General features: G+C 57.6%; 64 protein-coding genes (1 of these 64 running past the window's edge). 30 read left to right on the plus strand and 34 right to left on the minus strand.

The window, feature by feature from the left end; all coding sequences use genetic code 11:
• A partial coding sequence (locus C4S72_RS10715) for an MBG domain-containing protein (RefSeq protein WP_104003122.1) occupies window positions 1–6,948 on the plus strand: 6,948 nt, incomplete at its 5' end.
• Between the two features lie 442 nt (window positions 6,949–7,390).
• The gene (locus C4S72_RS10720) at window positions 7,391–10,579 is read left to right on the plus strand and encodes a BTAD domain-containing putative transcriptional regulator (RefSeq protein ID WP_104003123.1); all 3,189 of its coding nucleotides are present in this window, start codon (window positions 7,391–7,393) and stop codon (window positions 10,577–10,579) included.
• Between the two features lie 104 nt (window positions 10,580–10,683).
• Here the strand turns inward: C4S72_RS10720 and katG are convergent, their stop codons facing one another.
• Window positions 10,684–12,858 carry a catalase/peroxidase HPI gene (gene katG, locus C4S72_RS10725; RefSeq protein ID WP_104003124.1) on the minus strand — a complete coding sequence of 725 codons (2,175 nt, stop codon included), beginning with the start codon at window positions 12,856–12,858 and terminating at the stop codon, window positions 10,684–10,686.
• Window positions 12,859–13,496: 638 nt separating this feature from the next.
• On the opposite strand from katG, the gene C4S72_RS10730 reads away from it, so the two are divergent.
• The 6 genes from C4S72_RS10730 to C4S72_RS10755 all read left to right on the plus strand — a co-directional run bounded on the left by C4S72_RS10730 (window position 13,497) and on the right by C4S72_RS10755 (window position 17,696).
• Window positions 13,497–14,153 (plus strand): response regulator transcription factor, encoded by a 657-nt coding sequence (locus C4S72_RS10730; RefSeq protein ID WP_104003125.1) that lies wholly within the window; start codon window positions 13,497–13,499, stop codon window positions 14,151–14,153.
• Window positions 14,146–14,547 (plus strand): CsgE family curli-type amyloid fiber assembly protein, encoded by a 402-nt coding sequence (locus C4S72_RS10735; protein WP_104003126.1) that lies wholly within the window; start codon window positions 14,146–14,148, stop codon window positions 14,545–14,547. Before C4S72_RS10730 ends, C4S72_RS10735 begins: the two co-directional genes overlap by 8 nt.
• A 12-nt stretch (window positions 14,548–14,559) precedes the next feature.
• On the plus strand, window positions 14,560–14,955 hold the full coding sequence (locus tag C4S72_RS10740; protein WP_104003127.1) for a curli assembly protein CsgF: 396 nt from the start codon (window positions 14,560–14,562) through the stop codon (window positions 14,953–14,955).
• Window positions 14,956–14,980: 25 nt separating this feature from the next.
• Window positions 14,981–15,856 carry a CsgG/HfaB family protein gene (locus tag C4S72_RS10745; RefSeq protein WP_235009122.1) on the plus strand — a complete coding sequence of 292 codons (876 nt, stop codon included), beginning with the start codon at window positions 14,981–14,983 and terminating at the stop codon, window positions 15,854–15,856.
• Between the two features lie 213 nt (window positions 15,857–16,069).
• Window positions 16,070–16,675 (plus strand): hypothetical protein, encoded by a 606-nt coding sequence (locus tag C4S72_RS10750; RefSeq protein ID WP_104003128.1) that lies wholly within the window; start codon window positions 16,070–16,072, stop codon window positions 16,673–16,675.
• 40 nt (window positions 16,676–16,715) lie between these two features.
• Window positions 16,716–17,696, plus strand: coding sequence for a hypothetical protein (locus C4S72_RS10755; protein WP_104003129.1), 981 nt, complete (start codon window positions 16,716–16,718; stop codon window positions 17,694–17,696).
• A gap of 87 nt (window positions 17,697–17,783) precedes the next feature.
• Here the strand turns inward: C4S72_RS10755 and C4S72_RS10760 are convergent, their stop codons facing one another.
• Together C4S72_RS10760 and C4S72_RS10765 are read right to left on the minus strand one after the other, a co-directional pair.
• Window positions 17,784–18,104: a DUF4377 domain-containing protein gene (locus C4S72_RS10760; protein ID WP_104003130.1), complete on the minus strand. Its 321-nt coding sequence runs from the start codon at window positions 18,102–18,104 to the stop codon at window positions 17,784–17,786.
• 209 nt (window positions 18,105–18,313) lie between these two features.
• A complete protein-coding gene (locus C4S72_RS10765) occupies window positions 18,314–20,371 on the minus strand; it encodes a TonB-dependent receptor domain-containing protein (protein WP_235009123.1) in 2,058 nt (685 codons plus the stop codon).
• Window positions 20,372–20,660: 289 nt separating this feature from the next.
• On the opposite strand from C4S72_RS10765, the gene fadB reads away from it, so the two are divergent.
• Together fadB and fadA are read left to right on the plus strand one after the other, a co-directional pair.
• Window positions 20,661–22,820 carry a fatty acid oxidation complex subunit alpha FadB gene (gene fadB / locus C4S72_RS10770; protein ID WP_104003131.1) on the plus strand — a complete coding sequence of 720 codons (2,160 nt, stop codon included), beginning with the start codon at window positions 20,661–20,663 and terminating at the stop codon, window positions 22,818–22,820.
• Window positions 22,817–23,995 (plus strand): acetyl-CoA C-acyltransferase FadA, encoded by a 1,179-nt coding sequence (gene fadA, locus C4S72_RS10775; RefSeq protein WP_104003132.1) that lies wholly within the window; start codon window positions 22,817–22,819, stop codon window positions 23,993–23,995. Before fadB ends, fadA begins: the two co-directional genes overlap by 4 nt.
• 38 nt (window positions 23,996–24,033) lie before the next feature.
• Here the strand turns inward: fadA and C4S72_RS10780 are convergent, their stop codons facing one another.
• A complete protein-coding gene (locus C4S72_RS10780) occupies window positions 24,034–24,324 on the minus strand; it encodes a DUF1330 domain-containing protein (protein ID WP_104003133.1) in 291 nt (96 codons plus the stop codon).
• 131 nt (window positions 24,325–24,455) lie between these two features.
• Window positions 24,456–25,781: a cation:proton antiporter gene (locus C4S72_RS10785; protein WP_104003134.1), complete on the minus strand. Its 1,326-nt coding sequence runs from the start codon at window positions 25,779–25,781 to the stop codon at window positions 24,456–24,458.
• A 441-nt stretch (window positions 25,782–26,222) separates the two neighbouring features.
• Between C4S72_RS10785 and C4S72_RS10790 the strand changes: the two genes are divergently transcribed.
• Together C4S72_RS10790 and C4S72_RS10795 are read left to right on the plus strand one after the other, a co-directional pair.
• On the plus strand, window positions 26,223–26,681 hold the full coding sequence (locus C4S72_RS10790) for a MarR family winged helix-turn-helix transcriptional regulator (protein WP_104003135.1): 459 nt from the start codon (window positions 26,223–26,225) through the stop codon (window positions 26,679–26,681).
• A gap of 6 nt (window positions 26,682–26,687) precedes the next feature.
• The gene (locus C4S72_RS10795) at window positions 26,688–27,452 is read left to right on the plus strand and encodes a siderophore-interacting protein (protein WP_104003136.1); all 765 of its coding nucleotides are present in this window, start codon (window positions 26,688–26,690) and stop codon (window positions 27,450–27,452) included.
• Between the two features lie 77 nt (window positions 27,453–27,529).
• Here the strand turns inward: C4S72_RS10795 and C4S72_RS10800 are convergent, their stop codons facing one another.
• On the minus strand, window positions 27,530–29,296 hold the full coding sequence (locus tag C4S72_RS10800) for an acyl-CoA dehydrogenase (RefSeq protein WP_104003137.1): 1,767 nt from the start codon (window positions 29,294–29,296) through the stop codon (window positions 27,530–27,532).
• Between the two features lie 94 nt (window positions 29,297–29,390).
• Entirely contained in the window at window positions 29,391–30,290 is a 900-nt protein-coding gene (locus C4S72_RS10805; RefSeq protein WP_104003138.1) for a LysR family transcriptional regulator, read from the minus strand.
• Window positions 30,291–30,425: 135 nt separating this feature from the next.
• On the opposite strand from C4S72_RS10805, the gene C4S72_RS10810 reads away from it, so the two are divergent.
• Genes C4S72_RS10810 through C4S72_RS10830 form a run of 5 tightly spaced genes read left to right on the plus strand, consistent with a single transcriptional unit; the run spans window position 30,426 to window position 36,328 of the window.
• On the plus strand, window positions 30,426–32,408 hold the full coding sequence (locus tag C4S72_RS10810) for a ligand-gated channel protein (protein ID WP_407657702.1): 1,983 nt from the start codon (window positions 30,426–30,428) through the stop codon (window positions 32,406–32,408).
• 42 nt (window positions 32,409–32,450) lie between these two features.
• Window positions 32,451–33,404 (plus strand): ABC transporter substrate-binding protein, encoded by a 954-nt coding sequence (locus C4S72_RS10815; protein ID WP_104003139.1) that lies wholly within the window; start codon window positions 32,451–32,453, stop codon window positions 33,402–33,404.
• Complete coding sequence (locus C4S72_RS10820; RefSeq protein ID WP_104003140.1) at window positions 33,401–34,411, plus strand: FecCD family ABC transporter permease; 1,011 nt, start codon at window positions 33,401–33,403, stop codon at window positions 34,409–34,411. The genes C4S72_RS10815 and C4S72_RS10820 overlap by 4 nt, the downstream gene beginning before the upstream one ends.
• Window positions 34,412–34,421: 10 nt before the next feature.
• Window positions 34,422–35,501, plus strand: a complete 1,080-nt coding sequence (locus C4S72_RS10825) for a FecCD family ABC transporter permease (RefSeq protein ID WP_104003141.1) — start codon at window positions 34,422–34,424, stop codon at window positions 35,499–35,501.
• The gene (locus C4S72_RS10830; RefSeq protein ID WP_104003142.1) at window positions 35,498–36,328 is read left to right on the plus strand and encodes an ABC transporter ATP-binding protein; all 831 of its coding nucleotides are present in this window, start codon (window positions 35,498–35,500) and stop codon (window positions 36,326–36,328) included. The genes C4S72_RS10825 and C4S72_RS10830 overlap by 4 nt, the downstream gene beginning before the upstream one ends.
• A gap of 10 nt (window positions 36,329–36,338) precedes the next feature.
• Here C4S72_RS10830 and C4S72_RS10835 read toward each other — a convergent pair whose 3' ends face one another.
• The 6 genes from C4S72_RS10835 to C4S72_RS10860 form a co-directional block, all read right to left on the minus strand.
• Entirely contained in the window at window positions 36,339–36,617 is a 279-nt protein-coding gene (locus tag C4S72_RS10835) for a type II toxin-antitoxin system RelE/ParE family toxin (RefSeq protein WP_104003143.1), read from the minus strand.
• On the minus strand, window positions 36,614–36,838 hold the full coding sequence (locus C4S72_RS10840) for a ParD-like family protein (protein WP_104003144.1): 225 nt from the start codon (window positions 36,836–36,838) through the stop codon (window positions 36,614–36,616). Before C4S72_RS10840 ends, C4S72_RS10835 begins: the two co-directional genes overlap by 4 nt.
• A 300-nt stretch (window positions 36,839–37,138) precedes the next feature.
• Window positions 37,139–38,002 carry an ABC transporter substrate-binding protein gene (locus C4S72_RS10845; RefSeq protein ID WP_104003145.1) on the minus strand — a complete coding sequence of 288 codons (864 nt, stop codon included), beginning with the start codon at window positions 38,000–38,002 and terminating at the stop codon, window positions 37,139–37,141.
• A gap of 426 nt (window positions 38,003–38,428) precedes the next feature.
• On the minus strand, window positions 38,429–41,596 hold the full coding sequence (locus C4S72_RS10850; RefSeq protein ID WP_104003146.1) for an efflux RND transporter permease subunit: 3,168 nt from the start codon (window positions 41,594–41,596) through the stop codon (window positions 38,429–38,431).
• Entirely contained in the window at window positions 41,593–42,816 is a 1,224-nt protein-coding gene (locus C4S72_RS10855; RefSeq protein ID WP_104003147.1) for an efflux RND transporter periplasmic adaptor subunit, read from the minus strand. The genes C4S72_RS10850 and C4S72_RS10855 overlap by 4 nt, the downstream gene beginning before the upstream one ends.
• On the minus strand, window positions 42,813–44,312 hold the full coding sequence (locus C4S72_RS10860) for an efflux transporter outer membrane subunit (protein WP_160115498.1): 1,500 nt from the start codon (window positions 44,310–44,312) through the stop codon (window positions 42,813–42,815). The genes C4S72_RS10855 and C4S72_RS10860 overlap by 4 nt, the downstream gene beginning before the upstream one ends.
• A 231-nt stretch (window positions 44,313–44,543) precedes the next feature.
• Here C4S72_RS10860 and C4S72_RS10865 point away from each other — a divergent pair, with 231 nt between their 5' ends.
• The 7 genes from C4S72_RS10865 to C4S72_RS10895 are packed head-to-tail and all read left to right on the plus strand — an operon-like array spanning window position 44,544 to window position 50,864.
• On the plus strand, window positions 44,544–45,227 hold the full coding sequence (locus C4S72_RS10865) for a thermostable hemolysin (RefSeq protein ID WP_160115499.1): 684 nt from the start codon (window positions 44,544–44,546) through the stop codon (window positions 45,225–45,227).
• On the plus strand, window positions 45,205–46,635 hold the full coding sequence (locus tag C4S72_RS10870; protein WP_104003150.1) for an AMP-binding protein: 1,431 nt from the start codon (window positions 45,205–45,207) through the stop codon (window positions 46,633–46,635). Before C4S72_RS10865 ends, C4S72_RS10870 begins: the two co-directional genes overlap by 23 nt.
• 2 nt (window positions 46,636–46,637) lie before the next feature.
• The gene (locus C4S72_RS10875; protein ID WP_104003151.1) at window positions 46,638–47,288 is read left to right on the plus strand and encodes a TenA family transcriptional regulator; all 651 of its coding nucleotides are present in this window, start codon (window positions 46,638–46,640) and stop codon (window positions 47,286–47,288) included.
• Window positions 47,289–47,298: 10 nt separating this feature from the next.
• Window positions 47,299–48,195 carry an SDR family oxidoreductase gene (locus C4S72_RS10880; RefSeq protein ID WP_160115500.1) on the plus strand — a complete coding sequence of 299 codons (897 nt, stop codon included), beginning with the start codon at window positions 47,299–47,301 and terminating at the stop codon, window positions 48,193–48,195.
• A gap of 2 nt (window positions 48,196–48,197) precedes the next feature.
• Window positions 48,198–48,851 carry a tetratricopeptide repeat protein gene (locus C4S72_RS10885; protein WP_146071899.1) on the plus strand — a complete coding sequence of 218 codons (654 nt, stop codon included), beginning with the start codon at window positions 48,198–48,200 and terminating at the stop codon, window positions 48,849–48,851.
• A gap of 9 nt (window positions 48,852–48,860) precedes the next feature.
• Window positions 48,861–49,523, plus strand: coding sequence for a response regulator (locus tag C4S72_RS10890; RefSeq protein WP_104003153.1), 663 nt, complete (start codon window positions 48,861–48,863; stop codon window positions 49,521–49,523).
• The gene (locus tag C4S72_RS10895; RefSeq protein ID WP_104003154.1) at window positions 49,524–50,864 is read left to right on the plus strand and encodes an ATP-binding protein; all 1,341 of its coding nucleotides are present in this window, start codon (window positions 49,524–49,526) and stop codon (window positions 50,862–50,864) included.
• A 24-nt stretch (window positions 50,865–50,888) separates the two neighbouring features.
• On the opposite strand, the gene C4S72_RS10900 is transcribed toward C4S72_RS10895, so the two are convergent.
• The 7 genes from C4S72_RS10900 to C4S72_RS10930 form a co-directional block, all read right to left on the minus strand.
• Window positions 50,889–51,743 (minus strand): efflux RND transporter periplasmic adaptor subunit, encoded by an 855-nt coding sequence (locus C4S72_RS10900; RefSeq protein WP_104003155.1) that lies wholly within the window; start codon window positions 51,741–51,743, stop codon window positions 50,889–50,891.
• Between the two features lie 114 nt (window positions 51,744–51,857).
• Window positions 51,858–82,331: an LEPR-XLL domain-containing protein gene (locus C4S72_RS10905; RefSeq protein WP_160115501.1), complete on the minus strand. Its 30,474-nt coding sequence runs from the start codon at window positions 82,329–82,331 to the stop codon at window positions 51,858–51,860.
• A gap of 546 nt (window positions 82,332–82,877) precedes the next feature.
• A complete protein-coding gene (locus C4S72_RS10910; protein ID WP_200826750.1) occupies window positions 82,878–84,866 on the minus strand; it encodes a preprotein translocase subunit SecA in 1,989 nt (662 codons plus the stop codon).
• Between the two features lie 12 nt (window positions 84,867–84,878).
• The gene (locus C4S72_RS10915; RefSeq protein WP_104003157.1) at window positions 84,879–85,667 is read right to left on the minus strand and encodes a SapC family protein; all 789 of its coding nucleotides are present in this window, start codon (window positions 85,665–85,667) and stop codon (window positions 84,879–84,881) included.
• A 56-nt stretch (window positions 85,668–85,723) separates the two neighbouring features.
• Window positions 85,724–87,874 (minus strand): efflux RND transporter periplasmic adaptor subunit, encoded by a 2,151-nt coding sequence (locus tag C4S72_RS10920; RefSeq protein ID WP_104003158.1) that lies wholly within the window; start codon window positions 87,872–87,874, stop codon window positions 85,724–85,726.
• A gap of 19 nt (window positions 87,875–87,893) precedes the next feature.
• Window positions 87,894–89,756 (minus strand): HlyD family efflux transporter periplasmic adaptor subunit, encoded by a 1,863-nt coding sequence (locus C4S72_RS10925; protein ID WP_104003159.1) that lies wholly within the window; start codon window positions 89,754–89,756, stop codon window positions 87,894–87,896.
• A 287-nt stretch (window positions 89,757–90,043) separates the two neighbouring features.
• Complete coding sequence (locus tag C4S72_RS10930; RefSeq protein ID WP_104003160.1) at window positions 90,044–90,958, minus strand: LysR family transcriptional regulator; 915 nt, start codon at window positions 90,956–90,958, stop codon at window positions 90,044–90,046.
• A gap of 136 nt (window positions 90,959–91,094) precedes the next feature.
• Between C4S72_RS10930 and C4S72_RS10935 the strand changes: the two genes are divergently transcribed.
• Entirely contained in the window at window positions 91,095–91,796 is a 702-nt protein-coding gene (locus tag C4S72_RS10935; RefSeq protein ID WP_104003161.1) for a CoA transferase subunit A, read from the plus strand.
• Between the two features lie 44 nt (window positions 91,797–91,840).
• Window positions 91,841–92,497 (plus strand): CoA transferase subunit B, encoded by a 657-nt coding sequence (locus C4S72_RS10940; protein ID WP_104003162.1) that lies wholly within the window; start codon window positions 91,841–91,843, stop codon window positions 92,495–92,497.
• Window positions 92,498–92,961: 464 nt separating this feature from the next.
• Here the strand turns inward: C4S72_RS10940 and C4S72_RS10945 are convergent, their stop codons facing one another.
• Together C4S72_RS10945 and C4S72_RS10950 are read right to left on the minus strand one after the other, a co-directional pair.
• Window positions 92,962–93,216, minus strand: coding sequence for a CG2 omega domain protein (locus tag C4S72_RS10945; protein WP_104003163.1), 255 nt, complete (start codon window positions 93,214–93,216; stop codon window positions 92,962–92,964).
• A 103-nt stretch (window positions 93,217–93,319) separates the two neighbouring features.
• Window positions 93,320–93,928, minus strand: a complete 609-nt coding sequence (locus tag C4S72_RS10950; protein WP_104003164.1) for a TetR/AcrR family transcriptional regulator — start codon at window positions 93,926–93,928, stop codon at window positions 93,320–93,322.
• 92 nt (window positions 93,929–94,020) lie between these two features.
• Between C4S72_RS10950 and C4S72_RS10955 the strand changes: the two genes are divergently transcribed.
• From C4S72_RS10955 to C4S72_RS10970, 4 genes are all read left to right on the plus strand, one after another.
• Complete coding sequence (locus tag C4S72_RS10955; RefSeq protein ID WP_104003165.1) at window positions 94,021–95,058, plus strand: aromatic ring-hydroxylating dioxygenase subunit alpha; 1,038 nt, start codon at window positions 94,021–94,023, stop codon at window positions 95,056–95,058.
• Window positions 95,059–95,343: 285 nt separating this feature from the next.
• Window positions 95,344–96,468: a WD40/YVTN/BNR-like repeat-containing protein gene (locus tag C4S72_RS10960; protein ID WP_104003166.1), complete on the plus strand. Its 1,125-nt coding sequence runs from the start codon at window positions 95,344–95,346 to the stop codon at window positions 96,466–96,468.
• Window positions 96,469–96,501: 33 nt separating this feature from the next.
• The gene (locus tag C4S72_RS10965; protein ID WP_235009124.1) at window positions 96,502–98,895 is read left to right on the plus strand and encodes an efflux RND transporter permease subunit; all 2,394 of its coding nucleotides are present in this window, start codon (window positions 96,502–96,504) and stop codon (window positions 98,893–98,895) included.
• A 138-nt stretch (window positions 98,896–99,033) separates the two neighbouring features.
• Entirely contained in the window at window positions 99,034–99,993 is a 960-nt protein-coding gene (locus C4S72_RS10970; protein ID WP_104003168.1) for a LysR family transcriptional regulator, read from the plus strand.
• A 162-nt stretch (window positions 99,994–100,155) separates the two neighbouring features.
• On the opposite strand, the gene C4S72_RS10975 is transcribed toward C4S72_RS10970, so the two are convergent.
• The 12 genes from C4S72_RS10975 to C4S72_RS11030 form a co-directional block, all read right to left on the minus strand.
• The gene (locus tag C4S72_RS10975) at window positions 100,156–101,007 is read right to left on the minus strand and encodes an AraC family transcriptional regulator (protein ID WP_104003169.1); all 852 of its coding nucleotides are present in this window, start codon (window positions 101,005–101,007) and stop codon (window positions 100,156–100,158) included.
• A gap of 175 nt (window positions 101,008–101,182) precedes the next feature.
• Window positions 101,183–102,157 (minus strand): XdhC family protein, encoded by a 975-nt coding sequence (locus C4S72_RS10980; protein WP_104003170.1) that lies wholly within the window; start codon window positions 102,155–102,157, stop codon window positions 101,183–101,185.
• A 99-nt stretch (window positions 102,158–102,256) separates the two neighbouring features.
• Window positions 102,257–103,471 (minus strand): benzoate/H(+) symporter BenE family transporter, encoded by a 1,215-nt coding sequence (locus tag C4S72_RS10985; protein WP_104003839.1) that lies wholly within the window; start codon window positions 103,469–103,471, stop codon window positions 102,257–102,259.
• A 114-nt stretch (window positions 103,472–103,585) separates the two neighbouring features.
• Window positions 103,586–104,389 carry an enoyl-CoA hydratase/isomerase family protein gene (locus tag C4S72_RS10990; protein WP_104003171.1) on the minus strand — a complete coding sequence of 268 codons (804 nt, stop codon included), beginning with the start codon at window positions 104,387–104,389 and terminating at the stop codon, window positions 103,586–103,588.
• Between the two features lie 32 nt (window positions 104,390–104,421).
• Window positions 104,422–105,963, minus strand: coding sequence for an AMP-binding protein (locus C4S72_RS10995; protein WP_104003172.1), 1,542 nt, complete (start codon window positions 105,961–105,963; stop codon window positions 104,422–104,424).
• A gap of 2 nt (window positions 105,964–105,965) precedes the next feature.
• A complete protein-coding gene (locus C4S72_RS11000; RefSeq protein ID WP_104003173.1) occupies window positions 105,966–106,469 on the minus strand; it encodes a (2Fe-2S)-binding protein in 504 nt (167 codons plus the stop codon).
• Complete coding sequence (locus C4S72_RS11005) at window positions 106,469–107,278, minus strand: FAD binding domain-containing protein (RefSeq protein WP_104003174.1); 810 nt, start codon at window positions 107,276–107,278, stop codon at window positions 106,469–106,471. Before C4S72_RS11005 ends, C4S72_RS11000 begins: the two co-directional genes overlap by 1 nt.
• A complete protein-coding gene (locus tag C4S72_RS11010; RefSeq protein ID WP_104003175.1) occupies window positions 107,275–110,271 on the minus strand; it encodes a xanthine dehydrogenase family protein molybdopterin-binding subunit in 2,997 nt (998 codons plus the stop codon). The genes C4S72_RS11005 and C4S72_RS11010 overlap by 4 nt, the downstream gene beginning before the upstream one ends.
• A 119-nt stretch (window positions 110,272–110,390) precedes the next feature.
• The gene (locus C4S72_RS11015; RefSeq protein ID WP_104003176.1) at window positions 110,391–110,987 is read right to left on the minus strand and encodes a UbiX family flavin prenyltransferase; all 597 of its coding nucleotides are present in this window, start codon (window positions 110,985–110,987) and stop codon (window positions 110,391–110,393) included.
• Window positions 110,975–112,951 (minus strand): TRAP transporter permease, encoded by a 1,977-nt coding sequence (locus C4S72_RS11020; protein WP_104003177.1) that lies wholly within the window; start codon window positions 112,949–112,951, stop codon window positions 110,975–110,977. Before C4S72_RS11020 ends, C4S72_RS11015 begins: the two co-directional genes overlap by 13 nt.
• Window positions 112,948–113,988, minus strand: coding sequence for a TAXI family TRAP transporter solute-binding subunit (locus C4S72_RS11025; RefSeq protein ID WP_146071900.1), 1,041 nt, complete (start codon window positions 113,986–113,988; stop codon window positions 112,948–112,950). The genes C4S72_RS11020 and C4S72_RS11025 overlap by 4 nt, the downstream gene beginning before the upstream one ends.
• Before the next feature lie 179 nt (window positions 113,989–114,167).
• On the minus strand, window positions 114,168–115,343 hold the 3' portion of the coding sequence (locus C4S72_RS11030) for an aldehyde dehydrogenase family protein (RefSeq protein WP_104003179.1). It continues 297 nt past the right edge of the window; 1,176 of the gene's 1,473 nt are visible here — the last part of the coding sequence; the start codon falls outside the window, past its right edge; the stop codon is at window positions 114,168–114,170.

Consider the following 115,343-nt stretch of genomic DNA (forward strand, 5'->3'; position numbering starts at 1 on the left):
ATCGAACAGGGCGGCGCGATTCGTGCCGACGGCGGCAAGGTTTTATTGACCGCCCGCGCCGCCGGCAAGCTCGCCACCAGCGTGATCAACCACACCGGTATTACCCAGGCGCAGACGCTGGCCACCGGCGAGAAAGGCGAGATCGTGCTGCTGGGCGATATGCAGCAGGGCCAGGTGCAGGTCGCCGGTACGCTGGATGCGTCGGCGCCTGTCGTTGATGGCAAAGGCGGCGATGGCGGCTTTATCGAAACCAGTGCCGCCAAGGTCGATTTAAAGGAAGGAGTTCGCGTCACGACCCTGGCGGAACGCGGCAAGACCGGTGAATGGCTGATCGACCCGACCGATATCAATATCACCACGGGCGCCTCCGCTGACGCGGTTCTAACGAACCTTGCATTCAGCAACTTGAGGCTCGATACCACCAGCGAAGGGGCAGACGCCGGTAACATCCGTATCGATGCGGACCTGAGCTGGGACGCCGCCAACACGCTGACACTGTTAGCCGACAACGATATAGCGATCAACGGTGACATTACCGCTACCAATGGCGGCCTGACCCTGAATGCGGGCGGTGAGATCAGCGCAGGCGGCGCGGTAAACGTGGGCACCTTCGACCTGCAAAGCGGCGACTGGACCCAGCTGGGCGGCACCCTGCCAGCGTTCTCGGCGGATGACTTCCGCCTTAGTACTGGCAACGCTTCTTTCCTGAGGGCCACTGCCGGCGACGGCAGCGAGGGCAACGCCTACCGGATTTTTGATATCTACGGCCTGCAGGGCATGGCCTCGCGCAGCCTATTAAGCAGCGACTTTACGTTGACCAGCACCCTGGATGCCAGCGGCACCGCCAACTGGAACGGCGGCGCGGGTTTTGTGCCCATCGGTGACTCGAGCAATCGCTACACCGGCGATTTTGATGGCGGTGGGCATATCATTTACGGGCTTACGATCAATCGCGCCGGTACGGACAGGGTTGGGTTATTCGGGGCGATAAATGGCAGCCATATTCGACATATCGGCCTTCAGAATGCGTCTATCCTGGGACGGTACGATGTTGGTGGCCTAGTCGGTCATGGGGTTAACGCCGGCCAGATCAGCCACAGTTATGTGCAGGGAAGTATTACCGGAAGTTATCGAAGCGGCGGCCTTGCAGGAAACTTCAGTGGGACCATTGAGCAGAGTTACAGCACCGGTACCGTGGATATTGGCTCTGCCAGCTATGCCGGCGGTTTGGTGGGCGAGATGGTCGGCCAAATCACGGATAGCTACTCCACCGCAACAGTTGAAGGTCTCGTCGATAACACAGGCGGGCTAGTCGGCCGAATGAGCGGCAACATCAGCGGCAGCTACGCCGCAGGCAATGTACGCGGCGGGGATAATGTGGGCGGCCTCGTCGGCGACATGCTCGCTGGTAGCAACATTAGCAACAGCTTTGCCACTGGCAATGTAAACGGTAACGGTAACGGCTGGAATATCGGCGGGCTCGCTGGAGATAGCCGCGCCACTATTAGCCATAGCTATGCTACCGGCAATGTGCAAGGGGGGAGCTACACTGGCGGGCTGGTTGGCGATAACTATGGCTCAATCACTCAAAGCTATGCGTCCGGCGATGTAAGCGGCGGTGAGGGTGTTGGCGGGTTGGTTGGCTTTAACTTCGGCGCCTCTATCAACCAAAGCTACGCCACCGGCCGCGTCTCAGGTGGGTGGTATCACCTTGGCGGTTTGGTTGGCCTCAACTCCGGTGGCTCTATCAGCCAAAGCTACGCCACGGGCGATGTCAGTGGCACTATCAGAGAGATCGGCGGCTTGGTTGGCCTCAACTCCGGTGGCTCTATCAGCCAAAGCTACGCCACCGGCCGGATCAGTAGCAGTACCGGGGTGACTGGCGCATTGGTCGGGGGCAACACCGGTGGTACGCTGACCGACAACTACTGGAACACCGAAACCAGCGGCCAGGCCGGTGCGGTAGGCGACGGCAGCGATGACGGCACCACCGGCCTGACCACCGCGCAGATGTTTGACGCGGCCAACTTCTTAGGCTTCGACTTTGCCGATATCTGGGCCAACGCAGACGATCAGACCACCCCCTACCTGCGCGCGCTGGCCGGCAACCGGGTGTTCAACAAAAACGACCTTCCCACGGGCACCATCGATGCCAGCAACCGACCCGCACTCTACACCGTGATTCTGGATATCGACCAGTTACAGGCAATGCAAAACGATCTCTCGGCCAACTATCTGCTCGGCAATGATATCGATGCCTCTGCCACGGCTGGCTGGAACAGCGGCGCGGGCTTTGATCCGCTGGGCGCGTCGGATAACCGCTTTAGTGGTCTGTTCGACGGTTTGGGATACTCCATCGACCGCCTGACCATTCAGCGCCCTGAGCAGTCCGGTGTGGGTTTATTCAGTTATACCGATGAAGACAGCGAGATCCGCAACCTCGGTTTAACCAATGTGGATATTCGCGGCCAAAACTTTGTTGGCAGCCTGGTCGGTAACGGTTACGGCAGTCTTTATGGCGTGTTCGCAACGGGCAGCCTGGCGGGCGATTTCACCGTCGGTGGCCTTGCCGGATTGAGCCAGAACAGCATCACCGAGAGCTACGCCGATGTGGATATCAACGCCATCTCCATCGCTGGCGGCCTGGCGGGATCTCAGGTTGGCGATATCGAAAACAGCTACGCCACCGGTGATATCCAGGTGCAGGTAGACCCTTCGATAGGCTCGGCCGGCGGACTAGCCGGCATGTTTGATGGGTTCATTAACGACAGCTACAGCACAGTTATTATCAACGACAGCTTTGCGCGTCTTCTGGGCTCCTGGCTGGCAGGCGGAACCGCCAATGCCTACTACGCCAATACCGACGAAAACGGCAACGCGCTGATTGATGGTGGTCCTCTCAGCGGCGGCTGGAGCAAAAGCTGGGCGGAGCTGACCCAGCTCGACACCTTCTACGCCTGGGAACCGAATATCGACGCCCAGGGCGGCTCAGGTTCAGTCTGGCGCATCTACGATGGCTACACAACGCCTCTACTGCGCCGTTTTTTAAAGGCTCTCGAGGTCAGCGCCGAGGATACGACCCTCACCTATAACGGCACCGAACAAAGCGGCAACTGGAGCGCCAGTGCCCCTTACGATGCCGAGCATATTTACGGGCAACCGATTGGCGGTAAAAACGCCGGCAGCTACACCCTCGATATGCGTGGCCTTTACTCCGGCCAGCAGGGCTACGACCTGATTATCACCAGTGAGCCAGGCACCCTGACAATCAACAAGGCCCAGGCCACCGTCACCGCCAATAGCGGCAGCACCACCTATAACGGTGCCAACCAGCAGGTGAATGGCTTTACGGTTGACGGTCTGGTCGGCGGCGAAGACCAGAGTGTACTGAACGATGTATCAACTTCCGGCGGCAGCGGCAAGAACGCCGGCACCTATGTGCATACGGTTGATGGCACCGACGGCAACTACGAGCTGACCTTTGTCGATGGTGCCCTCACCATCGATAAGGCCCAGGCTACGGTCACTGCCAACAGCCGCAGCACCACTTACAACGGGGCCAACCAAAACATCAGCGGCTTCAGCGTTGATGGCCTGGTCGGCGGCGAAGACCAGAGTGTACTGAACGATGTATCAACTTCCGGCGGCAGCGGCAAGAACGCCGGCACCTATGTGCATACGGTTGATGGCACCGACGGCAACTACGAGCTGACCTTTGTCGATGGTGCCCTCACCATCGATAAGGCCCAGGCTACGGTCACTGCCAACAGCCGCAGCACCACTTACAACGGGGCCAACCAAAACATCAGCGGCTTCAGCGTTGATGGCCTGGTCGGTGGCGAAGCTCAGAGCGTGCTGACCGATGTCAGCACCTCCGGCGGTAGCGGCAAGAACGCCGGTACCTACGCCCATACGGTTGATGGTACCGACGGTAACTATGAACTCACCTTTGTCGACGGCGCCCTGACCATCGATAAGGCCCAGGCTACCGTCACCGCCAATAGCGGCACTACCACCTATAACGGCGCTAACCAGCAGGTGAATGGCTTTAGCGTTGATGGCCTGGTCGGCGGCGAAGATCAAAGCGTGCTGACCGATGTATCCACCACTGGCGGCAGCGGCAAGAACGCCGGTACCTATGTGCACCGCGCAGCCGGTACCGACGGCAACTATGAGCTCACCTTTGTCGACGGCGCCCTGACCATCGACAAAGCCCAGGCTACGGTGACGGCCAATAGCGGCACCACCACCTATAACGGTGCCAACCAGCAGGTGAACGGCTTCAGCGTTGATGGTCTGGTCGGCGGCGAAGATCAGAGCGTGCTGACCGATGTATCCACCTCTGGCGGCAGCGGCAAGAACGCCGGTACCTATGTGCACCGCGCAGCCGGCACCGACGGTAACTATGAACTGACCTTTGTCGATGGCGCCCTGACCATTGATAAGGCCCAGGCTACCGTCACCGCCAATAGCGGCACTACCACCTATAACGGCGCTAACCAGCAGGTGAATGGCTTTAGCGTTGATGGCCTGGTCGACGGCGAAGATCAAAGCGTGCTGAGCGAAGTTTCCACCACTGGCGGCAGCGGCAAGAACGCCGGTACCTACGCCCATACGGTTGATGGCACTGATGGTAACTACGAACTGACCTTTGTGGATGGTGCCCTCACCATCGATAAGGCCCAGGCTACGGTGACGGCCAACAGCGGCAGCACCACCTATAACGGTGCTAACCAGCAGGTGAATGGCTTCAGCGTCGATGGCCTGGTCGGCGGCGAAGACCAGAACGTTCTTTCTGACGTAACTACCTCCGGCGGTAGCGGCAAGAACGCCGGTACCTATGTGCACCGCGCAGCCGGTACCGACGGCAACTATGAGCTCACCTTTGTCGACGGCGCCCTGACCATCGACAAAGCCCAGGCTACGGTCACTGCCAATAGCGGTAACACTACCTATAACGGCACCAACCAGCAGGTGAACGGCTTTAGGGTTGATGGCCTCGTGGGCGGCGAAGATCAGAGTGTTCTTTCTGACGTGACCACCTCCGGCGGCAGCGGTAAAAACGCCGGTAACTATGTGCATACGGTTGATGGCACCGACAGTAACTACGAGCTGACCTTCGTCGACGGCGCCCTGACCATCGATAAAGCCCAGGCCACCGTCACTGCCAACAGCGGCAGCACCATCTATAACGGCGCCAACCAGCAGGTGAACGGCTTTACGGTTGACGGTCTGGTCGGTGGCGAAGATCAGAGCGTGCTGACAGACGTTTCCGCCTCTGGCGGCAGCGGCAAGAACGCCGGCACCTATGTGCACCGTGCTGAAGGCACCGACGGTAACTACGAGCTGACCTTTGTCGACGGCGCCCTGACCATCGATAAAGCCCAGGCCACCGTCACCGCCAACAGCGGCACTACTACCTATAACGGCCCTAACCAGCAGGTGAATGGCTTTAGCGTTGATGGCCTCGTGGGCGGCGAAGACCAGAGTGTTCTTTCTGACGTGACCACCTCCGGCGGCAGCGGCAAGAACGCCGGTACCTATGTACACCGCGCAGCCGGCACCGACGGCAACTATGAGCTGACCTTTGTCGATGGCTCCCTGACCATCGATAAGGCCCAGGCCACCGTCACCGCCAATAGCGGCAGCACCACCTATAACGGTGCCAACCAGCAGGTGAATGGCTTTACGGTTGACGGTCTGGTCGGCGGCGAAGACCAGAGTGTACTGACCGATGTATCAACTTCCGGCGGCAGCGGCAAGAACGCCGGCACCTATGTGCATACGGTTGATGGCACCGACGGCAACTACGAGCTGACCCTTGTCGATGGCGCCCTGACCATCGATAAGGCCCAGGCCACCGTCACTGCCAATAGCGGCAGCACCACTTACAACGGGGCCAACCAAAACATCAGCGGCTTCAGCGTTGATGGCCTGGTCGGTGGAGAAGACCAGAGTGTACTGACCGATGTATCAACTTCCGGCGGCAGCGGTAAAAACGCCGGCACCTATGTACACCGTGCTGAAGGTACCGACGGTAACTACGAGCTGACTTTTGTGGACGGCGCCCTGACCATCGATAAGGCCCAGGCCACCGTCACCGCCAACAGCGGCAGCACCACCTATAACGGTGCTAACCAGCAGGTGAACGGCTTTACGGTTGACGGTCTGGTAGGCGGTGAAGATCAGAGCGTGCTCACCGATGTCAGCACCTCCGGCGGCAGCGGTAAAAATGCCGGCACCTATGTACACCGCGCAGCCGGCACCGACGGTAACTACGAGCTGACCTTTGTCGATGGCTCCCTGACCATCGATAAGGCCCAGGCGACGGTCACCGCCAACAGCGGTACCACTACCTATAACGGTGCTAACCAGCAGGTGAACGGCTTTACGGTTGACGGTCTGGTCGGCGGCGAAGACCAGAGCGTACTCACCGATGTATTTACTACTGGCGGTAGCGGCAAAAACGCCGGCACCTACGCCCATACAGTTGATGGCACCGACGGTAACTACGAGCTGACCTTTGTCGATGGCGCCCTGACCATCGATAAGGCGCCGCTGATTATCACGGCCAACAATCTGACCTGGGTACTAGATGGTTCCGCCTGGAGAGGCGGAAACGGAGTCATCTATCGCGGCTTTGTTAAAGAAGAAGACGCATCGGTGCTCACCGGTCTGCTGCAGTGGGGTGGCTCCTCTCAAGGGGCCACTGAAGCCGGAATCTTCAGTCTGGTGCCATACGGACTCGATGCGGCTAACTACACTCTGACCTTTAACGAGGGCATGTTAGAAATCATCACCCCGATGGATACCGTCGGTACGCCTTACCACCGCAGTATCCAGCAGGCCCAGCGCATACCCAACACCAAAAATACAGCTGCCCAGGATCAACGCGAGACTCCGTATACCGAAGTCAGAATCGTAGATAACGGGATAAGATTACCCTGAATCTCACAACTTTCTGAAGACAGCCTCTCCAGTCCGCCCTGACCGAACCACTTCGGCCCGGGCGGTCTCATTTTGCGAGCTGCAATAAGCCACAGCACCGATAAGCACAAAGCACTGACTCCCCCATGACGTCCAAATACGTGGCTCTATCTGTAAGGGGCCATCATCGCCGCCCACATTGCCAAGCCCCTCTCTTCCATAGCATCCCATTGATTTTATACCTGATAATTCAATCCTCTGCGCCGGGACAGTAGAACCCGTTTTCGATTTAAACTTGCCCGAGGCGACAGGAAAGGTATATTGGTCGTCATATAACCAAAAGCGCAGACGAAAGCCGCAATTATATTCAAACAAGCTAATAGAAACGCAAGACTACGCGCTCCTATACGGCCGAGAGAAGACCGGCCTCTATATTCAAGTGTGGAAAAGCAGACAATAATTCATGGACGGATCTTCGGTCATCAGCAGCAAGCTGACAGCTCCCATTTTGTCGAACATCTTGCGTCGCGATCATTTGATTGAGTCTCTGGACTCCGCACAGGCGCCGTTGACCTGGATTTCAGCACCTGGTGGTGCAGGCAAAACAACACTGATCGCAGACTTCGTTCAGCATAAAAACACCACCAATATCTGGTTAAAGATCGATCATTCTGATTGCTCTCCAGGAGCATTTTTCCACCATTTATCGCTTGCTGCTAAAAGAGCATTCTCCGATGATGATCTGAGCTTGCCAAAATTTACACTTGAGTACTCCTTAGGACCAGATACATTCTCGGACAATTTTTTTAATACTCTCGCCACTCATGCTGCTGATGGCGAGACACTTCTGGTTCTTGATGACTACCACGAGCTTTCGTCCGAGTCCCCTGTACACAGGCTTGTAAGCCGGTTTGCTGAACGCCTGCCTGAGCACTTCAAGATTATAGTGGCCAGTCGCGAGACACCGACGCCGGAGTTTGTGACTGTTAAGGCAAGAGGCAACATGTATCGCCTCGACTGGCAAGATATAAAATTTTCCCGCAGCGAAACCAGGCAGTTTTTAAAAAAAGAATCTACAGATAATGTAAATAATTCATTAATAGATATCATATTGGATGAAACCGCTGGATGGGCGGCGGGAATCCGATTGATTTCATCCAACCTACTCTTGGGCGCTAACAAATCAACCCCGGAGACGAGCAAAAACTTATTTAAACACCTAAACCAGGATAGCTTTGAGTTTTTTGCAAAAGAAGTATTCTATAATTTATCATCCGATACCAAGACACTATTATTAAAAACTTCTTTTATGCCATTTTTCACCGATATTATGGCGAAAAATATAACGGGCCTCAATAATAGTGCCAAGCTGATTGATACGCTGAGGAGATCCAATCTTTTCATCGAGTCTCATCCAGGTGCGAATGAAACCTACAGTTTCCATCCTCTCTTCAAGAAATATCTGAATAACGTCTTTGCTGCGACCTACTCGCCACAGGAGCTCGCAGAGACCCTAAGCCAGTCAGCACAACTGCTCGTCGACCAGGGTGCTTATGAAGCGGCGATTGAGCTTAACATAGACACCCGCCGCTTCTCCGACGCCAAACAGCTGATTAAAGTAAATGCGCGTCATTTTATCGACCAAGGATTGATACAACAGCTCACCCGCTGGCTCGATAGCATTCCAGATGAGTTCATCAATGGAGATCCGGATACCCTTCTGTTGATGGGTAAGATCCAGCTTATCGCTTCACCGGTTCACGCCTGCACAATGATCCGTCGGGCCATCAGTGCTTACACTGAAGCTGAGCAGATCGAACAGGCGATTCTAGCCTACGGGGATTACTTTGAAGCCTTGGCGATCTCCGGCACCGGCTACGATTTACTTGAAACCAGCCTTGAAGAGTTGGAGGAGCTGCTACTGCGCTGTAGCGGCGATATAACGAACCTTTGCGAGAGCCTGGCCTGCGTCGTGCTGTTTGCAACCTCATTCAGGACCCTGAACCACCCACTGCAAGCGCGCTGGAAAGCCTCTGCCAAGGCGGCACTGGAGCACTGCGACGACCCGGTTGCCCTGCTAAGGCGCTGCAACAACATGATGATCTATTATCGTTTTGCCGGGGAGGATCGCAGCACCTATCACCTGCTGAATATTTTGCAGCCCATACGCCAGCAGCTGGAATCTATTCCTGTACTAAAACTGCAGACGCAGCTGATCGACGCTTTTCAGTACGGCTATGTTCTGGGAAGCGGGAAAAAAGCGATTGAGGTGTGCAGAAACAGTCTAGAAGAAGGTAGTAAATCCGGTATTCGGTTATACGAATTCTGGTTCCGTTATATTCTGATTTTATCTCTGCTTCGCGATGATGAGTTTGCATTGGCTGACGATGAAATACAGCTTCTGCTGGACCAGTATACCCAGATGCCCGATGTACGCCGTGCCGATATTCTTTTCCTGTCCGGTGTTTCCGCTTTATACAAAGCAGACCTTTTCAAAGCCAAGCATGATTTGGGCAAAGCCAATGAGTTGTATCGTACTTCCGGAGCGACCTACCCTGTGCACTGGTCGAACATAGTACTGGCGTTTTCCTGTTATGAGCTGGGGGAACTCGATAAGGCCCGGTCCATTCTTAAGGAACTATCGGATAGCAAGTGGCTTGGCTCCAACTATTTGAAATACCAAGCGTTATGTGTAGAAGCTTGGCTGGATTATAGCAACGAAAACGATAGCAGCAGTGACAAGCTGACCGATGCGTTTGAGCTCGCCCACCGGCAGAACTTTATCTTTATACCGACCATCGGCAAGAAACTGTTTACTTGTTTATGTGAGAAAGCCCTACTCAACGGTATTGAAGCAGACTATGTCAGAAAGATCATAAAGGAACACAACCTGCTGCCTGTATCGCCGTCACTCTATGCACACCTCTGGCCGTACAGCATCCGAATTCATACGCTCGATAGCTTCCAGGTAGTAGCAGCCGCAGGCGATCTCGAAGAGAGCATCACACTGCAACAAAAGCCGCTCGAGCTATTGAAATTCATTATTTCTTACGGCGGCAAAAACATTAGTCTCGACTTTATCGCAGATAACCTTTGGCGAGACGCCGATGGCGATGCGGCTTACAAATCGTTAAAAACCACGCTTTACCGCCTAAGAAAAAGCCTGGGCGATGATCAGTATATTATTACCCGCAACAACACCCTGTCACTGTCGGAGGACTGCTGGGTCGATGCACTTGCTTTCTGGGAGTCCCCGGCCGATATCGACTCGTGCAATGTTCAAAGCGCTCAGGTATTAGCAGACACCTTCAAGCAGCCGTTCCTATGTGAATATCATGGCGAAGCCTGGATCGACAGCGCCCGTGAAAGAATCAACAGGAACTTCAATCGCCTGCTGGAAAAGATCTCAGGCTATCTGCTGAGTCGGGATAATCCCGAGGCGGCTATCCCTTACTTCGAAAAAGCCCTGGAGCTTGATCCCACCGAGGAGGACTACTACATCGGCCTGATGCAGTGCCACCATCAGATGCAGCGCAGCGACCGGGTAGAGTCGGTGTTTTCAAGATACTGCAGCAATGTTGAAGCGCTGCTCAATCGAGCACCATCCGCACGGATGGTGAAGGTTCGCGACGACTATCTGCAGAGGCCCTGAGGCTGACACCTGTAAGTGACCGACTCGCGGGGCACCTTGAGCAGCAAAAGAAAGAGCCATCGTCCTGCGACGATGGCTCTTTTAATTACCAGACCTACTGGCCCTCAGGCGAGATCGAACCGGTCTGCGTTCATCACCTTGGTCCAGGCTTTAACGAAGTCGTTGACGAACTTCTCCTGGTTGTCGTCCTGGGCGTACACCTCGGCGTAGGAGCGCAGGATCGAGTTGGAACCGAACACCAGGTCGATACGGGTCGCGGTCCATTTCAAGGTATCCGTCTTGCGGTCACGAATCTCATAGAGGTTCTTGCCCGCCGGCTTCCAGGTGTAGGCCATATCGGTCAGGTTGACGAAAAAGTCATTGGTCAACTGGCCTTCGCGATCGGTGAACACCCCATGGCTGGTACCGCCATAGTTAGTCCCGAGAACACGCATACCGCCGATCAATACCGTCATTTCCGGTGCGGTCAGCCCCATCAACTGGGCGCGATCCAGCAGCATCTCTTCCGGCTTAACGACGTAGTCCTTCTTCTGCCAGTTACGGAAGCCATCGCTCAGCGGCTCCAGCGGTGCAAAGGAGTCGGCATCGGTCTGGGCTTCGCTGGCATCGCCGCGCCCTTTCTTGAACGGGACGCGAATATGATAACCCGCCGCTTCAGCCGCCTTCTCGATCGCCACGCTACCGGCCAGCACGATGATATCGGCGATACTGGCACCGGTTTTCGCTGAAATATCGGCGTAGATCGCCAGCACCTTATCCAGCTTTTCTGGTTCATTACCCTCCCAGCTGCGCTGCGGCTCCAGGCGGATATGTGCGCCGTTGGCACCACCGCGCATATCGGAACCACGGAAGGTACGGGCGCTGTCCCAGGCCACGCTGACCATTTCACTGATCGATAGCCCGGAGTGCTCGATGTGTTCGCGCACTACCTCTTCGGTGTAGGCAGTGCTGCCTGCCGGCACCGGGTCCTGCCAGATCAGATCTTCGGCCGGTACTTCCGGACCGATATATCGCGATTTCGGCCCCATATCGCGATGGGTCAGCTTGAACCAGGCACGGGCGAATGCGTCCTGGAAACGTGCAGGATCCTTGCGATAGCCTTCGAGGATCTCCCGGTAGGTCGGATCCATCTTCATCGCCATATCGGCGTCGGTCATGATCGGGTTGTAGCGGATAGAGGGGTCTTCCACATCGACCGGTTTATCTTCCTCTTTGATATCCACCGGCTCCCACTGGTTGGCGCCGGCCGGGCTTTTCTTCAGTTCCCACTCGTGATCGAGCAGCATATCGAAGTAGCCCATATCGAACTGGGTCGGGTTGCTGGTCCAGGCACCCTCGATACCCGACGTGACCGTGTAGCGACCTTTGCCGGTCTTGTTGGGGTTCTTCCAGCCGAGGCCCTGCTCTTCCACGTCGGCCGCTTCCGGCTCAGGGCCGAGCGCATCGGCATCGCCATTGCCGTGACATTTACCGACGGTGTGACCGCCTACGGTAAGCGCTACGGTTTCTTCGTCATCCATCGCCATACGGGCAAAGGTCTCGCGGACCTGCTCGGCGGTTTTCAACGGATCGGGATGACCGTTCACCCCTTCAGGGTTTACGTAAATGAGGCCCATCTGTACCGCTGCCAGCGGGTTTTCCATGGTATCGGGCTTACTTACATCGCCGTAACGCTCATCGGAAGGCGCCAGCCACTCTTTCTCTGCCCCCCAATAGGTGTCTTTTTCCGGGTGCCAGATATCCTTGCGGCCAAAGGAGAAACCGAAGGTCTTCAGCCCCATGGATTCATACGCGGCGTTACCGGCCAGGATAATCAGGTCTGCCCAGCTGATCTTGTTGCCGTACTTCTTCTTGATCGGCCAGAGCAGACGCCGCGCCTTGTCCAGGCTGACGTTATCGGGCCAGGAGTTCAGCGGTGCAAAGCGCTGATTGCCTGTGCCACCGCCTCCGCGACCATCAGCGATACGGTAACTGCCCGCGGCGTGCCAGGCCATGCGGATCATCAAACCGCCATAGTGCCCCCAGTCGGCTGGCCACCACTCCTGACTATCGGTCATCAGGTCGTGCATATCTTTTTTCAGCGCATCGAAGTCGAGCTTGCGAACCTCTTCGCTGTAGTCGAAGTCCTGCCCCATCGGGTCAGTCTTGCTATCGTGCTGATGCAGAATGTCCAGGTTCAGCGACTCCGGCCACCAGTCCACGTTGGAGTGCCCGGTGGCAGTGTTGCCCCCGTGCATGACGGGACACTTGCCGGCTGAGCTGCTGCTGTTCTGACTCATAGTGAAACTCTCTCTGCTAGATTGTGAATCTGCACGGCCCCCATCCAACTCCGTTCGATGGCTGCGCAGACGGGAAGGTTGCTGTCAGGGGTCTGGTCTTTTCCTGCCCCTTTCAATGCCCTCCCTTTTCCCTACGGGGTTCAACGTCCTTCCAGATCAGAATCGCTCCGGATGCATTCAAGTTAGCAGACCACTGGCGATATGAAATTTTTATCTCTCTATAGAACGGATAGAGAATTTTTATTACTGACTGGTATACGCATTTAAGCGAATATTTTACTTATTCCGGAATATTCCCGTGCTCAAACCAAACCTATTTAGTTCCCTTGGCTTTCATAAAATATCGTAATGCAAAATTCACTATTAGATAGACTAATATTTTAAACATTCACGTACGTTTTTATATAATTAAATATGCAGCCAAAAAGAAACGGATCGATTAGTTATTAGATATGAAATGGTAAAAATGTATCGAAAGGATTACAGTTATATGAATAATATATTTTTAACCTATATGCTTAAATTTCATACAAAACGTCTAATCCTTTTTCCAAATAACCCTATAATGTGTACGTGCAGGGAATGGATCATGGTCATTTAAAATGATCATCGCATGATAATCGTAAAGGAGTACGATTGTGCTAACGGCATTAAATAAAAAGCATATACCCAAGCCAATAATTATAATTTCCAAACCTAATATACAATCAAAAATCCTATCAAATCTTATCGAAAAAGGGCTAGGTGTCGATTGTGAAATCGTCGATACCTGTGCAATAAAAAAAGACCGTAGTGATTTTGGCTTCATGCTATTAGATTGCAACTATATATCGCCATCTCAGGCAAAGAGCCTTCTTCGTTCATTCGATGCGTCTCTAAAAAATATATCCATAGCGCTGATAAACACCCAACATGACGAGGACTACGAAAATCTCGTATTTTGGCCACAGGTAAATGGACTATTTTATGAAGACTGTAACCAGGAGATGTTACTGAGAGGTTTAAACGAACTTATTCAATCAGGACAATGGCTCCCAAGGGAGTTATCAAAAAAGATTATCGATGAACATCGACGCTCGGCAAAAGTAATAAATGATTTAGACATATTAACTTCAAGAGAAAAAGATGTACTGATAAAAATATCAGAAGGATTATCCAATCCGGATATTGCTGATAAATTAAACATCAATCAGCATACCGTAAAAACCCATATCTATAATATCTTCAAAAAAATAGGAGTCCAAAACAGAACTCAAGCTGCAAACTGGGCAATCCGGTATATGAAAAATGAATAAGCTACGTTATCTAGCCTCTATTCTGGCTCTCACCTGTTCGATGAGCGTTCATAGCCAGGGCATAGAGGATGAGATTTTCGGCTTCACTATCGATAACACCATTACCCGGGTAGGTCATGACTTTGCCCGCTTCCTGGGTGATTACCGTAACACTCAACTGCCCCCCAGCGATTACAACCTGACGATGCGCGAAAGGCCCTCCGCCCGTTGGGGTAACCTCATCTGGGTCGAAAAGGATCATTCCACGGTCTATCTCCGTTTTATATCGCCCAGTAACAGTGAACTGCAACAGATCGCCGAAGACGCCGCCGTACAGATTCATAAAAATGTGCAGAAGCTGAAGATTCAGGAGCTGTATATCGACCGGTTTGATCTGGATGATGATGAAATATAAAGGGAGTTAAGGATGAACCCACTCAATAGACTACTTGTTGCCCTGGCTCTTGCCACCAGCACCGCGACGGCCTCTGAACTGGTTTACAAGCCGGTAAACCCCAATTTCGGCGGCGATCCACTGAACGGCAACTACCTGCTGAACAATGCTCAGAGCCAGGATGACCATGAGGATCCTTCCGCCCAGGGATCCAGCTTGAACCAAACCTCAGCGCTAGATCGCTTTACCAGCTCGCTGGAGTCCCGGCTGCTCAGCAACCTGCTGAACGACCTTGAGGATGGTACCAGCAGCCACCTGGAAACCTCTGACTTCATTGTCGATATCCTCTCGGAGGATGGCACCATCACCGTGCTGATTACCGATAAGACGACCTATCAGGTATCGGAAATTGAAGTGAGTGGACTTTAAGCACAAATGGAAAGGGAATTCCAAAATGTACGCTGTGCGCTTAATAAATAATTTAAAAATAACACTGTCAGCGTTGATGATCGTATCAACCACAGCCTGCTCAAACTACGGTACGGTCGGTGAATCTATTCCCCCAGAAGGCGAAGAGGTTCAGCTAACCCCACGAACCAGTACATACAGAGATCTGACAAGTTTACCCAGCCCCAATGGCAAGATTGTCGCCTCAGTTTATAACTTCAGGGATCAGACAGGACAGTATAAATCGTCTCCCGCCAGTTCGTTTTCGACCGCCGTCACCCAAGGTGCAACAGCTATGCTTGTCGGCGCGATGAGAGATTCTGGCTGGTTTATACCGCTGGAGCGAGAGGGACTGCAAAACATATTAACCGAGCGAAAAATATTCAGGGCCACAAATAGTAAACCTAACACACCCGTTAATAATGACTTTGAGCTCCCGTCATTACTTGCGTCAAATATTTTGATAGAAGGCGGTATTATCGCCTTTGACTCGAATATCAGAACGGGTGGTATCGGTGCACGCTATTTCGGTATCGGTGCAGCCGAGCAGTACCGGGTGGACCTGGTGACCGTCAACCTGCGAGCGATCGATGTACGCACCGGCCGTATTCTTCACAGCGTGATGACCACCAAGTCGATCATGTCTCAGGAGATCACATCCGGGGTATTCCGCTATATCGAGTTCAGGCGACTACTGGAGATGGAAGGCGGCACCACAACCAACGAGCCCTCCCAACTCTGTGTACTTTCAGCTATTGAAAGCGCATTGATCCATTTGATCGCAGACGGAGTCAAAGAGCACTCCTGGGCACTGAGCGATCCGCGCGAAATCGAAAATGAGGTGTTGGCGCGCTATATGAACGCGGAGTCGCTGATCCGCTAATCCTGCGCTCCAGCCTGTTTATCACTCAGATGAGGCCGGCGTCGTTATATGACGCCGGCCTCATGCTTTTTACCTAGCAACGAGAAGAAATCTAATGCTATTGCATTAGAAATATTTCCTGAAAAATGGGCCTATCTACCGATACCGCGAAGAACATCCCACATCTATATTTTCCACAGTCTAAACATCCAAAGACCACAGGGAAGGTGGAAAATGATGGAAGGCGAAACCACAAAAAGGACTTTGTCTCTAGCCAAGGGGCGTAACTCAAAGTTAACGCCGAAATTAACGTCGAAGTTAATTAACCCCGCCATCGTTACGCTGGGCTTTTCCACTCTACTCACCTTTTCACAAGCAGCCTCTGCTTACGATCTGGACCCAGAGCCAGAGCTTTCACCCTACAGCCAAATTGATCTTTCTGGTGACAACCTGGCCATCGCGCTGCAAACGGGTGATTCCAACCAGTTCGATATTTATCAACAAGGAGCATCCAACGAGGGTTGGATAAACCAGGAGGGTACTGGCAATCAAATATCACTTGAACAAAAGGGAAGCCTCAACAAGTCCAACCTCAAGCAGGATGGGCAGAAAAACGATATTAGAGCACTCCAGTATGGCTATTCAAACGCTATATCCATCGTGCAGGAAGGATGGGCGAACGGAACTTATGTCAACCAGGTGGGTGAGAATAACCTGGCGGAGGTAAACCAGTTTGGAGTAGCCAGTGCTGTAGCCATTGATCAGGTTGGCAACGGCCTATCCAGCGTCGTCACTCAACGCAGTGATAACAATCTGATCAGCGTCAAGCAGTCAAATTAAAACACCGTGCGATACCACTATAAAACCTGAGGTACATATCATGAAGAAGCTCACTCTCAGCCTGGCTATCATCGCAATCACCGGCACTGGCGCGGCGTTCGCCGACGACAACCAGGGTTACCAGACTCAGATCGGTACCGGCAATACCGCTATGATTGAACAGATCACCGGGGCGAATAATAACTACGCCAGCCAGTTCCAGTTTGGAGATACAAACGACGCCAGCGTCCTGCAGGAAGATGCCGAGTTTAACTCAGCTACACAGCAGCAGGCTGGAGAGAGCAACATCGCCTACTCCGAACAGTCCGATGCCGATTACAATACAAGTCTCCAAAACCAAGGGGGCATTTCCAACTCAGCCGAGGTGTATCAGGGCTACGGTGAATACTCCTCTGACTCGTCCCAGCAGCAGTTGGGAATCGGAAACACGAGCTATGTCGAACAGTTTGGTGGTACCGACAACTACTCGCTAACCGCTCAGTTCGGTGAGTATAACGACGTTCAGCAGTTCCAATACTCCAGTACAAATAGCGAAGCTCAGGTTTTCCAGGGCTACACCAGTGGATCAGGCCCCGTCCCGAGCAGCAACAATACCGCCTACACCATTCAGGAAGGCCAGGATTCCAGCGTGTTGCTGGTCGAACAGGTAGGTGAAGCTAACGATGCCTACATTGACCAGTGGAGCGGTACCAATAATGACGCGGCAATCACCCAGGACGGTACTGGAAACATCGCTGAAACCTTTCAGTATTTCAGCGATAGCTCTGTCGCCGATGTGGACCAATATGGAGAAGCTAACGAAAGTTATACCTACCAGGAAGGCAGTGATCACCTGATCACCGTTTATCAGGACGGCTTCGGAAACATCTCGGATGTCACACAGTACGGCAGTATGCATGAGGCCAGCGTCACCCAATTCGGCACAACGAACAACGCCTTTGTTGCTCAGAGTGCCTCTGGCAACCTGGCGGTTGTCAATCAGGCGGGCACAAACAATATGGGCACGATTGTACAGAACTGATACCTGCCCCAAGCGTCAAAAAGCCGGACTTCTTCCGGCTTTTTGACTTTTTAATCCTACATCGCTTCTACGGATTGTTTAGCTCACTCACTCCACCGGAGTTTTGCTTAACACTTCCAGCAGCCGATATTGATAACGGCTGGCGTCTGCAGGTGGATCTTCCCTCTCTGTGCGCTCTACGCTCAATTGATAGGCGTAACCCGCCTCATACTCGAAGCCCTGGATATTGTCGTAGAACATCGACCCGTTGACCACGAGACACTTCATCGGCCCGACGCCCACACAGTCCACCCTGTCAGGTCCAACACTGAAGGTCATCACCTTGACGTCGTCCGGGCTATTGGCAGAGGTAGCGCAACCCGCCAGCAGAATTGAACAACCAAGCGCAAACGCGAGATACATCTTCATCAACGACCTTCCCTGTTTGTAATCTCATCCCTGTAAACCTTCGGCCGCAATCCAGTTGGATTACTGAACCAGCCCAGCTCCCTGATTCTGTTACAGGCGGACTCGATATGCCAGAGCTCCTGCGCCTTGCCGGTAAGCGGAAAAATAAAAAGGCCACCTGCAAGGGTGGCCGAAAAGGTATTACTGAAGAAGGCTAGCTCAACGCGAACTTAGAAGTTGTACTGGATTTTCGCCTGGTAACGGCGGCCATCGAGTACCTTTTCGTATTTGTCGTAGTACACGTCTTTATCGAACAGGTTATAAACACCGGTGTAGAAGGTGGTGCTGTCGGTCAGGCGATAACGCAGGCCCACATCAACAAAGGTGTAGCTCGGCACCTCTTCCACCATGGCGGTGCGGCTCAGGCCTTCTGATGAACGGCCACGGTAGTTCAGGCGGCTCCATACGTTCAGCTCGTAGCTCGGTGTCCAGTCCAGGCTGGCGTTGAACATGTGCTTGGGCAGACGGTTCAGCGGCTCGCCACTGAATTCACCGGAACGCTGTTCCGAGTCGGTGTAGGTGTAGTTGGCACTCACCTCGACGGTATCGCTCAACGGCAGGCTGGCGGTGGCTTCGATACCTCGCATCACCACTTCATCTACGTTATAGCGAGTGCTGATAAAGTCGTAGCTCTCCCCCAAGTAAACGCAGGATGCATCGCCGTTACTGACATCGCAGTAGCGGTCTTCGGTGATCTTGTCCTCGTAGGAAGTGTGGTAGACCGTCAGGCCCAGCTGAACACCGTCGTAGTTCTGCCAGTTTACGCCCAGCTCGCCAGTCACGCTTTTTTCTGCTTCCAGATCCGAGTTACCCACAATAACCGCGTTACCACCACGGCCACCGGTGGCCTGACCCCAGCCGTCGGTGGCCTGACGCAGATCTGGTGAACGATAGCCGGAGCTGATACCACCTTTGAAGGTCCACTGATCATCGGCATGCCAGACACCGTAGATACGAGGGGTCCAGGCGCTGCCATAATTCTCGTCGCGGTTGTAACGCAGGCCGGTAGTGATCGCCAGGCTATCGGTAAGGAAGTACTCATCCTCGGCAAACAGCGCCATCTGCCAGCGCGTCAGGTCCTGCATGGTGCCAGTCTGGTTGCCGCCATCGGTGAGCTCCTGCTTGTCATACTGGGCGCCGATGGTGAGCATATGGTTGGTCAGGTTGAATACCGACTTGTGGTTGAGCACCTGCTCCTGGTAATTCATGTCGCGGGTGGGGTTATCGGTCTCGTCATAGGTGTAATAGGTATCGTGCTGACCGATATCGCTGCTGAACTCATGGGTCAGGCCGAAGTTGTCACGCTCGTAAACCACATCGGTCGGATCGCTACCACGACCGCTGGTGGGAGATGACTTGCCCGGATTGGTGGCGCGACGCTGGCGTGAGTGGCCAGCCTCAAACTTCAGTGTCTGATCCTCGGACAGCATCCAGGTCATTTTACCGTTGATGTTGCCGTTGCTCTGATCGCTGTAGCCGTTGAGGATCTCATCCTCATCACGCTCGGAGTACTGGCCGTAAACCTGCAGGCCCAGCTTGTCGTTGATCATCGGGCCGTTAACGTAGAAGTTGGTGCGGCGCTCGTCGCCGGAATCGTCATCTTCCTGCAGAATCGTTTCGGCACTGATCTCACCACCCCACTCCGGAGCCACTTTGCGGGTGATGATGTTGATCACACCGCCCAGCGCATCGGAGCCGTACAGCGATGACATGGGGCCACGTATCACTTCGATACGTTCAATTGCGGAGAGCGGCGGGATCCAGCCCTGTTCGATGCCCGGGCCATCGCTGTTCGGGCGGGTTTCACGGCTGCTCTGACGCTTGCCATCGACCAGGAACAGGGTGTATTTGCCGCCCATACCACGCATGGAGATATCAGCGCTGGAACCGCCACCGGTGACGACAACACCCGGCACGTCAGACAGTGCATCGGTGACATCCTTGAACGGACGCTTTTCCAGATCTTCTCGGGTGATCACGCTGATAGATGCCGGGGCATCAACCACTTCCTGCTCATAACCCGCTGCAGAAACAACCATCTCCTTCAGTTGCACCGGCTCTGCCGCCAACGCCATGGAGGCACAGATTGCCAGGCCGAGGCCGAAAGTCCCTTTCTGCAGGACACTGACGGGGATGGTTCTTGTCCGTGGGGCCGCTGTATAAAGAGTGCCTTCCTGGCTCTGGCTCCGCTGGTTCAAATCCGCTGCGTTATCGCTTATGTGGTTCAACTTCTTCACCTTTCAACAAACGAGTATCGATTAACATACATAATTAAGTTAATGATAATCGTTACTATTCGTAATCAACAGTTAAAACGATGGCACACCCCATCCCATAAAATGGAACAGCACTCTTCAGCGGCCGCGAACTGCTTTTAGTTAAATAAGCGCTGACTGATTACAGGGCCGCTGCAGTCTCATCCTTAACACCGAATGGTTGAAACCGATTCATCTTCTAAACTGATGAATACCGGGGACAAACAACAAGTCGCCCAGCTTCATAACCAAGGAGGCCAGCATGCTGATGGCAGGTCAGTCGGTCCATCTCAGAGCGCTCGACTCGGGCATCCACGAACTGGTTTTCAGTAGTAACCAGAGCGTCAACACTCTCAATCAGGCCACCCTCGCCGAGTTAAACGACGCCATCTCAGCGTTAAAAACGGAGCCTGATGTCACAGGTCTGCTGGTGCGCAGCGATAAAGAGAGCTTTATCGTCGGCGCCGATATCACCGAATTTTTGCCCGCCTTTGCCGCAGGCGAGAACGCTATCCGGCAGCTGACCAGCACAATCCAACAGCTATTCAACGCCATCGAGGAACTACCCTTCCCCACCGTTGCCGCCATCAACGGGCTGGCACTCGGTGGCGGCCTGGAACTGGCGCTCAGCTGCGATTACAGGATCGGCTCAACCTCATCTCGCACGGGCTTTCCGGAAGTGAAGCTGGGTATTTTCCCCGGCTGGGGCGGCACGGTAAGGCTCCCCCGGTTGATCGGCCTGGATAACGCTATCGAGTGGATCTGCGGTGCGCAGCAGTATTCGGCAGCCGATGCTCTGGCGGTAGGCGTATTGGATACACTGGTGCAACCGGAGCTGCTAAACGAAGCCTCAATCGCCCTGTTAAAGGAGAGCATCTCGGGCCGATTCGACTTTCACGCCCGACGTGCTGAAAAGCTTGCGCCGGTGAAGCTCTCAGCACTGGAGCAAACCCTCGCCTTTGAATCCGCCAAGGGTTTAATCGGCGCCAAGGCAGGTCCCCATTACCCCGCGCCTCTGGCAGCACTGAAGACGATCCAGAAACAGGCTTCGATGCCGCGTGATGCAGCGCTGGAAGTAGAAACCGCAGAGCTTCCAAAGGTCGCCACTCACCCCACTACAACCGCGCTTATCGGTCTTTTTCTGAAAGAGCAGAGGGTGAAGAAAATTACTCGGCACTATGAAAAAAACGCCACACCGGTGAGCCGGGCAGCGGTGCTCGGCGCCGGCATTATGGGAGGCGGTATCGCCTACCAGAGCGCTAGCCGCGGCACCCCGGTATTGATGAAAGATATCAACGAGGCGGCACTGCAACTGGGGCTCGATGAAGCCGCGAAGTTGCTCAACCAGCAGTTGGAGCGCGGAAAGATCGACAGCCGAAAGCTGTCCAGGGTGCTGAACAATATCCGCCCAACCCTGAGCTTTGGCGACTTCACCGGCGTCGATCTGGTTGTAGAAGCGGTGGTGGAGAATCCAAAGGTCAAAAAAAGCGTACTCGCCGAGGTGGAGCAGTACCTGCCGGAGGGGGCGATTCTGGCGTCCAACACCTCCACCATATCGATCACCGATCTGGCCGGCGCGCTAAAGCATCCGGAAAACTTCTGCGGCATGCACTTTTTCAACCCGGTGCACCGCATGCCTCTGGTCGAGGTGATCCGTGGTAAACAGAGCTCAGACCGAGCCATTGCCCAAACCGTCGCCTATGCCAAGGCACTGGGCAAAACACCAATCGTGGTTAACGACTGCCCTGGGTTTCTGGTCAACCGCATACTCTTCCCCTACTTCATCGGCTTCTCCTCACTGCTGAGCGATGGCGCCGACTATCGTCAGATCGACCAGGTGATGGAGGCCTTTGGCTGGCCCATGGGCCCGGCCTACCTGCTGGATGTGATCGGCATAGACACCGCCTGTCACGCCGATGCGGTGCTGGCTGCGGGTTACCCGGACCGCATGGCTCATAGCGGTGAGACCGCTATCGAGCGGTTATTCAAGCTGGGTCGGCTGGGACAGAAAAGCGGTCAGGGCTTTTACCGCTACGAACCCGACCACAAGGGCAAGCCGAAGAAGCTGGTGGATGATGAGCTGCCCGCCCTGCTTGCCGACCTGACCGGCACACCGCGGGAATTCAGCGATGAGGAGATCATCGCCCGGATGATGTTGCCGCTCTGTATCGAGACGGTGCGCTGCCTTGAGGAGGGAATCGTTGGCTCCCCGGCCGAAGCAGACATGGCGCTGATCTACGGCATCGGCTTTCCGCCGTTCCGGGGCGGTGCACTTTACTACCTGGATCAACAGGGGCTAGACAACGTCTGCCGCCTGGCTGAACGCTTTAACGACCTGGGCAAGCTGTACCAGCCCACCGATAAAATGCTTGCGATGGCCAAGGCCGGTACAACCTATTTCGGCGGGGAGGATAAAGCATGAGCATTCAAGCCAGCGATGTGGTGATCATCGATGCCCTGCGTACCCCCATGGGCCGCTCCAAGGGCGGAGCCTTCCGTCAGGTGCGCGCCGAAGAACTCTCCGCTGTTTGCCTGCGCGCCCTGCTTGCGCGCAACCCGGCGCCTGACCCGGCCGATATCGAGGATGTGATCTGGGGCTGCGTCAACCAGACCCTGGAACAGGGTGCCAATATCGCCCGTAACAGCGCCCTGCTGGCGGGCCTGCCCCACAGTGTCGCGGGTCAGACAATCAACCGCCTCTGCGGCTCGTCGATGTCGGCACTGCACAGCGCCGCCCAGGCGATACAGAGCGGCAACGGCGACTGCTTTATCGTCGGTGGCGTCGAACATATGGGTCATCTGGCCATGGATCACGGCATCGACTTTAACCCGGCGCTATCGAAGCAGGTAACCAAAGCCTCGATGATGATGGGGCTCACCGCCGAACTGCTGGGGCAGATGAACGCCATCTCCCGCGAGCAGCAGGATCAGTTTGCGGCTCGCTCGCACAGGCTAGCCCATCAGGCTCAGTTGGAGGGGCGCTGGCAAAACGAGATCATCGCCACCGAGGGCATGGATGAGCGCGGCTTTAAGATTCTGGTAGAGCAGGATGAAGTCATCCGCCCCGACACCAGCGTTGAAACCCTGGCCACGCTGAAGCCTGTGTTTAACCCCAGGGGCGGCACCATTACCGCGGGCAGCTCGTCGGCGATCTCCGACGGTGCTTCCGCCCTGCTGGTGATGTCGGCCGACAAGGCGCAGCAACTGGGACTGAAGCCCCGCGTCCGCGTGCTGAGCATGGCGGTAGCGGGCTGCGATCCATCTATCATGGGTTACGGACCGGTACCCGCCACTGAAAAGGCGCTAAAACGCGCGGGCCTGAAACTCGCCGACCTGGATATTATCGAGCTGAACGAGGCATTTGCCGCCCAGGCGCTATCGGTACTGAAAGGCCTGAACCTATTAGATCAGATAGACACCAGGGTGAACCTTAACGGCGGCGCTATCGCCCTGGGTCATCCACTGGGCTGCTCCGGCGCACGGATCAGCACCACCCTGATCAATCTGATGGAACAGCGTGACGCATCGCTGGGCCTGGCAACCATGTGTATCGGTATGGGACAGGGGATCGCGACGGTGTTTGAGCGCGTGGGTTGAATACGAAAAAGCCGGGCTGAGCGGCCCGGCTTTTCATTTTAGAGTCCATGCAGAAGTATGGCGTTCGCCTCTACCGAGGCGTGCCTTTCCCCGATAATCGCCTGATACTCAGGTGAGTCATACCAGGCTTTGGCCGCTGCAGCGGAATCCCATTCCAGCAGCACCGTTCGGCTACCGTGCCAGCTCCCTTCCAGCACTTCGGGGCTGTCATCCACCATAATGATGCGTCCACCGCTATCGGTGATCGTCTTGACCACCTTGGCGATGTAAGCGTCATACAGCGGTTGATCCAGCACCGCTTCGGTAAACAGCATATATCCCTTGGCCATAACCTGTCCCCCGATTTGATTTGTAACTGATACACATAACCGGGAAGCCCTAACGGGCAGGTTCTATGCTCCGAGGGAGATCGGCGGCCGTGCCACTTTTCTCCCTCTCATAGACAGTATGGCAAATGCGCTCAGGCGGGCTTTTCCGAACGCTGCTCCGCCTTTTCCTTACGCACTTCGATGCGGTTCGCCTTGATGCTCTTGCGGATCATCGGCGCGATGGTCAGCCCCTGGACTACGATGGAGAAGATCACGACCATATAGGTGATGATCAGCAGCAGGTTGTGAATATCCACCCCTTTTACCACCATTTCAGCATCTGGGATCGACGCTGCCATGGCCAGCGCCAGACCACCGCGCAGACCACCCCAGGTGAGGATTTTCACCGAGTTGACGTCATACCGACGGAAACGGCGGAACACGCTGAACGGAATACCCACGCTGATAAAACGCGCCAGCAGAACAACCGGCACCATCAACAGCCCCAGCCCCACTTCAACCAGGGTCACGTTCATGGTCACCAGCATCAGGCCAATCAGCAGGAACAGCAGCGCGTTGAGGAAGCTGTCGGTAGCGTGCCAGAAGTTATTGATGTACTGGGAGCTACTTGGGTCGTTCGGGTCGGCCACCTTGGCGCGGGTAACGTTACCGATAAAGATACCGGCCACGACCATCGCCAGAGCACCGGAGATCTCCATCATGTTGGCCAGAGCAAACCCCGCCGAGGGGATCATCAGTGTGATCAACAGACGGATATTGGCATCCCCACGGGAGTTACACAGCAGGAAGTGACCGATCAGCGCCAGCACGAAACCAAAGGCGATACCACCGAGAGCATCGCTGAAGAACAGTTCGGCAACGCCAGCCACAGTGGGCTCTGTACCGGAAAACGCAACCGCGAAGATCGTGGTGAACACCACCAGGCCGACGCCATCGTTAAACAGAGACTCCCCCTCTACCTGGATCGAAATACCCTGGGGAGCATTCATCTGTTTGATGATCGCCAACACGGCGATGGGGTCGGTAGGGCTGATCAGCGCACCGAACAGCAAACAGTAGATCAGCGGTACCGACCAGCCCAGCGCGCCCAGCAGCCAGTAGGCCAGATAGCCGACGATGACGGTGGAAAGCAGGGTTGAGAACAGCACCAGCACGGTGATCTCCCAGCGTTGCTTGCGCAATGCGGGCAGGTCGATCTCCAGAGCACCTGCAAACAGCAGAAAGCCTAGCATCCCTTTCAATAGCAACTGGTTAAAGTTAAGACTGCCGAGCGTATTGGTGATGGATGCTGCCAGATCGTCGCCGATGAGTTTGAAAGACAGCATTAAAAGCAGAGAGATCACCACCGATCCGGTGGTTATGGCAATCGTCGTCTGAAGTTTCAGAACATACTGATTGGTGTAAGCGATGAGCACGGCCAAGGCCGATAACAAGCAGAGTAGATACCATGCATTCATGGATTGTTTCCTGACTATCAATTAAAAAATCGGTTCGCGATAGCACTCCTGGTAGGACTGTTAGCGTAAATACAGGGGCGCCCCGCCATAGATTGGCCAGGCGCTAAAAATTCGAAGAAGGTTTTGCGATAGCGCTGTTCAGGGTGTTTTCTGAACAAATTTTGATCTCGGTCAATATTAACATAAGGCGATAAATCCCCCTCGCAGAAGCTGTGCGTGATTTCAGCAACATAGTGTGATCGAAATCGCCTACATACACTTGTCTGCTGCTCTCTTGCCCCGCCACCCGGAGCTTCTCCCTGTTTCAGTCCCATCTTCGTCGCTCCATCGACGGCCGCTGGGTCAGGTAACTAAAACCGCAAATGATTGACATTATCATCAACTTGAAAATAAGATGACTTTATCAACTAACTTACACCACGCCACACACAGGTTATGCCGATGTCATCCCGCCCTCTCAGCGACACTCTGCACCGACTGATGCACGCCTACCGGCAGCTGATGCTGGAAGCAATTCGCGAGCAGGGAATAGAACTGCCGATCACTCATATCCGTGTGCTCAAGGGGATTTGCCGCATTGAAGAGTGCACTGCTCACCATATTGCCAGCCAGATGCGCCGCGACCGGGCCCAGATTGCACGAGTGATCAGCGAACTGGTCAAGAACGGTTTGATCATCAAGGTCAGCCACCCCAAAGACCGACGCAGCCAGTTGCTGGAGCCCACGGCGGCGGGACTTGAACTGCGAGCGCGTCTGGACAAGGTCGAGGAACAGGTAACACAACGACTGACCAACCCGCTGTCGGCAGACGAAATTGAAATCTTTGAAAAGATCGCCGGTCGCATGACAGAACAGGTGACACCCCAGCCGTCCAACGACCCAACGAACGAGGCACAGTGAATAACTATGAAAAAACCTGAACCCAGAGAGCTCGAGGTGATCCGCACCGCACGCATCACACCCAACATGCACCGCGTCACCCTCGGTGGTGCAGGGATGAGCCAGTTCCCAGATGATCAGGAGAGCGCCTACATCAAGCTGTTCTTCCCGCAGGCGGAGGGTGAGAAACCGCTGGTACGCACCTACACCGTGCGCCATCAACGCCCCGGCGAGATCGATGTGGACTTCAACCTGCACGGCGACGCTGAAAGCGGTCTGGGCGCAGGTCCCGCTTCCAGCTGGGCTGCCAGCACCCAACCCGGTGACCGTATTCTGGTGGGCGGCCCTGGCACGAAGAAAATGATCAACCCGGATGCTGACTGGCACCTGCTGGCCGGCGATATGACCGCCCTGCCCGCTATCAGCGTTAACCTGGAGCAGCTACCCGAGGATGCCCGCGGACACGCGGTGATATCGATCATGCATGAGGACGATGCCCAGCCGCTGAAACATCCCGCGAACATCACGCTGCACTGGGTCGTAGATCCCTCGCCCCGCGACGAGAACCAGACTCTGCTGAACTACATCAGCAAACTGGATCTGCCGGAGGGCGAACCCTCGATCTGGACCGCTTGCGAGTTCACCAGCATGAGAGCACTGCGCCATCACTTCAAGGAGACCTGGCAGCCGCCGCGTGAACGCCTGTATATCTCCAGCTACTGGAAGCGCGGCCGCAGCGAGGATCAGCACAAGGTGATCAAGCGCGAGGATGCGGACAGGGAAGGTAATTGAACCACCCGCTTACTCAGTTAGCGGAGGCCGGGCAAAGAGTTTCTCGGCCCGGCCTGGCGAAATACCCCTGATGTGACTTAGAACTGCTCCTCATCGATCGCCATCAATGTCGTTGAACCGGCAGCGGCAGCCTGTGCCAGTGAACTACAGCGTCCCAACAGCTGTTCGGCGTAGGCACTGGCCACCTGCTGCCGCGTTTGCCAGAAAGCCTGGTCTTCGCCCTTTTGCTCATGCTCTGCCGCCCGCTGTGAACTGCGCAGCAGCATCCAGCCACCACAGAGATAACCAAGCAGCAGCATCAGGTTAACGCTGCCCGCCGCCGGTGCCGCGGGATCGGCCTTGGCCCTTGCCATCAGGCCATCCACACAGCGTCGAGACTGCGCCAGTGCTTCACGCAGACCATCGCTGAGCACTGCAGGCGCCAGCGAACAGGTATCGATGGCCGCATCGATCTCCGCAAACAGATCACCCAGGGCTGCGCCCTGGTCCGCCGCAATTTTTCGACCGATCAGATCCAGCGCCTGAATCCCGGTGGTCCCCTCGTAGATCGGCAGAATACGGGCATCCCGGTATAGCTGGGCCACACCTGTCTCTTCGATGTAGCCCATGCCACCGTGTACCTGCATCGACAGTGAACAGACCTCCTGGGCAAGTTCGGTCATCCAGCCTTTGACCAGCGGTGTATAGAGCGCCACCCGGGCCTCACGTCTTTTGCGCTCATCGCCCTCCGCCGCACGGGCTCTGTCCACTTCCGCGGCCGCTTCATAAGCGAAGGCGCGCATCGCCTCGCAGCAAGCCAGCATCTGCGTCAGCATGCGGCGCACATCCGGGTGGTTGATAATGGTGACCCGGCTGCCATCGGCCAGGGTGCCCTGCACCCGCTCACGTGCGTAATCCCGCGCCGCCTGGTAAGCGCGCTCGGCAATCCCAAGTCCCTGCAGCCCTACCGCCTGCCGTGCGCTGTTCATCATGGTGAACATGCAGGCCAGTCCCTGGTGCGGCTCACCCACCAGATAGCCCACCGCACCGCCGTTATCACCGTAGCTCATCACGCAGGTGGGGCTGCCGTGGATCCCCATCTTGTGCTCCACGGCCAGGGCGCGCAGATCATTCGGTTTGCCTGGTCTGCCCTGCTCATCCAGCAGATATTTGGGCACCAGGAACAGGGAGATCCCTTTCACGCCGACCGGTGCGTCCGGCAATCTCGCCAGAACCAGATGCACGATATTTTCCGCCATCCGGTGATCGCCCCAGGTGATATAGATCTTCTGCCCGGTTATCAGATAATGATCGCCCTGCGGCACGGCGCGGCTTTTCAGCGCGGCCAGATCACTGCCGGCATCCGGCTCGGTCAGGTTCATGGTGCCGGTCCATTCACCGCTGGTGACTTTCTCCAGCCAGAGCGTCTTCAGCTCCTCAGTGCCGTGAACGCCCAGGGCTTCTATGACACCGGAGGTCAGCAGTGGGCAGAGCGCCCAGGCCAGGTTGGATGACTGCCAGATTTCGTTGGTGGCGACGGAGAGCAGATTGGGCAGGCCCTGACCACCGTACTCCGGATCGCCGGCCAGAGAGGGCCAGCCGGCCTCGCAAAACTGATGGTAGATATCGGCAAAGCCGGAGGTTTCCTGTACCCCGTCGGGGGTGAGCTTCGCCGGCTCCAGATCGCCCTGCCGGTTGGAAGGAGCAAGGAGGTTTTCGCCAAAGCGCGCCGCTTCATCAAAGATCGCTGCCAGCATTTCAGCATCAAGTTCGTCATTGTCGGCACCGCCCACTGGCTTGGGAACACCGACCACATCGTTAATCAGGAAAAGCGCCTGTTTGCGCGGAAAACGGTAGTTGAGCATAGCCGCCGATACCCCCGATCATCTCTGCTTGTATGATTCAGGATCGTCTCTGGCGGCGAATTTGGCAATTTACGACGCTGGATATCTGCGCCACTCAGGTACGCCAGCTTTCTGGAACGGCATGGCGGATCGTGTCGATAAATACCTGGGCTCGGCGCGGCTGCTGGCCATAGGGATAGAGCAGATACACGCCCAACGACGGCCCCTGCCAGTCGGGCAGGCACTGCTCCAGAGTACCGGGATGGTGTTTCATCCGGAGCTCCACGGTCCAGTGCGGAACCAGACCGACACCACCTCCGTTGACGATGGCATCAACCTGGATCAACGCACTGTCTACGGCAAACCTGCGCGAAGGTCCCACCGGACGGTAGTACCCCTCCCCCGGGTGCCAGAGTTCGATTCCCTGGTTGCCCTGCAGGGTAAGGTCTACCCAAGCGTGCTCCGCCACTTCGCGGGGATGGCTGATTGCGCCGAGACGCTGCAGATAATCGGGATGGCCGTATATTCCCTGGCGCAGGACGCCCAGCTTTTCGCAACGCAGTGCCGTATCCGGCTCCGACCCCACCCAGATGCAGATCCCTTCCACCATGTCCGGGCCCGGCGGGTTGAACTGGGTATGCAGCTGCATCTCAAGCCCCCGATGGGTATCCATGAATCCCAACACCTGGCGGCTGAACCAGCCCCGCAGCAACAGATCATGACAATAAACATCAAGACGGCCGCTGACATCCTGGCTCAGCTCCTCAAGAGCGGAATGCCCCTGGGACGCCAGGTTCAGGATCTGCTGGCAGTACTGATAGAACAGATGCCCTGCTTCGGTGGGAATAAGACGGTTCGACTCCCGTCGCAGCAAACGCTGGCCAAGCGCGGTTTCGAGGTGCCGGATGCGTCGGCTCATGGTCGATTTAGGCAGATAAAGTTCGCGGGCGCTGTCGGTCAGACTGCGACTGTCCATGACGGCAGCAAAAGCCTCAAGCTCTTTAAGACCAAACATTTTCACTCCTTAAAACGTTCCACTTTATGCAACAGGTTGTGCTACTCTACCAGACTGCAAAAATAAATACGAACCATTATCATTAGCACTAATTAAACGGACTGACACTTATTCAGCTAATGACAGGAGATGGACATGCCTGAAGCCCACATCGCGAAGCCAAGGATGCTTCGGTCGCAACTGACCGTCGCGCTGGGACTTGCTCTGATCACCGGAATCGGTCACGCCGAGGACACGATTCAGCTCGACGATCTGGTCGTTACCGCCAGCGGCTTCGAACAGGATGTCACTTCAGCACCCGCCTCCATCAGCGTTATCACCAGTGAAGAGCTGGAAAAACGTGCCTACTCAGACCTCACCGATGCCCTGCGCAGCACGCCCGGAGTCACCGTTACCGGTGGCGGTGGTGCCAGCGGCGGTCTCGATATCAGCCTGCGAGGCATGCCTGCCAGCTATACCCTCATTCTGGTCGATGGCAAGCGCGTATCCAGCCGCGAAAGCCGTCCCAACGGCAGCGCAGGCTTTGAAACCGACTGGCTGCCGCCGCTGGATTCGATCGAACGCATTGAAGTCGTTCGTGGCCCTATGTCCACCCTTTACGGTTCTGACGCCATTGGTGGTGTGATCAACATCATCACCAAGAAAGTCCAGGATGAGTGGGGTGGCAGTATCCAGCAAGATGTCACCATTCAGGAAAATCAGGATTCGGGTAACTACTATCAATCCAGCTTCAACCTTTCAGGACCGTTGGTTGAAGACAAGCTGGGCCTGCAGGTTTATGGTCGCCTCTACAACCGTGAAGAGGATGAGATCCTCGAAGGCAACGAGGATAAAGACCTACAGAACATTAACGCCCGCCTCTCGCTTACGCCCACCGAAAATCATGACATTCTGTTTGAAGCAGGTCTGACGGACCAGGAACGCACAGCCCATATGGGCGCGTCTTTACCGGAAGAAGGCTGTCGCGGCGCCTGCAGCGACTCCCACGATAAGCATAAAAACACCCATTTCGCGCTGTCCCATAACGGACGCTGGAACTTCGGCACCACCGACAGCCATATCCAGCGCGAAAGCACCAAGAACAAAACCCGCGAAATCGAAATCACCAACACCACGGCGAAAACCAGCTTGGTGGCACCGATAGGCCAGAATCATCGATTAACTCTCGGCGCCAGCTACGAGAAAGAGGAGCTGGAAGACGGCACCACCAACCAGATCTCTGACCTGTCGAATATCGAAAGCAGCCGCTGGGCAATCTTTACCGAAGATGAGTGGATGCTGACCGACAGCTTCAGCCTGACCGCCGGTGCACGACTGGACAACGATGACAACTATGGCGACCATATCAGCCCACGCCTCTACGGGGTCTACCAGGTCGCTCCGGAATGGACCGTCAAAGGGGGCGTTGCCGGCGGCTATCGTGCGCCGAACCTGCGTGAAATCACACCGGACTGGGGCCAGGTCAGCCGTGGCGGCAACATCTACGGCAACCCGGATCTGGAAGCGGAAACATCGATCAATAAGGAAATTGCGCTCTACTACAACGGATTTAATAACGTCGATGCCTCGATAACTGTTTTCCATAACAGCTTTGACGACAAGATCACCCGCATCGCCTGCCCCATCGATATGTGTACCGATGGCGCCAACCAGTTTGGGTCCGATCCGACTTATCGCGTCAACGTGGATGAAGCGGTGACCCAGGGTGTTGAGCTGAGCCTCTCCATGCCGCTGACCACAAGCCTGGATCTGAGCACCAGCTACACCTACACCGATTCGGAACAGAAAAGTGGCGAGTATGAAGGCGAACCGCTGACCCAGCTGCCGAAGCACCTGTTCTCGGCAAACCTGGACTGGCAAGCGACAGAGTCACTGACTCATTGGACGCGCCTGACCTATCGCGGCAAAGAGAGCCAGCCAACTACCGGGCCATCCCAGAGTGCCACGGTAGCGCCATCCAGCACTCAGGTGGATACAGGCCTCGGTTACCGGATGAACGACCAGGCCACCCTCAAGGCAGGTGTCTACAACCTGTTTGACGAAGATATCGATTACGACGAATACGGATACGTATCAGATGGTCGCCGCTACTGGCTGGCCCTGAACATCAACTTTTAACGACGACTGGCGTTTCACCAGGCTTGAATGGAGTAAGAAAGCATGTCTTTGAAATCCCTGATCCCTTCTCTGCGGCAGATCACCGGGGTTGCTGCGCTGGGTGGCCTGTTGGCCGCTCAGGGCGCAGTCGCCGATGTCACCCTGGAAACCCGTTACGGTAGCGTTAGCGTCAATGACGACGTCAAACGGGTCGTAACCCTGTATGAAGGGGCCCTGGATGCGGCCGTTGCGGTCGATGTGATCCCGGTCGGTGCGATCACCACCCGCGGCGGTGATGGCGTTGCCAGCTACATTCAGGACAAGGTCGAAGGGATCGAGATTGTCGGTACCGCCCGCGAAACCAACCTGGAATCGGTGATTGCGCTACAGCCGGACCTGATCCTCGCCTCCTCGCGCCTACCGAAAGAGCAGTACGACCTGCTCAGCTCAGTTGCGCCCACCCTGGTACCGACCTTCGACCTGTTCGAGGAAGATGCCTGGAAGAAAGAGAGCCTCTACTTTGCCCGCGCCCTGAACCGGGTAGCAGAAATGGAACAGGTGCTGGCAGAGACCGATCAGCGTGGCGCCCAGGTCCAGGAAAAGCTGAATCAGACTCTATCCGGTAGCAGCCACCAGGCAACCCTGGCCCGCTGGATGCCTCAGGGCGCCCTGGTCATGTCGGACCAGCTGTTTGCTGGCAGCCTGCTGGCAGCAGCCGGTTTCGATATGAAGGACGCCGGCATTATTGAGGAAGGCCGTCCGCACAGCGAACCGCTGAGCCAGGAAAAACTCTCCCTGATCGATGGCGACTGGCTGTTCCTCGCCACCCTGAACGACGATGGCGACGCCGCCCTGGATGCTGCACGCAAGTCAGCTGCCTTCCAGCGACTGGATGTGGTTAAGAATGACCATGTCATCCCGGTGGATGGCCAACTATTCAGCAGTGCCAGCGGACCTCTCGCCGCCAACGCCATTTTTGACAAGCTGGAGACGGTGATCGACCAGGCCGCACAATGACTGCCACTGCCCCCTCTTTCCTGAAGATCATCCCGCCGCCTCTGGCCGCGGGATTTCTGCTGTGTGTCATCTGCATCGCCAGCCTGCTGCTCGGTGCCGGCGATATCAGCCCCCGCGACGCGCTGCCTGTGCTCTTCGGCGGCGGCAGCGACGAAGCGCGCTTTATCGTGCTGGAGCTGCGACTACCGCGCACGTTGGTCGCCCTGGTGGTCGGTGCTGCTCTTGGCTGCGCCGGCGCGCTGATGCAGACACTTTCACGTAACCCGCTGGCAGAGCCAGGCCTGCTCGGCATCAGCGCCGGCAGTACCTTTGCCGTAGCGGTGATGCTGATGCTCGGCGCCAGCGCCGCAACACTGGCCGTGCATGTCTCTCAGCTGGGTGCTCTGGCTGGCTGCCTGATCGTGCTCAGCGCCGCGCGGATTCAGGGCGTAGGCAACGACCCGATCCGTCTGGTGCTGGCCGGCGCCACCCTGACCGGGCTGCTGCTGTCACTCACCTCGCTGATGCTGATGTTCGATCAGCGCAGCGCCGACGAGATCCGCTTCTGGGTCACCGGCAGTGTCGCCGGCCGCAACCTTGAGGATCTTTACCGTCTGCTGCCCTCACTGGCTCTAGCACTGGCATTGATTCTCGTCGTTGTGCGTCCGCTGGCAGCACTCTCGCTGGGTGAACGTGCGGCGCAGGGGCTCGGTCATCACCCGGGACGGATCCGTTTTATTACCGTACTGGCGGTGGCACTGCTGGTGGGCTCGGCCACCGCTGTAGCCGGTCCAATCATCTTTATCGGCCTGGTGGTGCCCTTTGTAGCCCGCGCTATTGCCGGCCCCGATATTCGTCGCACGCTCTGGCTCTGTCTGCCGATCGGCCCGATTATTTTGATCACTGCGGATATTATTTCGCGCCTGGTAGTGGCTCCCGCGGAACTGCCGCTGGGTGTTCTGACCGCGATCATCGGTGCTCCGGTGCTGCTGCTGGTGGTCCGTGGCAAACGTATGCCGGCGCTGTGAGGAAGAGACCATGAACGCTGAACTTCCCATTTCCCCGTCGACCACACCCCGAGGATTCTGGCTGCTGAAAGGACAGGTCGGCAGTCGGCCGTTATCACTGCTGGTACCGAAACGCGCCCTGGTGGTGAATATCGCGCTCTTTGTACTGATCCTGGCGGCAGCTACTGCGTCACTGTGTATGGGCAGCATGTCCCTCACCCCCGCCGAAGTCTGGAATGCTCTCTGGGGGGAAGGCCCTGCACTGCACAAACTGGTGGTGCAGGAGCTGCGTCTGCACCGGGTGCTGGCGGGCTTCGCCACCGGCGCGGCCTTTGCGCTGTCTGGCTGCCTGATGCAGACCCTGGCACGCAACCGTCTGGCTACGCCGGGCATTATCGGTATCGACAACGTTGCCACCGCCTTTGCCGTTGCCTCAGTGATCGGCACCGGCATCTCCCTGGCGCCACCGGCCATGTCACTGATCGGTGCAGCAACGGCTACTGCGCTGGCGTTTGGTCTTTCTGGCGATAACGGTAGCCGTGGCTATCGCTTTATCATCGCCGGTGTCGCCATCGGCGCGATCGGCGGCGCGGTCACCCAGTTCATGCTCAGCCGCGTGGCGATCGATGATGCCAATGCGGCCTTCCCCTGGACGGTTGGCAGCCTGAATGCTCGCAGCAAGGACGCCACCCTGCTGCTGGGCGTGGCACTGCTGCCCTGCCTGTTGCTGGCACTGCGCTGGGCCAACTCGCTACGTCTGGTGCAGGTCTCCGACGCAGTCAGCATTGGCCTGGGCATCAACCTGAAGGCAGTGCGCCGTAACGGGCTGATTCTGTCGGTATTGCTGACTGGTCTGGCCGTGGCGGTAGCCGGCCCTGTTGGTCTGGTTGCCCTGGTTGGACCGGAGCTTGCAAGGACCCTGTGTCGTCATCGTGGTGTACCGCTGCTGGCGGCAACCCAGTGCGGCGCACTGCTGATGCTGCTGGCCGATCTGGCCGGCCGTATGATGCTGGCGCCACTGGAAATTCCGGTAGGGATAGTCACCGCCGTGGTCGGCAGCCCCTATCTGCTTTGGATGCTGTTAAACCCCTCTTTCAGGAGCCAGCCATGAATGCTGTAACCTCACCCACCATCGACCTGGGCAAACACGTCGCCCCTATCGAAGCCAAGGCACTGGAGGTGGCTCACGGCCACCAGGTGATTATCGATGGACTGGATCTGCAACTTCCCGGCGGCAAAATCACCGCCATCGTCGGCCCCAACGGCTGTGGCAAGTCTACGCTGCTCAATGCGCTGAGCCGGGTTCTCAAACCCAAGGCAGGCACCATCTTGCTGGATGGCCGCGATATCCACCGCGAACCGGCCCGGGAGGTCGCGCGCAAACTGGCGCTGCTGCCGCAGGAAACCACGGCGCCGGAAGGTATGACCGTATCAGACCTGGTGCGCTTTGGCCGTCAGCCGCACCAGAGCTGGCTCAGCCAGTGGTCCGAAGACGACCAGTACGCCGTCGCCAAAGCGATCCGCTCGGCGGACCTGGAAGGGATGGAAGATCGGGTGCTGGACGAGCTCTCCGGTGGCCAGCGCCAGCGCGCCTGGATCGCCATGGCGGTGGCTCAGGCCACACCGATGCTGCTGCTCGATGAGCCCACCTCAGCTCTGGACCTGGGTCACCAGATCGAAGTGTTCGAACTGATACGCCACCTCAGTGCGGACCACGGCAAGACCATAGCCATGGTGGTTCACGATCTGCTCAGCGCCTGCCGCTACGCCGACCACCTGGTGGCCATGCGCGACGGCGAGATCATCACCCAGGGCGCCCCTGCAGATATCCTGACCCCGGACCTGGTTTATCGTTTGTACGATGTGCACTGCGAAATCATGCCCGACCCGGTCACTGGCAGCCCGATGCTAACGAATATGCGGCGAGCACGGCGGTAGGTTGAGAGGCTTATCGTTTGATATCGCGATAGAAATTCTCGTGAGGTCCCACAGCTTCCAGATAGATAAGCCTGGGGATCTCCTCGAGAGTATAGCCAAGCAGGTATAGCTGACCTGCACTGTGGAATTTGTATACCCGCAGCTGTGCCAAATCACCTTTCTTTGATTCCCCAAGCTCGGGATTTTCAACGATCTTATCTACAGCAGCATCGACATCTTTTACGATGTTCGGCCCAAGTTTCTTGTAAACGCGCGCAAAGCGACGTGTCTGAAGTACTGACCAGCTCATCGTTTAGATGATGGAACAAAGGGAGTCGCTTCCTCACGCGGCTCTGCCATCGCCATCAGTGACTCCGCAATAAAATCAGCGGGTAAATCAGGGTTATCGAGTGCAGCCCTGCCAACTTTTGCCCAGAACTCTAATTGACCCTGTACAGTCCTGAATTCTGCCTTGGCGGCTGATCTGGCTTGATTAACCAGCTCATCATCCAGTCTTACTGAAACGCTCATCTTCGACACCTTAAAAAATTTACCACAATTGTAGTAAACCTTATCACAGGTGTCATCTCACCCATGTCACTTGGCCAACTCTAACCGCCGATGATCTGGTTGGAGATAGCACCTCGGGTATTGTTCCATGTTGCTACAGATACCTGGCAACGGACAGCGTCGCAGCTTTAGGATGAGCAAGGACCTTTCAAACCGTCTGAGCCGTCCAAGACCCTTGCTTCGTGCCCAGGCAACACCTGTGCTGGCAACTCTCAACCAACAGAATCCCAGCCACAGGGGTTATCGAGGCTTAATCGCGTATCAAAGTCCGCGAGCGACTTCATCCACCTGCAGACGAACGCTCTCAAGACCACCACCGGACAGGTACCAGAGTTCCGGTGTCAGGTAGTTGATAGCGATGGACTCGCCACCCTTGGCGTTCAGATCACTGCGCAGCTTATCCAGATCCAGCGCCTTATCGGTCTGACCAATCGCTTCGCTACGGTCGACGATCACCAGCTGATCCGGATCGATGGCGAGGATGTTATCCAGGGTCAGCGGCGTGAAAACGCGGTTACCGCGAGTGTGAGACTCAACATCATCCGGCAGCTGGGGAACGGAGAAGCCAAGCAGATCGTAAACCACCGGCTCGTTGCGCAAGCCGAAATTACCGTCGTTGTGTGTCACGACCAGCAGGGTCTCGGACTGATCCAGCGCGGCCTTGCGATCATCGATATGGGCTTTGAGTTCGTTCAGCGCCTGCTCGCCCTTATCAGCGGCATCAAAGTAGTCGGCCAGCGCCATGACGTTGCTGGAAACCGCCTGCCAGTAGTCTCCTTCCGGCAGTGTGGTGTTATGAACGATACCCACCTCTTCCAGGGATTTGATCGCTTCTCCCTGGCGCCCGGTGACCAGAATCAGCGTAGGTGCACTGGCTTTAACCGCTTCGATATCGGGAGTTTTCAGACCACCGGCATCAACATACTGATCGGTGTTGTAATGCTCCAGGTACGCCGGCAGCGCCTGCTTCGGCAGGCCTACAACCTGATCACCCAGGCCCAGGGCATCCAGGGTATCCAGGCTGCCGTGATCGAAAGATATGACCCGCTGCTCAGCCGCTTGAGCCAGCCCCGCGTTACCTGCCAGTACCATTGCACCAGCAGCGAGAATTTTGCCTACGCGCATTACGTTCTCCATCGAATAAGATCCGGTTCAGCGTCATGCCGAACGCTTTTCGTTTTAATAACGATTCTCATTATCTCATTTTCGGAAAGGGTTGAATCTGTCTGTGGTCGGAACGGGGGGTTGCAGAATATGGGACGGCTACGCCGACTGCCCTGCATTTCTCGTCTGAAAGAGCGGGAAAGACTTCTTTACCTTAGGGAACGTCGCGCCTGCGGCGCTCAAACAGCCTGTCCCTTGTTTCTCTTTCAGACTGCGATGCTCGGCGGCGCCGAAGGGGATCTAAGAGCACGCTCAGTTCGTCCTATGGGAATCAAGCCCTGTTAGCTTCCAGGCAGCCGAAAGTAGCCCGAAAAAATGGCATAAAAAAGCCGATTCGATCCTCTGTCGAATGGAGGATCAAATCGGCTTTTTTCTAACGGTTAGCGCCTAGCTGTGGCTGGATTCCAGGCGACCGTTTTGCGGCGGTTCATCACCCTCTTGCGAGTCTGCTGATTTGCCGCGCAGCAGCCCTTTCAGGTCTTCCAGCAGCATGATGTTGACCGGCACCATGATCAGCGTGATCAGGGTGGCGAAGAGGATGCCGAAGCCCAGGGAAACCGCCATCGGGATCAGGAACTGCGCCTGTACCGCTTTTTCGAACAGCAGCGGCAGCAGTCCGAAGAAGGTGGTGACCGAGGTGAGTATAACCGGACGGAAGCGCGAGGCACCCGCCGTCAGTACCGCCTCGTAAGCCGCCGCTTTCTTGCCCAAGCTGTCGCTGAGTTCAGCGCGGCGGCGGTTGGTAAACTCCACCAGTACCAGACTGTCGTTAACCACCACGCCGATGAGCGCCAGCAGACCCAGCATACTCATAATGGTCAGATCTATGCCCATGATCCAGTGGCCGACCACCGCGCCGATAGCGCCAAACGGGATGATCGACATAACGATCAGCGGCTGCAGGTAGGAGCGGAACGGGATCGCCAGCAGGCTGTAAATAGCGAACAGCACGAAAGCCAGCCCGACACCCAGCGAGGAGAAGGATTCTTCCTGCTCCTTTGCCTCGCCTTCCATCGAGTAGCTGGCGCCGGGGTATTGCAGCATCAGATCATCCAGAAAGGTCGCCAGATCCCGGTAGAGTACCGTGGTGTTGGTGCTTTCCTTGTCCAGGTCCGCCAATACGCTGACGGTGCGCTGCTGGTTGATGCGGTAGATGGTCGCTGCGCCTCTATCCGGCACCAGTTCCGCCAACTCATCCAGCGGGACCAGGCCGTTCTCGGTCACGATCTCCACCCGGCGCAGGTTACTGATCGCCTCCCTTTCGCTGTCTGGCAGGCGCACCATCACGCGCACCTCATCGCGGCCGCGCTGGATACGCTGCACCTCGATACCGAAGAAGTTCTCGCGCACCTGACGGATGATATCGCTGCGGGTCAGACCCAGGGCGTAGGCCTGGGGCTTGAGCTCAACCTTGAGCTCCTCCTTACCGTCGGAGAGGTTATCGGAGATATCGAACAGGGTCGGATAGGTTTCCAGACGTTGTCGGATCAGCCCCGCCATGGCGGCCAGATCATCGACATTGTTGGAGCTGAGCTGGATATCCACCGGATCGCCGCCGCGGCCGATCTCAGCGCGGTAGGTCAGGGTTTCTGCCCCCGGTATCTCGCCCACCATCTCGCGCCACTCCTGCACCAGTCTTGCGGTGCTCAGCGAAGCGTCGCGGCTCTCCGACGGCGTCAGCTCAAAGTCAACGCGACCGCTTTCCGGGCTGCCGCCGTCGCCGGTGGCGGAGAATATATTCTCTACCACGCTTTTACCTGTCACGGGATCACGGTAGCGATCCTGCAGCACTCTGGCCGCATCTACCATCGACACCACCGCACGGTCGGTGACCTCGAAGGGCGTGCCGGCCGGCATGGTCAGGCGCGCCCGCGCGGTGTCGGCCTGAATTCGCGGGAAAAACACGAACTGGGTCCAGCCGCTGAACACCAGCGCCAGGATCAGGATAAAGGTGCCGCTGAAAATCGACAGCGTGGTCAGGCGGTGGCGTAGCGCCAGCCCCAGCAACGGCTGGTAATAGCGCAGAATGGCCCGTTCAAAGCCGTCGGCAAAGCGCGCCTGCATGCGGGAGAAACGACCGCCGCTGGCCTCATCCTTGCGCAGGCGAATATGCTTCAGGTGCGAGGGCAGCACGAACTTGGATTCGATCAGCGAGAACAGCAGCACCGGAATCACCACGTAGGTGATCTGCGCAAAGATGGCGCCACGGTGCCCCTCGATAAAGGCGATCGGCAGAAATGCCACCACCGTGGTCAACACGCCGAAGGTCACCGGCACCGAGACCTCCTGGGTGCCGCTAATCGCCGCCTGCAGCCCGCTTTCCGCCGAGCGCATGTGGGTGTATACGTTCTCCCCCGTGACGATGGCATCGTCGACGACGATACCCAGCACCAGGATAAAACCGAACAGCGACATGACGTTCAACGTAATGCCAAATATCGGCATGATCAGGAAGGCACCCATAAAACTGACCGGAATGCCGATAAACACCCAAAGCGCTATGGACGGACGCAGAAACAGCGTCAGCATCAGCAGCACTAGGATACCGCCCTGCACCGCGTTGCTGATCAGCAGATTAAGACGCGATTTCACGATCTGGGAATCATCATCCCAGTAGCTCATGGTCAGCCCCTGGGGCAGACTGCCCTGGCGCGAGTCCACGTAGGCCTTCACCTTGTCGGCCACTTCGATGGCGCTCTGGTTGCCGACGCGGTATACCTCGAGCATTACCGCCAGCTGACCGTTAAAGCGGCTGCGCAGATCGCTTTCCTCAAAGCCGTCGGTGACCCGGGCCACATCGCCCAGGCGCAGGGTGCTGCCGTCCGGGTTGGTCTGAATCACGATGTTTTCAAACTCGTCGCGATGGTACGCCTGGCCCTTGGCACGAATCAGGATATCGCCACCGGCGGAGTTGACGTTACCGGCGGACAGGTCCAGCGAGCTGTTGCCGACCCGGTTGGCCACCTCTTCCAGCGTCAGACCATATTCGCGCAGCCGGTCCTTGGAGATCTCGATACCGATCTCGAAGGCGCGCACGCCCACGGGCTCAAGCTGGGTGACGCCGGGCAGACGCAACAGATCATCACGTACGCTTTCTGCGTAGCTGCGCAGCTCCTTCTCGCTGAGATCGCCAGAGAGCGCAACGGTGATCACCTCCCGTGTCCAGGTCGCCAGCGACACCACCGGTTTTTCCGCATCCACGGGGAAAGAACTGATCGCATCGACGCGGGACTTCACATCGGCCAGCAGATCACGTGGATCGTAGCCATCCTCCACCTCGATATTCACCGTGGTGCCGCCCTCGATGGAGCGGCTGCTCAGCTCCTCGATCCCCTCAAGGTCAGCCACCGCATCTTCGATACGGGTAGCCAGGCCTGTTTCCGCATCCTCTGGGCTGGCGCCGCGCAGGCTGACCTGCACGCTGATGGTGTCCGCTTCAAAGCTGGGAAAGATCTCCAGCGGAATACGGAAATTCAGCGACATCAAACCAGCGAAGACGATGGTCAACATCAGCAGGTTTGCCGCTACATGGTTGCGCGCAAACCAGGCGATCATGAGTCACCTCCATGCTGGGCAGGCGCTTCAGTCTGGATCTGGGCACCTTCCGGGCTGCTGACGACCGCCTGATCCTTGACCCTCACCGGCGTGCCGGAAACCACCTGTCCCAGCGTGGTCATCACCAGCCGGTCGCCCGTTTCCAGCCCCGCGCTGATCAGCGCCTGTTCCTCATCCTGCCAGCCGATACTCACCTCGCGCCGCTGCACGGTGCCATTTTCAACCAGGTAAACGTAGCTTCCCTGGTAGATCACGCGGTTGGGAATGACGATGGCGTTGTTGATGCTGCGTCCCTGAATACGGGCCCGCACATACTGTCCAATTTTCAGCGGCACCCGGCCCTCGGCCTTGGCGCCATAAGGGTCATCGATCTGCCCAAGCACGTATAGCTGGCGACTAGCCTCATCGATAGCGCCCTCGGTCTGCACCACCTTGCCCTGCCACTCTTCGTATCCCACCAGATCGGAGATAAAGGTCACGTCCGGCAACGGAGCACTGGGCTCATCGCTGTAGCGGTAGCGTTCCGGCAGATCGATATAGGCGAGATCACGGCTCTGGATCGGCAGTCGCACCTCGATATAGTCCACCGCATAGACGGTGGCCAGCGCAGTACCGCTGGAAACCACCTGGCCAAGATCCACCGATTTTTCCAGCACACGTCCGGCGTACGGTACGCGGATACTGGTACGCTCCAGGTCCAGTTTGGCCTTGCTGACCGCCGCTTCCGCCGATGCCAGCGCCGCCTGGGCGGCATTCAGCTGCGGCATACGCGCCACCAGGTCCGGCACGGCGCCGCCGTTGCCGAGGCGTGTCCAGTCGGCCCGCGCCTGCTCGCTGCGGGCGCGCTCTTCGCTGAGGGTCTGCCGCGCGGTGGCCAGCGAAGCCTGGGCTTCGGTCAGCGCAGTGCGATAGTCACGGTCATCGATGCGTAGCAGCTCTTCGTTGGCCTCAAAAAAGCCGCCGGCGCGCAGATCGGGATGCACCCAGACCACTTCGCCAGACACCTGGGGCAACAACTCACTTTGTGTGCGGGGACGCACCCGGCCGTAGCTTTCTATCTGGATCGGAAAGTCGGCGGGGCTGATCTCGCGTACCTCGACACCGATCGCCGCCTCGCGCTGCGCCGGCATCCGGTTTGCTTCCGGCGGGTTATGGAATACCAGGTAACTGATGCCGCCGAGCACGGCGATAACCACCAACGGCAATAACTTCTTGATCATTTGGCTGTTGTCTCCGCTTCGGCCTGAGAGGGATTATCGCTGGTAGATCTGTCGTTGGCCGGCGCATCAAAGCTGCCGCCCAGGGCAACCGCCAGGGCCACCCGGTTTTCCAGCAGCGAGCGTCGCAGCTGAATGACGTTGGTCTGAGCATCCAGCGAGCGCCGCTGGGATTCCAGCACGGTGGTGAACTCCTCCAGACCACGCTGATAACGTTCAAACGCCAGTTGCTCCGCCTGCAGCGCGTTCTCTTCGGCGTTCAGATACAGGCGATAACGCTCAGCGAGAGCGCCACGGCCATCCAGGGCGTTCTCCACTTCACTGAAAGCGGTGTAGAGATTACTCAGATAGTTCTGCTCCAGCTCCTGGCGACGCGCCAGTTGCTGATCCTGCTGTGCACGCAACCGGCCAGCATCGAACAGCGGCTGAGTCAGTGAAGCACCCAACAGCCAGGCAAGATTGCCGCTGCTGACCAATTCGCTCAGATCGTCGCTGCTGCCGCCGTATTCCGCGCTGAGGGAAAATCCGGGAAAGCGTGCTCGGTGGGCTGCGGCCAAGCCTTCGTCTGCGGCCAGAAGATTGAGCCAGCTCACCTGGAGATCAGGCCGGCGCACCACCATCTCTGAAGGCAGCACCAGTGGCAGTTCGGTTTCGAGCACCGGCAGAGTCTCCTCCGAGCTCAGCGCCGCTGCCGGATAACGCCCCAGCAACTGCTCCAGCGTGCGCTTGGCCTCGGCCAGCGCCAGCGCCTGTTCCTCTACCGTGGCAAGTTGGGCGTTGAGGTCGTTACGCGCCAGATACAGATCCAGCGCTTCATACAATCCCTGGCGGTAGCCGGACTCGATCACCGCCAGATCGGATTTCAGGTTGTCGCTGCGCTCGCGGAAAAGCTTGAGCAGCAGCTGAGTTTCCTGCACGCGAAACCAGGCACGGCTTATATCCGCGGCCAGGGTCTCCCGGGACTGCTTTAATTCGGCTTCGGCACTGGCATATTCAAGCTGAGCCTGACGCTGGCGGGCGCTGAGTTCGCCCCAGATATCAACATCCCAGCTGAACCCTGCGGCCAGTGAGAAGCTGGTGGCGCCACTTTCCGGCCGATTCAGATCGTAACTCAAACCAAGACCGGGATAACGGTCGGCGCCGGTGATGACTACAGCCTGATGAGCTTGCTCGACTCGGGCCCGCGCCGCGGCCAGATCCGGGTTATGGACCATCGCCTCCAGCACCAGCAGTTCCAGACGTTCATCGTCAAAACCGGCGAGCCAGCCGGGGGACTCGAGCTGCTCTGCAACCGCGTCTGCGGCCTGTTCACTCTGCCAACCGCTGGGCACCTCGGTGGTCTGGTCGATGCTCAGCGACTCCGGCGCGGCGCAACCAGCCGCCAAAATCACTGAAACGGCGACAAGCAGCCCCAGGGCACTGTTTGTCGTTGCACTCCGGCGCCTGAGCCCTGGCAGGCCAGCCCTGTGCCCAAACCGACGGTAAGAATCATTTCCCACTGATTTCTCGCTACAAATCCTGTCCACTTGGGGACCAATGGTAAGTTAGTTCGTGTTACCTGACAGTGTTTTTACACTTCTTTACACCTAATACCCAGCCGGGCCCTGAGCCCTGCCCCCTTTTGCCTCAATCCGCGCGCCGAGCGAGCCCTGCAGCCGCTCTTTTCCATGCTTAAGACTCTTTTAAGTTTACCTCCCTAGACTCGCAGAGTTATGAACAGGAGGCCGCGCATGACCGCACTCACACCAAGAACCAGACCCACACAGGAAGCCGCTTTACGCCTGCAGCTGCATGCACGGGAGGACTACTCCCGAGTTCGCATAGAGGCATTTATACGAGCGCGTTTTGCAGCTATCCACTCGGCCTGGATCGATGACTTCCTGCCCACGTTGATCAGTACGCAAACCACCAGCCAACAGATTCACGCCGCAGCCGGCTTCCAGTGGGCCAGCGAGAACCCGCTGTTCCTGGAGTCCTACCTGGATCTGCCGATTGAAGGCCGCCTGCGCCAGCTCGGCCAGGGATCGGCGCAGCGCTCGCAGATTGTCGAGTTTGGCAATCTTGCCACCGGTCGTCCCGGCGCGATCCGCCAGCTGATCCTGGTACTGGCCAACTACTTTGGCCGCCGCGGTATGGACTGGGCGGTGCTCACACTGACACCCACACTGATTAACAGCTTTTCCCGTCTGGGCCTGGTACTGGTGCCGCTGGCAGCCGCGAGACCCGAGCGCCTGCAAGCATCAACCAGCTACTGGGGAAGCTATTACGACCTGAATCCGCAGGTGGTCGCTATCAACCTGCCGGCGAACCAGCCCAGGTTGCAGATGCTGGAAAGCCTTGGCGTCCGACGCCCCACATCGACCACCCCTCTGCTGCCGATGGAACGCATTAATGAAACATCACTTTTTCACTGAACTGGCACGCTACGCGGCAATACAACCCAACCAAGCCGCACTTGAGGATGAAGCCACAACACTCACCTGGCGCGACCTGCCCGATGCCATCAACCAGCTTGCCAGCCGCCTTGAAGCAGAAGCCGGCAAACGCATCGCCCTGCTGGCCGATAACAGCCGCCACTGGGTGCTGACCGACCTGGCCGCCTTGAAACTGGGTCGTGTTTTGGTACCCGTGCCGCTGTTTTTCAGCGAGCAGCAGCGCCAGCACCTGCTGGCGGCAAGCGGTATCGACACGCTGATCACCGTGACCGATGACCAGCTGACGATTACCCGCCTGCCGAGCGGCTATCCGGCGCTGCACGCTGGCACCGAGAAGATCACCTTTACCTCCGGCACCACCGGCACACCCAAGGGCGTCTGCCTCAGCAGCAACAACCAGCTGCGCGTGGCGCAATCGCTGGTCGATCGCCTTGCAGGCCTCGGCCTGTCCCGGCATCTCTGCCTGCTGCCGCTGGCGACGCTGCTGGAGAATATCGCCGGGGTTTACTGCGCCCTGCTGCTGGGCGGCACCCTGCTCACTCCGTCGTTGAAAACCCTGGGACTTAAGGGCTCCAGTGAGCTGGATCTGCGTGCGCTTGCCCACAGCCTGCAGGGCTACCGACCCGACTCGCTGATCGGCCTGCCGCAGATACTTGCGGCGCTGACCGGTGCTGTAGAGGCCGGTGTGGAACTGCCTGTGCTTAAGTTTATCGCCGTGGGCGGCGCCCGCGTCGGTGTAGACCTGATCGAGCGCGCCCGCCGCTGCGGTCTGCCCGCCTACGAGGGTTACGGCCTGTCGGAGTGCGCCTCGGTGGTCAGCCTGAATACGCCGGGAATGGACCAGCCCGGCACGGCAGGCGCTCTGCTGCCCCATAACCGGGTGCGTCTCAGCGCCGACAATGAACTGCTGATCGAAGGCAACCTGATGCTGGGCTACCTCGGTGAAGCACCACAAGGCGACCACTTCGCAACCGGGGACCTGGCACAGATCGACGACGCCGGCTTTCTCAGCATCCGCGGGCGCCAGCGCAATGTGCTGATCTCCAGTTTCGGCCGCAACCTGAGCCCGGAGTGGGTCGAGTCTGAATGGCTGGCCCAGCCCGGTGTGCAACAGGCGGTACTGTTCGGCGAAGCCAGACCGTTCAACGTGCTGCTCGTTCACGCGCCGTCACTGAGTGACAGCACCCTGGAAGCGACCCGCCAACGGCTCAATACCCAGCTGCCGGATTATGCCCGCGTTGCCGGTTGGTGCCGGATTGATACCGCCATGACCGCAGAGAACGGTCTTTACACCGCCAATGGTCGTCCGCGCCGAGATGCCATCGCATCGCGCTACGCCGACCGCATCGAAGCGCTTTATCAGCCTGCCCCTCTGGCCTGGAGTTAATCATGTCTTTTTATCAAACGCTGCAACAGGAAACCGAAACCGCCCGTGACTATCTGTTACAGGCGCCGATTATTCAGGCATGCAAACACGGCGATATCAGCCAGAACCAGTACATCGCGTTTCTGACCCAGGCCTATCACCATGTTAAACATACCCTGCCGCTGCTGATGGCCTGCGGCAGCCGCCTGCATGAGCGCCAGGAGTGGCTGCGTGAGGCGGTGGCGGAATATATCGAAGAGGAAACCGGCCACCAGGAATGGATTCTCAACGACCTGGCCGCCTGCGGCGCTGACAAGGAAACGATCCGCCACGGCCAGCCCGCTATCGAAACCGAACTGATGGTCGCCTACGCCTATGACCTGATCCAGCGCGTAGAGCCGGTGGGCTTCTTCGGCATGGTGCAGGTGCTTGAAGGCACCAGCGTTAACCTGGCCACGCCGATGTCTCACATCATCCAGCAAAAGCTGGGCCTGCCGGATACGGCGTTCAGCTATCTGCGCTCCCACGGCTCGCTGGACCAGGACCATATCCAGTTTTTTGCCGAACTGATGAACCGGATCGACTGCCCGCAACAACAGCAGCGTATTATCCACAGCGCCCGCGTGTTCTATCGCCTCTATGGCGATATCTTCCGCAGCCTGCCAAAACAGTAAGGAAAAACCGATGCAGTTCAGAGATCGCCACATTCTGATAACCGGGGCCTCCAGCGGTATCGGCGCCGCACTGGCTATACTGCTGGCCCGTCGCGGCGCCAGCCTGCTGTTACACGGCCGCAACCAGAAAGCGCTGGATGAGATGGCGGCCAAGTGCATGGAACAGGGCTGCCCCCGGGTAGTGACATGCAGCGCCGATTTCAGTGAAGAAGCAGGTCGCAAGCGGCTGCTTGATTGCGTATCCACCTCTTTCTCCAAGCTGGATATGCTGATCAACAACGCAGGCATCGGCTGTTTCAGCCTGTTTGACGAGCAATCGCCAGAACTGATCGACAGGCTGATCAGCACCAATGTAACGGCACCAATCCTGCTCACCAGGGCGCTGCTGCCCATGCTGACCGCCAAGACCGAGCCTCGCATCCTCAATATCGGTTCCGCCTTCGGCGCCATCGGCTATCCCGGCTACACCACTTACTGCGCCACCAAGGGCGCCATGCGGATGTTCAGCGAATCCCTCGCCAGGGAGTATGCCGATACCTCACTGAAGGTGCAGTACCTGGCGCCGCGAGCCACCCGCACCGCCATCAACACCGATCGCGCCAACCAGATGCTCGCGGCTACCGGCGGCAAAAGCGATACACCGGCCACGGTCGCCGAAGCGGCGATCAGACTGTTGGAGTCGGACAAGGCCCAGGCCGCCATCGGCTGGCCGGAAAAGCTGCTGGTGCGCCTTAACGGCCTGCGTCCGGAGTTGATCAACGCGGCGCTCAAGCGCCAGCTGCACAAGATCAAACCTTATGCGCGCAGCACCGATCAGGAGACGGGCTCACAGACGCCTCGTCATCAAGAATCACGCCTGGATAAACGCCCATTAAAAGAACGTTCCTTAAGCGAAAAAGGAGCCTGATCATGAAGAAGCCTCTCCAGTTAATGCGTATCTCTCTGCTCAGCGCGGCGCTGGGCCTGGCCGCGACCCTCTCGCTGCCTGCCCAGGCAGCCACCGATGAACAGCTGCTGCCGATCCAGCATCAGTGGGCCAAAATCCAGTATGATCTTCCGGAAAAGGAGCGTGCCGGCGCCTTTGCTACACTGGCAGATGTGATTGAAGCGGCCCGCGATAAATACCCTGGGGATACCGAACTGCTGATCTGGCAGGGTATCGTCGTGAGCTCCCAGGCCGGCGCCGAAGGCGGTCTCGGTGCGCTGAAGCTGGCCAAGCAGGCACGCAAGCTGTTTGAACAGGCGATCAAACAGAACCCCGCCGCTCTGAACGGCTCGGCGCTGACCAGCCTGGGTACGTTGTATCACAAGATCCCCGGATGGCCGCTGGGCTTTGGCGATGACAAAAAAGCGGCAGAGCTGTTCAAACAGGCGCTGGAGATCTCGCCGGACGGGCTTGATACCAACTATTTTTACGGTAGCTACCTGTTGGATGAGGGCGACAGGGCCGCAGCACGGGCCGCACTGCAGAAGGCGCTGGCCGCGCCACCAAGACCGCAACGTCCAAAGGCAGACGCAGGACGTCGCCAGGAAGTGGAACAACTGCTCGATACGCTGAGCTAAGGAACAGGCATGAGAATACTGGTGGTCGAAGATGACCGCTTGCTGGGCGACGGTATCCGCGCGGCGCTACAGAAAGCCGGAGAAACCGCAGACTGGGTCACCTCCGCCGAGGATGCCTGGCACACGCTGCAACTGGAGCATTTCGATTGCCTGCTGCTGGATCTGGGCCTGCCCGGCATGGGCGGCCTGGAGATGCTGCGCAAGCTGCGTCGCAACGGCAACGACCTACCGGTACTGATTCTGACCGCCCGCGATGCCATCGAAGACCGCATCGCAGGCCTTGATGCCGGCGCCGACGACTACCTGCTCAAGCCGTTCGACCTGTCCGAGCTCAAGGCAAGGCTGCGCGCCGTCACCCGACGTTACAAGGGCTACAGCGATACCCTGCTGACTCTGGGTGAACTGCAGATCGACGCCCAGGCTCAGAGCGTCAAATACCGCGGCCAAAGTGTCACCCTGTCACGCCGTGAATATGGCCTGCTGCAGACCCTGGCGGAAAATGCCGGCCGCATTCTCAGCCGCGACCGTCTTGAGGAAACGCTGTACGGCTGGGGTTCCGAAGTGGAAAGCAACACCCTGGAGGTCCACATCCATCACCTGCGCAAAAAGCTGGACCCTTCGCTGATCCGCACCGTGCGCGGTGTCGGCTACATGATCGACAAGGCGGAATAGATGCGTTCGATCCGGCAAACGCTGACCATCAGTCTGCTCAGCGTCGGCCTTCTGGCCGGCCTCACCACCGCCACCCTCGCCTACCTCGCGGCGAAGGATGAAGCCGAAGAGCTGTTCGACGCACAGATGGCGCAGATGGCGCGCCTGGTCGAACAGCTGGCGCCGGACGACGATTCCCTGCCACTGGTGATCATGAATGAAGAGGAGTGGATACCGGCGCATCCTTACGAGGAGCAGCTCTCCTACCGTATCGTCAGCAACGCCGGCAAAGTGCTGATCGCCTCACCCAGCTTTCCCGAGTGGATCGACCAGCAACCTGTCGACGGTTACCGGGACCTGGACCACCCGGTCGAGAACTGGCGCATTTTTACGCTGATCGGCGAACAGGGACAGAACCATATCCAGGTGGTGCAAAGCGACAAGGCCCGCACCGAGATCGCCACCAAGATAGCCCTGACCAACACCCTGCCGATCCTGGTGTTTCTGCCGCTGCTCTGCCTGGCGATCTGGTGGCAGATCGGCCGTAGCCTCAAGCCACTAGTCACCCTGAGCGAAGAGGTCTCCGAGCGCAGCTCCGGCCATCTGAACCCGGTGCGCCTGCAGGAGGTACCCAGCGAAATTAACGGCCTGGTGCGCGCCCTGAACCGTATGCTGCAACGGCTTAAGCTGAGCTTTGAACGCGAGCGCCGCTTCACCGCCGATGCCGCCCACGAGCTGCGCACACCGCTGGCAGCACTGCAGATCCATTGCGAGAACCTGTTTGCCGACCTCAAGGATGAACAGTCCCGCGGCAGCACCGAGCAGATTCTCAGCGGCCTGAAACGGATGAACCGTATTGTCGAGCAGTTGCTGCATCTGAGCCGGCTGGATCCGCAGGAACGCCTGCCCGACAGAGCCCCGCTAAACCTGACCGAGCTCTGCCGTGAACTGATCGGCGACCAGATTCCTTTCGCCATCGCCCGCCGCATCGACCTGGGACTTACCGCACCTGATGAAGACCTTCAGGCCAGCGGACATGCGCTCTACCTCAGTATTCTGCTGCGTAACCTGGTGGATAACGCTCTACGCTACACCCCGCAGGAGGGCGAGGTGACGCTTGAGCTGGAACAACTGGAGGGAAAGATCCGGGTGAGCGTGATCGACTCAGGCCCCGGCCTCAGCGATGAACAGAAACAGCGGGTTTTCGAGCGTTTCTATCGCGGTCGCAACAAAAGCGACGGCAGCGGGCTGGGCCTGTCGATCGCCAACCAGATCGCCGAACTGCACGGCTCGGAAATTGAACTGCTTGACCGGCAGGACGGTAAGGCCGGGCTGGTTGCGCGCTTCACGCTCGAAGGCTGAAGCGCGCCGCCCGTTGAAGTCTGCTCAGGGATGCTGGGCGATAGCGCCCTCTTCACCCATCATAAAATCCAGGGTGCAGTGCATACCCGCCGGCAGCGCATAGTCTGAATTGGGTAGTTCAAGCATTACACCGAAGGTGCGGCTGGAGGGGTCGAAAACGCTGTCGATGGCGGTCACCTTCGCCTGGTAGGTACCGGTTTCCACCAGTTCCGGCGTCACCTGGGCCAGCATCCCCATCTTGATCTGCGGATACATCTTCACCGGCAGGAACACCTCTACATTGAGCGGATCGATCTGCGCAATGGTCATCAACGGTGCCTGGTCATAGGCGTACTCGCCCTTGGCCAGTTCGACCTTAGTCACCACACCATTCACCGGGCTGCGGATGATACGGCGATCAAGACGCTGCTGGGCGTGCTGATGCTCGACTTCGGCGATCTCTTTTTCGCGGCGGGACTTATCCAGTGTCAGTTGCGTCAGGCGCACCTCCACATTGGCCTGGTCGTAATCCTTTTCAGAGATCACGTTTTTCGCCTTGAGAGTCTCGAACCGCTCCAACTCCTTGCGACGAAACGCCACCTGGGTGCTGGCTGAGCGGATATCCTCATTACTCTGCGCACGCATCCGCGCCAGCTCGACCATCAGGGTTTCCAGCGAACGTTCCAGGCTGGCCACCACCTGCCCCTCTTCCACCCGCTGGCCACGCTCAACCTTCACCTCATCGAGAATGCCGGCCTCGGCGCTACCAAGCTTGATGGTTTTCTTGGGCTCAATCACACACTGAAACGACTGTTCTTCTGCCGCCCAGGCTGGGACAGACAGGGCTCCCAGCAACAGGGCCAGGGTAAAACGGGTGCACGGACTACGCTCGAATCTCATTCCATGTCCTCGACATTGAATTCAGTCAGCTCAACTTACGGCGGCATCCCTGCCCTATGGCGGAGCTCCCTGCCCCGCTGTCTCGGTAAAGCGCTGCGTGTTAACAGCCCGTTGCTAGCTCCTCAGGTTACGATCACGGCCCCAGGCACTGCGCTCTTTACCCATTGTCGAGAAGTATAGCTTGGCTTCCTCGGCAGAGATCAGTTGCCCGGTCTCTTCATCGAATACCAGGGCATTATCCCAGGCTCTCTGATTACCCCGGGTGCGATCACCGCTGGATGCCTGCTCCAGGGTAGCGCTGCTGGTGCTGGTGGATGTGTTGGCGGTGATATCAAGCCGTGTGCCGGCATTCAGCTCATCGCTCATCACTTCAGTATCGTCATGTCCGAAGCCCAACAGGTGACCCAGTTCATGACGCAGCACGGTGAGCAGATCCATCAATCCTGAAGCCGGCCCTTCATCGGAGGCAAACTCGCCATCGTCATCCGGCGTTTCATCAACGAACCAGCCGTAGCCCGCTGCGGTGGCATCGATCAGGATGACATCGCCATCCACCTCTGCCAGCGCATCGCCTTCCAGGTCAACGATGCGGAACTGTACATCACCCAGCAGATCAAGCTGAGACTGAGTCACCAGACCACTCTGCAGCCAGTCATCGTAGGCGGCATCGAGAATCGACTGCGCCTCTGCTTCCGTCAGTTCCTCTTCACTGAGTTTGGGCGCTGTCACCAGAGTGGAGACGGACTGGGCGGCGACCATCTGCTGCGATTCCGTATCGAAGGCGGGATCGTTGGTAGCGATGCGGAAGTTATCGAAGACGGCGGTTGCGTTACTGGCCAGCATGCCGAACTGACCATCGACGAGTACCGAGTTATGGCTGTAACTGCCGACTGCGGCGCCATTAAGCCTGATCTCGACGGCCGATCCCTTGAAGACCAGATCCAGACGGTACTGGGTATCGGCATTCAAAGCCCAGGCGAAGGAGTGATCGAGCTCAATCTGTCCCATTGCCAGGTGCCCGACCAGGATCTGTTGACTGTTTACATCCAGCATTACGAACTTGTAGTTGAAGTCATCGTAATAGTCGTAAACCAGACCAGCCTGAGCCGCAGCCTGGATATCGGCTCCCATCTCGACATAACTTGCCGACTCAAGATCAGCGCCGAGATCCACCAGCCGCAGCGTCATCTCACTGGACTCGGCAAGAGCTGTCAGCGCATCGCCCTCCTCAACCCACAGAACGTCATCCGCCAGGTCAGACGTGCTGAACTCCAGTTCATGCTCAGCTTCAAAGTCGTCAGTCTCATCCAGGGTCAACTCTGGCGGCAACACCTGCACGCGGAAGTTATCCACGCTGCCTTTGGAACCGTCCATACCGACCCCGGTAAGACCGAAGTTGAGGCCGTAGCTGGTGATCGACCCATCACTGTTGACCTCCTCCCTGTGGTCGAAGAGGTAGCTGAACCAGGTCACACCCTCTATCACCAGAGTCACGTGTGTATCGTTCACTGCGATAAACACGTCATAGTCGAGCCCCGGCTTGATTCTTACCGGCTGTTTGGACTGAACCACATAGTGCCAGCCGTTAGCATCCTTGTAGCCCATCTCGATCTTGTTGGTAGAGACGTTGATACCGGCAAACTTGAAGTCATCCTCACTGTAGTAATCAAAGATGATGTAGCCGTTAGCATTCCAGCCCTTGGTCGGCTTATCCAGGTTAAAGGTCGCCGCCACCTCGTAATATTTCGGCAGATAGTCATCCAGGTAGAACACCGATGCAGCCGTATCACTAGGTGAAGTGGACTCGACTCTCATCGCACCGGCAGAAACCGAGAACAGACCTTCGTCGGCGGCAAAGGCGCCCATAGTGCCATCGTTGAACTCGGCGCTACGCAGCACATCACGGCGGCCGCCCGGGATGTTGCCCGGCTGCGGATCGGTCGGACCTCCGGTCTGATCCTGCCAGTAGCCATGATCCTTCTGTGTAATCAGACCCAGTTCACTGTCGATACCGCCCATCATCGGGTTCACGTTGCTGTAGCGCAGGCTGCCGTTGGATTCGCCGGTATCGGTGCCCCGGGTAATATCGACGCCGTCACTGAATGCCTGGGCGTAGAGGAAGTCGAACAGGTGCGGCGGAACCTGACGGCTGACGGTTGCGATACCGAACGGAGCGAACGGCACGATGTAGGAGTTGTACTCGCCTACCCAGTCGATCAACCGGTCGCCACCGGTATTACCGATCAGGATATCCAGGCCGGCGCCGCCAAAGACACGATCTTCCCAGATCAGATGGGTATCCGGCGCATCGTTCAGGCCGCCGGTTGCATCGTAAACTCCGGTACCGCCTCCCAGCACATCGTCGGCATTGAGCAGGTCGTTACCCCAGCCCCCGTAGAGATGATCGCGACCGGTGCCACCGACAATCCAGTCGTTGCCCAGATCACCGAAGATAGAGTCGTTGCCATCGGAATGGCGCGGCACCATATCACCGATCGGCGAGCCGTTTGGCTCGAAGTCCACATAACCATCGACGGTGATACCCTCGTTATCCATCTGATTGAGGAAGTACTGCTTGGTACCGTCAAAGCTATCCGCTGCGCCTTTCCAGACAGAGACATCATCGCCATCCACCTCGAAGAGTATGGTGCGGCGGGCATCGTATTCATCGTAGAGATAGAACTCGCCCAGGCGCGACTGTACAGGTTTCGGCGCGTTCCAGGCGTTGGTATCGGCGCCAAACAACAGTGCGTTACCGGGGTTGTATGGACGGTAGAAGTCGATCCTGACGAGGCTCAGCAGATCGCGTTCCTGGCCAAGCTCATCCATGTAGGAGCCCTCTACCACCGGTGCATAACTTTCCGGCAGCGCCTCACCACCACCGATGGCGTCGTCACCGGCCCCACCGTGAATAAAGTCATCACCCAGGCCGCCAAAGATAATGTCATCGGCATGAACCGGGATAAACAGAGGATCGGAGCTGACCGGTGACAGGTTATAGGGCGTCAGATCCACCGATTTCTTCAACTCGAACTCGACGTTGATGGTCTCGGTCTGCACCTGTCCCGGGGTGTAGATGAACTCGTTGAGCACATTACCCTGGCTGGTACGGCTATCCGGATCGCTGCCCAGCAGCGCATCGACACCATAGAGGTCTTCGCCGTAATCCGCCGAGTTGCGGCTGGTGAAGATACGGCCATCGTCGCCGAGGATACCGTCGATACCGGTGCCGCCGGAGATCCAGTCGTTGCCCCAGCCGCCGATGATGTCGTCATCGCCGGCATCACCGTAGGCCGCATCGTTGCCGCCGCCGAGGTAGATAAAGTCATCGCCTGTTTCGCCATGGACCTCATCATCGCCGCCGATATCGTAAAGCGCCTGCATACCGAACATATCGCGCATACCGGCCAAATCAACGTCTGTATCCGTGTTAAACCAGTCAGGCTTGTGATCCGGACCACCCGGGGTGTAATCCAGCAGGGTTACGCCGCGAACCACGATCTTCTCGCCACCGTAATTGTCGTAATTAAAGGTGACATAAAGCGGCAGCTCTTCGTTGAATTCTGGCGCCAGCGTCGGGTTAACATCGATACCGTTGATACCAACAATACGGATGATATTGCCGTTATCGCCCACGATTACATCGGAGTCGCCCGCATGGCTTGACTCCTCATCGATACTCTCAGGCAGGACCTCGTTGTTGCGGTCGATCTGGATACCAGCACCGCCGAAGATCAGGTCCTTACCATCCGGCCGGCTTTCCGCGCTCACCAGGCTGAAGAAGTCAGAAGAACCACCGACGATATCGTCCTGACCCAGACCACCGAAGATCACATCGCAGCCACCGCCACCTTCGATATAGTCTTCGCCATCGGTGTCAGCTTCAAAGCTGGCCACGACCACCAGTTCACCCATGGTTTCAAAACCGGAGTAGGTGGAACGCGCAGCGCCGACATGAGCACCACCTGCGGCGGCGCTATCGATGGAACCATCACCCTGAATGATATCCTCGCCGAGCTGGCCGAAGATCATATCGTTTCCGGCGCCACCGGCCAGGTAGTCATTACCGAAGGTGCCCTGGCCCGCCGCACCGCTGGCGATCTCGAAGGTGTGCAGATCGGAGTAGTCGATCTCATACTCGGCCCACCACTGCACGCCATCGGCATCGCGGAAGTTGCGCTGGATACCATCGGTAAGCAGCACGCCGCTGGTGGTCTCAAACACACTCGGATCACGGTCGGTACGGCTGTACATCAGCGTGCCCGACAGAGTCTGGAAGCGATAACTGAGAATATCATCAAGTAGATTCGTATCCCCGTCAGTCCCCATACGGTTCAGGTAGACGGAGTCACCAAAGATAAGATCATCGCCTTCACGGCCATCGAGCATATCGTTACCGGCACCACCAATCAGGATATCGGCGGTATCGGTACCAAAGATCGTGTCATCGGCGCCGTTCTGCAGACCGACCGAGTTGATCTCCAGCACGGTGGCAAGCTCGGTGGTCTGGATCTTCTGCAGCAATACCGGCGGCAGGTTCGGGTCATCGACATACTGCACCACCTCGCCATGATCGCCGAAGATGATGTTCTGCTGGTCTGGTTCGCCTGAACCGTTGCCATCGATCACATCCTGCCCGGCCACCAGGTTATCCCTTACCGGGGAAGCAACCGGTTTGAAGGTGCTGTCGGTTTTCTCCAGCGACTTGTCGACACTTGGCTCGGGGCTGTTATCCAGGGTGGTAATATCCAGCGCCCGGGTCAGAATATCCACGTTAACGCCGCTGTCACCGTAGATATGATCGACGCCACGCTGACCGAGAATGGTGTCATCACCGGAACCACCGGCCAGATGGTCACCCGCCTGGCTACCGTAGATCAGATCATTACCGGCGCCACCGTAGGCGGTAAAGCCGACGCTGGGCAGATCGTCATCGGCCACGCCTGCGAAGAGCTGACGGGCATCGATAATATCGTTACCGGCAAAGTCGTAGGGGTTGGCGATCGGGAAGATCCATTCATCATCCTCGTTCTCGGCATCCGGCAGATGCGGGAAGGGATCGAACGGCTTTTCGCCGAACTCAAGGCCGAGTCGGTCATAGCTGTGGCCGGAATACCAGACGCCATCCTGGCTGGTATCGCCGTAGACCACCAGCGGACTATCGGGACCTGCGCCGCTGCTGATAACGAAGTGGTCACCGCCCACCCGCTTACCGCCATCCAGGTTCACGTTGTAGCCGTAGATGGTCAGGGTAGCGATGCCGCTCTCGTCGTGGCAGTCGCTCAGTGCCGCATCCAGCAGCACCAGTTTGGTTCCGTCGTTGATAATGTCCGCGATGGTGAAGCCACCGGCCACGCCCTCGATGTAGACCACCTGCCCAACGTAGAAACCGTCATCCAGCCAGCTGTCTCCAGAGGTGCGGGCAACGGTGGTCTCGTAGGAGGTTTGCTCTACGCCTTCGTAGGTGAAGGTGGTCAGTTCAACCAGAATCTGCACCTCTTCCGAGACTTCTGTAATTAGCGGGTTGGATACATGGACGGTCAGCGCAACATTGCTGCCGGCACCCAGTACATCAACTGATGGCCCAAACGCCGGGCCGCTCAGAATCATTACCGAATCGGTTCCCCAGGTCTCGAACACCGCATCTGCATCGGCAGGCTCAGCATCATCAAAGCCAACAATCTGTCGGGTGTAGGTTTCACCTTCAAGCTGGATATACTGACCGACCTCGTAACGATCGGCCTGCCAGCTGCGACCATCGGTTCGAGTAAGGCTGTTGCCTGTGAGGTCAAAAGTACCCACGGTTTCGGTCCACATATTACCGCCACCGTGAACCGTGGTAAGGCCACCATGCGGGCCTTGAACAAACAGCGTTCTGGTTGCAGCGGCTTCTGTCGGCAGTTCGGCGCCTTCGAGCACCAGGGTCATGCCTTCGTCGGCAAAATCGACGAGGCGGTATTGGGCAGAGCTATCGCCATCACGCAGGGTGATCAACTGGCCGACGATAAAGCCTTCCTCTTCCCAGGTTGTGCCTGTGCGGGTTACCAATCCGCCGGTGGCGGTGCCGATAATGTCGACCTCTTCGTCCACCAGCCAAATCAGGGCATCAAGGCCTATAATCTTCTGCTCGCCGGTGAGTGCAGGAAGCACGGTCGCTCCCTGCCCATCCGCGTCGATGTTCTCCACTACCAGGATCGAGTTGTCGTTCGGATCCTTGAAGTAGTCGCCAGTTTCCGGATCGATGTAGATTGCATCGGTCAGCGGTGCGCCAAATTCATCGACGTACTCATAAGCGTCTTCAATGGCGACAACACGCCACTGGCCTTCCTGACCTTCGATTTCGATAATCTGGCCAACCAGGAAGCCCTGAGCTTTCCAGTCGAAGTCATCGCGGACGATGGTGCCGCCATCAGCCGTGGCAGTGAATACAAACTCGTTCTGAGCCGATACGAACGGCGCCTGGTTCAGCGTACCGGTGATATCCAGGTAATCGTTACCCTCACCAAGCATCAGGTTAACCACCTCGATGGTGCTTTCTTCTACGTCGGTACCAAAACCGTTGGCGCCGAAGTTCACCTTGCCGTAGCTGATACCGCCTGGAATGATCAGTGATTCACCGAAGGTGTCGGTGCCGGCGTACTGGCTGAAGTCCAGCGTATCCGCCATGCCGAAGCCGGTAATAGTGGTCGCATCCATGGCGCCATTGGTATTCGCCTTGCTGCTGTCGTTGAAGATGTTCAGCACATCAATCTGCTGACTCTCCGGTGCCTGAGCAGCGATGGCGATCAGGAACTTATCGGTTTCGCCCGGCAGCTTGACGCCATTGGTCAGCGAGCGGTCGGCGCCGGTCGGACCACCTTCAACCGCCAGCGGTCCACGCAGTTTCGACAGCATGTGTGACGATACCGGGAACACCTTCACGCCTTCACGGGTAGAGGGTACGTCGTAGTAAGAATCCGCTTTCAGGGTGATGGTCTGCTGCTTGTACCAGGCGTTGGCCGCATTTACATCACCAGAGAATTCAGCCATCACGGCGATGCGGTTAACCTCCACATTCAGGGTACCGGTCAGCCAAGCCGGCAGGGTCGCGCCGGGATCCAGGGTGAACTGGATGCGATCGTCCTTGGTATCGTTGTCGCCACGGATAATGGCGATCTTGAAGTCAGCGGAGTTACCGGTCCGATCACCATTGATATCCAGTTCGAATACTCGGACCCGCTGCCCTTCCAGGAAGCCCTCGCCGAGCCAGCCCTGATCCTCAGCATCCAGCCCTGTACGCAGCAGGCGGTCAACAAAGACATCGACACCCGCTTCATGGGAGAGCTGTTCGTCCAGTACTCCCGCCTCAACACTCACTTCACCAGACCAGATACCCTCAGAGGCGAGAATGGAGAGCGCCACCGTATCGGGAACCTCTTCCATTTCTATAGTGCCGAAGGCGCTATCCAGTGTCAGGGTGTCGTGGCTGACATCGGTTACATAGTAGGTGCCGTTGTAGGTACCGCCTGCACCTTCGATCAGCAGGTGATCGCCCTCGGTCCAGCCCTCATCGATAAAGCTGCCAAAATCAGCCCCAGCTCCTCGAGTCAGCGTGCCGAAGCCACCCACATCCTCGAACTTGATGGAGCCCTCAAACAGCTGCGTTGGACGGATCGCGCCGATGGTTTCATAGGTGACAGGGATGCCATTGATTTCCACCACATCGGCAAGGCCATCGGTCAGAATCGCCACTTTGACGGTATCGGTGGGCCGGCTGGTCAGACGCAGGGTGTAGTCGTCGGTGCTGGTCGCGTCATCCTTGATCAGTTGGGTGTCGCCACCGCTCTCAAGCACCACGCCACCGGCGGTTTCATTGTCGATCACCTCGACATCGAGAATACCGCTGCCGGAACGCAGGTTCGGGAAGACATAATCGCCATTCGGGTCGTAGGTGCTCTCATCCAGCACAAAGTTGATCACCGCGGTTTCCGGATCCTCGGGGGTAAAGTCATCCCAGGCTTCAATGATGATCCGCACCGCCTGGTTCCAGTCGTCGGAATCAAAGCTGATGGTGCGGGAATCTGCATCGAAACGGCCTGAACCGCCGTCCAGCAGTTTGATCGCAGCGTCATCGTCCAGATTCAAATCCAGACGAATCACAATCTCGTCACCTACTTCCGGCGCCCGTGACAGCTGCACCAGAATCTCGTCGCGAAGCCGGGTGATATCATCACCCTCAATCACCAGCGTGCGGCCATCCTCGATTGTGGTACCGGGTTCGACCTCAATAACCTGGACCCCCGGAGTGTCATTGTCTCGGACTTCCACCTCGACATTACGCACATCCGCGGCATCGTAGAGATCGTTATTGGAGATCACCGAGTGCTGGATAACCACCACGCGATCGCCCTCGGCGCGGGTATCGTCCGGGGCGTAGACGTATACGGTCGCCAACTCATCCCACTTGTAGCTGTCTCCCGCACCATCCGAGGTAAACTTCAACACTATGGAGCGGTTATCAATCCAGACAGGATCACCATTAACCATAATCTGGCGCTGGAAGTCAGTATCGGTAACCGCGCCTCCCGGGTTCACAGCAGAAAGCCAGATACTGTCGCCCTCGCCATTGGGCAGCGGGTACGGATTCACCAGCAGATCATCACGCTCTTCATGCGGTGAACGGGCGGCCGAAACGGTGACATAGACCACTTCCCCCGCTGCAAGCGCTCGTTGCAGGCGCACGGTGTAGCTGTCGTAGTACGGATTATCGGAATCCTCCCCAACCACAGTGCGGCCATCGGTGACGCCGCCGGTCTCTTCATTGATGATGACCAGCCCTTCGGTTTCGGTGGCAACGTTGTAATCAAAGCCATCGATCACCACGCCGTCATAAAGGATATCGCCTTCGGAAGTGACCAGATGATCGACGGCGCCGGAGGCACCTTCGAGCTCACGGGTGACGATATCCTCAACCACATCACCGGCCACGTTGATGGTGTCGGAGCCAAGCCCGCCAATCACGCGGTAGGCCACACCAAACTCGGTGGACTGGACAAAGAATTCGTCATCACCTTCCAGGCCATCGACCTCAACCAGCTCGATAGTGGAGTAACGCACGTTCAGGCCCGCACCGTAGATACCGTCCTTGGTGATGACGATATCGTCAGCAAATTCGGTACCGAGGATCACCAGCTTATCGAATCCGGTGCCACCCTCGACGGATACCGGCGCGTTGACGTTGTAGCGCACCTCATCCTGGCCGCCACCGGCACGGATATCCGGCGCCTGGGCCACGGAGAAGCCAAGGCCGATCTGCGGAGTGGCCACACCGTCCCCATCCAGCACGATGGTGTCGTCGCTGAAGTCATCCGGCGTCAGCATCAGGTCGATGTAGTTGATATTGAGGTCGTCGTTGGTGTCGTAGATGTAACCCCCCATGCCATCGGAGAGCGCAGACATCAGCTCAGCGGTATAGCCTGCGTAGTAGGCACCACCATCTTCTGCGGCCTGCAAACCGGCGAACGTTATGGAACCATCATCCAGCCCCTGCAGCAGCGCTACGCCGTCGTCCAGATCATTAACATCCAAAACCTCATCACCGTTCCAGTCGAAATCGACGGTGGCGGCCAGAGCAAAGGCGCGGACGATAAACAGGTCGTTGTCGTCATCGCCCTCCAGGCGCAGTTCAGACTGGTTGGAGTAGACACGGAACTCATCATTGCCGGTGCCACCCTGCACCACCATCGGTGCGGTGGCGCCTGGGCTCAGCCAACCGCGGGTGGTGGCGACCAGGTCGCTGAACACATCCTCGGCCAGCAGGTTACCTTCAGCCTCGTTGCGGTTGGCGCCGAAGATCTGGCCGATCTGGAAGCTGTCGTAGCCAGCGCCGCCATCCAGGGTGGTAATCACCGTGGCGTCATCGGAGAAGAAGGCATCGTTACCGCCCTGTCCCTCGATGGTCAGGCGGCCGTTCAGGCCGGTGTCATAGTTGATGCGCTGTACATCGGAGGAGGATTCATTACCGGAGACCACATCCTCGTAAGTAGACAGAACGCCATGGAGCATGGCGACATAGCCCGGTCGGTCCTCGCCCTCTTCTCCGGGAATATCGTTACCAGCGCGCAGCAGGAAGATATCGTCGGTGGCGTACTTGTCACCGTTTCCATCTTTGCCGTTTTCAGTGCTGTTAAAGCCGTAGATAAAGGCTTCATCCACGCCGTCGTCTGCGGCGCCCTTATCGAGGATATTGATGATGTAGTTGCGGTCACCAGCACCGTTAGAGCCGGTGGTGTAGATCGAATAGAGGTCACTTTCGCCCTGACCGTTAAGGGTCAGGGTATGTTCGGCAACGACGGAACCAGTATCCGGAGCGGTGCGGGTGAGCGTGCTCTGCAGATAGTATACAGAGAGACGGTCTTCACCATCCTCAGCGCTTGTTGGATCGAAGTCCGCGTCATCGAACGCGCTGCCATATACCCGGGTTTTAGAACCCAGGAAGATATAGCCGGCATCGCCCTGATCCGTGCCGCCACCAATACCTGTGGGATCACCGAACTGGATGCTATCCACATCGCCATTGCCGAAGAACTCCGCCAGATGGACCGGTGCCGTTTCGGTCGGCACCGCTGTACCTACCGGACCCAGGTTCACATTACTGCCGTCGGAATCCCCCGGTGTCACATCGGCGCCAGCAATGATCCGGCCACGCAGGATCATATTGGTGCCGTAGTCGCTGTCCTGGTCACCGTGATCGCCACGGACGACGATGCCACCGGACGCAAGTATTTCGCTGTTTTCATCCAGGAAGACATTGTCGCCCACGTAGAGGGTGACATTGCCGCCCTCGGCGAAGATCTGCCCGTTGGCGATCTGGCGCTCGGAGTCGGGATCGTTGGCAGGGCCTGTGGTGTTGTCTTCCGCAAGCAACGCGGAACCGCTATCGATCAGCAGCAGGTCTTCACCCTGGACGGCCGACTCACGCACGGTCAACGTAATATTACCGGTGTAGGTATGGGCCAGTACCAGACGCAGTTCAGCTTCGGTTTCGGTCAGCCAGATGTTATCGGTGGCTTCCAGCCCCACATCGTCATCATCACTATTGAGGGCGTTATGCAGATTGGGCAGGTAATTTTCCGGATCGGTGGCCAACAGATCACCGAAGTCGGTAGAGCCGCGACGGCTGTCGATCTCCAGCGCATTATCGGCTGCACCGATATCGGCGCCGTCGCCGTTGGCATCCAGGTCGATGGACTGACCCAGGATATTGGCGGCATCATCATCGCGTGCATCCAGGATCGAACCGTTGGTGGTACGCAGTGAGACATCCGACTCGGTCTCCACACTGTGGATATTCAGGTCACCGGTTGTCTCGTCGATAAAGATACCCTGGGTATCGCCCATATCCGCCAGATCAAACGCGCGCAGCACGCCGGCAGGGCCGCTGTTATCGTAATCGACATTGATCTCGAGATAGTTGTCGGGCAGGCCGATACCGCCGTTCTGGTTACCGGTGTTCAGCGTCAGCGTCGGGTTGATCACTTGGCCTGCCACATCGCCGTGATCAGGGTTGATCAGCGCGGAAGCCGAGATCAGGGTGATATTCTCGCCGGAAACATCCGCTTCGGTGGGCAGAGAATCATTGCGGTTATCTAGAATCCGCTCCGGCGAGTAGAGCAGCACATCGGAATAGTTAGAGCGAATGCGCTCTATCTGCATATCGCCGCTCTTCTCGGTGAGCGCGATATAGCCGTTGGTCAGCACATCGATATCGCCGCTACCGCTGATTTCGGTGATACCCAGCACGTTGATGGTCTTGGTGGATGCCGAGTTGGCGTTATCCACCGCTTGCACAATGATATCGCCACCATCAACCAGTGAGCCGGCCTGAAGTCCGGCCAGTTCATAGTTGCCATTCAGCGGATTGAGTCCGCGGAAATCGTAGGTAGAGGCGATATCGGTGCCGCCGCTGGCGAACATGCCACGGCTCTTCGGTCGGAAGCCATTATCGTCCTGATCAAAGAAGGTGTAGTGGATTTCGCCGCTCGGCTCATCATCCCATTTAACCGTGATGCCACCGTAGTTGCCGGTCACATCCTGGTTCAGGCTGCCGCGCAGCAGCAGATCGATGGTATCGCCAGCAAAAATTCTGTCGATATCGACAATGTAGAAACCACTGTCCTCACGCTGCAGCGCACGGATATCGAGATTCGCATTCTGGCCCGCATCCACGGTGATCGATTCCGCGCTGGTCAACGTGTGGCGATCATCGAAGTCACCGGTAACATTGAGATCGATCCTGATACCAGCCTTGGCATCGGCCAGTGTCTCGGCAAGCCCAACATTTACACCATCGTCAGAAACAACAGCGTAGTAATAGGCGCCATCGTCCAGCCCCTCAATTTCGCCGGAATCAACCTGGTGATACTGCACCAGTTGACCGGTAACGAACTGGTTGCCGTTACCCAGGAAGATCTCGTCACCCAGGCTGTTGACGCGGCTTGAGGTAAAGCCCACATCCTGCGGCAGACCGGCACTGTCCACGATATCGATATTAACCCTTGCGGCCGGAGCATCCGCATCGCCCAGGGTTTCCAGCGGCAGATGTCCAATGCTGCCGGTGGCTTCCATCTTGAGGATCTGGGTGCGGATAAGAGAGCCCTCATCTCCCTCTGTTCTTGCACTGGTGCCCGCCTCGGTGCCATAGATCGAGCCAACATTGTTGAGTACATGAGTCGTACCGATGGGGTTATCAATAAACCCGTTCAAGTATACGTCGGAGGTATAGGGCGTTTCTCCGCTGTAGTTCTCGATACCGAAGTTGAGGATCTCTATCAGCGTCGGCGCCACATCCTGATAGATGGTAAAGCTCATGGCACCGGGGGTTCCGCCAACCCCGGTGGAAGCAGGATCGAACCAGACAACAGGCCTTTCCGTCCCGGTCACGGAGATATCGTTAATGATGATATCTTTGTCGGAGCGGTTAATGATCGATACCCGCGTCAGGGATTCCCGGAAGGTCCAGGTACCGCCCACACCGAGAATCAGCGCAGACTTGAAGGCCACGTCACCCGGCCCCGGGTTGGTGATATCGTTAACGACAATGCTGTCGCTCTGAATGAAATCACCTTCTCTCTCGTCACCATCCCCGCCGCCATCGCTGTCATCGACGGTTACCTCAACGGCTTTTACGATCTCGCCATCTTCACCAACCTCCAGGGTTTTAACGATCAGCTCCGGTGATCGACCTGAAAGAATCAAGACATCAGAGTTGAAGTTAATCTGCTCACTGATCGTAGAGTTATCCGGCTCAGACGAGCCGCCCGCCGCCAGAGCACGGCGGCTGACACTGCCATCCGCATCGGTAAAGATCGATCCATTGGCCGTGGAGATATAGAAAGCCAGGTGTTCGTTATCACCGCTGGGAATCCCTGAGTCATCGGGGTGCGCCAGCACAGTATCACCCAGAGCGCGCGGCCCAGCAGTCACCAGCGCACCGGCAATACCGGAAACCTGACTGGTCAGATCGGTATCGTTGTAAGCATAGGCGTCCACGTAGCCGAACAGGCCCGTTGCTCGTGCGAAGACCTTCCCGGCGCGGCTATCTACACCGCTGAAGCGGGTGACGAAATCGACACCTTCCCAGCCGGTCAACTGAGCATCGGCATTCAGATTGATGGTCAGTCCCACAGTGGCGTCGATCCGCCCTTCCGCGGTACCTTCACCGTAGAACCCAGCGCCGCGGCCATCGGAAGTGGACCTCAGATACAGTTTGTTAGAGGTGGCTTTCAACAGTACCCGGTTGGCATCCAATATCGCACGGGCACCGATATTCACCTCGCTCCATGAACTGCTGATCGTCAGCTCCGATTTTGCACCTGCATCACCACCAAAGCCGATACCGGAACCACGGGAATCAGCCCGAGCATCGACGCGGGAATTGGCATCGACGCTGGCCAGTTCATCCACCAGAACCACTGCATCTTCACCTATATTGGCCTCGGTCTGGAAATTGATATCGATATAGGCCCTGGGCGATACCGTCGCTACGGCACCACCGGCGTTAGCCTTTGAGGACGCGGATGTCTTAGCGTCGGTATTGGCATCGATGGTCAGGTTATTACCGACAACCACCCGGGCATCATCCGCAATGGAAGCAACACTGATCAGTGTCTGATTGCTGTCCGCCTTGGCCTTGCCGATCGCCACAAAGCCGCCGGTACCGTTGGTGGCGTAGGCGGTGGTCTCCGTTTTTGCCGTGGTCTCGATGATGATATTGCCACCGGCATTGAGGAGATCCGCTGATACGGTTGCACTTACTGTCGGGTTGCTGGTGATGATGGCATCGTTCTTGGACACGCCTACGAAGCCACCGCCGGAGCCCTTGGCATAAACGGAAGAGATACCGTCGCCGGACTGAGGTGCGATATCGCTGAGCGATACACCGCCGGGGCCTGTGAGAGACTGCTTGACGGTATCGGTCGATGCAACGCTGGTAACGCCATCACCAATATCTATCCGCAGTTGCTGCAGCGAAGAGATCGGCTCCGGATCCTCCAGATCCACCACCAGCTGGCCTATACCATGGTTGGCGAAGGTCGCAGTCAGTGTACTCGGCGACAGGCTGATCGCCTCGCCTCCCGGTGCGAGGGCAAGTTTGAAGGTATTGGTGGTCGCCTGAACGATGTAATAGGTCTGGTTGTCAGTCAGTCCGCCGATGGGCACATCCTGGATCCGCACAAAGGAGTGAGTATCCTCATCGCTCGCATCCGGCGTCAGTTCGATCTCATCCTGATCAAACGTGCCTGATTCAGCCGCACGCGCTAAGGTGGCCGCATCTCCGGTCACATCCAGCAGGCGGTCCGCTTCATCGACGGCAGCAACCAGCGTCAGGGTATCGCCAGCAATACTGAGAATTTCATAGGTGCCGTCGTTAGCGCCCGCGTTGGTCACTGTTATTGAGTCCCCGATGGCAAAGCCTTCGGCGCTCCAGTCACCGCCACTCCAGACAATCTGATCACTGTCGCCAAGCTCTGCTCCGCGAATGAAATCAAGGCTGGCATTGACGCTGGTGGCCTCAAAGTCAGGACCGCTGGAGAGCACCAGGGTATCGCCCGCTACACTGCCGATGGTGTACTCACCGTTGCGGTCTACACCGGCATCGGTAACAACGACGACATCTCCGGCAGAAAAGCCGGCATCCGCCCAGCTTTGACCATCGGTACGGATCAGCTTCTGCACACCCTGATCATCCAGGAACTGTACGTCGGTGCTGACCACATCGTTTTTCTTCAGCTGAATCCGGTTGTCATCGGTTTTGACCACTCGATAAACGGTGCCATCAACCAGGCCGCCAATGGCGGTTTTGGTGTAATCGTTTTCAGCCTCAGGATCTGCATCGACATAGTCGTTGACGCTGTAGAGCACCTTGTCGCCGGTGACGAAGCCATGAGCCGAACCAAAATCGATAATATCAGCTGCCACATCGCCCGTAGTTGCCGTGGCTGCGTCCGGCGCCTTATAGGTCACCGCATCGCCGTTGGTGAAGCCGTGGGCGTTGATAGTGATCGTATCGCCACTGATATCCTCGGGATCGAAGTCCTCAAGGTAATCCCCCGGGTTCAGCGCTTTGTCCTGGGTATCCACCAGCTGAATGGTGAACTGATCGATCACCCTCACATAGTAGAGCTCCCCTGCATCCTCACCCTGACTTTCATCAGCCAGTCCCAGCCCCGGTGTGTAACGCACCGCGGTACCGTTGCTGTAACCATGAGCACTATTGAGAAACTCGATGGTATCAGCGGTGGCATTCACATTGATCAGCGCATCCGAGAACGCGATCGATTTCAGGTCTATGGCAAGACGGGCGATGGAGTGGGAATCCTGGGTCGGATCGGGTAGCGAGGTGGGCGACAGTTCTATGGCGTCCCCACCCGGGGTCAAGGCTAACTGGAAGGTATCGTCGGTCTTATTGACGACATAGTAGGTGTGCTGATCTTCCAAGCCGCCGATGGGCAGGTCGGCGCCGCGGATAAGTTCATGAATATCCGCCACTTCGACAAACTTGGTGGCATTCGGGTCATCGTCGATATTGGCGAGATCCGGCACCTCTTCCAGCGCTTTCGAAAGCTCAATCACCGGCTGGTCAAAGGTCGCAGTCCGATTACCGCGATCCACCGTGGCAAAATCGTTATTGGCCGTGGTGATCGCGGACGTATCAAGTGTCAGCGTGTCGCCACTTACGCCGGTAATCCGGAAGTAGCCGTTGTTGTTACCGACGTTGGCTTCCGTCACCCATATCCACTGATCCGCTTCGAACCCCTCAGCCTCCCAATCACCGCCAATCCACTGAATCTGATCGTTGCTGCCGCCGCCATTGATGAAGTTCATAGTATCGCGAACCCGGGTGGCTTCGAAATCAACGCCACCAGGCTCCAGCGTGATAGTACTGGAGGTTACGCTGGCGATCGTATATGTGAAGGTGTCACCGTCAAAGCTGACCAGCAGCGGGTCGCCATCACCGAAACCATCCTCGATCCAATCTCCACCATCATTGCGCACAAACTTCTGGGTGCCATTGTCATTAACGAAGTCAGCCGATACCGTCACCTCATCGTTACGCTTGAGCTGAACCGTGTAGATATCAAGTACAGAAACACGGTAATACTCGCCCGCTTCAAGGCCTCCAATCGGAGTCAGTGAACCGTCGCCGTTACCATCGGAAACCGTGTAACGCAGTAACTCCCCATCGGTAAAGCCATGGGTTCTGCGCACACCGTCTTCATCGACAAAGACGATATTGTTGGCGCCTGCATCGGCATTCAGTACGGCCGAGCCATCACTCCGGGTACCGCCAAAGCTCACGTCCACCTGAGCACTCATAAAGGTCTCGGGGTCTGGAGCGTCGTAGGTCACCGCGTCGCCGTTTTCAAAGCCGTGATCCACGATGGTGATGGTGTCGTCGGCGCTGCTGACATCGTCTTCGGCATCGAACGCCTGGAAGTAATCCTCAGGATTGACCGCCTTGTCGTAGCTATCCACCAGACGGATGGAGGACCCATCGATTACCAGTACCCAGTAGCTTTCGCCAGAGGTCAGGCCGAAGTTAGACAGCGCTCCCTCATCGTTGGGGAAGTACTGCACCTTGTCGCCGCTGAGGAAGTTATGAGCGCTTTCAAAGCTGATTATCTCGGTATCGCCATCGATATTGGCGGTATCAAATACGGAACCCAGGTACACCAGTTCGTTGCTGACATTTCCATACTCATCGATCACGCTGATGATGTTGTACGTACGGTTTTCCGACGTGGTTCCGCCACCGACCAATTCCACCTCAATCGGCCCATCAAGGCCGGAGATCAGTGCCAGTCCGTTGGCGTTGTACTCAACGGTATCGCCGGTCACCAAGCCATGGCTGACAACGGTCAGGGTGTTTTCGATGCCGTCTGCATCGGTGATAGTTCCCGGCAGATCCTCACTGCTATTCGCAGGCACTATCGGTGAGCCTATGGCGCTAAGTGTCACATTACCGGAAGCGTAGATAACTGAGCCTGCATCGATGCTGCTGGTAGCCGTCGGGTTCACTGTGGCCTCAGCATCGGAGGCGCCTGCTCCGAACAGGCCACCGATCGCCGTGCCGGTCACCCGGGAGTCAGCTTCGGCACGACCTTCAGCCGTGAGGGTAATATTACGGGAGGAATCGATACGGGTTCCGCTGAGGATTTTCGCGGTAACTGTCGGGTTGGTGAATACCGTTGATGAGTTGATCGTCAGTGCACCGAGCACCCCGCCCGATGCGGCCTCCGCGTCAGCCACACCGCCGTTGAACGCTTTTGCCTCAAGGGTAATGTCGTTAACGCTGAGCACATCGGAGTTGAACTGTGTGTTCGCTTCGCCATTGGCCTCAGCATAAGTCACGGTGGCACCCACGGCGGCAGCGCCAAAGGAGAATACCTGAGTATCGGCAATAGCCAGATTGCGCATCCGCGACTTCATGTCGATATTGCCGGAGATATTCAACGCTCCGCCCGATCCGGTCGTGGTATTAAGCACGGCATTCGACTTGGCCGTAGGAGCAGCACCCTGACCACTGACCAGACCACCGCCCGAGGCCTCAGCTGTGGCTCTGGCGCCGCGGTCGGTAGCGGCATCGAATTCATCGAAGTTGTGCGATGACAGCATCACGATACCCGCCGCCGTAATCTCTGCATTGCTGCCGATACTGGTGGTCAGTGAAGGCGCGATCTCAACCGTGGCGATGCTAGTGCCGATAACGCCCAGGCCGACAGAGAGCGCAAACACGTCGGCGCTGGCGTCATGGCTGGTGAAGTTGTTAAGGGTAATTATGCCGGTGGATTCAATCTCGGCATTATCGCCGATGGACGACTCGGTATCTGTCCGGATAGTGACCGTGGCGAAGTTGATGGTGCCAGCAATGGCGCCACCGGCCATAGCAAAGGTGTCGTTAGTGGCATCAATGGTGGAGGAAGCCTGAACAGTGATATTGCCCACCTCCTCGAACTCCGCCAGACCGATATCAGCTCCGCTGCCGATGGAGGCCTCAACCTCTTTGGTACTGTCGTTGTCATCACCGACGGTCAGCTTGGTAAACGACGCGCCCACCGCCAGCGCCCCCACTTGAACGCCGGTGGTCTGCAGCTCGAAGTTCTGTACCGAATCAGCCAGTACAGCGATCTCGGCAGCCCGATCCAGGTCAACATCGTCAAGCAGCTGCGCCCTGACCGCACTAGTGTCCGTCACCACAACCACCGCTGCCCCCAGGCCGACAAAGCCTCCCTGGAGAGCAACCGAGGTGACCTTAACGTCCTGATCGAAGGAAGCATCCAGCGTAATGGCGTTGCCGGCGCGCAGCTTGCCGCCCGCCTTTGCCCGTACCTGCCCAGACAGGTTAAGCACCGATACGGATGCCCCAGCGCCGACCAGGCCCACTGCGGCGTTACCCAGCAACAGGGTCACGGACATGTTTTCAGCCGCCAGCACATCGATATCGTTGCCGGCATCTACCTCAGCATCGCCGATTGCAGCCGTGGTACCACGCTCATCGGCAACAGTCGCATCCAGCAAGTCGCTCAGCTCTGTGCCCGACAGCGCATTGTCGTTCAACTCGCCGGTCGCATCGCCGAGAATTCCTGCTAGACGGGAGTTAGCGGTATTATCGTTATCGTCGGAGTCAAAGCCGTTCAACTCCTCCGACAGACCAAATACGCCATCATCCGCCTGGCTACCAGCCTCTGTCATGGCGTCACCGGAGTCACCGCTCAGCGCATTACCGCTGCCACCATCCGAATCCTCATAGCCATCGCTGAAGTTCTCACCGATGGACCAGACCGATACCGAAGCACCAAGACCCACGACGCCGCCCGCACCTGAGAAGGTAAAACCTTTCAGTGCCTTGACCGATATGGCACCCACGGAGATATCGCCACGGGCACGAATAATCGAGCCATCACCGATGGCGGCAACGGTATCGTTATTGATGCGCCCGAAATCCACAGCACCGGCCAGGCCAACCAGGCCTACACCCAGCGCACCGGCAAAGGAAGTGATACTGGTCTTGTTGGCGGCGTTGATATAAACACCCTGAGCGGCGCTGATACCGCTACCGTCATTGTAATCCGCCACGCCATCATTGATTTTCGCATTGGTGCCTATGGCCGCCGTGGTATCAGAATCGATCAGCGTGACCGTGACTCCACCTGCAATACCGGCATAAAGACCGACGCCACCGGCGACCGAGATGTGAGTGACTGCCTCACTGGATTCAGCCTGAACAATCACACCCTGTGCTTCGTCATCCAGTGTATTAAAGCCGTCGCCGTCACTGTTCAGGGTTCCATCCAGCACCCCGCTAATGCCATCGCCATTACCGAAGGCATCAATTTCCGCGCTATTCCCAATGCTCGCTTCCGTGGTTTTGTTGATGGTGACAACACCTACGGAACCGGCCGCACCAGCACCACCCACACCGATACCAACAGCACCGGAGATAACGGTGAATGTGGAGTCATCCTTGGCCATGACTGCAACATCGCCACCGGCTTCAGCCACCACGCTGCCACCGATCTGCGCCTTGGTCTCCGCATTCAGAGACAACACGGACACGCCACCGGCCAGGCTTACCGTACCGCTGAAGGCGAGACCCGCGGATACAATGAGTATTTTTTCTTGGGACGTGGCAACAACCGCTATATCGTCTTCGGCCTGCAGATCGGCACTGACCCCGATGGTTGCGAGGGTACTCAGATCGACGACGGAAACATCAACCCCAGGCGCGCCGGCACCGGTACCACCAAAAGCGGCGCCAGCACCCACACCTATATGGTTGAAATCACTTGAAGCAGCCACAAGCACCGACTGGGCACCGTTAGCGGTACCGGTCAGATCCTGGTTGATCTGCGCATTGGCGCCGATACTGGCGGTGGTATCCACGTCGATGACGTTCACCGCCGCACCGATAGCCACACCCACCGAACCACCGCCGCCGACACTGATGGCGAAGGTGGCGATATCATCTTTACTGGTAGCGGACACCGCTACACCGCGGAAGTTATTGTCTGTTGCAGCCTCGACCACCCGCTTCTGGGTCAGGCCCGGATCGGCGTCTTCATCATCGACGCCATCCTGATCAAAATCGGAGAACTGGCTCATACCGGAGGGGGCGCCTGCCTCGAGGTCATCCTTGGTCGGCTTCTCTCCACTACCGCCATCCGGATCGAAGCCGGTCATATCACTGGCGGCTTCATAGGAGATATCGTAACGACCGGTCCTCGCCTCGACCGCACTGTTGCCGTTACCGGTCACCTCAGCACCATCGCCGATGGTCGCGCTGTTGATCTTGTTGACCACTGCGACGCCTGCGGCCACACCGACGCCGGCGCTACCGCCGATCGCTACACCACCGACGATCAGGTCGAGTTCAGTTTCATCAACGCTCTGCACCAGCACGCTGCCATCAGCCCAGAGATCGGCATTGGCGCCAACGGTTGCTGAGGTAGTGAGAGTAAGAATGAACGCGTCCGCCGAAACGGTGATCCCCACGTTGGAACCGCCACCCGCTGCAACGGAGAAGGAGCCTATATCTTCATCGCTGATCGCCTCGATCAGGATATTGCCGTCAGCATCGATCTCCGTATTGGCGCCGACGCTGGCGGTGGTGTTCTTGGTCAGGGTCGTGACGTTAACCCCGGCACCGAGCCCCGCCCCGCCGGCGGAAATCGCCAGTGAGCCTGCCACCGTCAGAATGTCGGTTTCATCGCTGGCATAGATATCGACACTGGGATCATAGCCGTCCGCTTCGGCGCTAACTGTACTGTTGGCTCCCAGATTTGCCGTGGTGGTTTCGTTTAGCACGTTCACAGCCACTGAACCCGCTATAGCGGCACCGCTGCCCGAACCACTGCCGGCTGCAGCGATAGTCACCACATCGTCGGTGGAGGTTGCCAAGACACTCAGGCCCACATCACCGCCGGTTGTTACATCGGCGTAACCCAGCAGGTTTGCCGAAACCGTATCGGTATGCACAAACACAATGCTGGAGATACCGAATGAGCTGCCACCGATACCAAAGGAGACACCACCCGCCAGAGCAAAGAGCTCCAAATCACCGTTCGCCAGAACCGACACATTCCCGGCAGCAGCCGACAGAACGCTATTGTTCTCAGCTGTCCCCAGGCCAACTTCCGCCTTGGTGGTTGTTGTGAGCACAGCCACGCCAATAGACGCAGCAACGCCCGTGCCACTGGTAGACAGCCCAAAGGTAGCGGCCACAGAAGTGACCGTATCGGTTGAGTCCGCATCGATAAGAATATTGCCATCGGTAGTGACCAGGCTCGCGGAGCTTCCAACCTCGGCCAGGGTATCGCGATTGATCACGTTGACATCGATACCGACACCGACGCCGGTATTACCGCCCGATAAACCAATACCGCCGGCAGCGGTGAAAATGGTCAAAATATCGGTGGCACTGACAATGATATCGCCACCGTCAGTCTCTTCATCACCCACCGTTACCTCGGTACCACCGCCAATAGACGCCGTAGTATTGATCGTCATAACGTTGACGCTGGCCGAACCACCTATCGCAGAACCACCGGTAGCGCCAGCGATGCCGGCAGCGAAGTTGGTAAATGAGAGTTCAAAGTTATCGAAGTCTACTTCGCCGATCAGATCGAAAGACTCGGTCATCGGCACCAGGCTGGCATCCGCCTTGACCCGCACGCCAATCCCATCCGCATCCTCCGCCGCGGTAATAGTGGCGTCAGAGCCGATACTGGCCTTGGTCTCCAGCGTATTGAAAATATTGACCGATACCGCAAGGCCCACGCCGGTACCGCTGCTCTTGAGGCTGATAGCCGCGCCGCCGGACATGTTCTGAACTTCGTTGTGGCTATAGGCATCGACGATCACGCTGCCGCTGTTGGCCGTCACCTCCGCGTTGTTACCCACCTGCGCAAGCGTTGAACTATCGACATAGTTCACTGCGATCGAACCGCCTACCGCGGTTTTACTGGAGGCCGCGCCTGACAATGCACGCACCTGGAAGGTATGGACGCTATCCTCCGGCTGAGTCGCTACCACTGAAACACTGGAACCCTCTACCGTGGCGCCGGCACCTATTTCAGCGTTGGCATTTACCAGGGAAATATTCAGGCCCACCGCTGCGGCCACCCCGGTATCTGAACTGGTATTGGTCGAAAGGGCTGTCGCTATGGCTTTCGCGGTGACCAGCGTGGTTGTCTGCACCTCAACGTCACCCGTGCCGATAACCGTTACGTTATCCGCTATAACGGCGTCGGTGTCGCCATCGAGATAGTTAACCGCAATGGTAGCCGCGATGGCAGTACCGCCACTGCCGGTACTCTTGCCTGACTGGGAGCTGGAACTGGTGTTCGCGGTACCCATCATATTCGAGCCGGACTGGCTCGATGAGTCGTTAGTACCACCACCCTTGGTCTGGGCCAGGTTGGTTTTGTTGGTGACTTCCTGATCGGAGTTATCGCTATCGGTGTTATTGGCTTTTTTGGACTTGTTACCCGCCGCGCTGGCTTTGGACTCGGCCACCGACGTCAGGGTGGCGCTGGCTTTTACATCCACATCACCGGCCCCGGTGATACTGCGCCCGATCAGCGCATCGGTGTCATGGGAACCGATGTTGAGCGCCATTGACAGTCCGACCGCTGTACTACTGCCTTTTGCCTCGCCATCCGCGTTGGTTGTTACGCTGCCCGTATGTATCGCTATTACGCTGATGTCGCCACCGGTCAGTGTGAGTGCTCCAGAACCTGCGCCGATCAGCGCATCGGTATCGTTCTCTACATAGCTCACAGCAATACCGCCGCCCACGGCAGTTTCACCTGCAGCACCACCCTCCCCGGTATTGGTCAGCACATCACTGGAGGTGGCCGAGACGCTCAGACTGGCGGCGGTACCATTCACGGTTTCACCGGCTTCGATGCCGGCGGCGGTGGTATTAAAGCCTATGCCGATGGCAAAAGAGGCGCCCACACCAGTGGCTGAACCGCCGCCGAGACCTGCAGCCGTTGCGGTCACATCTGTTTCGGCGATATTGGCGGCGGTCATAGACACCGCACCGCCGTAAAGTGTCAGGCTGGCAGCACCATCGTCCGCCTCATCCTGGTCGTAGCCAAAGAGCGCGCGGGTTTCGGTATTGACGACGCTAAGGGCAAAGGAGCCGGCTACACCGATATCACCCTTGGTGGTCGCGCCGGAGGTTGAGCTGGCCTCAAAGTCATGAACCTGATCGCCCTCCACATTCTTCATGGTGGCGCCCAATGAAAGACCATCGGCGGTAATCGTGGTGCCATCTCCCACCACAGCTTCATTGACCATATCGGCCACGTTGATGGAAACGGCTACCCCGACGGCAGTACTGTCTTTGGCGCCTTTTGCACTACCGTCCGCTATTGCCTTGGCATCCATATTGTTGGAAGCCAGCACCGAGAGATCGCCGCTACCCTCGTCTTTGCCCGCAATAACCGTCAGCCCGTCAGCCACACTGGCACGGGCGGTCGATGAGGAGACATTAAGCGCAAGTGCAGCCGCCACACTGACGCCACCGCTGTCAGTGGAGGCACTCTGGCTTGTTCCCTTGGTTTTACTGGACTTGCTGTTGGCCAGATTAGTGGCAGAGGTTTTCTGGCTATTCGCAGTGCTACCGCTTGCAGCCCCTTCAGCGGAGGCTTTGGCAATCACCACCGAGGCGCCATCGCCGTGGGCCGCTAGGCTGACGGATCCATCGGCCGTAACATTACGCGCCAGAGCGGCAACCGCCGTATCATCCACAAAACCCAGTGCGATGGATGCACCAATGGCAGTACTGCCGGAAGCGGTACCATCTGACGTTGTAAGGGTGCTGCCATGGTTGGTCGCTGTGGCAGTCAGATCACCGGTCAGAGTCAGAGCGGTGCCGCTACCAATCGAGGCATCGGCTAAGTGATCAGCCACCGTGATAGCCAGGCCGCCACCCACTCCAGTATCGTTTTTGCTGAGTCCACCACCTTCTGCCAATGTCGTATTTGTGTGACTGCCGGTGGCGCTAAGGGTCAGATCCTGGCCGCCGTTCAGAGTCGCGCCATCCGCCAATTTCGCTTCCACCAGCTGGTCGGTCACATTGATCGCAATCGATACACCCACACCGGTGCTGCCGGAAGCCTCGGCTGTAGCCGATGCGACGGATTCGCTGTTGGACACGGCACTGAAGCCGACATTATCGCTGCCTGCGGTAGCGCTGCCCTGCAACGTTGCCTGGGTATCACTATCAACAACGTTCAGCGCGAAGGAGCCAGCCACGCCCGTATCCTTAGCAGAACCGCCAGATACAGCAGTAGCATCAAAAGAGTGAAGGGTTTCGCCTTCTACGGTTTTCATTGTCGCCGAAGCGTTCAGCCCACCCGTAACGGAAGAACTGCTGTCCACCACAGCCAGGTTGTCCATATCTGCGACGTTGATCGCCACCGCAATACCAACGCCGGTGCCACCGTTCGCCGGGTTTGCTGCGGAACCATCCGCATTTGCGCTGGCATCCATGTTGTTGCTCGACGCCAGCACCAGGTCCGCGTTGATCGTCACACCACTGACAGAAGTATCGGCAACGGCACTGGATACGTTCAGTGCAAGAGCGGCCGCCACACTGACGGAGCTTCCGCCATCGGCAGTTGCGGTTTGACTGGTGCCTTTCGTCTTACCGGACTTGCTATTGGCGAGAGTAGTCGCCGAGCCTTTCTGGCCATCGGCATCAGTACCGCCATCGTCTTCCACACCTTCGGCAGAGGCCTTGGCTAGGGCACTGGAAGCGCCATCGGCCGCCGCCGTAAGGCTGACGCTGCCTGCAGTAACATTGCGAGCCAGGGTGGCGTCGGCTTTATCATCCACGAAGGCCAGCGCGATGGACGCACCGATGGCAGTGCTGCCCGAGGCTGTGCCATCGGTCGTGGTCAAAGTTGCGCCGTGATGAGTCGCGGTGGCGCTCAGATCACCACCCAGTATCAATGCACCGCCGGTGCCGATAGAGGCATCGGTCAGGTGATCGGCGACGGTAATAGCGAGGCCACCACCTACACCGGTGTCCGCCTTGCTCTGGCCGCCACCCTCTGCCAGGGTCGTATTTGTGTGGCTGCCAGTAGCGCTCAGAGTCAGATCATGACCGCCGCCCAGAGTCGCGCCATCCGCCAGCTTAGCCTCCACCAGCTGGTCGGTGACATTGATCGCAATCGATACACCAACGCCGGTGCTACCTTCTGCTTCAGCTGTTGCTGATGCAACAGACTCGCTGTTGGAAAGCGCGGTCAGGCTGACATCATCGCTGCCTGCGGTAAGGTTGCCCTGCAATGTAGCCTGGGTATCGCTATCGACGACATTCAACGCGAAAGAGCCGGCAACCCCCGTATCCTTGGCGGAACCGCCTGAGACCGCGGTCGCGCCAAAGGAGTGAAGGGTTTCACCCTCGAAGTTCTTCATGGTGGCCGATGCGGTCAAACCGCCGGTAACGGCAGAGCCACTATCCACAACCGCCAGGTTATCCATATCCGCCACGTTGATCGCGACCGCCACACCAACGCCGGTACCGCCTTCCGCTGGGTCTGCAGCGGAGCCATCGGCGTTTGCGCTGGCATCCATGTTGTTACTGGAGGCCAGTGTCAGATCGGCGTTAATGGTCGCACCACTGACTGAAGTATCTGCAACGGCACTGGATACGTTCAGTGCCAGGGCTGCGGCGACACTGACGGAGCTACCGCCACTGGCGGTCGCCGTTTCGCTTGTGCCCTTAGTCTTACCGGATTTGTCATTAGCCAGAGTGGTCGCCGAATCTTTCTGGCCATCGGCGTCGCTGCCGCCGTCATCCTCGACACCTTCGGCCGAAGCATTAGCAATAACACTGGAACCGCCGTCTGCTGCCGCAGTCAGGCTGACCGAACCAGCAGTAACATCCCTAGCCAGGGTGGCGTCGGCTTTGTCGCCCACAAAGCCCAGTGAGATAGACGCACCGATAGCAGTGCTGCCTGAGGCTGTGCCATCGGCAGTGGTGAGTGTGGTGCCATGGTGAGTCGCGGTAGCGCTAAGGTCTCCATCCAGGCTCAGAGGATCGCCGGTACCGATAGACGCATCAGTCAGGTGGTCTGCGACGGTAATAGCCAAGCTACCACCTACGCCAGTGTCCGCCTCACTCTGACCACCGCCCTCTGCCAGCGTGGTGTTGTAATGACTTCCGGTCGCACTCAGAGTCAGGTCATTACCGCCCGTCAGCGTCGCGTTATCAGCCAACTTGGCTTCCGCCAACTGGTCGGTCACATTGATCGCAATAGACACGCCCGCGCCGGTGTTGCCTTCTGCTTCAGCCGTGGCCAAGGCGGTGGCTTCGCTGTTGGAAGTAGCGCTCAAGCTAACATCATCGGTGCCTGCGGCAACGCTGCCCTGCAATGAAGCCTGGGTATCGCTGTCGACCACATTGAGCGCGAAAGAACCGGCGACGCCGGTATCAGAGGCAGAGGCACCGGAAAGCGCTTCAGCGCCAAAGGTATGAACGGTATCGCCGTCCACCTCTTTCATCGTTGCTGATGCGCTCAGGCCACCAGTGACGCTGGAGGTACTGTCCACCAGCGCCAGGTTTTCCATCGTTGCCACATTGATCGCGACTGCCACACCGATCCCCGTATCGCCATCGGTGGCAGAGCCATCAGCGCTCGCTGTCGCTTCCATATTGTTGCTGGAATCCAGCACTAGATCGCCGCTGATCGCGACGCCTCTTAAGGAGGTATCAGCAAGGGCAGTGGAAACGTTAAGAGCCAAAGCCGCCGCGACACCGACAGATGAACCGCCCTCCCCGGTGGCGGTCTGATCGGTACCAACTTCATTAGCCGTGCCCGTTTTACCAGACTTGTCGTTGGCAAAACCGGTCTGTGCATCTTTCTGGCTATCTGCGTCTGCTGCTGCGCCGTCACTTTCCCCCTGAGAAGAAGCGAAGGCATCTACATTCGATGCTCCATCGGTTGCAGCGGTCAGACTGACTCCGGTGGCAGTAACGTTGCGTTTGCTGGTTGCAACCGCTCTGTTGTTAACAAAGCCGAACGCCAGGGCTGCTCCTATAGCCGTATCGCCACCCAGTGCGGCGCCATCAGCAATAATAGAGCTGCCGCCATGATGCAGGGCACTGGCACTGAGTTCGCCATCCAGCTCGATAGCGCTGCCACTGCCCACCTGTGCGGTGGTTGTGTTATCGACGACCGCGATAGCGATAGCACCGCCAATGCCAACACCCTCGCCGCCTTCGCCCCCTGCTTCCGCCAGGGTGTCGTCATCATGACTGGCGGTCGCGGTCAGGGTCAGGTTATCCACATTATTGAGTACTGCGGTATCGCCAACTGCTGCAGTCGTCTCATTACTACCCACATACAGAGCAACGGAGATACCGACACCAAGATCAGCCGCCGTAGCGCCGTCTCCATCCGGCGTCGCATGCGTTACTGCGCTGGTGGCACTGAAAGCGAGCAGCGTAAGGTCGCTCCCATTGAGATCAAGCAGCGCGCCGTCTTCAACCAGAGCCTCAACGCGGGTGGTCAAAATCCCGATGGCCAGAGATCCTGCCACGCCGGTCTTGCTGCTGTCGCCAGATCCGGAAACAGCCGTGACGCTGTAAGTCGAATCTGCCGTAAGCGTTGCGGACAGGGTCACCCCGGAAGCATCGTAACTGCCGTTGCCTCCTAATCTGGCAGCCGTAGTTACATCAACAATGCCAAGTGCAACAGCAACACCGACACCGGTCCCTGCATCGCCGGTGTTGATGCCACTGGCCTCGGCAAGCACTGTTTCAGTGGCCGCTGCAGACATCAACAATGCCCCATCGGTAACCACCGAACCCGAGATATCCGAATAGACCTCGGTAACCGGACGATAATCGGAAACCACAACAGCCGCAGCCAGAGTCACATCACCACTGCTGGTTTCCGCCTTATCACTGCTATCGCCATCCTGGTTCGGGTCCGCGAGACGCTCTTCGGATTCGTTGTCTCCGCCCGCTGAACTGTCCGCGCCGCCCGCGGTGGAGGTGGCGGAGGTCGATACGAAACTGTTAAGAGCAGCCGCAAGCGTTACGGTATCCGGGTTGTCACCGCCGACACCTGCGATACTGGATGCACCCGTCAAGAAAGTGCGCGTAGTCGCCTGGACTTCAGTCACCGCCACAGTTGCACCGGCGGTACCACCCGAACCATCAGCGGTGCTGACCAGGTTCAGGTTGGTCGCTGAACCCAGAGAAAGATCTCCCGCCACATTAAGTGTGGAATCAGTAACACCAGTCTCAGCTTTGGAAACGACCACCACCACCGAAACTGCTGCATCGACATCGGTGTCATCGTCATCACCGGTGGCTGCATCAAGAAAAGAGGCCTGAACATTAACGGTGGAGGTTGCCGTCAGGCTGGCAGCGCTGACTGTGGTTGTGGAGAAGAGAACTTCCGCGGTGGGAAGCAACGTCAGTAAAGAGAGATCCAAAGCTCCAGCAAGATCGCTGGGAGACACATTCAGGGGATTCGCGGTGGCACTGGAGATCAGGCTAACACTGCCATCCAACGCCGTGATCGTCGCGCCGGTCAAGTCAATGCTGGCTTTCGGCGTGGCGATGTAAAGCCCCTGCAGAATACCGCCGAGATAGTTGCCCGCAGCGTCGACAGCACCCGTTTGCTGCGCTTCGGCATTCATTACGATATCACCGGTAGCGGTAATCGTGCCCGATACAGAGATCTCTTCGGCATGAATGGTCAGATCGTCAACCTGCACCGTACCGCTGATAATAACCTCATCCACACCCGCCTGACCGTTGATGATCAGATCGATACCGGTCAGGTCAATATCAGTGATGGTCAACTGATCTCGGGAAAGGAAAGGAGTCCCCTCATCCTCTCCCAGATTGATCGTCAGGCTCCCTGTAGGCTTGGCAAAGTCGATCGATTCAAAAGTAAAGATGCCAAAGGGATCGGTGTCGCCAACCGTAAACGTGCCTGCAGACTCGGACAGCGTTGCGGTATCCGAGAACTCTGAGAGGTCAATAACTCGGTTGACGGTATCTGAGTTATCGGTGATCGGCTCCAGCCCCGCATATACAAGTAAGTCGCTGTCACGCTCAACGGTCCCGGAATGCGCATCGAAGGCGGTATAGCTCACACTGTCATAGATACCACCCGACAGCTCCATACTGTCAAAGCCGCCCTCGCCGCCATCCATCACGCCGGTCAGCGAGCCGCTGGCGGTGACGATGAAGTAATCCTCGTTATCGGCCTGCCCCTGCAGGTTTTCGATGGAGTCAAAGAATACGCCGGCCACATTACCGGCATCGGCGCCGTCGATGGTCCAGATGGTGTTTTCGGAGGGGCCTACCAGCGTATCCATGCCCTCCTTGCCAAGGATATTGATCAGGCCTGCCGCATCGGCATCCACCGCATCGATGTAGAAGGTGTCGTTGGCTGCGGAACCTTCCAGATCGAGTTCACCCGCCAGTCCAAGGCGGTAGGTGCCGAAAGCTGAAGTGCCTCCGGCGTCGATATCGATAAAGTCATCGTTGGCGGCGGAATCCCAAATGCGGATCGCCTGGCCGGAGCCGGTATCGTTGATGAAAGCGCGCACAGCAACGGCGCTGCCATCCTCCACGGTTTCGACACCGCTGAAACTGATCAGGCCGGTCTCAAGACCGGCCGTTTGGGCGATAACACCGCTGGTTTCACTCAGTGCCCTGAGCACCGACTGCTCAGGCCCCCATCCCGTCAATATCAGGGAGTCATCCCCGCCCCCGCCATCGAAGTCGATCGCAAGACCGTTCAGGAATCCGTTCGAGACATCGATGGTCAGTCGGTCTGAACCGGCAGTACCTGTGACCTTGATCTCGTTGATGTCCTGCAGGGAGCGCGAATCAACCAGCTCACCGGTGTCGTCATCGTAGATCTGGTAGAGCTGTGCCTCATCGTCATAGCGCAGCGTGAAGGCTTCGCCGTCTGTGGAGGACGCATCGGAACTGAGCGGAATAAGATCGGCGGAGAGGAGATAACGCGGCTCGATCGCTTCGAGCTTGACCGCGGATACGGTCACCGGACGCTGGAACCTGTTGATCCACGCCTTCCGCTGGATCTGGTTGCCGACGCGACTATTGCGACCGAAGAACTGATGTCGGGTCCTGCCTGATAGCCAGGACAGTGTAGGGAACAATCCGGAACGAAACTTGGGTTTAAACGCCGGAATTACATTATTTAAAAAACGACTTCCCTTAGGCTCTTTCTGCCTACCGAACGGATGTGCCATTGCATCCTCCAACCCTATATGGGCTTGGGTCGATTCGGTGTCGTGCTCCATCTACAAACGTGAGCAACTGCGCAACACTGATCAATCCATCGAATATGCCAAATGGTCCTGCTACCAATCCGTTACCGAGCAGATCAACCTGACTCCTGACGCTGTCTAAAGCGACGCTTAGGTCGGCAGATTAGAACAGAGTTTTGTATATTTCCTGCACACTTAAACAGGTGTATGAAAACCATGACAGACGCATGGTTTTATCTGTATCAAATTAACAACACGAAAATTAGTCAGCGCTAATAACGCGAACAGTTGGCACCAAAAAGATGTTACTTATCTGCATCACTCCAACCCGCCAGCAAAGGCGAGCAGGTTGACCAGTTTCTGGTCCTGGCGCAGCAAGTCACGCCTGGTGCGGGCATGGGAGGCTTCGGCCCGTTTCTGTGCCTTACGTAATAATTTCAGACGCATGGAGTCGGATGCTGAGAGGCGAGTGAGTGAAAGTGAAAAACTTTCATTGAACATTTCAAGCAAAGCGTCTTCCATAGACAGGATCGCTTCGCAGCTGCCGGGTTGCCCACGGCGGGCACAGCGCCCTTCAAGCTGTCGATCGATCCGCGCCGAGTCGTGCCGCTCCGTCAAAATCACATGCAGGCCACCGCGCTCAACCACCTCCTCAGGCAACGAGATATCCACCCCCCTACCGGCCATATTCGTGGCTACGGTGATGCAGCCGGGCTCTCCTGCACGGGCGATAATCTGCGCCTCCTCGGCATCGTTTTCGGCGTTAAGTACCGCATGTTCCAGCCCCAAATCTGTCAGCCGCTCACTGACTGTCTGGGACGCGGCCACCGAACGTGTACCGATAAGAACAGGGCGCCCGGCCAGACGCTCCTGGTCGGCCCGTTCGGCGACCTGAGTCCACTTCTGCTCCGCTGAATCAACCACTCGGGCAGGCAGCCTGCGCATCAGCGAGGGCGAGTTAGGCGGGATACGCACCACCGGCAGGCGGTAAACGTTCCAGAGCTCTTTACGCACCTCCCGCGCCGTGCCACTCATACCGGACAGGGTCAGGTAGCGACGGAAAAAACGCTGGTAGGTGATGCGCGCCATCACCTCGTTACGCGGCGTGACCTCGACCTCTTCCTTCACTTCGATCAACTGATGCAGACCATCCGACCAGGAGCGATCCGGCTGAATGCGACCGGTGTACTCATCGACGATCTGAACCTTGCCCTCCAGCACCAGGTAGTGGTCGCCACGCTTGAACAGAAGCTGCGCCGACAGCGCCTGGCGCACCGATTCTTCGCGCCGGATACGGCTTTCCCAGATCCCGCCAAGGTCGCGGGCTGCCTCCTCCAGGTAATCACGCCCCTGCCGGGTCAGCTCAATACGACGCTCGCTGGCACGCAGGCGATAATGCAGGGGTTGCTCCAGCTCCGCAGCCAGTCTCAGCGCCTCGCCCGCCCAGGCCTTCTCCGCTTCAACGTCGCTCTGGCGCGAGATAATCAGCGGGGTCTTGGCCTCATCGACCAACACGCTGTCGGCTTCATCGACGATGGCAAAATGCAGGCCTCGCATCACCAGCCCGCTCTCGGGGCTCTCTGCGCCCAGCAGATTGCGGACACGGCGCCGCATATCGCTCGGCTTGCCCGCCAGGGTGACGCGGTCACGCAGGTAATCAAACACCAGCTCCTTGTTGGAGCAGTAGACGATCTCGGTGGCGTATGCCTGGCGACGCTCGGGCCGCTCCATACCGCCCTTAATCACCGCAACGCGCAAACCGAGCGCAGTGTAAAGAGGCTCAAGGCTTTGGGCGTCGCGTTCTGCCAGATAGTCGTTCACTGTCACCACATGGACGGGAATTCCTGCCAGCGCTGCGCTGGCCGCCGCCAGGGCTGCGGTCAGGGTTTTGCCCTCGCCGGTATCCATCTCTGCCAATCGCCCATGCAGCATGGCCAGGCCGCCCAGCAACTGCACATCATGGTGCCGCATGCCGAGATGACGGCGGCAAAGCTCACGAATCAGTGCAAAGGCGGGATAGATGGCGCGCGAGCGGATACCGTCGCGGCGTAAATTCATTCGGGTGTTCTCGACTTCCACGGCCAGGCCGTTGGCATCAAGACTTTGTAATCGGGGTTCTAAACGGTTAATCCGCGCCAACGCGGATCTCGCCCTGCGGCTGTAGGTCTGGCTCCAGACCCGCACGGGAACGGAAGCCACCGCCAGGGATAAGCGGTCTTCCCAGTCGTCAGCGCGGTCATCCCTTTCCGCACTGTACGAAAGACGCACCTCGGGAAGAAGCGCGGGCTGTGACACTTTTGCAGTCACAGGCAGCCCTCGTTACTGCACCGTAGCCGAAGGTCCTGCGGCTTCATCGGTGAGCAGAGACTCGGCTTCCGCCGCCGGCTTGCTTGCCGCCATCAGGCCGACCATGTCGTTGAAGTGGCGCAGCGAGTAGAGATGCATGAAGGTGCACTCCAGCTCATCGGTTTTCATCATTTTCGCCAGATCTTCCTGACCGATCTCTTTCAGCTTCTCGCGGTTAACCACCTGAAAGCCGGACAGGGAGCGTTTTTCACCCTCAGCCAGGTTGAACTGCGCCTGCATCGGCTGCAGCAGGTCCAGCTCTTTCAGGCGCTTGCAGTAAGCCTGGGTGCGTTGGAAGTGGGCCTGATACTCCTGCAGAAAGTTGAGTACGTTTTTCAGATACTGGGTCTGGGTACCGTCGGAATCAAACAGACGCTCGCCGCGGCCTTCGCCGTTAACACCTTCAAAACCTTCATCGATATTGAGGATGAACTGCTTGCCGGACTTGTCGCTGGAAAATACAAACGGGTAACGGCGCACGAAAGCCGGGATATATTTACCCTTCCATAAGCCATCCTCACCCACAAACAGGTTTTCGTTTTCACGGGCGCCAAGAATCACCGCCGGCATCACCGATTCTTCGTTACCGGCGAACACGATCGGATACTCGGCAGCAGCCAGTGAGAACTCAACAGCGGTGAGCGGCACTGAGTTAACCTCCTTGGAGAAGGCGTAGGAGTTCCCCGTCTTAACCGACAGGTCTTTATGCTTCTCCTGACTAACGGGTACAGCAGTGTTGTAAAACAGCAGTTGTGTAGCCATGGTCACTCTCCTTTTTGTATTACCTTCGCCTGATATCGAAGCAAAGGGTCGCACTTTCACACGCTAAAGTAGCGTAAGAAAACCTGCATTGCCCCCCGGTAAAGACGCGCCGCTACCGGCTCGCTACCGTGGGAGAATCTGACATAAACGCGATCGCCATAGGTGGCGACGGCGGGTGCCTCGTTTAACCTGAGATCCAGCCGTAAAACACTTTCCAGCGCCCGCAGACGCCCCGGCTGGGCTGGGTCCAGGGGGATCTCGCCGCCGCCTTCGGTGGCCAGCACCAGGCTTGGCAGTTCGGTGGACAGCGCCGGCTCATAACGCTCGATACGGGCCGGATACTCGGTTTCCGGGAAGCCGGCAAAGCGCACACTCATCGCTTCGGTATCGCGGCGCACCAGGTCTGCGCTGTTCTCTTCGACCACCACCCGTATCACCGGATTCTCAAAGCTCGCCACATAGGCCAGAGCATCGCCGCGGCGGATAAAGCGGCCAACCAGGTCGTTGTATTCCGGCAGGATCACCCGTCCTTCGGTGGCGCTTCTGACCACCAGCTCTTCCGCCTTGATCCGCGCCGCATCCAGGTTAGCCCTGGCCTGCTTCAGCTCTTCACTGACCACCCTGGCAGCCGCCTGATCCGACTGCAGCTCCGCCTGGAGCCTCAGTTCCAGTTCAGCGATACGCGCCTCCAGCATTTTTAACTGCGCCGGTTGCAGCGGGTCTTCAAGCCTTATCAGCGGTGTACCTGGCTGTACTGTCGCTCCGGGCGGTACCAGCAGCTCGGCCACCACACCGTCTGCGCCGGCATTAACAACCGCTTCAGAATCGGTAGCCACATAGCCCTGGGCCAGTGTGTTGTAGGGCAAGGGGATGAAAAACAGCAGGGTCAGAATGCCCAGCAGCACCGCCGCAGTCGCCCCCAGGGCACGGCCGCGTTTGCGCCTCAGCATCGGGCTGGTCAGGAGGAACCAGGCCTGCTTGAGCAGCGGCAGCACCAGCATCAGGAAGACCGCCCAGATCGCCAGCGCCACGCCCACGGCAAACAACTCCATTGAGACCAGCAGCACAATGATGGCGAAGGTGATAAACAGCCGGTAAAGGAAAGAGGAGATCGAGTAGATAAAAAACCAGAAGCCCTCTCGCGGCGCAGTTACCGGCGATTCCGTATCGGTAAGCCCGAAGGCGTAACGCTGAATCAGGTACCCCAGATAGCGGTTGGCGCGCGGTGCCAGATTGGGAATCTCCAGCAGGTCGCAAGCCACGTAATAGCCATCGAATTTGAGCAGCGGATTACCGTTGAACAGGAGCGTGGATACACCACCGATCAACATCACGTTAAAGGCAAAGGCGCGGATGATCCCCTCTTCTGCCGAAGCCCAGACCATCATCGCCAGCGCGGCGAGGAAAATCTCCGTGAGGATGCCGGCGCCCGCCACCAGCGCCCGCTGCCACTTGCTGTGAAAAGCGATACTGTCTGAGGCATCCACGTAGGGCACCGGCATAAACACCAGGAACATGATGCCGATTTCGTGCACATCTCCGCCCCAGCGCTTAATCACATAGGCGTGCCCGAGCTCATGCAGCGCCTTGGTAATCGGATAGGCCAGCAACAGCAACAGCAGGTTCTCAGTGGCCAGCACCCGGTCGACCACGTTGGCCGTCAGCTCTTCCCAGTGCAGTGCGACCAGAGTACCGGCGTAGATCACCACGGCGAAAAACAGCAGCGCGCCAAACCAGGAGATAAACGGCCGCACCAGCGGCAGGGTTGCCGCCAGAAAATCGTCCGGATCGAACACCGGAAGCCTGAGCGCCAGCGGGTTGAGCACGCTACGCACCAGCTTCTGGCGCTTCATCTTGCGGCCACGATCAGATAACTCGACGATATCCGGCGGCACATCACCATAGAGGACATCGGCGGAATAGAGCTTGCCCAGTAGGCTGATCATCTCATCCTGGGTAATGGCGTCCGCATCCAGGCGTTCACACACCAGCTCCCAGATCTGTTCCACGCTGCGACCGCCATCCATCAGCGAGATAACCTGATAGACCTCCGGCGTAAAGCGGTGGAAACGTCCTGACGTACGATCCTGCAACACGTACCAGAGAGAACCGCGAAAATGGTGCCGGTAGATATTGGCGTGGGAGCGCAGACGGGGTTTGAACTGGGCCACTCTGTACCAGGAGCTGCTATACCAGGAACGGGTCATCGACTCTCTCGCCCCCGCCTCAAGGTAACCAGCGCCAGAGCGCCAGCTGTATCCAGTTGAGTGTTTTTTCACCCCAGATCCGGATCAACAGACGCCTGTCGATATCGGTCCGGGCCACCCCTTCCATACCGGGACGCAGGTCGCTGTTTTCAGTACTCAGCTGCGCCTCGACCCGGAAAAAGTTGCGCCCTTCCTGCTGCATCGCCATCGGCGTAATGCGCTCAACCTGGTAGGGAAGCTCAGTCTCCGGCATGGCCGACACACGCAGAATTCCCTGCTGCTGCGGCTGGATATTCTGGATATCGCGCTCGTCCACCTCCAGCACCACGCGATAGGAATCCAGCGGTGCGATCTGGAACAGCTCCTGCCCGCGCTCCAGCGAGATACCCACCGACTGGCTCAGATCACCACTGACCACGATGCCGTCGAACGGCGCCAGGATCCGGGTGCGGGACAGCTGTTCATCGATCAGTGACAGCTGAGCCTGAGCCTGGTCGATCTGGGCGCGGATGATATTCGCTTCGGCACGGTTGCCCTCGGCCAGGGCACGGTCATACTCCGCCTGACTCTGGCGTTCTGCGGTGATAAGGCGCAGCCGCTCCAGCGTCAGGTCCCGATCGTCCAGCGCCGCCAATACCTGGCCGTTTTCCACCAGATCACCGGCGCGGGCATATTGCGCAGCGAGATAACCGCCAAAGGGCGCCACCAGGGTGCGCTGCACGGTGCCCTGCAGCAGCGCCGGCGCCGATACCGAGTAGTCATCCTTGGCAAAAGAGAAAAAGGCGATCAGCGCGATCACCACCAGCGTTGCCAGTTTGCGGCCGAAGTAACCAGGGCCGAGCAGGCGTTTGAGCTGAGTGGTCAGGCTGATAAAGATCTTTACCGCCAGAGCCCGGTCGTTGGCGCGGCGGTCATCCAGAATAGGACCGACCACAGCCGCCACCGCATCGCACACCTCGACCTCATCGGGGCTGAAACTTTCGCCCCGGGTGCGCTCGAAGGTCAGCGCCCCGATCAGCTCACCCTTGGACTGCAGCGGCAATGTCAGTATCGCGCCGGCCTTGCGGCTTTCCGCCAGTTCCGCGTGAGCACGGGTAACGCGATACTCCCACTCGGGTGGTGGCGGATAGAGAATTGCCGCGTTCTGGTCTATCGCCTCATCCATGGCGGTACCGATATCGCGGATCAGACTCATTCTTTGCCCAAAGCCTGCACTGAGGGACAGCGCCTTGACCCGGCAGCGGCGATAACGCACAAAACCAACGCTGACCGTATCGCAGTTCAGGCGGCTGGCAAGGTCACCCACCAGCGCGTTACAAGCTTCATCGAAACGGGCGTGTTCAAGAAGGGTAGCGAGGGTATCGAAGGCGGTGGCGCTGCGTTCTCTGAGCTCAGCATCCAGCTCCGCCTGCTCTCGCAGGGTCAGTACCTCCATCCAGCCAGCGCCCCATTGCAAGCGGCGGAACAGGTCGGTGGTCTGTAGTGATGCATCGGTGACGCGCACGGCGATAACACCGTAAAGACGCCCCTGCACGGTGAGCGGATGAGCCAAAATGCGCTCTTTCCCCTCCTCACCAAGCACCACGCCACGACGCTGCTGTACCGACTGCTGGGCAGCCTCTATCATCACCGGGTCTTCATTGCCGGTATCGGGCCAGATAGCAACGGGGGTAAAGGGGCCTATATCGGGCTCGCCCATCAGTAGCGTGCCCGCGGCGTTTGCGCCGAGCTGGCGGCACTGCAGCGCGAGCCAGACGGTAAGGAAAGATTGCGCATCGGCAGCATCGCGGAAGCGGGACCAAAGCGCCTGATCAAGGATGCCATAGCCGGATCGACCCGACTGCAGGGACTCATCCTGAGGCTGATCAGCCGGCGTTTGCATCAATGCTTTCACCCCCTGCACGACAGCTGCATCGAACGATGCCTGTCAGATCCTGATTAAGCTTTTACCTGAGGTTAGCTACTCCTAATGACAATTCAACAAGTTCTAATAAAAAGCGAGATATATGTAAAAAAAGGAGACAAATAGCGACAATTTCACCGAAGATTGTTATCGCTAATGCTGCCATTCATAGACACTAAATTCAAAAAAGGGCTAATGCAGATAAGACTTGTTTGCCATTGGCTACTCAATGCCCTAAATGTAGCCGCCAAGCAGCCCCCGAAGATCTAGGACAACGTCGACCTTTTAGCAATGCCTCCTTCCTGGAACTGCTGCACTATCACCTCAACAAAAGCCTGAGCTGCTGCCGACAGTCGATCCCGTCGCCGGGTCACAATGCCCACGCGCCGGGATACTCTGGGTTCGGTCAACTCAAGGCAACGAGCGCCCAGCTCTTCCATCTGCTGCCGGCACAACTTGGGTACAGCCCCGACACCCAACCCTGTAACCACCATTCTTCCGACGGTCACCAGTTGATGAGCATCATAGGCGACGTTCAGATTGAGCCCCTGTTCAGCGAGCCGTCGTTCGATCAGCGAACGCAGCCGTGATGGGCGCTGAAGGGTGATAAAGTCAGACTTAAGCAGATCAGTCCAGCTGATGGAGCCGTCCCTGCCACAGGGATGATCGGCGGGCAGCACGGCGATAAATTCATCCTCAAACAGCGGCTGAAAGCGCAGATCCTCGCTGCTGCCAGGATCGAAGGTGATCCCCACTTCGATGCGGTGTTCACGCACCATATCAACCACCCGCTCGGCGATCACATCGTGCACCTCGACATTCACGCCAGGGTAATCATCGCGATACGCCAGCAACCCGAGTGGCAGTAGTGACGCAGCGAAGGATGGCATCGCCGCGATGGCTACCTTGCCCCGCTGCAGGGTAAAGCGCTGGTGCAGCTCCTCCTCCAGGTTGTCCCAGTCCGCCAGCAGTCGCTCGCCCCGTTCATACAGCGCCTCCCCTTCCGGGGTCAGCGCTACATTGCGGGTGGTGCGGGTCAGCAGAGGCCCGCCCAGACTCTCTTCCAGCTTTTTGATGGCGAGGCTCAGTGCCGGCTGCGACAGGTGCACCAGCTCGCTCGCCTCGGCAAAGTTCAGCGTTCGAGCCACCGCCAGAAAAGCACGCAGCTGTTTTACCGTCATGGTTCGCCTCGAAGATTAATAACTATTACAAATTAATAAAAATAAAAAACAAAATTAATTTATCAATCGTTCTAACGCAATCTACAGCTCATAACTACTCACACATACAGATAACAACAACGCTGGAGGAAACCCTATGGCTGGTTTCGACAAGGTGGTGAGCTGCTACGAAGAAGCGATGGCAGGACTCGATAACGGCATGACCCTGATCGCCGGGGGCTTCGGTCTCTGCGGCATCCCGGAAAACCTGATCGCGCAGATCAAACGGATGCGCGTCCGCGATCTGACGGTGGTTTCCAACAACTGCGGAGTCGATGGTTTTGGCCTCGGTATCCTTCTGGAAGATCACCAGATCCGCAAGATGATCGCCTCTTACGTCGGCGAAAACGCTCTGTTCGAAAAGCAGCTGCTCGAGGGCGAGCTTGAGGTTGAGCTGACACCCCAGGGCACCCTGGCCGAGAAGATCCGCGCCGGCGGCGCCGGTATCCCCGCGTTTTACACCGCCACCGGCTATGGCACGCCGGTCGGTGAAGGCAAGGAGGTGCGTGAGTTTAACGGCCGCCCACATATTCTTGAGGAATCGATCCGCGGCGACTTCGCCATCGTCAAAGGCTGGAAGGCAGACCGTTACGGCAACGTGGTTTACCGCCACACCGCCCAGAACTTCAACCCGATGGTGGCCACCGCAGGGAAGATCACCGTGGTTGAGGTCGAGGAAATCGTCGAACCCGGCGAGCTGAGCCCGAGCGAGATCCACACTCCCGGTATCTATGTGGATCGTGTGATCCAGGGCAGCTTCGAGAAGCGCATCGAAAAACGCACCCTGCGCACTGCCTGATCTACTTAATCGAATAATAATTTCTCACGAACATGGAGGCTGTTATGGCTCTTTCCCGTGAACAGATGGCTATGCGCGTGGCGCGCGAACTTCAGGATGGTTTCTACGTTAATCTCGGCATCGGCATTCCGACGCTGGTAGCCAATTACGTCCCGGACGGGATGGAGGTGATGCTGCAATCCGAGAACGGGCTTCTCGGCATGGGCGCCTTCCCCACCGAAGAAGAAGTGGATGCCGATATGATCAACGCTGGCAAACAGACGGTGACTACCATCCCCGGCGCGTCGATTTTCTCCTCGGCCGAATCCTTCGGCATGATCCGCGGCGGCCATGTGGATCTGACCGTACTCGGTGCATTTGAAGTGGACGTCAGCGGCAACATCGCTTCCTGGATGATTCCCGGCAAGCTGGTGAAAGGCATGGGCGGCGCCATGGATCTGGTGGCCGGTGCGGATAATATTATCGTCACCATGACCCACGCCTCCAAAAGCGGTGAATCCAAACTACTGGAGAGCTGTAGCCTGCCGCTGACCGGTGCCGGCTGTATCACCAGGGTACTAACCGACCTGGCCTGGCTGGAGATCGAAGACGGCGCCTTTATCCTCAAGGAGCGCGCGCCCGGCGTCAGCGTTGAAGAGATCCGTGAGAAAACCGCGGGCCGCCTGATTGTGCCCGATCACGTGCCTGAGATGCAGTTCTAACCTAGAGTCTCGCGACACTCCAGGTTCTAGGTTCTAGGTTCTAGCTACTGGATAACGGATACCCGGTCAGGAAAGGCTCCTGATCGGGTATTTTTCGTGTGCATGTCGACTAGCGCTTCCATCCGCTGCGCAGATACAACCCATCGCCACTTAGGATTACCCAAGGATCCTCAGCTTGTCTAACCTGAACGGGTGCGGTGGTTTTGTAGCCAACTGCTTTTGGCTCGTGTCGAGAGGGAGCCCGATGACAGACTAACGGACAACCTCTCTTTGGAAACAGCCGGTGAAGGTGAACGTGCTACAGAGCCCGTTCACAGGGTCTTGATGACCTGCAGCCGGTTCTTTTTCGACCGGTAATGGCCGCGCCAGGCTTTATCAGACGGCCCTATCAAACAGCCCATCAACCAGCTTCTTTCAGACAACTAAAAAGGGCCCTCCTGAAGAGAGCCCTTGGTAGGCATTACTTACTTTTTGTGCTTCTTGTCTTTGTCGTGGCCCTGACCTGGGTTGTCATCACCATGCACGCTGCGGTTCTCATGGTCACCCTTGTCGAACTTACCTGAGCTGCAGTCATCCGACTTCACCTGGACATTGTCACCTTCGAGCTTGATGCAGTCCTTGCTGATCTCCATCTTGTCGGTGGAGATGGTGATTTCGGCCTGCGCCACGGAAAGCGGAAGAAGTGTAACAGCGGCAATTAAAAGCAATTTATTTTTCATAACGGGCCTGCTTCCAGATCAATGAGTCACTTCAGATACTACTAATTTTCTGATGACAGGATAGCGATTCCCATTGATTCAGGTCCAGCAAAAGAGCCACCCGCTAAAGTGCACGGCCAGAAAAGGAAAAAGCTGTCTCTAATACCGCACGCTCCATCTCCTCTTTGCCCACACCGGCCACCATATAGGGCTTTAGCATTTCGGCATGACGCAGATGCGCATAGCCATAAAGCGTCGACCACATCGCCACCATCTGCTGTTTCAACTGCCCCTCATCGTCGATCCCCAGCAGAGTTTTCACCAGTACGCTGACACGGCTATACACCGCCTCCACGGCCTCTCCCAGCTCACTGCCGGGCACTGCCTGCGCCATCAGATGAGTATCGAACATCAGCTGGAACAGCAGCGGATAGCCCTCGGCAAACTCAAGAAATGCCTGCCCCACTCCGCTGATGGACAGGCTGCTATCGCTGCTGTTTTCCAGCGGTTCCAGCAGCGCTCCCATCATCACGAAGCCTTCGGTCGCCACCGCCGCGAGGAGTGAGTCCCGGTCCGGGAAATGCCGGTACGGTGCGCCCCGGGATACGTTCAGCGTTGTCGCCAGTTCACGCAGAGAGAGTGCTTCCTGCCCCTGCTGCTGCACTACCTCAAAGGCGGTAGCGATCAGCGCCTGACGCAGGTTTCCGTGATGGTAGGTATCGGTTTTTTTCATACTTATCCGTTTGACCAGCTGAATCCACAATACTAATGTAAGCACTGCTCACATTTAAAAGAATAACATCCATAGATGAGGATAATAATAAGATGCCGTTTCTTAAAAACACCTGGTACGTAGCCGGCTGGGATAACGAAGTCCCCGCTGAAGGCCTGTTCACCCGCACACTTCTCAACACACCGGTGCTGTTTTTTCGTGATGAGAGCGGCAAGATCCAGGCGATCCACAACCGCTGTCCGCACCGTTTCGCACCGCTTTCCATGGGCCGCCACTGCGGTAACACCGTCCAGTGCGCTTATCACGGCCTGGAGTTCGACGGCAGTGGTGCCTGCAGCAAGAACCCGCACGGCGATGGCAAAATCCCGCGCGCGGCCAAGGTGGAAGCCTATCCGGTCGTGGAAAAGTACAGCCTGATCTGGATCTGGATGGGTGACAAGGAAGCCGCCGACGAGGCGCTGATCCCGGACTTCTCCTGCCTGGATCCGGAACGCTTCTATGTTGCCAAGCGCTACCTGCATGCCAAGGCCAACTACGTGCTGGAGTCAGACAATATTCTCGACCTGTCGCATATCCAGTTCCTGCACCCCAGCACCCTGGGCAGCGACCATGTCAGCCAGGCGATCACCAGCATCGAGCAGAACGAAAACACCGTCTGGTCATTCCGCCAGACCGTCAACGAAATCATGCCGGACTTCCTTTACGCCGCCATGGGCATCCCCCACGGCACGCCGGTTGATCGCTGGACCGATGTGCGCTGGGATGCACCCGCCAACATGCTGCTGATGGCCGGCGCTACGCCCACCGGAGCGCCCCGCAGTGATGGCACGCAAACTCCGCTGCCGCACCTGTTTAGCCCGGAAACCGACAAAACCACCCACTACTGGTTCGCCTTCCCGATGCCGGTAGAGATGGGTGAACAGGGCGCCGCAATCGCCGAACAGCAGGTCTCGGGCCTGGATGTGCCGTTCAGCACCGAAGATCTGCCGATGCTGGAAGCCCAGCAGAATATGATGGGCGATAACGAATTCTGGGATATGAAGCCGATCCTGTTGGTGGGCGATGCCGCCGCCGTGCGCGCCCGCCGCGTACTCGACAAGATGATCGCCGCGGAACAGGCCAGCGAGTAGTTACAGCCGCTGAATCGCCCCCACCTCCGAAGACAGATGCCGGCCAAGCCGGCATCTGTTTTATCGGTATATATATCGATAATACGGATACCTAATCTCTTAATTATCGATTAGACGAATCAATAACAACCCAAGTATGTTGATAACCGCCGCACTCAGTGACGGCAAAGCCCACAAGGCTTAACAACAAGAATCAAATGCTGGAGAACAATAATGAAGCAGCATATACCCAACAGATCTGCCGACCTGTTCTCCAGAAGAACATCCCACCCGAGGTCAGCAGTCATGAGTGAGCTCTCTCCCCTTTCACGCCTGAAGACCGGCTTGGCGGCATTCACTGCACCGCTGTCCAGGGCCGCTCCCATAAACGCGCTGCTGGTCAGCACTCTAGCGGCAGCGCTGCTTGCGCCATCTCCGGCCCAGGCCACCACCGCAACAGTGCTCCAGCAACCCGCACGGATGACGCCCATCGCCCAACGCGCGGTACTGCTCGGGCTGGCCGAAGCCGGCGAGCGACTGGTCGCCGTGGGTGAGCGTGGCGTGATCCTGCTCTCCGATGATAACGGCGATAACTGGCGCCAGGTCAGTGTTCCCGTGAGTGTGACGCTGACCGATGTGCAGTTTGTGGATGACCAGTACGGCTGGGCCATCGGTCATGCCGGCGTGGTGCTGGCGACACAGGATGGCGGTGAAAGCTGGAAGCTGCAGCTGGACGGCAACGAGGCCATCGAGATCGAGCTCAATGCAGCAGAGCGCTCCGATGACGAACAGCGCCTGAGTAACGCTGAACTGCTGGCCCAGGATGGCCCGGACAAACCTTTCCTGTCGCTCTATTTCAGCGACCGCCAGCACGGCATCATCGGCGGCGCCTATGGCCTGGCGTTTCGTACCAGCGATGGCGGCGAAACCTGGAGCTCGCTGATCGGCGATCTGCCCAATGACTGGGGCGCGCATATCTACGCCATCACCCAAAACGGCGACTCGCTCTACCTGGCCGGTGAACAGGGCCTGTTTATCCGCTCGCTGGATGGTGGCAAGCACTTCGACAAGATCGATGTGGGCTACCCGGGCAGCCTGTTTACACTGCTGACCCCCTCCCCTGCGGAAGTACTCGTCGGCGGCCTGCGCGGCACGGTGCTGGAGTCCCGCGATACCGGTTACACCTTTGAGCCGCTGTCCAACCCGATCCCGGTATCGATCAACGCCGCCCTTGATGGTGATGGCGGCTACCTGTTTGCCAACCAGGGTGGCCATATCCTGCGACTGCTGGATGACGGACGACTGATCCCTTTCGCCGATGCACATCAACCGCTGACCGATCTGGTACGCGCCGCCAATGGCAAGCTCGTCGGTATCGGCTTTAACGGCCCCAGCGTGCTGGATACCCAACGCAAAGCGGCTGCGGAGTAAGCCCCAATGCAACCAACCGAACAGAATAAAAAGATGAAAGATTTCGATACCAAGTCGGGTTCGCTGCTTGAACGCGCGATCTTCAACCACCGCCCGCTGATCATCTCAATCTGCCTGCTGGTCACCGTATTGCTGGGCTGGCAGCTGCAGGGGCTGAACTTCAACTCCAGCTTCGACAAGATGATTCCGGGGAGCCACCCGTTTATCGAGAACTACCGCAAACATCAGGATGAGCTTGCAGGTCTGGGTAACGCCGTGCGTATCGCCGTGGCCAACAAGTCCGGCGACATCTATGACAAGGATTACCAGGCCACCCTGCGCCAGCTGAACGACGAAATCTACCTGCTTCCCGGTGTCGACCGCGCGCAGATGAAATCGCTGTGGACGCCGTCCACCCGCTGGGTCGGCGTGACCGAGTATGGCCTCGATGGCGGCCCGGTGATTCCCGATGGCTATGACGGCTCCCCCGACAGCCTGGAAGACCTGCGCCGCAACGTGGAGCGCTCCCGCGAGATCGGCCAGCTGGTGGCCTTTGATCAGCGCTCCAGCATCATCTTCGTGCCGCTGCTGGAAACCACCGCCGACGGTACGCCGCTGGATTACACCCAGCTCTCCGAACAGCTGGAATCCCTGCGCTCGGCTCATCAGAGCGACAGCATCAGCATCCATATCACCGGCTTTGCCAAGGTTGTGGGTGATCTGATCGACGGCCTGAAACAGATCCTCGCCTTCTTTGCCCTTGCCATCGCCATCACCGGTATCGTGCTGTTCTGGTACACCCGCTGTCTCAAGAGCACCCTGCTGGTGATGCTCTGCTCACTGACCGCCGTGATCTGGCAGCTGGGCCTGTTGCCGCTGCTGGGCTATGCCCTGGACCCCTACTCCGTGCTTGTTCCCTTCCTGGTATTTGCCATCGGCATCAGCCACGGCGCCCAGAAGATGAACGGCGTCATGCAGGATATCGGCCGCGGCATGCACCAGTTCGTGGCGGCCCGCCAGACCTTCCGTCGCCTGTTTGTGGCCGGCCTTACCGCGCTGCTCAGTGATGCGGTGGGCTTTACCGTGCTGATGTTTATCGATATCCCGGTGATCCAGGATCTGGCCGTTACCGCCAGTATCGGTGTGGCGATGCTGATCTTCACCAACCTGGTATTGCTGCCCGTCATGCTCTCTTACCTCGGCGTAAGCCCGAAAGCCGCCGCCCGCAGTCTGCATGCGATGCAGGAAGACAAGGAGGGCAGTGCCCGTCACCCGGTTTGGCGTTTCCTAGACCTGTTCACCGCTAAAAAATGGGCCTTTATCTGCATTGGCGTTGCGGCGCTGATGGCGGTGGGCGGCCACTTTATCGGCCAGAACCTGAAGGTCGGCGACCTGGATGCCGGTGCACCGGAGCTACGTGCAGACTCCCGCTATAACCGCGATAACGCTTTCATCACCTCCAACTACGGCGCCAGCAGCGACGTCTTCGCTATCATGGTGGAAACACCGGCCAACGGCTGCTCCCAGTATGAAGCGCTGAAGCTGGTGGACGATCTGGACTGGCAGCTGCAATCCCTGCCCGGCGTGGAATCCACCAACTCCCTGGCGATGCTGAACCGCCGCGTGCTGGTGGGCCTGTCGGAAGGAAACCCGAGCTGGTACGAGCTGCTCAACAACCAGGCCACGCTGAACATGATCACCGCCAGTGCGCCCCGCGGCCTCTACAACGACGCCTGCAGCCTGCTGACCCAGTACGCCTACCTGGCCGATCACAAGGCCGACACCCTGACCCGCGTTGTTGACTGGGTGGAAGACTTTGCCGCCGCCAATAACAGCGAAGACGCTACCTTCCTGCTGGCTGCCGGTAACGCCGGTATCGAAGCTGCCACCAACATCGTGGTGGAAGACGCCAACCAGGATATGCTGATCTGGGTTTACTCCGCCGTGATTATTCTCTGCATGGTCACCTTCCGTTCCTGGCGAGCGGTGGTCTGTGCGGTGCTCCCGCTGATGCTCACCTCGATCCTCTGTGAAGCGCTGATGGTCAGCCTGGATATCGGCCTGAAAGTGGCGACCCTGCCGGTGATTGCACTGGGTGTGGGCATAGGTGTCGACTACGCGCTCTATGTGATGAGCATCGTGCTGGCCCAGCTGCGCCAGGGCGAGAGCCTGTCCCAGGCTTACTACCGCGCCCTGCTGCTCACCGGCAAGGTGGTGATGCTCACCGGCGTGACCCTGGCGATCGGTGTAGGTACCTGGATCTTCTCGCCGATCAAGTTCCAGGCAGATATGGGTATCCTGCTGGCCTTCATGTTCATCTGGAACATGGTCGGTGCACTGATCCTGCTGCCGGCGCTGGCCTACCTGCTGTTTCCGTCGGCACGCAAACAGCCCCAGGAGCTCAAGGCTGAACCGCTGATCGAGCAGAAAACCCTGGAATATATCTAAGCTCTCCCGATCCCAGTCCCGCCAGGCGCTGGCCAATATTTACCCTGACGGGATATTGGCCAGCCTTGGTTGGCGGCATAATCCCCTGTAAGGTCAATGTATTAGCGCGCTCTGGCGTATCACACAGAGGAACAGGCAATGAGACTCAATAAATTCGACATGAACCTGGTGGTGGTGCTGGATGCCTTGCTGACAGAGCGCAACATCACCCGGGCGGGCGAGCGCCTGTTTTTGAGCCAGTCGGCCACCAGCGGAGCGCTGGCACGCTTGAGGGACTACTTCGACGATCCGCTTCTGGTGCAGGTAGGCCGAAAAATGGTGCTGACCCCACTGGCGGAAAGCCTGGTGCAGCCGATCCGCAGCCTGCTGATCCAGGCGCAGACCACGCTGGAAACCCGGCCGGAGATGAACCCGGCGGATATCAGCCGCAAACTGACCTTCCTGATGTCCGACCACACCTCTACCGTAGTGATGCCGGCCGTGGCCCGGGAGATCAGCAAGCAGGCACCCGGTATCTCACTGGAGATCGCCACCCCAGGAGATGATCCCTGGTCCGAGCTCGATCAGGGCAAGATCGACTTCCTGCTGATGCCCAACACCTTCCTTAACGACGATCACCCCAAGCTGCAGCTGTTTATCGAGGAGTTCGTCTGCATCTGCAGCGCCGATAATCCCGATATCGGCGACAGTATCAGCCATCAGCAGTACGCAGAAGCCAGTCATATCGGCGTGGGCTTCGGCAGCCAGCTACGCCCGGGTATCGATGCGGTGCTGGCGAAAAATGCCGGTGTCGAGCGCAAAGTAGCCATGACCGTCAGCGCCTACAGCCAGCTGCCCCAGTACGTGATCGGCACCGATCGCATCGCCACCGTACACAAACGCCTGGCGGATTTCTGGGGCGAGTTTCTGCCGATCCGCATCGTCAAACCCGAGATCAACTTCCCGAAAATCCCCTGGTCCCTGCAGTGGCACCAGTACCGGGATCTGGACCCGGTGATCGGCTGGGTCAGAGACCTGATGCTGGATATTACCGGTGATGAGGTGTCGCGGCAGCTAGCGGTGGGTGAGGCTGCTGAACAGTTAAGAAGCCAAGGCTAGGATAAAAATAGAAGGCCTTGAAATAGACGGTTCTGAAATAGAGAGTCCGTTGAGCGCGGAGCTCTCAACGCGGCCCGCATCCCTGAACCTTATATGGGGTCCGGCAAAGGCCTGTCAATAAACCCGGATTTTAATCCAACCGCGCTTGCAGGTATGTTTCAGTCAGCCTCGGTTCACGTCGAGCACGCGCTGGTATTGGCTCGGAGGAGCGCCGATATGCCGCTGAAAGAAGCGCGTAAAATGACATTGTTCCGAAAAACCCAGCTCTTCGGACAATACGCCCAGAGTACCGCTGCGCTTATGAGCCAGCCAGTGCAATGCCTTGTTCATACGTTCTGTATTCAAATATACACTTGGCGTCATTCCAACCTGCTTTTTATACAGCGCAAAGAAGTGCGCTCGCGATAACCCGCATGCTGTGGCGGCCTTTACGATGACATCCGGATCATCCAGGCGCTCCAGCATATACTGATTGGCCCTTCGTATCCGCGCGTCGAAGCCCTCTCGCGGCAGTGAAACCCCAAGTCGGGACAGGTGCTTCAGTTCGGAGAAATCCTCGATCAACGAAATCAGCAGATCCAACAGGTGAAACTCAACCTTATCCTCCTGTGCCAGGCCAAACCCGCACATTTCCGCAATCAAGTGATCAGCCAAGGTGCGGTTACGTCGGTTTAGATCAATACAGGGGTGTGAGAAAAAGTCGGGATGTCCGCTCAACAACAGCGACTGTTGGGCGGTCGCGAGCCATTGAGGCTCAATATACAGGGCCAGGATCTGTGTATTACCTGCTCCCGGCTGATAATCGTAGTAGTGAGGCTCCCAGGCGTTAACGAGCACTGCGGTTGTATCGGTGAGCGCAACCTTGCGATCACGTACATGAAAGAAAGTATCCTCTCCCGACACCTTGATCAGGACATGGCATTCAGAATGAGCGTGTGTGACCAACGGCTTGTTCATATCAAGCAGGGCTACACGTCCAAAATCCCCATGAAAGACTCTTAATGCGCTCGACACCCTTCGACCTCCGCCTCTGAGACAGCCCCTGTAGTTTTTGTTGGTGGCCGCTCGATGTATTTTATTTTTATAGATGGATCGCTAAGTTGTGACTCGAATATGCCACAACCGTTCACAGGCTGCATCACGCCGGCTTCTGGTATGCGCTTAAACTGCCTGCGTCTCTCTGTCATCCTCATAGCGTACTGCGCGCTCTGCCTCTATAGACTCTTAGCACATCAGCCATGGTCGCCAATCCTATCTCTGCGGGTGTTTTACTCCCAAGATTAAGACCAATGGGCATATGCAGCCGTTGCAAGCTCTCATCGTCCAGGGAGCCAAGACGTTTCAACCGTTCTGCACGCTTCGCCGAAGTCCGTTTGGAACCCATAACGCCGATATAAAACGCAGGGGTGCGTACCGCCTCCATCATCGCCAAGTCATCAATTTTAGGATCATGTGTCAGCGCCAGCACCGCAGTCGCTTGATGGCACTGCCCCGAGGCGATATAGACGGAAGGCAGGGTCGGCAATACCTGTGCGTTGCCAAAATGGTAAAGCCCCTGCACCTCTTCCCGCGGATCACAGGCGATCACCTCACACCCGAGAGCCTGGGCGAAACCAGCGCAGGCCTCAGCGACCGGAGAGAAACCCGCCAGCACGATTCGCAACACCGGCCCCAGCCTGATCTTGATGACTGTTTCAGTCTGCTCGATCCGTTCCCCTCCAACTGCGGCGTCACTCAGCAACGTCATCTGACCACTGCCGAGTTCAACCTGGCGAATCAGCCTCTGCTGCCCCTGCAGTACTTCGCGGATGGAAAGCAGGTGCTGTACCAAAGCCAGGTTTGAAGAGGGGTGCTCCACCAGTACCTGAATAGAACCGCCACAGGGGAGCTGCAAACGCCGACTCTCCTCAGAGGTTTCGCCGTAACAGATGACCTCTACGGGCTGGCTGAATGCCCCACTGGAAAGGCTATTTAGAAACTCCTCCTCCACACAACCACCCGATAGTGATCCGACATAATCGCCATTATCACTCGCGACGAGCATGGCGCCCGGCTCCCTGGGTGATGAACCGAAGGTGGATAATATGGTGCACAACCAAACCGGCCGGCCGGCTTCAGCCCACTCAAGGGCCTTATCAATAACCTGCAAATCTAAATGACGCATCAGCCTGCCTTCCAAATCTTGTTCGTTGCAACGCAAAGAGGGTCATGCAGCCCGGCCCGGACTTACCTGGCGACCGAACTGCATGACCCGGTGCCACTGCTATCGGGTCGGCTCGCCCTCTTTCAACAGAGTCGATACGACAACCCCTGCGACCAGGGCCCAGAAAGGCGCGCTGATTCCAAGTAGAGAAAGCTTGCTCATGGCAACGACCAACGCAACGAAAGCCCCGATCTGGTAACCCAGGGATTTATTGAAAGCCTGCTGAAAGGCCGCCAGCAATACCCCGATCATCGCCAGCCCTGCGACAACCACGATCAGCGATTTGGGCAGCGCAAGAATGAAGGGCACCGCGCCCCCGGCAAAAAGGCCAAACAAACAGAACAGCACACCATTCACCAAGGTCGAACCGTAGCGCAGTGCAGGGTCATCACCGGCTTGAGGCGAAGAACAAATGGCCGTCATCGGGCCCGCTATATTGGCGTTGTGTCCGCCAAGAGCACCCGCGATCATGCCACCGATACCAGAGGTGATCGTCATCGCGTTAACAGGCGGTTTATAGCCCTCGGCCATTAAAACACCAGTGGCCTGGGCATTCTCCGCACCGATGACCAGAGCAGCCAGGGGCACAGAAATCGCGAAGAAGGCATCCAGGGTAAAACTTGGAGCTGTGAAGACCGGCATTACGAAATCGATATTCACCTCGGCCGGTTTAACCAGCCCCATCGCCATAGCAACCGCGAAGCCAACGACCCCGGCTGCCAACACCGGAGGCACCGCTTTAACGAAACGCGCGACCAGGAAGAACACCAATGCGGCGGCCCCCGCCATGATCGGATCGGCACCGATCGCTTCTGCCGCTCCAATACCAAAGCGGATCAACGCACCTGCGATCATTGCCATCACGATCGGCATGGGCAACCACCGCATCAACTTCGCGATAACGCCGGTCACTCCCAAAATAAACACTATCGCGCCGCTCATGATGAAAGCACCGACCGCCTCGCTGAACTGCAGCCCCCCGAGAGCCGCAATCAATATCGCCGCACCCGGAATCGAATACGCACCGCAGATCGGTTGCCGGTAACGCAGCGCCATACCAATACTGACCAAACCACCCAGAAAGTAGATGGCAAATAGCCAGGCCACAGTCTGGCCGCTGCTCAACTGGCCGGCTTCGGCAGCGCGTATAACAATAAGCGCAGGCCCGGAACATCCGAATAGAGCTGCGACAACACCTGTGCTCACCGACTTCAGATTGATTGCCTGACGTAATCCGCTGGCCTTCTGGCCTTTCCACGCTTCAGCCCCATCCATAGAACCCGCTACTGCCGCTTGGGAGTTATCATTGCTCATCGCTTACACCTTTTTTATTGTTATCGATGTTTTAGCGTCAGGGTGAGTAGCCTCGCCCTAACGCCTATTCAAAGATCAATTACCGCGAAACTCTGCTTTGCGCTTGCTGTGGAAAGCCTCGACACCTTCGCGGAAGTCGTTTGAACTACGCAGGCGGCTGTAGCAATGCCCTTCCATTTCAATCGCTACGGCCAGCGGTGCATCTTCGTTGTCGTTAATCAGTTTTTTGGCGGTACGTTGCGCCAGCGGTGAGAAACGACGGAGCTCATCCACCAGGGCCTCGGTAGCCTGTTCCAGCTCGTGATCGGGTACACATTCTGTCGCAATACCCCAGTCCAGAGCCTGCTCACCACTGATCCGTTTCGCACGCATCACCATGTGCTTGGTGCGGGCGATACCGATGATCTTCTGCAGACGAGCAGAGCCACCAGAGCCCGGGATCTGACCCAGATTCTGCTCAGGCAAGGCGTAGCGAGTAGAGTGCGCGGCAATTCGGAAATCGCATGCCAGGGAAAATTCAAAGCCGACACCGAAGCAATATCCCTGGTTAACGGCGATAACAGGCTTTTCACAGCGGGTAGGTGCTGCAACATTCCAGGCCAGTTTGGACACGTGTTCGGGCGATGCCTCCAGGAAGCCTTTGATATCGCCACCACTGGAGAAGTGTTCACCCTCAGCCCGCAGTACGATGACACGGACAGCCGGATGGGCATCCAGAGCCTCAAAAACCTGTCGCAGCACATCGCGTTGCGGCATCGCAATAACGTTGAGTGGCGGACGTTTCAAAACGATATCGCCACGCTCATGATCGCTATCGATTTCCACTCGAAAACCATCAAAGTCGGATGCTAGAAACTGATCAATATTGAAATTTTGCATAGTCTTATCCTGTTGTTGGGAATAGGTCGTTATCAAGAAGCGTTGGCGGTATTGGCAGTATTCGTGTGCTGTGGGCGCAGCATCCGCCTTAACACTTTGCCAACAGGAGATTTAGGGATTTCCTCGACGAAGACATAGCGTCTTGGCCGTTTAAAACGAGCCAGGCCGGCCTCCAGGCAATATTTATCGAGGCTGGCGTCTTCGATTGGCTCACGGGCTTTGATATAGGCAGTGATAACCTGCCCCCACTGCTCGTCGGGCAAACCAACCACGGCCACCTCTTCCACCTGAGGGTGTAAAGAAAGGCAGTTCTCAATCTCGGCCGGACTGACGTTTTCACCACCGGTGATGATCATGTCGTCCACTCGACCGGTAACAAAAAGATCGCCATCCGGGTCAAAATAGCCAGTATCTCCCGTGAAATACCAACCATCGCGCAGTGATTTGGCATCAGCATCGGGGCGATTCCAGTACCCCTCAAATGCTTCGTCACTGCCAAGGTCTGCGATGATCTGTCCCTCTTCCATCGGTGCAACCGCCTGGGAGGGTGAGGTCGCATCCATTGAGACCACGCGGATACGCTGATTCAGGCCGCCACGACCGGACGAACCCGGCTTGCTGATCGCATGCTGGTCGATGGTGAATGTGTAGATTTCAGAGCTGCCATAGTGGTTAACAAACAGCTTGGGACGAAATGCCTGCTCAACCCGGGCCATCAGACCCGCACTCATTGGCGCACCGGCAAAGCCAATCTTTTCAACGCTGCGAACCCTTTCCGGCGAAAAGGCAGGATGCTCGATCAGCATGTGATAGAGGGTCGGTACGAGATACAGGTTGCTGATCTGCTCTCGTTCGATCGCCTCCAGCGTTTCTTCAACATCGAATTTCGGCACACACACGAAGCAGCCGTCGATCAGCGCCATCGATAACAGCGAGCGTACGCCCATGGTGTGATAGAGCGGCATTACGCCCAGCGTACGCTCACCCTGGCTGTACATATTTTGCGCAACATGGGCAACGGCGGCCGCCCGCTCGGCGCGATGACGACGCGGAACCCCCTTGGGTTTGCTGGTGGTTCCCGAGGTGTAGAGCATCAATGAAATATCATCGGGACTGGCGCGTAATATGGTCTGCTCTGGCGCCTCTTCACAAAGCTGCTCAAAAGAGATCGCTTGCTGATCGTCAATATCACCGACAGCGACACGCGGCAGACGGGAAGCAGCCTCACAGCCGCGCACCGCCTCTGCTGCAGATTCGTCATAGACGAGTGCTCTGATCTGCGCATCGTTTATGCAGTACTCAAGCTCTTCCGCCGTAGCCCGCCAATTGAGCGGCGTGACGACAATACCGGCAAACTGACAGGCCCAATGCAGAGTCGCCATCTGCCAGCGGTTCTGCATTACCACTAACAGCCGGTCTCCCTTATTCAGCCCGAGCACCTCAAGCCCCCGTGCCGCGCATTGAATGTCGTCGAACCATTGGGTGTAACTGCGTCTAAACTCGCCCTGAGTGATGGCGATATCGTCTGGTCGGCGTTCAACCGCCGCCAGAAAGCTGCGTCCAAGATCAAACATTGTTATTTTTCTCCGTTCTTGCTTTTTCGCTCGTTAGCAACTTCAAGTACGGCCCGAACTATGCCGGTGTAACCGGTACACCGGCACAGATGACCGGAAAGCATATCCCGCACCTGACTTTCGGTTGGATCGGGCTCCCGCCCAAGAAACTCCGCGCAGGACATCAGGATCCCCGCCGTGCAGAAACCACACTGCAGCGCATGATTGCGCCTGAATGCGAGCTGCAGATCAGACATCAGCTCCCCTTCCGCAAGGGACTCAACGGTATCAACCCGACTGTCCTGAGCCTGCACCGCCAGCATCAGGCAGGACCTGACCGACTTGCCGTCTACCTGCACCGTGCAAGCACCGCAGACTCCATGTTCGCAACCGACGTGTACGCCAGTGGCACCCAGCTCATGTCGCAGAAAATCACACAGCTGCGTGCGAGGCTCCGCAAACCCTTCGCGCACTCGTCCATTCAATTGCAACTGGACCCGTGCCCCCTGCTTGGCAATCGTTTCCATCAGTGGCCCTCCTCAATCAGTCGACGCCCCAGATCCCGCACCAACTGGCGGCGGTAAGCGGCAGTCGCTTGCACGTCATCCTGTGCATCCAGCGACCAGGCGGTTTCGTTTAATGCAGCGGACAGGTCCTGTCCCGGCTCAAAGTCACGTGTCACCGGCCTGTCGGCGACACCGCCGATACCCAGGCGGATCGTGCCGGCACCGATAACGGCCGCAAGCGACACAATGGCAAAATCACCATGACGCATGGCCACCTCGTTAAAGCGGTACTCGGTACCCGGCTTGCAGAGAGGGAAACGCACTTCGGTTAGCAGTTCATCCGGACGCCGATCGGTGGTCAGGATGCCCTGGAAAAATGCCTCGGCAGTGACCGTGCGACTTCCGCTTCGCGACTCCAGCACCACCTCGCCACCCAGTGTCTTCAAGCAAAGCGGCAGCTCGGCGCTGGGGTCGGCATGGGCCACGGAGCCGCAGACAGTTCCCCGGTTACGGGTCTGGAAATGACCAATCCATGGCATCGCCAGCGCCAGCAGCGGCACTGTTTCACTGATGCGGGGCCAGCTCAGCAGCTCGACCTGGGGTACGCCGGCACCAACCGCGAGGCAGTTCTTGCGCTCCTCGATGAAGTGCAGCTCCTCTACCCGGTTGATATCGATCAACAGCTTCGGCTGGGTCATCCGCATATTCAGCACAGCCATCAGCGATTGACCGCCAGCGATAATGCGGGCGTCCTGGCCATACTCGGAGAGTAACTCCAGCACCTCGGCTTTTCGGGTAGGACGGACGTAATCGAAAGAAGCAGGCTTCATGCTGCACCTCCTTTGCCAAGCAGTCGGCGCAACCAAAGCTTGAATCTTGACCAGGTTCCAGTTGGCGCGGTTTCGCCCTGCATCTGTTGCGACAGACGGCTGAAGATCTGGCCGATGATCACCCGTGATGCGCCCTGCAACATGCGAGCACCGACCGAAGCGATCTTTCCGCCCACGGCTGCGTCGTACTGGTAATCAAGGCGGGTGCGCCCCTCTTCTATGGGCGTAAGGCGAATCTGCGCCCGCCCCTCTGCGGACCCCATCGGGCTGCTGCCGGAGCCGCTCAAACACAGTGCATTGGGGGGCTCAAGATCGCTCAACTGAACGAGAGCCTGGAAACGCGCCTTGATCAGACCGACACCCACCGTGACATCTGCGCGGTAGCGGTTTTCCCCGTCCAATACCAGCTGGTGGCAACCGGGTATGATCGCGGCAAGAACAGCAGGGTCGAGCAGGCTATCGAATATCTCCTGGGGAGAGGCTGGAACCTCTACACTGTCACTGGCGTGCAATGCAGAGCCTCCTTCGATACTCGGCGCTTCGACTTCTCGCTTAAGATGCTCAGGCGCCGGTGGCTCTTCGATTCCGATCAGCCCCCTTACTTTGGAGGGAGTCAGCGGGAGCTGAATATCAGCATGTCCCAAGGCATCGGCGACCGCGTTGGCGATACAAACCGGAGTGCTCATGTTGTTGCCTTCCCCTGCGCCCTTAGCACCGAGCGGAGTAAACGGTGAAGGTGTTTCCATATGCAGGATCACCGGCTCGACCACCTCGGGCGCGGTCGGAATCAGGTAATCGGCCAGGGTGCCGGATAAAAAGCTGCCGTCACGACCATATGCGAACTCTTCCATGAGGGCCGCACCAAGACCCTGTGCAAATGCACCGCGAACCTGCCCATCCACGAGTGCCGGATTAAGTAGCCGCCCGGCATCATGCATGGTCACATAGCGGTCGAGCCTGCACTCTCCGGTAACCGGATCGATCTCGACGCCGCAATAGTCAAAAATGAAGCCATAGCAGAGAGAGCTGTTAACCCGGTCATCCTCAGATGGCGCAGTCAGCTCCGGCGGCGTCCAGAATGCGGTCTCCCGCAGTGCGCCACCCTCATGTTCCGGCAACGTTCCCGGTGCCCAGTGAGCGGCGCCAACAACACGGTGAAAGGCTATTGGGTCCCGCTCTGGCGCAAACACTTTGCCATTCGCAAAGCGAACAGCCTCAACGTCGACACCGAGCTGCTCTGCCGCCACCTTCGCGATCCGGTCACGAATCGCAACGGCGGCACGGTAAACAGTTCCAGCGACTGCGCCAGCGAAACGGCTCGAGTAGTTACCGGAGGCGATCGACCAGGCATCCTTCTGAGTATCGAGCTCAACATTGACCCTGATCGAATCGAAATCGATGCCCAGCACCTCGGCAACGACCTGGGCCACCACCGTCTGGTGCCCCTGGCCCTGAGGCGTAGAAGAGATGTGAACGCTGACATCCCCAAGCGGGCCAACATTTATAGTGGCGGTACTGACAGCACCATTCTTCGGCCCGGCCTTGCGGCGCTCATCGGCCGTCATCGCCGTGGTGATATAGCCCATGTTGGAGATCGACGGTTCAACCACCGCAGCGTAACCGATGCCGTATATACGCCCCTCGGCCCGCGCCTGGTTGCGCCGCTCCAGCAGCTCATCGAGGCCACCCTCAGCGACGGCACGCTCAACTGCCCCCGGGTAGTCTCCCGAGTCCAGTAATGCACCAGCCGGTGCCTGGTAAGGAAATTGATCAGCAGGAATAAGGTTGCGGCGTATCACCTCCAGCGGATCGAGATCCAGCTCGACAGCGATCCGCTGCATCAGTCTTTCAAGGGCGAAATACACCTGGGGACCGCCAAAGCCGCGGTTCAGCCCCGTCGGTGTTTTGTTGGTCAGCACGACACGGTTACGCACCTTGAGATGACGGATACCGTAGGCACCCGAGAGGTTACCGTGCATGCGATAGAAAGTTGCTGGCTCCGGTGCCCGCAAGTAGGCCCCGCAGTCATCCATCTGATCGTAACGCAACGCGGTTACCCGTCCATCCGACTCAACGGCCGCTTCGATATGGGTCACCCGGTTGGTAGCCGACGAGGCGCCCTGCAGATGTTCAAGGCGGTCTTCAACCCATTTTACCGGCGCACCAACCTTGCGTGAGGCCAGCCCCATCATAACGATGTAGGGGAACACACCCTGCTTGATGCCGAAGCTGCCTCCCGAATCAGGCGGCGTGCGCAGACGCAGGCGATTACCAGGCACCTTGAGAGCCCTGGCCATCACAGAGTGCAGCGCATAGGGCCCCTGAAAATTGGAAAGCACATCGTAGGTGCCGGAAGCACTCTGGTAGTGAGCCACTACCACGTAACACTCCATCGGCGTGCAGGAGCTGCGTGGGTATTTAACCTTCAGCGAAACCTGGTGAGCGGCCTGTTCAAATGCGAGATCCGGATCGCCGTAGTTAAAATTGCGTTCGTTGACGATATTGCTGCCGACCGCTTCGTGCAGCACTGGCGCAGAATCTTCAGCAGCGATCTCTGGATCAACCGCTACCGGCAGCACCTCGTAGCTCACCTCAATGGCATCGGCGCCGTCTTCGGCCAGATAACGGTTATCGGCGATCACCACGCATACGGGCTCTCCGGCATAACGTACCTTGTCGACCGCCAGGCACCAGTGTTCCATCGGCTGGCGCACACCTACAGCGAAAGGAGCCGCCCAGCGGGCCACGTCTTCGCCGGTCAGCACCTCGTGGACACCCTGTATCTCCAGCGCCTTTTCCACGTTCAGGGACTGTATGCGGGCGTGGGCGTGCGGTGAGCGCACAACGGCTGCGTATAGAGTTCCCGGTGGGATCGAAGCATCATCTCCGTATCGGCCGAGACCGCGAAGGAGCGCTTCATCTTCCACCCTTTCGACACGGTCGCCGATGCGTCGGGTAGGGGCGTCAAACGCCACAGATTGATCAACTGTCATCTTCAACTCTCGCGGCTTAGTTATTGGATTGGTTGCGCGATACAGCAGGAACAAGGATATCAATGGGGAATTTTTTAACCTTGCCCCTGCTTATGACTATTTGCCCTGGAGTCTGATTCTCAGGACTGGGGGTGGGACTCTCGCCAGCGCCGGACGATACCGAGTTCGATATCAAACAGATCCAGCACCCGCCCCAGACTGTGATGGACTATGTCGTCCAACGATTCAGGGCGGGCATAAAAGGCAGGGACCGGCGGCGCAATAATGGCGCCAACCTCGGATAGCGCCGTCATATTGCGAAGATGATTGGTATGCAGGGGCGTTTCCCGAACCATCATCACCAGGCGTCGACGCTCCTTGAGCACCACATCGGCTGCCCGCGCGAGCAGCGAAGATGTGGTGCCGGTAGCGATCTCCGACATGGAGCGGATCGAACAGGGTGCGATAACCATTCCCATCGTTTTAAAAGAGCCGCTGGATATGGCGGCTCCTATATCCCGGTTGGAGTAACAGGCCGTAGCCAGGGACTTTACATAGTCCAGCTTGAGATCGGTTTCATGAGCCAGGGTCACCACCGCCGAGTCGGTGATGACCAGGTGGGTCTCTATCGGGGTATCCCGCAGCAACTCAAGCAGGCGAACGCCATAGATAACACCGGATGCTCCCGATATGCCGACCACCAGCCGCTGCGGCCTGTTTGCCGTTACTGCCTGCATACGGATTTCTCCTTCGCCGAGCCCGCCTGGTTTATGCCGGAGCTGGCTGCATCTGCCGATCGGAAAGCATATCCATAGATCAGCAGCACAACTGCCAGCCCATAGCCGACCGCGGACAGCTGTGCCGAGGGCAGCACAATCAGCGCAACCGAAACAAGCGCCAGGGCACGGGCAGGCTTATTCAACGGTCTACCCAGCCAGCCCACAATCACAACGGCTATCAGCGCTGTGGCGCTCAAGGCCTGGGCAATCGCAATACCGACCTCCCACCACTCTCCCCAGAGCACCAGTGTCGGCTGCAACAGCATGGTCCAGGCGATTGCCATTCCGGGTAACGCCAGCCTGAATGCCTGCCAGCCAGCCTTGTTTGCGTTGCAGCCAGCGACACTGGCACCCGCGTAAGCTGCCAACGCAACGGGGGGCGTGACATTTGCCATCACTGCGATATAGAAGATGAACATGTGCGCAACCAGCGGGTCGAAGCCAAGTTCAGCCAATGCCGGCGCGACCAGGATCGCGGCCATGATGTAGGCAGACGTTGTCGGCATACCACAGCCCAGAATCAGGCAGGCCAGACCTCCGAACAAAGCAGCCAGCCAGATGTTGCCACTGGCCATATCCAGAATGACCGCGGTGAACTTGGTACCCAGACCGGTCATGCTGATGACCATCACAACAATGCTGGCCAGGGCGCACGGAAGTGCCACCACCACCGCCCTTTCACTGGTGCGGATGAGCGCTTCAATCACGGTACGCAGCGACTGACGGGTGCCTTTACGCAAGCTACCCACTACCACTGTCAGTATCGATGCCTGGATGACCGCCGACACGACGTCGTAACCACGCGCAATCTGCGTGACCAGCCAGACAAGGGGCAACAGCATGTGCCAACGGGTAATCAGGGACGCCTTTAACGAACCTGCCGCAGCCAGAGCGATCGGCTGTATCCCCTGGAGTCGCGCCTGCAGATGCACAGCGACCATGATGCCAACCAGGTAGGCGAGAGCGGGAATCAAGGCGCCTAGGGCCACGGTGGAATATGGGATTTGAAGGAAGTCGGCCATGATGAAGGCCGCGGCGCCCATGACCGGCGGCATAATCTGCCCCGCCGTTGAAGCGGCCGCCTCGGTCCCGGCGGCAAAGGTCGGCGTGTATCCCGCCTTTTTCATCAGCGGAATGGTGAAAATGCCGGTACTCATCACGTTAGCGACAGCACTGCCCGAGATTGATCCGGTCAACGCCGAGGAGACAACCGAAGCCTTGGCAGGGCCACCTACGCGGCGACCGGTCAGCCAGAGCGACAGGTCCATAATCAATCGTCCGCCGCCAAACGCATCGTAAAGAGCCGCGAACAGGATGAAATAGAAAATCACCTCGGCCGACACGCCTGTAGGCACGCCGAAGAGCCCACTCTGCCCCAGGAACAGAGTATCGAAGAAGATATCCAGCCCTTCAATGCGATGACCCAAGATGCCGGGAATCCAGCTACCGAGCAGCTGATAGAGGATAAACACCGCCGCCAGCACCGATAGACCTGCGCCCAATCGGCGACGCGAGATTTCCAGCACCAGCACCAGCAGCAATCCACCCAGCAGATAGTCGCTCCAAAGTACCGGATCCAGCTCAGGTATCCGGTCATAGAGTCGCTGTAGGTCTAAGGCGATATAGGCAACAGGCAGAAGCGCTATGGATGCCAGGACCAAAACCAGCCATGAAGGAGCACGCTGACGCAGAGCCAGGGCAATACCCAGGGCACAGGCAAAGCCCAAATGCCCTGAGCGGCGTACCAAAAGGTCAATTTCCGGCCAGATCAACAGCGCCAGCTGAAAGATAACCCAGCCAAGTGCCAATATATTTACCGGATGGGATAAAGCCCTCCAGCTCACCAGAGCCGTCTGTGAAGACGCCTCTGGATCGCTGCTGACCCCATCATCTGCAGAGGGCGACTTAGGATCCTGTCTCATTTGATCCACCCCTGCTCACGATAGTAGCGCGCCGCCCCCTCGTGCAGAGGCAGACCGATCAGCTTTTCATCCCAGGCGCTCGTTGCGCAGTCAAATGAAGCCAGCGCCTTGTGGCCGGCCTTGAAGGCGTCCTGGTGCTCACAGATCGACTTCACAATCGTATATGCCGTCAGATCGTCCATGTCTGTGCTGGTCATAATACTTGTCGTCGTAAACGGCAGATTTTTCGGCTTGTCCTGTCCACGATAAACACCTGCCGGAAGCGTCGCGGTGTTCCAGCCGTAATCGGTGGTCAGGAGATTCAGAGTCTTGTCGCTTAACTGCAGGAAGGTGATATCGCCACTTTCAGCCATCTCGGTAAAAGTCGGCTGACCACGCATCATGATCTGAAGGAATAGATCGCCACGGCCGGAGGCAAACGACGATTTCACTGTATTGAAGTCAGTGAAGGTGTAGTTACCTCCATTGTCTTGTACTTTCTCTTCGGAGGCCCCTATCAGGCCCATGACCTGCTCACCGGAGTACGCTCCAAAACTACCTTTCTTTAATAAAAGAACCTCTGGAGAAGGATTGTTTTGGATATATTCTTCCAGTGTATCTGGACCATCTGCTTCGTTCGCTACTATGCCCAGATAAGCACTATCAAGCCCACCAACAAGGCCACGGAGATTATCGACGGGTTTATCGTAGAAAAACTGCCCTCGCTGAGCCCAGGAATTCACAACACCGAACCCCAGGCCAATATCAGCCTTGCCCCGCGATACCAGAAGCGGGTTCGCAGTACCACCACCGCCTGGCGGCGTATCAACTGTACTGCCTTCAGGCAGGTTCTTGCGCAGCAGTTCTCCGAGAGTTACCCCGTAAACATACCAACTTGAGCCAACCCGGAAAGTCGTGACTTTCAAGTTAACGGGCTCCTTGAGTGACTCGGCAGCCTGTGACACAGAGCCCGCTGCCATCGTGATAGCGGCAAATGCATACGCGGCTACTTTCTTGCTCGCTTTCTTGCTCGGTGTGTTGATTTTAATTTTTATCATCTCATCCACCCTCGAAGTTCTTATATTAAGTTTTTGCGATTTATTTCATTTAATTCTTTCTAGAAAAATCTATTTAAAGCCTTTGCCTTTAAATAAAACGGTGTTTGATACCTGTATTCGAGGTAACAATATCTACCTATTATTTCCGCCGAATAGCGCCTCCATATGGATGCGCTCTTTTAACCAAGCCCGACAACGCCTACGTTCTGATAGATATGTTTAACTTCGCAGAAGTCGAGTAACGCATCATATCCGTGCAGCCTGCCTATGCCCGAACGGCGGTAGCCGCCGGTTTCGGCCTCGGCGAAAAGCCGGTTGTGGTCGTTGATCCATACGGTGCCGTTACGCAGAGCTCTTGCCATACGCCAGGCCGTATCAGTTTGATTTGTCCATACGGACGCGGAGAGGCCATAAACAGTGTTGTTTGCCTTCTGCACTGCATGAGCCTCATTGGAGAAAGGTTCTAATACGAGAAGGGGACCAAAAATTTCCTCCTGACAAAACGGCGCATTATCGTCGGAATGGGCAATCAGTGACGGCGAGAGAAAGGCACTCCCTTGGGGACCGGAGATCGGGGCACCGCGCAGTACGACCTCGTCTGCAATATCGAAGCTTTGCTCAATTTCACCCCATACCCTATCACGCGATTCTGCATCGATCAGCGGCCCCATATCGGTGCTGGCCTCGAGACCATTACCTATACGCGCTTCTGAAAGTGCCGCAGCCAGAGCCTGTTTCATCTCCTGCAGCCGGCTTTCATGGACCAGCACACGGCGAGCTGCGGTGCACTGCTGACCAGAGATGATCAGTGCAGCCGCCGCGATTTTCGGCGCGACACTGGCGATATCAGCATCGGGCATTACGACGCAGCAGGACTTGCCTCCAAGCTCCAGCGAGAGCTTCTTCATGGTGGGGGCCGCTGCAGCCATGATCTTCTGCCCAACCAGATTGGAGCCGGTAAAACTCACGACATCCACATCTTCATGGGTGGTCAACAGCTCGGCAGCTTCATAGCCTGTTTCAAAAATCAGATTGACCACGCCGGCGGGTATTGCCGCATCAGCGATCAACGGCGCCATACAGGCGGCGGTAAACAACGCGGTCTGCGATGCAGATTTTGTAACCGTGGTGCAGCCCACAGCGAGTGCCGGAGCCAGTGATCGGATCAAAAGAACGGCGGGAGCGTTCCAGGGAATAATCAGAGACGCTACACCTGCAGGTTCTCGCATCATCACCGAGACTTCACCCGGTGCCACCTCCTGCGCATGACCAGGGTTATGGCGCGCAAGGCCTGCGTAGTAGCGGATTTCGGAGATAGCACCCAGCATCTCACCCTTCGCCTGCTGCAGCGGTTT

Origin of the sequence: Marinobacterium lutimaris (assembly GCF_900108065.1) — a bacterium.
GTDB lineage: Bacteria > Pseudomonadota > Gammaproteobacteria > Pseudomonadales > Balneatricaceae > Marinobacterium_D > Marinobacterium_D lutimaris.

Excerpts from the sequence above, each read along its gene's own strand:
- C4S72_RS10815 (WP_104003139.1), top strand. The coding sequence starts at position 32,451 with ATGTCTTTGAAATCCCTGATCCCTTCTCTGCGGCAGATCACCGGGGTT.
- C4S72_RS10865 (WP_160115499.1), top strand. The coding sequence starts at position 44,544 with ATGACCGCACTCACACCAAGAACCAGACCCACACAGGAAGCCGCTTTA.
- C4S72_RS10745 (WP_235009122.1), top strand. The coding sequence starts at position 14,981 with ATGTACGCTGTGCGCTTAATAAATAATTTAAAAATAACACTGTCAGCG.
- C4S72_RS10735 (WP_104003126.1), top strand. The coding sequence starts at position 14,146 with ATGAATAAGCTACGTTATCTAGCCTCTATTCTGGCTCTCACCTGTTCG.
- C4S72_RS10985 (WP_104003839.1), bottom strand. The coding sequence starts at position 103,471 with ATGGATGGGGCTGAAGCGTGGAAAGGCCAGAAGGCCAGCGGATTACGT.
- C4S72_RS11005 (WP_104003174.1), bottom strand. The coding sequence starts at position 107,278 with ATGAAGCCTGCTTCTTTCGATTACGTCCGTCCTACCCGAAAAGCCGAG.
- C4S72_RS10940 (WP_104003162.1), top strand. The coding sequence starts at position 91,841 with ATGGCTCTTTCCCGTGAACAGATGGCTATGCGCGTGGCGCGCGAACTT.
- katG (WP_104003124.1), bottom strand. The coding sequence starts at position 12,858 with ATGAGTCAGAACAGCAGCAGCTCAGCCGGCAAGTGTCCCGTCATGCAC.
- C4S72_RS11000 (WP_104003173.1), bottom strand. The coding sequence starts at position 106,469 with ATGGAAACGATTGCCAAGCAGGGGGCACGGGTCCAGTTGCAATTGAAT.
- C4S72_RS10885 (WP_146071899.1), top strand. The coding sequence starts at position 48,198 with ATGAAGAAGCCTCTCCAGTTAATGCGTATCTCTCTGCTCAGCGCGGCG.
- C4S72_RS10925 (WP_104003159.1), bottom strand. The coding sequence starts at position 89,756 with ATGCAAACGCCGGCTGATCAGCCTCAGGATGAGTCCCTGCAGTCGGGT.
- C4S72_RS10840 (WP_104003144.1), bottom strand. The coding sequence starts at position 36,838 with ATGAGCGTTTCAGTAAGACTGGATGATGAGCTGGTTAATCAAGCCAGA.
- C4S72_RS10995 (WP_104003172.1), bottom strand. The coding sequence starts at position 105,963 with ATGTTTGATCTTGGACGCAGCTTTCTGGCGGCGGTTGAACGCCGACCA.
- C4S72_RS10800 (WP_104003137.1), bottom strand. The coding sequence starts at position 29,296 with ATGCTCAACTACCGTTTTCCGCGCAAACAGGCGCTTTTCCTGATTAAC.
- C4S72_RS10915 (WP_104003157.1), bottom strand. The coding sequence starts at position 85,667 with ATGGCTACACAACTGCTGTTTTACAACACTGCTGTACCCGTTAGTCAG.
- C4S72_RS10970 (WP_104003168.1), top strand. The coding sequence starts at position 99,034 with ATGAGACTCAATAAATTCGACATGAACCTGGTGGTGGTGCTGGATGCC.
- C4S72_RS10820 (WP_104003140.1), top strand. The coding sequence starts at position 33,401 with ATGACTGCCACTGCCCCCTCTTTCCTGAAGATCATCCCGCCGCCTCTG.
- C4S72_RS11010 (WP_104003175.1), bottom strand. The coding sequence starts at position 110,271 with ATGACAGTTGATCAATCTGTGGCGTTTGACGCCCCTACCCGACGCATC.
- C4S72_RS10850 (WP_104003146.1), bottom strand. The coding sequence starts at position 41,596 with ATGATCGCCTGGTTTGCGCGCAACCATGTAGCGGCAAACCTGCTGATG.
- C4S72_RS10980 (WP_104003170.1), bottom strand. The coding sequence starts at position 102,157 with ATGCGTCATTTAGATTTGCAGGTTATTGATAAGGCCCTTGAGTGGGCT.
- C4S72_RS10920 (WP_104003158.1), bottom strand. The coding sequence starts at position 87,874 with ATGACCCGTTCCTGGTATAGCAGCTCCTGGTACAGAGTGGCCCAGTTC.
- C4S72_RS10755 (WP_104003129.1), top strand. The coding sequence starts at position 16,716 with ATGAAGAAGCTCACTCTCAGCCTGGCTATCATCGCAATCACCGGCACT.
- C4S72_RS11025 (WP_146071900.1), bottom strand. The coding sequence starts at position 113,988 with ATGATAAAAATTAAAATCAACACACCGAGCAAGAAAGCGAGCAAGAAA.
- C4S72_RS10855 (WP_104003147.1), bottom strand. The coding sequence starts at position 42,816 with ATGATCAAGAAGTTATTGCCGTTGGTGGTTATCGCCGTGCTCGGCGGC.
- C4S72_RS10965 (WP_235009124.1), top strand. The coding sequence starts at position 96,502 with ATGAAAGATTTCGATACCAAGTCGGGTTCGCTGCTTGAACGCGCGATC.
- C4S72_RS10955 (WP_104003165.1), top strand. The coding sequence starts at position 94,021 with ATGCCGTTTCTTAAAAACACCTGGTACGTAGCCGGCTGGGATAACGAA.
- C4S72_RS10845 (WP_104003145.1), bottom strand. The coding sequence starts at position 38,002 with ATGCGCGTAGGCAAAATTCTCGCTGCTGGTGCAATGGTACTGGCAGGT.
- C4S72_RS10880 (WP_160115500.1), top strand. The coding sequence starts at position 47,299 with ATGCAGTTCAGAGATCGCCACATTCTGATAACCGGGGCCTCCAGCGGT.
- C4S72_RS10780 (WP_104003133.1), bottom strand. The coding sequence starts at position 24,324 with ATGGCCAAGGGATATATGCTGTTTACCGAAGCGGTGCTGGATCAACCG.
- C4S72_RS11020 (WP_104003177.1), bottom strand. The coding sequence starts at position 112,951 with ATGAGACAGGATCCTAAGTCGCCCTCTGCAGATGATGGGGTCAGCAGC.
- C4S72_RS10935 (WP_104003161.1), top strand. The coding sequence starts at position 91,095 with ATGGCTGGTTTCGACAAGGTGGTGAGCTGCTACGAAGAAGCGATGGCA.
- C4S72_RS10960 (WP_104003166.1), top strand. The coding sequence starts at position 95,344 with ATGAGTGAGCTCTCTCCCCTTTCACGCCTGAAGACCGGCTTGGCGGCA.
- C4S72_RS10810 (WP_407657702.1), top strand. The coding sequence starts at position 30,426 with ATGCCTGAAGCCCACATCGCGAAGCCAAGGATGCTTCGGTCGCAACTG.
- C4S72_RS10990 (WP_104003171.1), bottom strand. The coding sequence starts at position 104,389 with ATGCAAAATTTCAATATTGATCAGTTTCTAGCATCCGACTTTGATGGT.
- C4S72_RS10875 (WP_104003151.1), top strand. The coding sequence starts at position 46,638 with ATGTCTTTTTATCAAACGCTGCAACAGGAAACCGAAACCGCCCGTGAC.
- C4S72_RS10740 (WP_104003127.1), top strand. The coding sequence starts at position 14,560 with ATGAACCCACTCAATAGACTACTTGTTGCCCTGGCTCTTGCCACCAGC.
- C4S72_RS10830 (WP_104003142.1), top strand. The coding sequence starts at position 35,498 with ATGAATGCTGTAACCTCACCCACCATCGACCTGGGCAAACACGTCGCC.
- C4S72_RS10805 (WP_104003138.1), bottom strand. The coding sequence starts at position 30,290 with ATGTTTGGTCTTAAAGAGCTTGAGGCTTTTGCTGCCGTCATGGACAGT.
- C4S72_RS10760 (WP_104003130.1), bottom strand. The coding sequence starts at position 18,104 with ATGAAGATGTATCTCGCGTTTGCGCTTGGTTGTTCAATTCTGCTGGCG.
- C4S72_RS10870 (WP_104003150.1), top strand. The coding sequence starts at position 45,205 with ATGAAACATCACTTTTTCACTGAACTGGCACGCTACGCGGCAATACAA.
- C4S72_RS10895 (WP_104003154.1), top strand. The coding sequence starts at position 49,524 with ATGCGTTCGATCCGGCAAACGCTGACCATCAGTCTGCTCAGCGTCGGC.
- fadB (WP_104003131.1), top strand. The coding sequence starts at position 20,661 with ATGCTGATGGCAGGTCAGTCGGTCCATCTCAGAGCGCTCGACTCGGGC.
- fadA (WP_104003132.1), top strand. The coding sequence starts at position 22,817 with ATGAGCATTCAAGCCAGCGATGTGGTGATCATCGATGCCCTGCGTACC.
- C4S72_RS11015 (WP_104003176.1), bottom strand. The coding sequence starts at position 110,987 with ATGCAGGCAGTAACGGCAAACAGGCCGCAGCGGCTGGTGGTCGGCATA.
- C4S72_RS10785 (WP_104003134.1), bottom strand. The coding sequence starts at position 25,781 with ATGAATGCATGGTATCTACTCTGCTTGTTATCGGCCTTGGCCGTGCTC.
- C4S72_RS10825 (WP_104003141.1), top strand. The coding sequence starts at position 34,422 with ATGAACGCTGAACTTCCCATTTCCCCGTCGACCACACCCCGAGGATTC.
- C4S72_RS10900 (WP_104003155.1), bottom strand. The coding sequence starts at position 51,743 with ATGAGATTCGAGCGTAGTCCGTGCACCCGTTTTACCCTGGCCCTGTTG.
- C4S72_RS10750 (WP_104003128.1), top strand. The coding sequence starts at position 16,070 with ATGATGGAAGGCGAAACCACAAAAAGGACTTTGTCTCTAGCCAAGGGG.
- C4S72_RS10930 (WP_104003160.1), bottom strand. The coding sequence starts at position 90,958 with ATGACGGTAAAACAGCTGCGTGCTTTTCTGGCGGTGGCTCGAACGCTG.
- C4S72_RS10790 (WP_104003135.1), top strand. The coding sequence starts at position 26,223 with ATGTCATCCCGCCCTCTCAGCGACACTCTGCACCGACTGATGCACGCC.
- C4S72_RS10890 (WP_104003153.1), top strand. The coding sequence starts at position 48,861 with ATGAGAATACTGGTGGTCGAAGATGACCGCTTGCTGGGCGACGGTATC.
- C4S72_RS10720 (WP_104003123.1), top strand. The coding sequence starts at position 7,391 with ATGGACGGATCTTCGGTCATCAGCAGCAAGCTGACAGCTCCCATTTTG.
- C4S72_RS10950 (WP_104003164.1), bottom strand. The coding sequence starts at position 93,928 with ATGAAAAAAACCGATACCTACCATCACGGAAACCTGCGTCAGGCGCTG.
- C4S72_RS10835 (WP_104003143.1), bottom strand. The coding sequence starts at position 36,617 with ATGAGCTGGTCAGTACTTCAGACACGTCGCTTTGCGCGCGTTTACAAG.
- C4S72_RS10945 (WP_104003163.1), bottom strand. The coding sequence starts at position 93,216 with ATGAAAAATAAATTGCTTTTAATTGCCGCTGTTACACTTCTTCCGCTT.
- C4S72_RS10795 (WP_104003136.1), top strand. The coding sequence starts at position 26,688 with ATGAAAAAACCTGAACCCAGAGAGCTCGAGGTGATCCGCACCGCACGC.